A 110,737-nucleotide genomic window follows, 5' to 3' on the forward strand; every position below is an offset into this window, starting at 1 on the left:
AGATGTTGCGCTTGCCGATGTTCAACTTCTGGCGGCTCTCTTCCCGAGAAAATCGGCGCGTTGCTGCACCGACGGGGCGCCGTATCGCACGAGAACGAATCAGGGCGTGCCGCTTTCGATCCGGCGAACCGAACCTTGCCGGCGCAGCCGTTTGGTGCCGGCGAGATCGCATTCTCACCACGTGACGGCGGATCGATGTTTCGGCCGCGTCGAGGGGTTTTGCCCCCGACGCCGCGCGCGTCAGCGCCGCCCGCCGGCGGCGCGCAGGGCTCGGCCCACGGGGGCCGGGGAGCCGTTCTCCTCGAACAGCTCGGCCAGCTTCTCCGTCATGGCACCGCCCAGTTCCTCGGCGTCGATGATCGTCACGGCCCGGCGGTAATAGCGGGTCACGTCGTGGCCGATGCCGATTGCCAGAAGCTCCACCGGCGAGCGGGTCTCGATCTCCTCGATCATCCAGCGCAGGTGCCGCTCGAGGTAGTTGCCGGCATTGACCGAGAGGGTCGAGTCGTCGACCGGCGCGCCGTCCGAGATCACCATCAGGATCTTGCGCTGCTCCGGGCGCCCGAGCAGGCGCTTGTGCGCCCAGTCCAGTGCCTCGCCGTCGATATTCTCCTTGAGGAGACCCTCGCGCATCATCAGCCCGAGATTCTTCCGGGCCCGGCGCCAGGGCGCGTCGGCGGACTTGTAGACGATGTGGCGCAGGTCGTTCAGGCGACCGGGGTTCGGCGGCTTGCCGGCGGCGAGCCAGGCCTCGCGGCTCTGGCCGCCCTTCCAGGCCCGGGTGGTGAAGCCGAGGATCTCGACCTTGACGCCGCAGCGCTCCAGCGTCCGCGCCAGGATGTCGGCACAGGTCGCCGCCACGGTGATCGGCCGGCCGCGCATCGACCCGGAATTGTCGAGGAGCAGCGTGACCACGGTGTCGCGGAAATTGGTGTCCTTCTCCTGCTTGAAGGAGAGCGGCTGGTAGGGGTCGATGACCACGCGGACGAGCCGGGCCGGATCGAGCTGGCCCTCCTCGAGGTCGAAGTCCCAGGCGCGGTTCTGCTGGGCCAGGAGGCGGCGCTGCAGCCGGTTGGCGAGACGGCCGACGACGCCCTGGAGGTGCGAGAGCTGCTTGTCGAGGTAGCTGCGCAGGCGCGACAGCTCGTCAGCGTCGCACAACTCCTCGGCGTGGATGATCTCGTCGAACCGCGGGTTGAACACCCGGTATTCGGGCCCGCGCGCCTCGTTGCCCTGGCGCGTCGGCGGCCGCGACGCTTCGGAGGCCTCCTCGGATTCCGCATCCTCGGATTCATCGGGCAATTCGCCCGACGGCGCGTCGGCGGATTCCTGCGCGCCCTCCTCGATCTCGTCGGAGGCTTCCTCCGAGGTCTCGATCTCGGCGCGCTCGCCCTGGCTCTTCTCCTCGGAATCGCCCTCGCTCGGGTTCTGCTCGTCGTCCTGGGCGTCGTTCTCGTCGTCGTTCTCGTCATCCTCGGCGTCGAACGGCGTCTCGTCCGACATGTCGAGGGAGGTCAGCAGGTCGCGCACGGAGCGGGCGAACTTGCGCTGGTCCTCGATCGAGCCGATCAGCCCGTCGAGGTTGGGGCCGGCCTTGGCCTCGATATGCTCGCGCCACAACGCGACGATCTTGGCGGCCGCCTCGGGGGGCTGCTGCCCCGTCAGGCGCTCGCGCACCATCAGGGCGACGGCGTCCTCCATCGGGGCGTCGGCCCGGTCGGTGATGGTCTCGTACTTGCCGCCGCGATGGTAGCGGTCCTCCAGCATCGCCGTGATGTTGCTGGCCACCCCCGTCATCCGCCGCGAGCCGATCGCCTCGACCCGGGCCTGCTCCACCGCGTCGTAGACCGCGCGGGCGGCGGCGTTCTCGGGGGCGAGCCGGCGATGCACCGCGATGTCGTGGCAGCCGAGCCGCAGCGCCATGGCGTCGGCATTGCCGCGCAGCACCGCCACGTCCTGCGCCGAGAGCTTGCGGGGCGGCTCGGGCAGCCGGGCCTTGTCGCCGGTCAGCGCCGGCCGGTCGGTGGCGTAGGTCACCTCGACCTCGGACCGGCGGGCAATGGCGCGCAGGCACCCGGCCACCGAGCGCTTCAGGGGCTCGGCCACGGATTCGCGACGCTCGCCGGGCTTGCGGTTGGAGATGGACATGCGGGGGCTACCGGTCGGCCTCGAATTCGAAGGGGCGATTCAGGATGTCGTCCCAGGTGTAGGGACACTCCTCGGGGAATGTGTTGGGCGAACGCTTCATCTCGCGGGCGGCTCGAAGCCTGCCGAGCCGATAGCCGTCAGTGATAGCCTCGACGATGCGTGACTTGAGGCCCGGGTTCCGGCGCAGCTGCTTGTCGATCCGCACCCGCTGCTCGGCGATCGTGAGCGACCAGCTTCGGCTGCGCCGTTCGGGCTGATGGTCCCATTTGAGCATATGGGCCAACAGCACCTCGATCGCGCTCTCAAGCTTGTCGTATTGTTCCGAGCCCACGTCGCTCAATTCCTCGGCGATGTTGTCGAGGTCGAGCGCGTCCACCTGCCCGGCACGGAGCAGGGCGACCTGCTCCTGAACCCAAGTGTAGACATCGTCCGCGTAGCGCGTCCGCCCCTCGGCATGCGGAGTCGCCGGAGCGTCCTCGCGTGTCGGGGCCGGATGCGCCATCGCGTCCTCCATGCGGTCAGCTCAGGGCGACGTTCAGCGCGCTCTCGGGCAGTTCCTTGCCGAAGGCGCGCTGGTAGAACTCGGCCACCAGGGTCCGCTCGAGCTCGTCGCACTTGTTCAGGAAGGTCACCCGGAACGCGAAGCCGACATCCTTGAAGATGTCCGCGTTCTCGGCCCAGGTGATGACCGTGCGCGGGCTCATGACGGTGGAGAGGTCGCCGTTCATGAACGCGTTGCGGGTCAGGTCCGCCACGCGCACCATCCGGTTGACGATGTCGCGGCCCTGGTCGTTGCGGTAATGCACCGCCTTCGAGAGCACGATGTCGACCTCGCGGTCATGCGGCAGGTAGTTCAGCGTGGTCACGATCGACCAGCGGTCCATCTGGCCCTGGTTGATCTGCTGGGTGCCGTGATAGAGGCCCGACGTGTCGCCGAGGCCCACGGTGTTGGCGGTGGCGAACAGCCGGAAGGCCGGGTGCGGGCGGATCACGCGCTTCTGGTCGAGCAGCGTCAGCCGGCCCGACAGCTCCAGCACGCGCTGGATCACGAACATCACGTCCGGCCGCCCGGCATCGTACTCGTCGAACACTAGGGCGACGTTGTTCTGCAGGGCCCAGGGGAGGATGCCGTCCTGGAAGGCGGTGACCTGCTTGCCGTCCTTCAGCACGATCGCGTCCTTGCCGACGAGATCGATGCGCGAGACGTGGCTGTCGAGGTTGATCCGCACACAGGGCCAGTTCAGCCGCGCCGCGACCTGCTCGATATGGGTCGACTTGCCGGTGCCGTGATAGCCGGTGACCATCACGCGGCGGTTGCGCGCGAAGCCGGCCAGGATCGCCAGCGTGGTCTCCCGGTCGAAGATGTAGTCCGGATCGAGATCGGGGACGTGTTCCTCTCGTTCAGCATAGGCCGGAACCTTGAGGTCGAGGTCGATGCCGAAGACCTCGCGGACGGAAACGGTGCGGTCGGGCAGCGCGGCGGGCGTGTCGTCAGAGAGCATTCGGGACCTCGTGAGGCGCGGGAACTCCGGCCCGAGGGCATGGAGCTTCCGCACGGAAGTAACGTCGAGCCGGGCATCCGCCGCGGGGCGGACTCAATCTTTAAACGGCAGCGCTGTGCGGCGCCACCGACCGGCACGAGCCTCATATAGGGCTGCGCCGGGCAATTTTCCTTATCCTAGAGCGCTCGACGACGAAGGGGGTTCCGCTGCGGCCTCACGGCGCTCCGGCGATCCGGCCTGCATCGTTCGTGCCGCTCAGCAGAGACCGGCGGCACGCAGAACGTCGTGGGCGCGGATGATGTCCCGCAGCCGCTCCTCGAACGAGCGGTCGCCGCCATTGGCGTCGGGGTGGAAGCGCTTCACCAGCGCCTTGTACTGCGCCTTGATGGCGGGTCCGTCCGCGCCTTCTTCGAGCCCCATCACGTCGAGGGCACGGCGCACCGTGGCGGTGCGGCGGGGCTTCTCCGGCTCCGGCTGGCGGGCGCGGCGGCGTCCCTCGACGCCGGCACCGCGCAGGATGCCGAGCGGATCGACATAGGCCCAGTCGCGGGTCGGCTCCTCGGCGGGCTTGCCCTGGCCGGCCGGGTTCACCCCCATGGCCCAGGTCGGGCGGTGCCCGATGATCGCGTCCTTCTGATAGGCCTGGACGGCGGCATCGTTCATGCCGTCGAAATAGTTGTAGCTCGCATTGTAGGCGCGGACGTGGTCGATGCAGAACCGCCAGTACTGGCCTTCCGCCTTGCGGCCCTTCGGCGCCCGGTGCAGGCCCGGCTGCGTGCAGCCCGGGCTCTCGCACGTGCCATCGGCCGCAGGCTTCGGCTCGTCGCAGGACGGTTTTCTGATCCGGATGCTGTCGAACAGGCGCGAGTTGAGATCCATGACGGGCCGATTATGAGGGGGCAAACCGGAGACACAAGGGCACTGGGCCTGATGACGCATGCGCGGGATCGGGCTTGACGGATGCCGACGATATCAGGTGAGGGCGCGATGGCTGACGGGACTGGTGACGACGGCACCCTTCGGGGCTGGATGGAGGCGAAGCTGCGCGCGGAACTCGCGCCGGCCCGGCTCGACGTGATCGACGAATCACACCTGCATGCGGGCCATTCCGGCGCGCGGCCCGGGGGTGAGACCCATTACCGGCTCGACATCGTCGCCTCGGCTTTCGAGGGCAAGAGCCGCGTGGAGCGGCACCGCCTGGTCAATGCCCTGCTGGACGATGCGTTCAAGCGCGGGCTGCATGCCCTGGCTTTGCGCGCCCGGACCCCGGCCGAGGCCGCCTGAGCGCGGCATCGCCGGCCCGGCGCGGCCATCTGCCGGTACGAGAGGATATGGCGATCGTGGCTCCGGTTCGCACCCACAGGATCGCCGCCTTTGCGCCGGAACCGGTGTTCCAGCGCACCTGTGGTCGGCCTCGGTCGAGCGCGTTCCGCGACGCGGGCCGGAGGTCGCCATGCCCCTGCGGGTGAACGCGCGGATCACCATCGAGGATGACGAGATCGAGCTGTCGTTCATGCGCGCCTCGGGGGCGGGCGGGCAGAACGTCAACAAGGTCGAGACGGCGGTCCAGCTGCGCTGGTCGATCCTGGCCTCGCCCTCGGTCGATGAGCGGGTCAAGGCGAACCTGTACAAGCTCGCCGGCCGGCGTCTGACCAAGGACGGCGTCCTGGTCCTGTCCGGGCAGCGCCACCGGACCCAGGAGCGCAACCGGGCCGATGTGCTGCAACGGCTGGTCGAGCTCGTGACCGAGGCGGCCAAGCCGCCGCCGCCCATTCGCCGCGCGACCAAGCCGACGAAGGGTTCGAAGGAGCGGCGCATCGGCGCCAAGAAGAGCCGCGCCGTGATCAAGCAGGGGCGGGGCAGCTACCGGGATTCCGACAGCTGAACCGCCCTGTCGCCGTCCCGGGCGAGCCGCCGGGGCGGCCTCAATGGATGGCGTCGATTACCTCGGCCTTGGGGCTGGCGTCGGGGGCCGGCGCCGAGCCGGCGACCAGGGTGCTGCCGGGCTTGGCGATGGTCAGGGCGATCGCCACCAGGGCCAGGATCGCGGCGAGGCCGGCCGGGAACAGGAAGGCGGATTCACCGTAGCGCATATCCAGGAGGCCGCCGACGACCGCGCCGGTGCTGAGGCCGGCCCAGAGCGGCGCCTGGATCCAGAACGAGGGCGCCACCGTGCCGAGCAGCAGGTTGGCGCAGCCGGTGCCGAAGCGAACCACCGCGCCGGTGACGTAGGTCAGCGCGAGCGAGCGACCGCCTTCATCCTGCAGGGTCGCATTCTGGAGGCCCAGGGCCAGCACGATCGGGTAGGCGTGCAGCGGGTAGGCGAAGGTGCCCCAGGGCATCAGCAGGCCGCCGGCGAGGAGCAGCGCCTGCAGCGTCAGCAGGACGGCCAGCCGCCAGCGTCCGACCCAGGCCGCGATCAGCGTGCCCAGGAAGGCGCCGAAGCAGAACAGGCTGATGGTGCTGGCGACCCGGGTGACGTTCTCCCAGTCGCCGTTGGACACCGCCACGCCGAAGCGCGTGGTGTTGCCTGACATGAACGACATGAACAGCTGCGAGAATTCCAGGAAGCCGATCGAATCGGCGCAGCCTGCCAGCGTCGCCAGCGCGATGGCGAAGGCAATGCGCGTTCGGGGATCGGCCGGGAAGGAGCGATCCACGGGCGGGTCGGGCTTGCGCTCAGGTGCGCGCCCATCGTTCCCGCCGCCGAAATCCGCCATGCCTGTCCCCGATTCCATCGCCGCGCCGCGCGCAGCCGACAGACAATGGACGAATGCCCAAGCAGTTTCATGCCCGGCGAATCATTGGCGTGTGCGGTGCAGCACGACGATCCGGCCCGGGACCGGCCGACCGCCTTCGCGCCGCACATCGGCGGGGCGCAGCATCAGGATCTCCAGGCCGGAGCCGGACGCCGCCTCCGTGATGTGGGAATCGGCGTGGGCGTAGCGCCCGTCGGCGCCCAGGCGCGCACCGTCGCCGTCATGGGACTGGACGGTGAAGGCCGCGAGGCCACCCGGTCGCAGGACCCGGGCGACCCGCTCCAGGACCGGGCCGAGATCCGCCACGTAGATCAGCACGTCCGCGGCGAGGCACAGATCGGCGGAGTCCGGCGGCTCGCCTGCGAGGAACGCCATGAGATCGCCCTCGTCCAGGCGGTCGTAGAGCGGCTGGCCGTGATGCCTCTTGGCTCGGGCGAGGGTGAGCATGCCGGGCGAGAGGTCGACCCCGGTGAGATGTCCGACCCGGTCGCGGATCGCCGCGCCCATCAGGCCCGTGCCGCAGCCGAGATCGAGCGCCGCCTCGAACCGCTCCGGCACGGGCGGCAGGGCATCCCGGACGAGCTGCGGGCCGACATAGCCCAGCCCGTCAACGAGGTGGCGCTCGAAACGCGGCGCGTAGCCGTCGAACAGGGCCCGGACATAGGCTGGTGACAGCGCCGGCAGGCCGGCACCTTCGCCGAGGCGGACCAGATGCGCGCGCACGCCGAGGGTGTCGTCGGGGTCGATGTCGAGGGCGCAGGCATAGGCCCGCGTCGCCGCCGCCCGCAAAGCCGGGTCGCCGTCCTGCACGGCCAGCCCCTCCCGGGCGCGGCCCAGCAGCAGCCAGGCCGGCGCGTAGCGGGGCGCGATCTCCAGCGCCTGCTCGGCGAGATCGGCCGCCCCGGCATGGTCGCCGTCCGCCAGGCAGGCTTCCGCGTAGCGATAGCGGCGGTCGGCGAGGAGGTCGCCGGAACTGTGTTGCGTGGCCATGCGTCTGCCGGGTCGGGGCCGCCTATATACCGGGGCCACCGGCGGACTCCACCGGCAGCAACGGACCCGATGCCGACACGCGCGAGCGATCTCCTCACCCTGACCCGCGAGGGCCTCTACTGCCCGCTCGGGGGCTTCCACGTCGATCCGACCTGGCCGGTGGAGCGCGCGCTCATCACCCACGGCCATGCCGACCATGCGCGCGCCGGCCACGGCCACGTGCTGGCGACGCCCGAGACCCTGCGGATCATGGCGGTGCGCTACGGCGAGGATTTCTGCCGCCAGCGTCAGGAGGCCCGGCTCGGCGAGGCTCTGCGCGTCGGCGACGTCACGGTGCGCTACGCCCCCGCCGGCCACGTGCTCGGCTCCGCTCAGATCGCCATCGAGCGCGACGGCGTCCGGGTCGTGGTGTCGGGCGACTACAAGCGGGCGCCGGACCCGACCTGCCTGCCCTTCGAGGTGGTGCCCTGCGACGTGTTCATCACCGAGGCGACCTTCGGCCTGCCGGTCTTCACCCATCCGGACACCCGCGACGAGGTCCGCAAGCTCATGGCCTCCGTGGCCCTGTTCCCGGAGCGGGCCCACATCGTCGGCGCCTACGCGCTGGGCAAGGCGCAGCGGGTGATGGCGCTGCTGCGTGAGGAGGGCTGGGACCGGCCGATCCACCTGCACGGGGCGATGGAGAAGCTGACGGAGCTGTACAAGCGCGAGGGCATCCCCCTGGGCGAGACCCCGAAGGTCGTGGCCGCCGACCGCAAGGACCTGCACGGCGCGATCGTGCTCTGCCCGCCCAGCGCGATGCAGGATCTGTGGTCGCGCAAGTTTCCCGATCCCGTGACCTGCTTCGCCTCCGGCTGGATGCGGGTCCGCGCCCGCGCCCGCCAGAAGGGCGTCGAGCTGCCGCTGGTGATCTCCGACCATTCCGACTGGCCGGACCTGTGCCGCACCATCCGGGACACCGGCGCCGGGGAAGTGTGGGTGACGCACGGCCAGGAGGATGCCCTGGTTCATTGGTGCGGGACCCAAGGCATCAAGGCCAAGCCGCTGCACCTGCTGGGCTATGGCGACGACGGCGAGGTGGAGCCGGCGCCAACCGACGCCGCCGAGCCGGAGGTGGCGGCGTGAACGACTTCGCCCATCTCCTCGACCGCCTCGCCTACGAGCCGCGCCGCAACGCCAAGCTGCGGATGCTTCAGGATTTCTTCGCGCGCACGCCGGATCCGGAGCGCGGCTACGCGCTCGGCGCCATGACCGGCACGCTGAGTTTCCGCGAGGCCAAGCCGGCCCTGATCCGCGGCCTGGTCGAGGAGCGCATCGACCCGGTGCTGTTCCGCCTGTCGCACAATTACGTCGGCGATCTCGCCGAGACCACGGCGCTGATCTGGCCGGCGCCGCGGGATCTTCCTTCCCCCTCTGCGGGCTCCGGTCTTCACCCGGCGCCGGATGAGGCGCGGGTCCCCTCTCCCGTGCGGGAGAGGGACAGGGTGAGGGATGCGACCTCTCCGGGCAAACCTGATCCCTCACCCCAACCCTCTCCCGCACGGGAGAGGGGGCATGTCGCGCCTCATGCTGACCGATCTGCGAACCTCGTAGCCCCCGCAGAGGGGGGAGGGGATGCGCGTGTGGGGATCGGCCACAACAACCCGCCCCCGCATGTCCCGACCCTCGCCGAGGTCGTCGAGACCCTGGCGACCATCCCGAAGCGGGAGCTGCCCCGCCATCTGGCCGAATGGCTCGACGCCCTCGACGAGACCGGGCGCTGGGCGCTCCTGAAGCTCGTCACCGGCAACCTGCGCGTCGGTGTCTCGGCGCGGCTCGCCAAGACCGCGGTCGGCGCGCTGGGCGGCCACGAGGCGGATGCGGTCGAGGAGGTCTGGCACGGGCTCACGCCGCCGTTCGAGACGCTGTTCGCCTGGGTCGAGGGGAGGGCCGAGCGGCCCGAGACGCTCAATCCGGCGCCGTTCCGGCCGCCGATGCTGTCGCATCCGATCGAGGAGGAGGCCGATCTCGAGAAGCTCGAGCCGGAGGCGTTCTCCGCGGAGTGGAAATGGGACGGCATCCGCGTCCAGCTCGTCGGCGGACGCGACCGGGCCGGTGCCCAGGTCGCCAAGGTCTATTCCCGCACCGGCGAGGACATCACCGGGGCGTTCCCCGATCTCGCCGAGGCGATCGGCTTCACGGGCACGCTGGACGGCGAGCTGCTGATCCTGCGCGAGCGCCGGGTCCAGAGCTTCAACGTCCTGCAGCAGCGCCTGAACCGGAAGGCCGTGACCGCCAAGCTCCTCGAAGAATTCCCCGCCCATGTCCGGGCCTACGACGTCCTGACGCTCGACGGCGACGACCTGCGGGCCGAGCCGTTCGCGACCCGCCGGGAGCAGCTGGAGGCCCTGGTCACCCGCCTCGACCATGCCCGGATCGATATCTCGCCGCTGGTCCCCTTCGCGGATTGGGAGGCGCTCGCCGCCGCCCGGGCCGACCCGGCCTCGGTGGGCGCCGGGGAGGATGCGGACGCGATCGAGGGCGTGATGCTCAAGCGTCTCAACAGCCCCTACCTGCCGGGTCGCCCGAAAGGCCCCTGGTGGAAGTGGAAGCGCGAGCCCCATATCGTCGATGCGGTGATGATGTACGCGCAGCGCGGCCACGGGAAGCGCTCGTCGTTCTACTCGGACTACACGTTCGGGGTCTGGCGGGAGGCCCCCGAGGGCGGGGACGAGCTGGTGCCGGTGGGCAAGGCCTATCACGGCTTCACCGATGCCGAGCTCGCCAAGCTCGACCGCTATGTCCGCAACAACACTACCAAGCGGTTCGGGCCGGTGCGCGAGGTCGCCCACGGGCTGGAAGCCGGGCTCGTGCTGGAGATCGCCTTCGAGGGCGTCCAGCGCTCGACCCGGCACAAGTCCGGCGTGGCGATGCGCTTCCCCCGAGTCAGCCGGATCCGCTGGGACAAGCCGCCCGCGGAGGCCGACCGGATCGACGTGCTGGAGCGGATCCTCGCCCGCGGCGAGCGCGAGGTCGCACCGGGTGCAACGCTGACGGAGACGGATGCATGAGGCAGGGCAAGATCGGTTCAGTCGAGCCCCTGGTATCGGGCGCGGTGGCGCGCCACGCGAGCGGCCGCCTGACCATCGCCACCCCGGGGCAGGGCTTCACGGATTTCACCGGGGCGGTGGCGGAGTTCGTGCGGGGCAGCGGCATCCGGGACGGGCTCGTCACTCTGTTCTGCCGGCACACCTCGGCCTCGCTGACCATCCAGGAGAATGCCGACCCGGACGTGCAGACCGACCTGATGACAGCCCTCGACGGCTTCGCGCCGCGCGGCGCCCCTTACGTCCACGGCGCCGAGGGGCCGGACGACATGCCGGCCCATATCCGAACCCTGGTCACGGATTCGGCCCTGAACATCCCCCTGGTCGAGGGCAGGCTGGCTCTCGGCACCTGGCAGGGGATCTACCTGATCGAGCACCGCGACCGGCCGCACCGGCGCGAGATCGTTGTGAGTGTCATCGGCGCCTGAGCCCGGAGATCCGTGTGCGATCCGAACCTGGCGGCGGTCGGGCAGCAACATTCGCTGACACACCGCCGATTAACCGTGCTGCGCGTCTATAGGCCTGTCTAGGATCGGCTTTCAGGCCGGTCTGGGGACGGGAGACCCCGATGGGCTTGTACGACGCGCTCTCGAATTCGGTGGCCGGTGCTTCGGCGCAGGCCTTCGCGCTCAACAACATCTCCGGGAACATCGCCAACACCCAGACGGCGGGGTTCAAGACCACGGAAACGAGCTTCGCCGACATGCTGGCCCAGACCACGGCCAGGGCGCAGACGAGCGGCGGCGTCTCGACCAGCACCCGCGACACCCTCGGGATCCAGGGGACGATCCAGTCCACCGGGGTCGCGACCAACCTCGCGATCTCGGGCAACGGCTATTTCGTGGTCCGGTCGAACACCGGCACGCCGGAGAGCCCGACCTTCACGGGCGAGACCGCCTATACGCGGCGCGGCGATTTCGCCCCGGATTCGAGCGGCTACCTGGTCAACGGCGCGGGCTATTACCTGTTCGCCGGCCCCTCTTCGACCGCGCCGGTCCAGGTCCCCACCGGGGCGGACACCCTGGCGAGCCTGACGGTCTCTCCTGCGGGCACGCTCACCGGCACGGGCGCGGATGGCAGCACGCAGCCGCTCGGCGCGCTGACGCTGGCGCAGTTCGGCGGGCAGGACAACCTGACCTCCCTCGACGGCGGCACCTACGTGGCCAACGGCCGGTCCGGCGCGCCGAGCTTCGGGCTCGCGGGCGCGACCATCGCCGCCGGGTCGGTCGAGCAATCGAATGCCGGCATCTCGGACCAGTTCTCCAAGATGATCGAGACCCAGCAGGCCTACACGGCCAACACCAAGGTGATGAGCGCCGCCGACCAGATGCTGCAGGACGCCATCGCGATGGATGTGTGAGGCCGGGGCTCGCCGGCTTACAGGAACTTCAGCGGGTCCGTCTCGGGCGGGGGCGGGGCCACGTCGTTGCGGTTCCACCAGCCGCCGCCCAGCGCCACGAACAGGGCCGCGCTGTCGGCATACTGGGTGGCGCGGGCGCCCGCCGAGGTGACGAGCGCCGAGAGGTAGCCCTGCTGGGCGATCAGCACCTGCGTCGAGGTGACGGCGCCCGCCGTGTACTGCTTGCGGATCAGCCCGAGGCTCTGGTTGGTGGCGCTCACCGCGGCATCGGCGGCGGCCACCGCCTTGGCGTCGGCCTGGAGCGCCCGCAGCGCGTCGGCGACGTTCTGGAAGGCGGTGATCACCGTCGCCTTGTACTGGGCCTGCGCCTGGGTCAGCGTCTCCTCGGCCGCCCGCTGGCGCCGGAACAGGGTGCCGGCGTCGAAGATCGGCGCCGTCGCCTGGCCGATGATCGTGAAGAACGCCGCCCCGGGATTGGTCACCTGCGCGAGCCGCACGGCGCTGGAGCCGCCCGTGGCGGTCAGGCTGAATTGCGGCAGGCGATTGGCCACGGCGACGCCGACGCTGGCGCTCGCCTGCTGCACCAGGGCCTCGGCCGCCTTCACGTCGGGGCGCTGCTGCACGAGGCGCGAGGGCAGGCTCACCGGCAGCTTGGTCGGCAGGCGCAGGGCCGAGAGCTGGAAGGTCTCCGCGATCTCGTCGGAAGGCAGCCGCCCGGCGAGCGCCGTGAGCAGGTTGCGCTGCTGCGCCAGCTGCTTCTCCAGCGGCGGCAGCAATTGCTGCGACAGGGCCAAGGCCGCCTGCTGCTGGACCACGTCGGCCCCGGCGATCTGGCCGAGCGAGAGCTGCTTGTTGAACAGCTGCAGCACCTCGGTCTGCGCCTGGATGACCTTGCGGGTGGCGTCGATCTGCGCGCGCAGGGCCGCCTCCTGGATCGCGGCGGCGACGACGTTGCCGGTGAGGCTGAGATAGGCGGCCTCGAGCTGGAAGCGCTGGTTCTCGGTGGTGGCCTCCAGCGATTCGATCTGGCGCCGGTTCCCGCCGAACACGTCGGGATTGTAGGCGACCACGGCCTGCGGCGTGGACAGGCTGTAGAGGAACCGGCTCTCGTTGTTGAGCGGCGATTGCAGGTCGAGGCCGGGTGCCAGGATGCCCTGCACCTGCGGGGTCGCGGTCAGGCTCGGATAGAGCGTGCCCTTCTGGGCCAGCACGTTCTGCTGCGCGATCCGCAGCGAGGCCTGCGCCGCCTCCAGGGTCGGGTTGTTGGCGAGCGCCTGCTCGACGAGCTGGTTCAAAGCCTTGGAGTGGAACAGGGTCCACCACTGGCCGGGGATGTCGGCGCCGGAGACGAAGCTCTGATCCGCCGATCCGCCCTGACGGGTGCGGATGTTGTCGGCGGCCGAGGGGTCCTTCAGCGGCTCCTTGGTGTAGCGGCTGACCGGCGGCGCCTCGGGCGGCACGTAGTTCGGGCCGACCGCGCAGGCCGACAGGGACAGGGCCGCCGCCAGCATGGCGGCCGCACGACCGCACCGGATCGGCGCCAACTCCACCATCATGCCCCTGAAACCCCTCCCTCGGTAGAGCGTCCGGGCTGACGGCCAAGTCAATCCGACGGCGCTCCGATGCTGTGTGCCGGCGCCGCGCTGTGGCGCCCCGGCCACGTGACGATTCCCGGCCCGCACCGCTCTCATCCGGCTCATGCCGCGACCCGATGCTCGGTCCGGGCCCGGGCATTCGGGTTCGGGTGCCGCCGCGAGAACAGCGAGATCAGCACCGGCACGACCACTAGGATCAGGTTGGGCGCCAGGATGATGCCCCCGACCACCACCAGGGCGAGGGGCTTCTGCACCTGCGAGCCGATGCCGGTGGAGATCGCCGCCGGCAGCAGGCCGACGCAGGCGGCGACGCAGGTCATCATCACCGGGCGCATGCGCACGACCGCGGCGTTCCACACCGCCTCCTTGCGCTGCCAGCCCTCGTCGAGGAGCTGGTTGTAGTAGGCCAGGAGGATCACGCCCTCCATGGTCGAGATGCCGAACAGCGCGATGAAGCCGATCGCCGCCGAGATCGAGAACGGCGTGCCGGTGAACGACAGGGCGAAGATGCCGCCGATCATCGCCATCGGGATCACCGACAGGGTGAGCAGCATGTCCGCCAGGGAGGAGAAGTTGATGAACAGCAGGAGCGCGATCAGCAGCAGGGTGACCGGCACGACCAGGCTGAGCCGGGTCGCGGCATCCTTGAGGTTGGTGAACTGGCCGACCCACTCCATCCGGTAGCCCGGGGGCAGGTCCACGGCCTCGGCGACCTTGCGCTGGGCCTCGATCACGGCGCTGCCGAGGTCGCGCCCGCGCACCGAGAACTTCACCGGGATGTAGCGTTCCTGGTCCTCGCGGTAGATGAACGAGGCGCCCGAGACGAGATCCACGTCGGCGATCTCGGAGAGCGGCACTTGGATCACGCCGCCATTGGGATTCTGGGCGCCCACCGCGATGTTGCGGATGCCGGCCAGCGACGAGCGGTATTCCTTGGCCAGCCGCACCCGCATGGAGAAGTGGCGGTCCGAGCCGTACTCGTAGAGGTCGCCGGCGGTCTGGCCGCCGATCGCCGCCTGGATCGTGGTGTTCACGTCGCCGATCGACAGGCCGTAGCGGGCCGCCTTGTGGCGGTCGACGTCGATCCGCACGGTCGGCTGGCCGAGCGATTCGAACACCGCCAGGTCGGTGATGCCGGGCACCGTGGCCAGCGCCGCCTTGGCCGCGTTGGCGGTCTTGGTGAGCTGGGCGAGGTCGCTGCCGTAGATCTTGACCGAGTTCTCGCCCTTCACGCCCGAGGCCGCCTCCTGGACGTTGTCCTCGATATATTGCGAGAAGTTAAACTCGATCCCGGGAAACTCCGCTTCCAGCTTCTTGCTGAGGTCGTGGATCAGCGTGTCCTTGTCGAGGCCCTTGCGCCACTCGTCGATCGGCTTGAGCGGGGCCAGGATCTCGACGTTGAAGAAGCCGGTGGCGTCGGTGCCGTCATTGGGCCGGCCCTGGTGCGAGATCACCGTGACGACCTCCGGGACCTCCTGGAAGATCTTGCGCAGGCGCTGGACATAGGCGTTGCCCGCCTCCAGCGAGATCGAGGACGGCATGGTGCCGCGCACGTAGAGGTTGCCCTCTTCGAGGCGGGGCAGGAATTCGAGGCCGAGGTTCCGGGCGGCCAGCCCCGAGGCGAGCAGCACCACGAGCATCACCGACAGCGCGAGCACCCGGTTCTTCAGGCCGAAGGCCAGGACGCGCTCGTGCCCGGCGCGCAGGACCCGCACGATCAGGGTGTCCCGCTCCTCGAGCTTCTTCGGCAGGATCAGCGCCGACAGGGCCGGCGAGACCGTGAAGGTCGCGAGCAGGCCGCCGACCAGCGCGTAGGCGTAGGTCTTGGCCATCGGCCCGAAGATGTGGCCCTCGACGCCGCTCATCGTGAACAGCGGCAGGAAGCCGACGATGATGATGATCGCCGAGAAGAAGATCGCCCGGTTCACCTCGACGCCCGCGATGGCGATGGTGCCGAGCCGGCCCTCGAGCCCCCCGGGGGCTTGCTGGCCCTCGGTATGCTCGGGCTCGGCGAGGTGGCGGAACACGTTCTCGACCATGATCACCGTGGCGTCGACGATCAGGCCGAAATCGATCGCGCCGAGCGACAGCAGGTTGGCCGAGTCGCCCCTCACCACCAGGATCAGGATCGCGAAGCCGAGGGCGAACGGGATCGTGGCCGCCACGATGATCGCGCTGGTGAGCGAGCCGAGGAACAGCCACTGCACGATGAACACCAGCACCACCCCGAAGACGAGGTTGTGCATCACCGTGTGGGTCGTGGTGTGGATCAGGCCCGACCGGTCGTAGATCCGCTCGATCTTCACGTCGGGCGGCAGGATCGTCGAGTTGTTGATCTTGTCGATCTCGGCCTCGACGCGCTGCAGCGTCGGCAGGCTCTGGCCGCCGCGGCTCATCAGCACGATGCCCTCGACCACGTCCGACTGGTCGTCGTGCCCGACGATGCCGAGCCGCGGGGCGTTCGACACGCGCACCTCGGCCACGTCGCGCACCAGCACCGGGGTGCCGTTGACGAGGCTGATCATCGTGTCCTTGATGTCGTCCAAGTCGCGGATCAGGCCGATGCCGCGCACCACCGCGGATTGCTGGCCGACATTCAGGGTCTGGCCGCCGACGTTGATCGAGGCGTTGTTGAGCGCCGTGGTCAGCTGGACCAGGGTCAGGCCCTGGGCCTGGAGGCGGTTCAGGTCGACCGCGACCTCGTATTCCTTGGCCTTGCCGCCGAAGGCGGTCACGTCGGTGACGCCCGGGATCGCCTTGAACCGGCGCTGCAGCACCCAGTCCTGCAGGGTCTTCATGTCCATGGGCGAGTAGCCCGCCGGGCCGACCAGCTTGTAGCGCATGATCTCGCCCACCGGGCTCGTCGGCGAGATCTGCGGGGTGGCGCCGTTGGGCAGGCTCGGCGCCTGCGACAGGCGGTTGAGCACGCGCTGCAGCGCCTGGTCGTACGTGTACTCGTAGTTGAACTGGACCTTCACGTCGGACAGGCCGAACAGCGAGATCGTGCGCACCACCTGGGCGTTGGGGATGCCGGCCAGCGCCACCTCCAGGGGGATGGTGATGTAGCGCTCGATCTCGTCGGCGGATTGCCCCGGGTTCTGGGTGATCACGTCGACCAGCGGCGGCACCGGGTCGGGATAGGCCTCGATGTTGAGCTGCGTGTAGGCGCCGTAGCCGATGCCGAGCATCACCACGAACAGCAGCACGACCAGCACGCGCTGGCGCAGCGAGAAGACGATCAGGCTGTTCATCGCCCGGGATTCCCGCTCAGGACGCCTTGTCGCCGGTGGCCGCCCGGTCGATGAACAGGGCCCCCCGGGTCACGATCTGCTCACCCGCGTGCAGGCCGTCGACGACCTGCGCGTTGTCGCCGTTGATCACGCCGAGCTTGATGTCGCGCGCTTCCACGGCGCCGTCCTGGCGGGCCACCCAGACATGGGTGCGGTCGCCCTCGTACACGATCGCGGCCAGCGGCACGCTCGGGCTGGGCTCACCCTTGCCGGTGATGATCGTGTAGGTGGCGAACATCTCCGGGCGCAGGACGCGGTCGGGATTGTCGACCTCGCTGCGCACGGCGAGGCGCCGCGTGGCCGGGTCGAGGCTCGCGGCCATGTAGTTCACCCGGGCCTTGAACACCCGCGCGCCGAAGCCCGCCACCTTCGCCTCGACCTCCTGGCCGATGCGGATCTTCGGGATCTCGCTCTCGCGCACGTTGGCCACGAGCCACACCGTGGACAGGTCGCCGATCACGAAGACCGGGTCGCTCGAGGCCGAGAGGAACTGCCCGGTGCCGACCTTGCGCTGGACGATCGTACCGGCGATCGGCGCCCGGATCTGCGTCTCCGGGCTCAGGCGGCCGTTCTTCTCGTAGGCGGCGATCTCGGCGTCGGACTTGCCCAGGAGCCGCAGGCGGTTCCGCACGGCGTCGAGGGCGGCCTCGGCGGTCTTGAGATCGCTCTGCGCGGCGATGACGTCATTCTGCGCCGACTGATAATCTTTCAGCGCCACCGCATGGGCCTGGAACAGCTCCTGCTGCCGCGCCGCGATGGTCTGGTCGAGCTTCAGCAGCGCCTGCTGCTTCTGGAGGTTGTTCAGGGCGGCCTGGTAGTCGTTCTGCGCCTGGACCATGTCGGTGGCCTCGAGCGTCAGCAGCACGTCGCCCGCCTTCACGTCGTCGCCCGCCCGGGCTAGGACCTTGGTCACCCGGCCCGCATAGGGCGAGACCACCGGCACGTTGTCGTCGTCGTTGAGCGCGATGCGGCCTTCCGCGGAGCCCTCCGGGCGGAACACCTGCGTCGCCACCGGCAGGATCTCGAAGGCGGCGCGCTGCTCCTTGGTCGGGCGGAACACCCGCTCGACCGCGCCGGCCTTCTCGGCCTCGATCCCCGCATCGGGGTTGCTCGATCCGAACAGCGCGGCGGCGATTCCCGAGGCGGACTCGCGGGCGCGGTCCGAGACCGCGAGCGCCAGGCAGCCCGCAGCCACGAGCAGCACCAGGACGATCAGGAGCAGCGGCGGGCGGCGCCTGTGCGTGGACGCGGCGAAAGCCTCGTCCTGTTCCAGCGGGTTGCGGGCGTCCATGTGGTTGGTCTTCTGGGTCCGGGCGAAGGACCGTGATGGCTGACGAGGGCATGCTTCGGCCCGGACCCCGGCCGTTTCATGGTGATCGGAGTCGCTTGTCGAGGCGTGCCGTCCGGGCGGAGGACCCAGACTGCACCACGTGCCTAGAGCAAAGCTTGGCTGATCCGCAATCGATCGGGGGGCCAGGTCGCGAAACCGTGTGGCTCCATCTTCCTTCGCCGGGATTTGTTACAATATGACAACGCTCGCGGGCCGCTCGCCCGACCCATCCCGCAGATCCGATCGAAGAATCCGCCATGACCGACATGAGTTCTGCTTCCGCCCCATCGGGTTCGACCGCCGGCAAGATTCCGGTGACCGTGCTCACCGGCTATCTCGGTGCCGGCAAGACCACGCTGCTCAACAGGATCCTCACGGAAAATCATGGCAAGCGCTACGCCGTGATCGTCAATGAGTTCGGCGAAATCGGTATCGACAACGATCTCGTCGTCGGCGCGGACGAAGAAGTGTTCGAGATGAACAACGGCTGCGTCTGCTGCACCGTGCGCGGCGACCTGATCCGGATCATGGACGGGCTGGTGAAGCGCCGGGGCAAGTTCGACGCGATCATCGTCGAGACCACGGGCCTGGCCGACCCGGCCCCCGTCGCCCAGACCTTCTTCGTCGACCAGGATGTCGGCGACGCCGCCCGCCTCGACGCCGTGGTGACGGTGGCCGACGCCAAGTGGCTGTCCGACCGCCTGAAGGATGCCCCCGAGGCCAAGAACCAGATCGCCTTCGCGGACGTGATCCTGCTCAACAAGAGCGACCTCGTCTCGCCCGAAGACCTCGACTGGGTCGAGGCCGAGATCCGCGGCATCAACCCGCTGGCCAAGCTCCACCGCACCCAGAACTGCGCGGTGCCCCTGGAGGCCGTCCTCGAGCGCAACGCCTTCGACCTCGACCGCATCCTGGACGTGGAGCCCGATTTCCTGGAGGAGGGCCACCATCACCATCACGATTCCGAGATTCAGTCGGTCTCGGCCCGGATCGACGGCGAGGTCGATCCGGAGAAGTTCATGCCCTGGATCTCGAACCTGACCCAGGTCCAGGGGCCCGACATCCTGCGCTGCAAGGGCATCGTCGCCTTCCCGAACGAGCCGAAGCGCTTCGTCTTCCAGGGCGTGCACATGATCCTCGACGGCGACGTCCAGGGGGATTGGCGCCCGGACGAGCCCCGGGTGTCCCGGGTAGTCTTCATCGGGCGCAACCTCGATCCGGTGGCGATCCGCGAGGGGTTCGAGAGCTGCCGCGTCTGAGCCCCTGAGGACGGGGCGCCGCGAAGCCCATTCTCAACCATTGGATGTCATGGATAGCGGTCATGCGGGCCAGCGTAACCGGCCCGCGGAGTCCGCGTATCCATGGCTCACACCGCAGCGCCCGGAATCCCGATCCCGTCGGGATTCGCCGCCGGGATCCCGCTCATCGGGGTCGTCCGGGGGCTGGCCAAGGCGCTGTTTGCAGCCTTCATCTTCTTCGCCTGCTTCGCATTCTCGGAAACCTCGCCCTACGACGCGGTGGCGATCCCGACGATCCTGCTGTGGCTCTGCCTCGGCGTGCGCCTGCACCGGGGGGTGGTGCCGCTGCTGGCGCTCCTGCTGCTCTACCTCGTGGCGATCGTCACCGCCCTGTTCCCGTACATGAACGAGGAATTTCCGGTCACCTGGACGATCCAGCTGATCTACCTCGTGGTCACGTGCGTGTTCTTTGCGATGTTCTTTTCGGACGACACGCATGCCCGGATGGAGCTGGCGCTCAAGGCCTACACGGTGAGCTGCGTGTTCTCGGCCGCGCTCGGCATCGTCGGCTACCTGCAATGGCTCGGGATCGAGGACCTGTTCTACAAGTACGACCGGGCCTCCGGCACCTTCCAGGACCCGAACGTGTTCGGCTCGTTCCTGACGCTCGGCGCCCTCTACCTGATGCACGGGCTGCTCACCGGCAGCGCACGGCGCCCGCTGGTGGCGCTGGCCGGCCTGCTGATCATCATGGCCGGGATCTTCCTGTCGTTCTCGCGCGGATCCTGGGGCGGCAGCGTCGTGGCCGTGCTGCTGATGGTCGGCTCCGTCTATGCCGGCAGCGGCTCGATCCGCCTGCGCCGCCGGATCGTGCTCCTGACGCTGGCCACCCTGGTGCTCGGCGCGATCGCGGTGATCGGGCTCCTCTCGGTCGAGCACGTGCACAAGATGTTCGAGACCCGGGCTTCCCTGGCCCAGGATTACGACCAGGGCGAGACCGGCCGCTTCGGCAACCAGATCCGCGGCCTGGCGATGCTGCTGGAGCGCCCGTTCGGCATGGGGCCGATGCATTGGCGGCTCGTCTTCGGGCTGGAGCCGCACAATTCCTATCTCGGCTCCTTCGCCAATGGCGGCTGGCTCGGCGGCGCGGTGTTCATCGGTCTCGTGCTGGCCACGAGCTTCGTCGGCTTCCGCCTGCTGGTGCGGCCCTCGCCGTTCCGGGCGCATGCCCAGATCGTCTGGCCGGCGCTGCTGATGTTCTTCCTGCAGGCGTTCCAGATCGACATCGAGAAGTGGCGCCACGTCTACATGATGCTCGGCATGGTCTGGGCGCTGGAGGCCGCCCGGCTGCGCATGCCCGGATCGGCGCCTTCGGGGGCGCGCGTCAGGGCAACGTGATCGCGCGCGACCCAGGGCCCGCTTGAAACGTGGCCGCACTCGCGGCATCGCTCCTGCGAGGACGCTGGCGAACGGCGGATCCGTTCCCGGAGACGGCAGTGAGAGTACATCCGGACGATGAGGCGGCGCGGCTTGCGACCCTGGATGCCCTCGGCATCGTCGGCACGTCCCCCGAGCCGCATTTCGACGCCGTGTGCCGCACCGCCCGCCGCCTGTTCGGTGTGCGCAGCGCCTTCGTGGGCTTCATCGACGACACCCAGCTCTGGCTGAAGACTCCCTGCATCGACGTCCCGACATCGAGCCCCCGGGAACTCGGCCTGTGCGACCACACGATCCGCAGCGATACCATGCTGGTCGTGCCCGACACCCGGCTCGATGCCCGCTTCCGGGACCTGCCCGGGGTCGCCGCGCCCGATGGGTTCCGGTTCTACGCCGGCATTCCCCTGAGCCTGACGCCGGGGATCCGGATCGGCACCTTCTGCCTGATCGACCCGGAGCCCCGGGACGGGCTCTCGGAATCCGACGCAGAAGCGTTTCGCGACCTCGCCGAGATCGTGATCGCCCATCTGCGCCTGACCGAGGCCAACGCGAAGCGCAGCCACGAGATCGCGCAGGCGGCGGTCCGCGAGGCCCTGATCCGGGAGCAGCATCGCGAGATCAACGCCCGGGCGGAGGCCCAGGCGGCGGCCAACCACCAGCTCACCATGGCCGAGCAGCTCGCCAGCGTCGGCAACTGGCGCGTGGACTTCGCCGATGGGCAACCGGTCTGGTCGGAGAGCCTCTACGCGATCGCCGGCCGCGATCCCGGCGGACCGGCGCCCCCGCAGGCCGCCTTCACGCAGATCTATCACCCGGATGACCGGGAGCGGCTCGAGGGGATCGTCGCGGATGCGGTGGCCCGCGGCGCCAGCTTCGATTTCGAGACGCGGCTGCTGCGGCCCGACGGCGAGGTTCGCGACGTGGTCGTGCGCGGCCTGTGCCGCGGCGAGGGCGCGGTGACCGGCCTCATCGGGGTGCTCATCGACGTGACCGAGCGGCGCCGCGCCGAGGACGAGGTCCGCCGCAGCGAGCTGCGCTATCGCGGCCTCGCCGAGACCCTGCCGCTCCTGATCTGGACCATGCGGGTCGGCGACGGGCAGGCGACCTACGCCAACGCGCAGTTCCACGCCTATTACGGGCCGATCGGGCCGGACCGGGCTGAGCGCCTCGCCCGCAACCACCCGGAGGATGCCGCCGCCATGGAGGCGGCCTGGCAGGAGGCGATCGAGACCGGGATCGGCTATAGCGGCCAGTGGCGGATCCGGCGGCATGACGGTGCCTATCGGTGGCACAAGATCTCGCTGATCCCGATCTATCTCGACCCCGAAGACGGCGCCGTGGTGGAGTGGCTCGGCACCGCCCTCGACGTCGACGACATCGTCACGGCCCGGCTCGCCGTCGAGGAGGCGCGCGGGCTCCTGGGCATCGCCCTGGACGCGGCCGATGCCGGCACCTGGGACTGGGACATGCGCACGGGGTTCGCCACCCTGAGCCTCGAGAGCGCGCGGATGCACGGGCTGCCCGATACCGGCCGGTCGCACACCATGTCGGCGGCGGCCTGGACGGCGCTCCTGCATCCCGAGGATGCCGGCGACGTCTGGAACGAGATCCGGCGGGCGGTGGAAACCTCGTGCCCCTTCGTCGCCGAGTTCCGGGTGGGCGAGCGCTGGATCTACGCGCGCGGGCGCACGCAGTTCGGCCCCGAGGGCCAGCCGCAGCGCATGGTCGGCCTCCATCTCGACATCACCGAGCGCAAGGCCGCGGAGGCCGCCCTGCGGGAGGCCACCCGCGACGCCGAAGCCGCCCGGGCCGAAGCGGAGCGGGCGAGCGCGGCCAAGAGCGAGTTCCTGGCCGCGATGAGCCACGAGATCCGCACGCCGCTCAACGGCATCCTGGGCTACGCCGACCTGCTGCTCGATGAGAGCGCGATCCAGGACGAGGACCGGCGGCGCCTGGAGCTGATCCACAGCTCGGGGGCGGCGCTCCTCACCGTGGTCAACGACATCCTCGACTTCTCCAAGATCGAGGCCGGCGAGCTGACCCTCGACCCGGTCAGCTTCCCGCTGGTCCAGATCGTGGACGACACGGTGTCGATCGTGCGTGGCAGCGCGCTCCGGAGCGGGTTGCGCATCGAGGCACAGATCGACCCGGCGCTCCCGGGCGTCGTCGTCGGCGATCCGGGCCGCCTGCGGCAGGTCCTGCTCAACCTGCTCAACAACGCCGTGAAGTTCACCCCCGAAGGCTCGGTCACCCTCACGGTGCGGCGGGAGGGCGAGGGCCTCGCGCCCGATGGCGGCCCGGGCGACGTCGTCCGCTTCACCGTGACCGATACCGGCATCGGCATCGCGCCGGCCCAGCAGGAGCGCCTGTTCAAGCGCTTCAGCCAGGTCGACGGCTCGATCAGCCGGCGCTTCGGCGGCACCGGTCTCGGTCTCGCCATTTCCCGGCACCTCGTGACGCTCATGGGCGGCGAGATCGGCATGGAGAGCCGGGAAGGCGAGGGCTCGACCTTCTGGTTCCGCCTGATCCTGCCGCGAAGCGCCGAGGCGGCGGTTACGCTCCGTCTCGCCGGGACGGCGGCCGCATCCGCGCCGCCGGCCAAGACGTCCCGGGCGCTTCCGGCCCGGGCACCGCTGCGTCTGCTCCTCGTCGAGGACGTGCCGCTCAACCAGGAACTCGCCTGCGCCGTGCTCGAATCCCAGGGCTACAGCGTGGAGGTGGCCGGCGACGGCGGCGCCGCGATCACGGCCGTGGCCCTGTCGGTGGCCGAGGGGCGGCCCTACGACCTCGTGCTGATGGACGTGCAGATGCCCGGTGTCGACGGGCTCACCGCCACGCGACGCATCCGCGCCCTGGCGCCGCCGGCCTGCGACGTCCCGATCGTGGCGATGACCGCCAACGTCCTGCCGGCACAGGTCGCGGAGCTGCGCGGGGCCGGGATGGATGACCATGTCGGCAAGCCGTTCCGTCGGGCCGACCTGTTCGCCACGATCAGCCGCTGGACCGCTCCCGGGGCCCGCCGACCGGCACGCCAGGAGGCGACACGGCGCCGGGTGCCGGTCGATCCCGCGGTGCTCGACGCCGGTGTGCTCAGCGACATGGAGATGAGCTTCGGTACGGACCAGGTCGGCGCGCTGCTGGATCTCCTGGCCAACGAGCTGTCCGAGCGGTTCCGGCCGAGCGAGACCGACCGCCTTCAGATCGCTCACGACGCCCACGCCATGGTGGCGGCGGCCGGGCTGCTGGGCTTCGTCGGCCTGTCGAGCCTGTGCCGCGAGGTCGAGGCCGCCGCCCATGCGGGCGCCGACCTCATGCCGCTGATCCGGCGCCTGGAGGTGCAGCGGGCCACGGCCCTCCGGGCCATCCGCCAGCTGCGGGCGGCCTGAGCCGGCCCTACGGCTCCTCCGCTTCCGGCAGCGGATCACCGGTCCAGGTCGTCGCGAAGGCGGCGAGCTGGCGGGCATCCGCGAAGGCCGCGACGGTCACGTCCCGCTCGGCCGGCATCGCTCCCGGATAGGGGGCGAGCAGGATCCGCACCCGGGCGAGGCGGCCGCCGGGGGCGTTCGCATCGATCCAGGCCTGCGCGTCGGGGGTCAGCCGCTCCGGACCGTCGAGGGCCCGGGCGTCGGCGCGCAGCACGACCACGTAGGTGCCGAGGCTCGGATCGGCCTGCTGCACCGCCTTGACGATGTCGATCACGGGCTCTCCGCGAAGTCGTTGAGCTGCACCTGGGCCTGGGCCGTGGTGAAATTCGGGATATCGGCGAAGATCTCCTCGCCATGGGCGGCAACGGCCTTCTTGAAGGCGTCGGCCGATTCGAAGGTCAGCAGCGCCATCACCTGGAACGGGGCTGCGCCGCCGTCCGGGGTTCCGGCACCCTTGACCACCTTTGCGTCGTGGAGGCCCAGGGCCGACCAGCGCTCGCGCACCAGCGGCATGTGGTGGCCGAGATAGTAGCCCATGTCGAAATTCGGGCCGGCCGGATACATCACGCTGACCAGGATCATGCGGTCATCCTCCCTGTTGCGGCCCCCGTATCGCCGGGGTGCCGGTAAAACCATAGGGCGCCATCCCGAAAGGCAATCGCCGGCTCTCGGAAAGCGATGATGCCCGCTCCAACGCTCAGACCATCGTCCCGGATATCGGATCCGGGACGGTGCTTCAGTGCAGCTTCACCCGCGATTCGGTGCGGCGGGTGAGCGCCCGGGCCATGGCGTCGAGCGCCGTCTTGACGGTGCCGTGGAGCGCGCGCTCGTGCATCTTGTAGAGCGAGCGGTACATCATCCGGGCGAACAACCCGGCGATGAGCATGTTCTTGCCCCGGACGAAGCCCATCAGGCTGCCCACCGTCGAGTACTCGCCGAGCGACACGAGCGAGCCGAAATCCTTGTACTTGAACGGCTTCAAGGGCTTGCCGTCGATCTTAGCCTGGATCTGGCCGATCAGGTGGCTGGCCTGCTGGTGGGCGGCCTGGGCCCGGGGCGGCACGGGCCGGTCCGAGCCGGCCTCGACCAGATAGGCGCAGTCGCCCATCGCGAAGATATCGGGATCGCGGGTGGTCTGCAGGGTTGGGGCGACCACCAGCTGGTTGGTCCGCGTGGTCTCCAGGCCGCCGATGCCCTGCAGGAAGGGCGGCGCCTTCACGCCGGCCGCCCAGACCACCAGCTCCGACGGGATGAAGGTGCCGTCGGCGAGCTGCACGCCGTCGGCGCGCACCTCGGTCACCCGCGCCTTCACGCGAACGTCGACCCCGATCTTGTTCAGGAGCTGCATCACCTCCACCGAGAGGCGCTGCGGCACCGCCGGCAGGATCCGGTCGGCCGCCTCGACGAGGGTGATGCGGATGTCCTTGCTCGGGTCGATCCGGTCCAGCCCGGTGGCGACCACGTGGCGGAAGGTCCGGTGCAGCTCGGCGGCGAGTTCCGTGCCGGTGGCGCCGGCGCCGATCACCGTGACGTGGAGCTGGCCGGGACGGACCGGCCCATCCTGCGTGTGGGCCCGCAGGGACGCGTTGACCAGGCGCTGGTGGAACCGCACCGCCTGGTCCTGGGTGTCGAGCGCGATGGCGTGCTCGGCGACGCCGGGCGTCCCGAAATCGTTGGTGGTCGAGCCCACCGCCATCACGAGGGTGTCGTAGGGGACCGAGCGCTCCGGCGTGACCTCGCGCCCCTCGGGGTCGTGGCTCGCGGCGAGCCGGATCGTGCGGGCCTCGCGGTCGAGGCCGGTCATGCTGCCGATGCGGTAGCGGAACCCGTGCATGTGGGCGTGGTGCAGGTAATCGACGGCGTGATGGCCGATATCGAGGCTGCCCGCCGCCACCTCGTGCAGCAGCGGCTTCCAGATATGCGTCCGGGCGCGGTCGACCAGGGTGATATGCGCGCGCTTGCCGCGCCCGAGCTTGTCGCCGAGCTTCGTCACCAACTGGAGCCCCGCGGCACCACCGCCGACCACGACGACGCGATGCAGGCCGGACTCGTTCTCGACGGGTACCATCGACACCCTTTCTCCCCCACGGGCCTGGATTGACGCCCCGGCCGGATTAAACGCCTCGGACGCCCGATTGCCACATCTGCCTGCCAAGAGCACGCCCGATCGAGCAAGAGCACGTCCGATCGGGCAGGCCCGATCCGCGCAGGCGCGGGATCCGGGCCCGCGCCTCAGGCCGCGGGGGCGCCGGGCTGGCGCAGGGGATGCGCCTCGGCGACCTCCGGCAGGGCGAGGCAGGCCTCGGCGATCCGGGCGACCGTCGGGTAGGCCGCCGTTTCGACCCCGAAGATGCCGGTCCCGACCCAGAGGCTGACGAGGCAGAGGTCGGCGTGGCTCACCGCGTCGCCCTGGCAGAAGCGGCCGGTCCCCGGCTCGGTGGCGAGCCGGGTCTCGAGGGTCTTCAGGCCGGTCTCGAAGGCGTTGCGGAGGAAGGCCAGCATCCGGTCCCGGGGCAGCCCGTATTCCTCCATCAGGAAGGTGCGCACCCGCGGCACGTAGAGGGGATGCGTGTCGCAGGCGACGACCTGCGCGAGCGAGCGTGCCCGGGCGCGGGCTCGCGGCTCCTCGGGCAGCAGGCGCACGCCGCCCTGCGTCTCCTCCAGATAGTCAAGGATCGCCAGGGATTGGGTCAGCGGCGGACCGTCGCCGTCGTACAGCGCCGGCACCGCGCCCTGTGGGTTGATCTGGCGGAATTCCGGCTTGTGCTGGTCGCCGGCATCGAGGTCGATGAAGGTCTCCTCGTAGGCGATGCCCTTCAGTTTCAGAGCGATCCGGACCCGGAAGGCCGCGGCCGAGCGCCAATTGCCGTACATGTGCATGGGAGGAGTTCCGGACTGCGGTGTCTTCGGCACCGATAGGCACGAAGACACCGCAGTTCGGCGCCCGCGGCAAGTCGAGGCGTCTGCAGATTTTCGCCTCGGTCCACGGGCCGGGAACCGCACGGGTGGACGTCATGTCCCGGGGGGCGTCACCCGGCGCTACGAGTTGCGCGTCTGCTGTCCGGCGGAGACCGATGCGGCTGCGGCCGACAACCGTCCGGCCTTCCGCTTGCGTTTCCGGCGAAGATCGCGCGGCTGCAGCGCTTCGAACGAAATCTTCGACGTGTCCTTGGAAGCCGCGTCGGTGGATGCCGCCGACGCGTGCCCGGCCTCGTCGTGGCGCGGCATATCGGGCCGCAGGATGTCGCGGCCGGCGACACACCATCGCGCGGCGGCGGCGGCATGGATCTGGGCCGTGTGCAGAACGGGAACCGGGTCGGGCTTGTTGAAGGCCAGGGCGATTTCCGGCGAGGCGACAATGATCCCGTCAACGCCCTGCGCCTCGAACTGGGACATAATCTGGTGGTAGGTATCGACTTCGAGCACTGTGCTCTCGCCGTTGTAGATGCGATTGCAGACTGAATAGTCGATATTGACCCAAAGGTTCTGGCTCGGAAGCACCACATCCAGATTGCAGGATCCCTGTCTGAGATCCCGGCAATACGGCCCGCTCATGGTCGCCGAGGTACCGACGAGGCCGACTTTTCTCAAGGACAGGCGCTGGATCTCATCGGCCAGCGCGTCATGAACCGGGATCACGGGCACGCCGAAATGGATCGGTTCCTCCGCAAGCGCGCATTGAAGCGTGTCGCTGGCGATCATCAGGGCATCGGCGCCTTCAAGAAGCAGGTTCGCGGCGGCCTCCTTGATCTGGTCGACGATCAACGGCCAGCCATCTTTCGAGAGCAGATGAATGATCGTGTCCGGGTCGAGGCTCCAGGTCACGAGGTCCGCAGCGGCACGGTTATTGGTTAGACTCAAGACGTGACGGTTGATCATCTGGTGGCATTCGATCGTCGAACGCCGGCTCAGGCCGCCGAGGACCCCCAATCGTCTTGATGTCGTGGTCATCTCGCGCCCTCCTGCTTGGCGTCGTGGATGTTCGTTCGGCCGAGATGAAACATTCGGGCCCGGGAACCTGTGCGAGCATCGGCCGTTCCGTGTCGGTCCGGTGACGAAACCTGCGAATTCCTGAGCGCGTATCAGGCGCGAATAGAGCAAAGACCCGTGTCTGGAACGGCATCGTTCCAGGCTCGATATGTTCGAGCGGCGAGGCGAAGGTCAGAACACGATTCGCGCGCGAAACTCCATGAGGGGTGTCGTTGGTTCGGGGCCGGAATACGATCTCGATTCGTCGTCGGCACGCGGAAGACTGACCTCTGTCAGTCTCCACCGGGCGGTGACTCGTCCGGACGCCGCGGCCTCCGGAGAATTATCGGAATCGCAGAAAAAATCAAAAACTTTATGTTTTTCTGTATCTAGTCTTGGTCATTTGGTGCAACGACTTGATATCGCGGCATAACACCCTCCTTGAACGGAGCGTGTCCGACGGATTCAGTTTCTGATGATGCGCCCTGAGATGAGTGACGTTATATTGGTGGAACTATGGTTCAACTTTTTCACAAGCGCCACGATTTTGTGATCGAGCTTTCCAAATGGAAAGCAGGCAAATAGTTTCTTTCGAAAAATATCTTTGGGTGACACTCTCGCGTTGTTCCGGAGCGCTGACCGGCTGACCCGGGTTCATAGGCGCGATGCCGGCGCAGACGACAGCGGGCGAACGGGCACGCAACGGTTCGGCGCACCCGACGGAGGCCTCGCGGGATCGGCCCCGGGAGAGGCGCCCAGATCCCCATTGCCGATGCGGCAGCCCGCAGTCGAGGGGGCGACAAGCGCGGGGCGGGGGCCCATATCCCGGCTCGAGTCCGGAGAACCCACGATGGCCGATCAGCCCGATACACGCCGCTTCATCCCGCTGGGAATCGCGGTGCTCACCGTCTCGGACACCCGTCGCATGGCGGATGACCGCTCGGGCGATACCCTGAGCCAGCGCCTCACCGACGCAGGTCATCGGCTCGCGGACCGGGCCATCGTGCCGGACGAGATCCCGGCAATCCGCGCGCAGGTCGAGGCATGGCTGCGCGATCCGGCGGTCGACGTGGTGATCACCACGGGCGGCACCGGATTCACCGGCCGCGACGTGACTCCCGAGGCGCTGGAGCCGCTGTTCGAGAAGCGGATGGACGGCTTCTCGGCGGTGTTCCACCGGATCTCGTACGACAAGATCGGCACCTCGACCCTGCAATCCCGGGCCACGGCCGGGGTCGCGCAGGCGACGTACGTGTTCGTGCTGCCGGGCTCGCCGGGGGCGTGCCGGGACGCCTGGGACGGCATCCTCGCACAGCAACTCGATTACCGACACCGCCCCTGCAACTTCGTCGAGATCATGCCGCGGCTCGACGAGCACCTGCGGCGCGGCGCCAGCATCACGGCGTGACGGCGTTGCCCTCCTTGCGGCGCAGCACCGAGTGCCTGTGTCCGTAGAAGAAGTAGATGACCAGCCCGATCGCCATCCAGATCACCAGGCGCAGCCAGGTGTCGAGGGGCAGTCCGACCATCAGCAGCAGGCAGAACAGAATGCCGAGGATGGGCACCACCGGTACGGCCGGGGCCCGGAACGGCCGCTTCATGTGCCGGTCGGTCCGGCGCAGGTAGATCACCGAGCCGCAGACCAGGATGAAGGCGGCCAGGGTGCCGATGCTGACCATCTCGCCGAGGATGTGGATCGGCACCAGCGCCGCCACGAGAGCGACCGCGGCGCCGATCAGCGCCTGGCTGCGATAGGGCGTCTGGTAGGTCGGGTGGACATGGGCGAACAGCTTCGGCAGCAGCCCGTCATTGGCCATGGTGAAGAAGATCCGGCTCTGGCCGTAGAGCAGGACCAGGATCACCGTGGTCAGGCCGGTGAGCGCGCCCAGCTTGATCAGCAACGCGAACCAGCCGATGCCGATGGCATCGACCCCCTTAGCGATCGGGTCGGGAACGTTCAACTCCTTGTACGGCACCAGCCCGGTCAGGACGGCGGCCACGAGCACGTACAGGATGGTGCACACGGCGAGCGAGCCGAGGATGCCGATCGGCATGTCCTTCTGCGGTTTGCGCGCCTCCTGGGCGGCGGTGGAGACCGCGTCGAAGCCGATGAAGGCGAAGAACACCACGCCGGCGCCGCGCAGGATGCCGCTATAGCCGTACTGCCCGAAGGTGCCCTCGTTCGGCGGGATCAGCGGGCTCCAATGCGCCGTGTCGACATGGCCCCAGCCCAGCGCGATGAACGCGACCACCACGGTGAGCTTGACCGCCACCATGATGTTGTTGAACCGCGCCGATTCCTTGGTGCCGCGCATCAGCAGGATCGTGATCAGCGCCACGATCACCACGGCCGGCAGGTTGAACAGGGCGGTACCGCCGCCGTCGATCGCCGTCCCCGGCGCGTGCGCGAACCGGGCCGGGATCACGATGCCGACATCCTTCAGCAGGCTCGTGACGTAGCCCGACCAGCCCACCGCCACCGTGGCGGCGCCCATGGCGTATTCGAGGATCAGGTCCCAGCCGATCAGCCAGGCGAAGAACTCGCCCAGCGTCGCGTAGGTATAGGTGTAGCTCGATCCGGCCACCGGGATCAGCGCCGCCATCTCGGAATAGCAGAGGCCGACGAACGCGCAGGCGATGCCGCCGAGCACGAAGGACAGCATGATCCCGGGCCCGGCATACTGCGCCGCCGCGGTGCCGGTGAGCACGAAGATGCCGGCGCCGATGATCGCCCCGATCCCCATCGCGGTGATCGAGAGCGCCCCGAGCGTCTTCGAGAGCTGCTGTTCGCCCTCGCCGCTCTCCAGGATGTCGTCGACGGACTTCCGCCCCATCAGGCCTGAGGAGTCCATCGGCGCATCCTTCCCTGCGGCGCAACGGGTGCGGCGCTCGCCTATAAGCGCCAGTTCAGCAAGTTTTCTGCCATCGCACCAGGGAATTTCACCGCGGGTGCGCGGATAACGGCAAGTCGAGCTGCGACATTCTGTCGATCAGGGCCGGTCGATCCGGGCGATCAGCGGCCTGACCTTGAGGCGCGGCGCGAACACCGCGCCGGCCCGCAGCGCGTCCCGCCGCACCACGTCGCCGGGCCGGGCCCGCCGTGCGCCGAGAACGGCTTCGATGCGGCCGACCAGACCGGCGATCCAGCCCGCGGCCGGGCGGTGCAGGCGGCCGAGCCCGGTCTCCGGACGGGCTGTGCCGACGAAGCGGTCGAGGGTGCGGATCCAGCCCTCCGCCGGGACGTCGCCGGCCTCCAGGCACAGCACCCAGTCCCGCCGGGCCACCGCGGCGCCGGCCCCATAGGGGCTCGCGCCACGATGCAGCACCAGGGTCGCCCCGGTGGCGTCCGCGATGGCGGCGGCCGCCTCGCTCTCCCGGCCGGTCACGATCACCGCGTCGCCGATCAGGCCGCCGGCGACGCCCGATACGAGCACGCTGAGCGTGTCGGCCAGGCGGTCGATCGCGTCCGGATCGGCCGGGTCGGCCAGATAGGTCACGGCGGAGAGCATGAGCGCGCCCATAGACGATTTTGCGCGGCGGTAAACCGCTGCGCCGCGTCTCGGCGGTGATGCCGGGCATCGAAGCTGCCGCGCGGGCGCCTTTGCCTGAAATTAAGGCGTTGGCCGCGTCCCTGTTCGCGCTATGTTCCGATCGGGGAACGAGGTGGCGCGACATGGCAGAGAGTCCGAGCGGATCCACCCCCGAGGCGTCCCTGCGCCTCGGCCCGAGCGCGCGGCCTCCGGAGGCTCGGCGCGGGCGCGGCGCCACCGCCAACCCCACGAGCCGCTACGACGCCGCCGCGCGCGAGATCTTCCAGGACGGCGATTGGGAGGCGGATGCCCCCGCGCCCCTGCGCACCCAGGTCACCCCTGAGCGCACGGCGCGGATCATCGCCCGCAACACCTCGCCGGACATCCCCTTCGACCGGTCGGTCAACCCGTATCGCGGCTGCGAGCACGGCTGCATCTACTGCTACGCGCGGCCGACCCATGCCTGGCTCGGTCTGTCGCCGGGGCTCGACTTCGAATCGCGGATCATCGCCAAGCCCGACGCCGCCCGGGTCCTGGCACGGGAGATCGCCGCGCCGGGCTACCGGCCGGCGACGATCGCGCTCGGCACCGCCACCGATCCCTACCAGCCGGTGGAGCGGGAGCACCGCATCACCCGCGCCGTGCTGGAAGTGCTGCGGGAGGCCCGCCATCCCGTCGGCATCACCACAAAGTCCGACCTCGTGCTGCGCGACCTCGACATCCTGGCCGAGATGGCGGCCGAGAACCTCGTGCTGGTGGCCGTCTCGCTGCCGACGCTGGATCCGCACCTCGCCCGGCGGCTCGACCCGCGGGCGCCGCGACCGGAGAAGCGGCTCTCCGCGATGCGGCGCCTGAGCGAGGCCGGCGTGCCCGTGATGGTCAACGTCTCGCCGATCATCCCGGGGCTGACCGACCACGAGATCGAGGCGATCCTGGCTTGCGCCCGGGAGAACGGCGCGAGCCGTATCGGCCATGCCCTGCTGCGCCTGCCGGGCGAGGTCGCCGACCTCGTGGCCGATTGGTTCGCCGAGCACTATCCCGAGCGCCGGGCCCGGGCCTTCGCGCTGCTGAGCCAGGCGCGGGGCGGCCGCGAGAACGATCCCCGCTTCGGCCACCGCTTCCGCGGGGAGGGGGCCTATGCCGAGATGATCGGCCAGCGGGTTCGTCTCGCCGGCGGCCGGCTCGGCTTCGCCTTCGGGCAGATGGCCCTGAACGAGGCGGCGTTCCGCAAGCCTGGGGCGCAGCTCGCGCTGTTCTGACGGGACGCTTGCCCAGGTTCCGCGGGAGCGATTGCCGGTGCGGCACCGGCCGCACGAAAGTCGGCCTTCGCTCCCGACGCGGATTCCGCCGGGAGAATCAGATCTCAGCCGATGGGCCACGCAATGATGGCCGTGCCGGCATCCGTCTCAAGTAGGATAGCGGGTGCATTTCGAGGGCAAAGCAATTCCTGCGGTTCAGTGTTTACCAATGGAAATTGTCACGCATTCGTGTTGCAAACGTCGTGATTCGGATCCAGAGAGATTATGCCGCTGATAGATATTTAGAGTTCTTCTAAAACAGGATCGAAAATCATCCGGCAACGCATTTTCATCCTGATGGAACCGCTTCCGATGTCTCGTGGGCAACCCTTCACGTTCGCCGGCTTCGAGCTCACGACCCTGACGATCGGCAAGATCCTGTGCGCGACCCTGTTCTCGATGAGCGTCATGCTGATCGCCTCGGGGGTCTCGACTCTGCGTGACGCCCAGGTTCAAGCGGACCAGAGCCATCGCGTGGTGGCGTTGACCGAGGCGAGCCGGACGCTTCTCAAGGATCTCCTGGCCATCCGCATGGAGCGGGGCCGCACGCTCCAGGCCCTGAAGGCCGCCGAGCCGATTCCCGGTAAGGACGCGGCGCTGATCGCCGCCCAGCGCGCCACCATCGCGACCGGTCTCGCCCAGCTCGCGACGCTCGCCCGCGAGGTGGATGCGCCCACGGTGCTGGCGAAGGTCGAGCCGCTGCAGCGGGCCTACGAGGCCACGCTCAAGCTGCGCCCGCAGGTCGATGCCGCCCTCGCGGTTCCGGCGGCGCAGCGACCCGCCGGCACGCTGCCGGCCATCGCCGAGGCGTCGCAGGCGCTGCTCGACGCCTTCCTGGCGACGAACGACGCGGTGGACGCCGTCATCCCGCGCGGGGATCCTAGCCTCGCGCATTATCTCGACCTGAAACGCGCCGCCTGGGCGTCGCGGGCCCTGATCGGCGGCGTGGTCGTGCGGATCGAAGCCGCCGTCGCCGCCGGCACCCCGTGGTCGCAGGCGGATGTCGTCGCCGCGGCCGAGGAGCGCGGTCGGCTGGCCGCCGCCTGGGCCGGCGTCGTCGCGGTCGCCGCCGATGAGCCGTCGGACACGGTCCGGGCCGCCTTCCGCAAGGCGAAGGCCGACAATTTCGAGGGCGAGGCCGAGGCGCGCCGCCGGGCCGCCACGGAGGCGCTCTCGCAGGGCCGGCCGACCGGCCTGTCCATCGACGACCTGCGCATCCGGCACACCGCCGAGGTGAACACGATCGCCGACCTGGCCACAGCCGCGCTCGACGCGCTGGTCGATCGGGCCCAGGCGCTGACCGAGGAGGCGCGTGCCGCGCTGTTGCGGACCGCCCTGTTCCTGATCGCCGCTCTGCTGCTGACCGGGTTTGGCACGCTGGTCGTGGTCCGGCGGGTACTGCGGCCGATCCGCAGCATGACCGGAGCGATGCGCGCCCTGGCCGACGGTGACGCCTCCGTCGTGGTTCCGGCCCGGGAGCGCCGGGACGAGATCGGCGCCATGGCCGGCGCCGTCCAGGTGTTCAAGGACAACCTGCTCCGGACCCGGCAGCTCGAAGCCGAGGCGGAGGAGGCGCGCCGCAGTGCCGAGGGGCAGCGCCGGGCCGTCATGCGCCAGATGGCCGAGACCTTCGAGGCCGCGGTCGCCGGCATCGTCACCCAGGTCTCGTCGGCCGCGACCGAGTTGCAGGCCACGGCCTGGCAGATGACCGCGAGCGCCCAGCAGACCGCCAGCCAGTCCGGCACGGTCGCGGCGGCGGCCGAGCAATCCGCCTCCAACGTCAACACCGTGGCGAGCGCCGCCGAGCAGCTCGGCAGCACCGTCGAGGAGATCGGCCGCCAGGTGCAGGACTCGACCGCCCTCGCCCAACGGGCGGTCGGCGAGTCCGACCAGACCGCCGCCCTCGTGTCCGAGCTGAGCGCCGCCGCCGCCCGGGTCGGCGACGTGGTGCAGCTGATCGCCTCGATCGCGGCGCAGACCAACCTGCTGGCGCTCAACGCCACGATCGAGGCCGCGCGGGCCGGCGCGACCGGACGGGGTTTCGCCGTCGTGGCCGCGGAGGTGAAGGAACTCGCCGGCCAGACCGCCAAAGCGACCGAAGAGATCGCCAGCCAGATCGGCCGGATCCAGGGCGTCACCGGCGAGGCCGTGGGAGCGATCGGTGCGATCACCGGCCGGATCCGGGAGATCAACGCCGTTGCGACCACGATCGCAGCCGCGGTGGAGCAACAGGGCGCGGCGACGCGGGAGATCGTCCGCAACGTCACCCAGGCGACAGCGGGTACGCAGGAGGTCACCGGCAACATCGCCGGCGTGGCCCAGGCCGCCGGGCAGACCGGCGCGGCGGCCGAGCAGGTCCTCGCCTCGGCCACGGGGCTGTCGCGCCAGTCCGAGCAACTCGCGGCCGAGGTGGATCGCTTCCTCGCCAATGTCCGGGCCGCCTGAATCCGGGCGGTCGTCGCGCTGCGTCGAGGCTACCCTTCCGAGACGACGCACAGGTTACGAGACCAGATTCGGCCGGCCTGTTCGCCGCGCCGAAGCGGTCCGGTGATTGTTTCGCGATCCGTCATGCAATGGCGCGCGGCTCAAGGCACAGATTTGTTCGTGTCGAGAAACAAATAATCGCCATCTTGCAAAATGTTGCATGGTAGAAGCGTAGAACAACATCGTTGACGGCTGCACGATCCGAGATAAACAGACGCTCATCTCGCACGGTTGAGGTTGTTCGATGAGCCGAACCAGGGCATTGGCCGATTTGGTGTCGATCCTGCTTGGATCGGTCGTCGCTTTGATGGGTTTGGCCCTGTTTGCCGGCGGGGCATACTTGGCGTGGCTCGGCGGCAGCTGGTATTTCGTGGTCATGGGCGCCGCGATGCTTGTCTCCGGCATCCTTGTCGCCCAGCGTCGGCGCGAAGGCGCGCTGCTCTACGGGGCGGCGTTCGTCCTCACCGGGGCCTGGGCGGTCTGGGAGGTCGGGTTCGCGTTCTGGCCGCTGGTCTCGCGGCTGTTCGCCCTGGCGGTGCTCGCCTGCGTGGTCGCCCTGGTCGCACCGCTGCTCGATCGATCCGGCAGCGTCGCGTGGCGCCGGGCCTCCCTGGGCGTCGCCGCCGCTGTGGCACTCGCCCTGGTGGCGACCACCCTGCGGGCGTTCCAGCCGGTGCCGATCATCGCCGCGACCGAGGTTGCGGCGGTGCATCCGGCGACCCAGGCGGGACCGCAGGTCGATTGGGCGGCCTGGGGCAACACCAATGCTGGCACACGCTTCGCCGGGCTGACCCAGATCGACGCCGCCAACGTCGCCCAGCTCCAGCCGGCCTGGACTTTCCGCACCGGGGACATCGCCGTGAGCAACGGCTTCGGCGCCGAGGACCAGACCACGCCGCTCCAGATCGGCGACACCGTCTATGTCTGCACGCCCAACGACATCGTCATCGCGCTCGACGCCGATACCGGCGCGCAGCGCTGGCGCCACGATCCGAAGGCGAGCGCCCCGCAATGGCAGCGATGCCGCGGACTCGGCTATCACGATGCGGGCGCCGCGGAGGGTGGAAAGGTCTGCCCCCGCCGCCTGCTGCTCGCCACGATCGACGCGCGCCTGATCGCCCTCGACGCCGCCACCGGCCAGCCCTGCACCGATTTCGGCGCGGGCGGCACGGTCGATCTCAAGACCGACATGGGCGAGGTCAAATCCGGCTACTACACGCAGACCGCGGCGCCGCTGATCGCCGGCGATCTCGTGGTGGTGGGCGGCCGGGTCGCCGACAATATCGAGACCGGGGAGCCCGGCGGCGTGGTCCGGGCCTACGACGTCGCCAGCGGCGAGCTGCGCTGGGCCTGGGACCCGGGCAACCCGGCGACCACCCGCCTGCCGCCGCCGGGCGGGACCTATACGCGCGGCACGCCCAACGTCTGGACCAGCATGGCGTATGATTCGGCCCTGGGCCTGATCTACGCGCCCACCGGCAACGCGACGCCCGACTTCTTCGGCGGCCACCGCACCGCGCAGGACAACGCCACCAACTCGTCGATCTTCGCGCTGGACGCGGCGACCGGGCGGCCGCGCTGGCACGTCCAGCTCGTGCACAAGGACCTGTGGGACTTCGACGTGCCGGCCCAGCCGGCGCTCTACGACCTCACCGACGGCAACGGCGGCACCGTGCCGGGGCTGATCGCCGCCACCAAGCACGGCCAGATCTTCCTGCTGAACCGCGCCACGGGGGCACCGATCGCGCCGATCACCGAGCGGCCGGTGCCGCAGGGCAATGTGCCGGGCGAGCATTACGCGCCGACGCAGCCCTATTCGGACATGCCGTCGATCGGCACCGAGACCCTGACGGAAGCCGACATGTGGGGGGCGACGCCGTTCGACCAGCTCCTGTGCCGGATCCAGTTCAAGACCATGCGCCACGAGGGGACCTTCACCCCGCCGGGCTTCGACACCGCGCTCCAGATGCCGGGCTCGCTCGGCGGCATGAACTGGGGCAGCACCGCGATCGACATGACCCGGGACTACCTGATCGTGAACGACATGCGGCTCGGCCTGTGGAACCGGCTGATCCCGAGGGAACAGGTCGAGACCGGCAAGGCCGCCGGCACCGAGATGGGCCTGTCGTCGATGCGCGGCACGCCCTACGTCTCCCTGCGCAACCGCTTCGTGTCGGCGCTGAACGTGCCGTGCCAGAAGCCGCCCTTCGGCACGCTGACCGCCATCGACCTGAGGGCGCGCCGCATCGCCTGGCAGGTCCCGCTCGGCACGGTCGAGGATACCGGGCCGCTGGGGATCAAGATGCACCTGCCGATCCCGATCGGCATGCCCTCGCTCGGCGGGTCCCTGGTGACCGGCTCGGGCCTGATCTTCTTCGCCGGCACCCAGGATTACTACCTGCGGGCGTTCGATGCCGCGACCGGCCGCGAGGTCTGGAAGGGCCGCCTGCCGGTGGGCAGCCAGGGGGCGCCGATGACCTACCGGTCCCCGAAGACCGGCCGCCAATACGTCGTGATCACGGCCGGCGGCGCCCGCCAGTCCCCCGACCGCGGCGACTACGTGGTCGCCTACGCGCTGCCCGCCGATTCCGGGTCGAAGTGATCCGGTTCGAAGACGGCAAAATCGGGGTTCCCAAAGGGCCAGCCCTTTGGCGGGGTTCAGGGGCGGAGCCCCTGGATGCATCGGTCGAAGCCCGACAGCAGGGCTCTGCCCTGCACCCGCAAAAGGTCTCGACCTTTTGAAACCTAGCCGAACCCGCGGGTGAAGCTGAGACGGTGGTGCGGGCTCCGGCCCAGGGCCGTCAGGCCGGCCCGGTGCAGGGCCGTGCCGTAGCCGACATTGCGCTCCCAGCCGTAGCCCGGATGGCGCTCGGCCAGCCGGCGCATGAGGTCGTCGCGGAAGACCTTGGCGACGATCGAGGCGGCGGCGATCTGCGGCACCAGGGCATCGCCGCCGACCACCGCGCGGCCCGGCAGGCCGGGCAGGGCGTCCCGTCCGTCGACCAGGACCGGGGCCGCGATGCCGAGGCGTGCCACCGCCCGCGCCATGGCGTCGAGGGTCGCGGCGCGGATGTTGATCCGGTCGATCAGCGCCCGGGAGCCCGCCGCCACGGTGACCCGGGCATGGGCACGGATCAGCGGCGCCAGCTGGGCGCGGACCGGCTCGGGCACGCGCTTGCTGTCGTCCAGGGCGCCCAGCAGGGCCGGGGGGATCGCATTCGGGTCGAACCAGACCGCGGCCACGACCACCGGTCCGCACAGGGCGCCGCGCCCGACCTCGTCGCAGCCGATCACCGGCGGGTAATCCTTGGCGCGGGCCGGGTCGAAGGGCGGGGTGAGGGGGGATCTGGTTCGCTTCACGGGCGGCATGCGGCCGTCCTGCCATCCCGCGCGGCCGTCGTCACGGCTCAGGCGGCGTTCCGGGTGCCCCGCTCGCCGCCATGCGCCTCGATGATGTTGCCGAAGAATTGATCCGCGCTGACGTCCCAGCCGCGGCGCAGGGCCTCCTGCCGGCACTCGGCCCGGGACAGGCGAAGCGCCGCGAGCGCGGCCGCGCGCAGGTCGTGGTCGAGGATGCCGACCCGGGTCCCGCTCAGCACGTCGTTGGGTCCCGGCACCGGGAAGGCGGCGATCGGCAGGCCGCAGGCCATGGCCTCCAGAAGCACGATGCCGAACGTGTCGGTCAGGCTCGGGAACACGAAGGCGTCGCAGGCGGCGTAGACCGATGCCAGCGCCGCGCCGGTCCGCGTGCCGAGGAAGCGCGCCTCCGGAGCCAGGGCCTGCAGCCGCGCCCGGTCCGGCCCATCGCCGACCACGACCTTGGTGCCGGGCAGGTCCAGGCTGAGGAAGGCGGAAAGATTCTTCTCGACGGCGAGCCGGCCGACATAGAGGAACAGCGGCCGCGGCAGTTGGGCCAGTTCCGCCGGCGGCGGCTCGCCGGGGGCGGCCGGGCGGAACCGCTCGGTGTCGACCCCGCGGGTCCAGCGCATCAGGTGGGTGAAACCCCTGGCCTCCAGCTCCGCCTGGAGGGTCGGGGTGCTGACCATCGTGCCCCGGGCCGCGCCGTGGAAGCGGCGCAGATAAGCGTAGGACCACGCCTCCGGCACCGGCAGCCGGGCCGCGAGGTATTCCGGAAACCGCGTGTGATAGCTCGTGGTGAAGGGCAGCCCGTGGGCCAGGCAGTGGCGCCGGGCCGCGAAGCCGATCGGCCCCTCGGTGGCGATATGGACATGGCTCGGCCGCTCCTTGGCCCAGCGCGCCGCCACCCGGTCCCGTCCGGCCAGGGCCAGGCGGATCTCCGTGTAGCCCGGCAGGGGCAGCGAACGGAAATCGGCCACCGAGAGCAGGGCCGTCCCGAAGCCGTGCTCGGGCGCCCGGCGGACCATCTGCTCCAGCGAGCGGACCACGCCGTTGACCTGCGGATGCCAGGCGTCGCTGGCGATGAGGAGCTTCACCGAGCGATCCCTCACGCCACCGCGCGCCGGCCCGTCACCGCTCGCGGCGCAGCCTCGGCCTCGCGCGCCCGCAGGATGCTCGGATAGTGCAGCACCTCGATGCGGCCGTCGTAATGCTCGATCAGCCCGGTGCAGGATTCCACCCAGTCACCGGTATTGAGGTAGCGCAAATCGCCGATCGCCCGGTCGGCGGCGTGGTGGATATGCCCGCAGATCACGCCGTTCGCGCCCTGGCGACGCGCCTCCTCGGCCAGGATCGTCTCGAACCGGCCGATGAAGCTGACGGCGTTCTTCACCCGAAGCTTCGCCCAGGCCGAGAGCGACCAGTAGGACAGGCCGACACGTCGCCGGATCCGGTTGATCACGGTGTTGAGCGTCAGGGCGAGCGTGTAGGCGCCGTCGCCGAGATGGGCCAGCCAGGGCGAGTGCCGCACCACCATGTCGAACTGGTCGCCGTGGATCACCAGGTAGCGCTGCCCGTCGGCCGCCTCGTGGATCGCGGTCTCGGCGATCTCGATGCCGCCGAAATTCGTGCCGACGTAGTCGCGCAGGAACTCGTCGTGGTTGCCCGGCAGGTAGACGATCCGGGCGCCCTTGCGCACCTTGCGCAGGAGCTTCTGGACGACGTCGTTGTGTTCCTGCGGCCAGTACCAGCCGGAGCGCAGCTGCCAGCCGTCCACGATGTCGCCGACCAGGTAGACCGTGTCGGCGTCGTAATCGCGCAGGAACGACAGGAGCAGCCCGGCCTGGCAGCCGCGCGTTCCGAGATGCAGGTCCGACAGGAACAGCGTGCGGACCCGGACCGGCATCTCCTCATCCTCGGCCACGTCACCCTCCCGGCGGTCGAACGGTGCCGGGATCCAGAGCGCGATCACGTCTCAGTTTGATGACGCGGGGGTGGATCGCTGTGGGTGTTGTGGTGCGCTGCAGCGGAAGTTCTCAAGCCCGAATAGCTGGCGTTGCGGCGCACAAAAAATTTTTTTACCGCGATCCCGAAGTTTTTCCGGTTTTGCTTCCGAGCTTCGCCGCCTCATAATACCAGATAACCGGTGGCTCGGCGTGAGCCGGGCCGGACGCGTACTGGAAGGCGGCCAGGGTGCCTTGAGACGAGGCGCCGTAGAACGGGACGGCATTTCGGAGGCGACCGGCGCGCGGGGGCGCGCCGCGACGCGAGCGGCACGAGGCCGCCTGCCGCTCCGCTGAGCCCCCCGATCCACGGATGACGCGGATGACGTTCGGGACGCTGCGGTCTGCCGCGGCCACCGGCGCCGCTCGCAGGATGCCCGACACGGCCGCCGAGGACGTTCGAACGAACCGGCGCGGGTCCGCCCGCGCACAACAGAGTTTTTGGAGGAAACACCATGGCCGCAACCCGGCGCCCCGGTCGCAACCATCTCTTCATCCCCGGCCCCACGAACATCCCGGACCGCGTCCTGCGCGCGATGCACGTGCCGTCCGAGGATCACCGCTCGCCGGGCTTCCCCGAGCTGGTGAAGCCGCTGCTGCAGGACGCCAAGATCGTGTTCGGCTCGACCGCCGGGACGGTCATCCTGTTCCCGTCCTCGGGCACCGGCATCTGGGAATCGGCCCTGTCCAACACACTCTGCCGCGGCGACAAGGTGCTGACGTCCCGCTACGGCCAGTTCAGCCACCTCTGGGTCGACATGGCCCAGCGCCTCGGCCTCGACGTGATCGTCCAGGAGGAGGAGTGGGGCGCCGGCGCCGATCCGCAGAAGATCGAGGAGGCGCTCCGGGCCGATAAGGACCACGCCATCAAGGCCGTGATGGTCGTCCACAACGAGACCGCCACCGGCGTCACCAGCGACATCGCCGCCGTGCGCAAGGCGCTCGACGCCGCCGGCCACCCGGCGCTGCTGTTCGTGGACGGCATCTCGTCGATCGGCTCGCTGCCGTTCTACATGGACGAGTGGAAGGTCGATTGCGCCATCGCGGGCTCGCAGAAGGGCTTCATGCTGCCGGCCGGCCTCGGCCTGATCTGCATCAGCCCCAAGGCGCTGAAGATCGCCGAGGGCGGCACCGGCCGCAACGACCGGCTCGGCCACGCCTACTTCGCCTGGAAGGACCAGCTCGCGGCCAACGCCACCGGCTACTTCCCCTACACCCCGGTCCTCCCGCTGCTCTACGGCCTGCGCGAGGCCCTGGCGATCGTGAAGGAGGAGGGGCTGGAGAACATCTACCACCGCCATCACGTCCTCGCCGAGGCGACCCGCCAGGCGGTGGCGGCCTGGGGCCTCAAGCCCTGCGCCAAGGAGCCGAAGTGGAACTCCGACACGGTCACGGCGATCGTGGTGCCGGAGGGCGCCGACGCCGCCAAGGTGATCACGCATGCCTACGAGCGCTACAACCTCTCGCTGGGCGCCGGCCTGTCGAAAGTCGCCGGTAAGGTGTTCCGGATCGGCCACCTGGGCGACCTGAACGAGCTGTCCCTGCTCGGCGCCATCGCGGGCGCCGAGATGGCGATGCTCGATTGCGGCATCAAGGTCACGCCGGGCTCGGGCGTCGCCGCGGCATCGAGCTACCTGCGCGAGAATCCGCTGCACAAGGCGTAATTCACGCCCGTCGTCGAAGCGGGGTCGGCTTGCCGGCTCCGCTTCGACGCGCAAGTAAGAACAAGAATCCCGAGGAAACCGCCCGTCGCCCGAGAGGGGATCCATGACGAAGAAAATCGTGTTCCTGGACCGTGAGTCCCTCGACGCGACGGTCCGGCCGTTCAGCTTCCCGCACGAGTATGTCGAGCACGACTCGACCTGGACGCCGGAGGACACGGTGGCTCGGCTCCAGGGGGCGGAGATCGCGCTGATCAACAAGGTCCCGATGCGGGCCGAGACCCTGAAGCAGCTCCCCGACCTGAAGCTGATCGCGGTGGCCGCCACCGGCACCGACGTGGTCGACAAGGCCCAGGCCAAGGCGCAGGGCATCACGGTCGTCAACATCCGCAACTACGCGTTCAACACCGTGCCCGAGCACGTGGTCGGGCTGATGTTCGCCCTGCGCCGGGCGATCGTGCCCTACGCCAACTCCGTGAAGCGGGGCGATTGGGCGAAGTCCAAGCAATTCTGCTACTTCGACTACCCGATCTACGACATCGCCGGCTCGACGCTCGGCATCGTCGGCTACGGGGCGCTCGGCAAGTCGATCGGCAAGCGCGCCGAGGCGCTGGGCATGAAGGTCCTGGCCTACGACGTGTTCCCGCAGGACGGGCTAGTCGATTTCGAGACGATCCTGACGCAGTCCGATGTGATCACGCTGCACGTGCCGCTCACCCCCGACACCAAGGGGATGATCGGCGCCGCCGAGCTGAAGCGGATGAAGAAGAGCGCCATCCTGATCAACACCGCCCGGGGCGGGCTGGTGGACGAGGCGGCGCTGCTGGCCGCGCTCAAGGACGGCACCATCGCGGGGGCGGGCTTCGACGTGGTCGCGCAGGAGCCGCCGAAAGACGGCAACATCCTGTGCGAGGCCGACCTGCCGAACCTGATCGTGACCCCGCACGTCGCCTGGGCCAGCAAGGAGGCGATGCAGATCCTGGCAGACCAGCTCGTCGACAACGTCGAGGCGTTCGTCGCCGGCAAGCCGCAGAACGTGGTGGAGTAGGGTTCGGGCTCTCCCTCCCCCCTCTGCGGGGGAGGGTGGCCCCCGGAGGGGGTCGGGAGAGGGGAGCGACGGCGCAGAAGCGGGCTGCGCCCCTCATGCCGGTCGCGCCTCTTCCGGAAGCCGGGTTCCCCTCTCCCGACCCCTGCTGACGCAGGGGCCACCCACCCCCGCAGAGGGGGGAGGGAGACGCGCGGAGCCGAGTTCTGACATTTAGGCCGTCCGCTCCCCTCGAGATTGGGAACGGATCGAGAAGACATCACGACGGCGCCTCACAGGCGCGACGGATAAGGTCAAAAAGCATGACAAAGAAGCTGCTGTTCCTGTTCGACACCGATGCCGTGCCGAACGTGTTCGACACGGTCGTCGGCTACGATGGCGGTGCCGACCACATCACCGGCTACGGCGGCGTGAATCCGGACAATGTCGGCGCGCTGGTCGACGGCACGATCTACACGCGCGGCGGCTCCGAGAAGAAGTCGACGGCGATCTTCGTCGGCGGCGGCAGCATGGCGGCCGGCGAGGAGCTGTTCACCGCCGTCAAGAAGCGCTTCTTCGGCCCGTTCCGGGTCTCGGTCATGCTCGATTCCAACGGCTCCAACACCACGGCCGCCGCCGGCGTCGCGCTGGTGGCCAAGGCCGCCGGCTCGCTCCAGGGCAAGACGGCCGTCGTGCTGGCGGGCACCGGCCCGGTCGGCATGCGCTCGGCCGCGCTGCTCGCCGGCGAGGGCGCCGAGGTGACGATCGCGGGCCGCGCCCTCGACAAGACCCAGGCCGCCGCCGACGCGATCAATGCGCGCTTCAAGGTCAACGTGAAGGCCGCCGCGACGCCGGACGAGGCCTCCCGCATCGCCCTGGTGAAGGGCAAGAACCTCATCTTCACGGCCGGCGCCATCGGGGTCGAGCTGCTGCCCGAGGCCGCTTGGGCCCAGGATCCGGCGGTCGAGATCGTCGCCGACTACAATGCCCAGCCCCCGACCGGGATCGGTGGCATCGAGGTGATGGACAAGGGCAAGGACCGCAACGGCAAGAAGGCGTTCGGGGCGCTCGGCATCGGCGGCCTGAAGCTCAAGCTGCACCGGGCCTGCGTCGGCCAGCTCTTCGAGAGCACCGAGCAGGTGCTCGATGCCGAGGAGATCTACGCGCTCGCCAAGTCGATGGCCTGAGGAGGCGCCGGTGACCGACACGCGTCCCCCCGAGACCGACAGCATCGAGACCTTCCTGACGGGGCTGGCGAGTGCCGCCCCGACCCCCGGCGGCGGCGGCGCGGCGGCGATCTCCGGCGCCATGGGCGCGGCCCTGGTCTCGATGGTCTGCAACCTCACCATCGGCAAGAAGAAGTACGTGGAGGTCGAGGCCGAGCTGAAGGACGTGCTCGCCCGGTCCGAGGGCCTGCGGGTCGTGCTCACCGGCATGATCGGCGAGGACGTCCAGGCCTTCGACGCCGTGATGGGCGCCTACGGCCTGCCCAAGGGCACCGACGACGAGAAGGCGGCCCGCGCTACGGCGATCCAGGCAGCGCTGAAGACGGCCACCGACGTGCCGCTCTCCTGCTGCCGCGCCTGCCGGACGGTGATCGACCTCGCGGCGATCACGGCCGAGAAGGGCAATCTCAACGTCGTCTCCGATGCCGGCGTTGCGGTGCTCTCGGCCTATGCCGGCCTGCGCAGCGCGGCGCTGAACGTCTACGTCAACGCCAAGGGGATCGAGGACCGGGATTTTGCCGACGAGCGGCTCCAGGAACTCGAAGGCCTGCTGGCCGAGGCCGGCGCGCTGACCGAGAAGGTCTACGGGGTCGTCAAGGCCAAGGTGAACTGAACCGGACCGCACCCGCTACGGGTGTTGCAAATGGATCGACAGTGAAGGCCGGGTGCATCGGGCGCCCGGCCTTTCTTTTTGCCGGAATGCTGCGGTGCAATAGTGACTCCGACGTGTTTTGCATCCGCGAAAAAGGCCGCCTGAACCGGCGGATCAAAAAATTTGACGGGCGTAATCTTCCCGCTCAACTAAAGTAGACGGCGACAAACGGCGGCAACGACCGCGGAGGAGGCGCCGAATGGACGTCCACGAGTACCAAGCCAAGGAGCTGCTCGCGAGCTTCGGTGTGGCGGTCCCGAAGGGCGCCATCGCGTTCAGCCCGGACCAGGCGGTCTACGCCGCCACCGAGCTCGGCGGCTCGTTCTGGGCCGTGAAGGCGCAGATCCATGCGGGCGCCCGCGGCAAGGCCGGCGGGATCAAGCTGTGCCGGACCTACAACGAGGTCCGCGACGCCGCCAAGGAGCTGCTCGGCAAGCGCCTCGTCACCCTGCAGACCGGGCCCGAGGGCAAGCCGGTCCAGCGGGTCTATGTCGAGACCGCCGACCCGTTCGAGCGCGAGCTTTATCTCGGCTACGTGCTGGACCGGAAGGCCGAGCGCGTGCGCGTCATCGCCAGCCAGCGCGGCGGCATGGATATCGAGGAGATCGCCGCCAACGAGCCGGAGGCGCTGATCCAGGTCGTCGTCGAGCCGGCGGTGGGCCTGCAGCAATTCCAGGCCCGGGAGATCGCCTTCCAGCTCGGCCTGAACATCAAGCAGGTCTCGGCCGCGGTGAAGACCATCATGAACGCCTACCGGGCGTTCCGCGATTGCGACGGCACGATGCTGGAGATCAACCCGCTGGTCGTCACCAAGGACGACCGGGTTCTGGCCCTCGATGCCAAGATGAGCTTCGACGACAACGCGATGTTCCGCCGGCCGGGCATCGCCGACATGCACGACCCCTCGCAGGGCGACCCCCGCGAGGCCCAGGCCGCCGAGCACAACCTCAGCTATATCGGGCTCGAGGGCGAGATCGGCTGTATCGTCAACGGCGCCGGCCTCGCCATGGCCACCATGGACATGATCAAGCACGCGGGCGGTGAGCCGGCGAATTTCTTGGATGTCGGTGGTGGTGCTTCTCCGGAACGCGTCGCGACGGCGTTCCGGCTGGTGCTGTCGGACCGCAACGTGAAGGCGATCCTGGTCAACATCTTCGCCGGCATCAACCGCTGCGACTGGGTCGCCGAGGGCGTGATCCAGGCTGCCCGGGAGGTGAAGATCGACGTGCCCCTGGTGGTGCGGCTCGCCGGCACGAATGTCGAGGCCGGCCAGAAGATCCTGGCCGAGAGTGGCCTCGACCTGATCACCGCCGACACCCTGTCGGACGCGGCGCGCAAGGCGGTCGACGCCTGCGACGCCGCCAAGAAGAACCGCTGAGGGGAGACCACGCCATGAGCATCCTCATCGACGAAACCACCCCGATCATCGTCCAGGGCATCACGGGCGACAAGGGCACCTTCCACGCCAAGGAGATGCTGGACTACGGCACCAACGTCGTGGGCGGTGTCACCCCGGGCAAGGGCGGCCGCACCCATCTCGGCCTGCCGGTGTTCAACACCGTCAAGGAGGCGGTCGCCGCCACGGGGGCCACCACCTCGATCACCTTCGTGGCGCCGCCGTTTGCGGCGGACGCCATCATGGAGGCGGCCGATGCCGGCCTGCGGCTGGTCTGCTCGATCACCGACGGCATCCCGGCCCAGGACATGATGCGGGTGAAGCGCTACCTGATGCGCTACCCGCGGGATCGCCGCACCATGGTGGTCGGCCCGAACTGCGCCGGCATCATCTCGCCCGGCAAGGCGATGCTGGGGATCATGCCCGGCCACATCTACCTAAAGGGCAATGTCGGGGTGATCTCGCGCTCGGGAACCCTGGGCTACGAGGCCGCCTCGCAGCTCAAGGAGCTGGGCCTCGGGATCTCGACCTCGGTCGGCATCGGCGGCGACCCGATCAACGGCTCGTCCTTCCTCGACCACCTCGCCCTGTTCGAGACCGATCCGGACACCGACGCGGTGCTGATGATCGGCGAGATCGGCGGCCCGCAGGAAGCCGAGGCCTCGGCCTGGATCCGGGACAACATGTCGAAGCCGGTGATCGGCTTCGTGGCCGGGCTCACGGCCCCGAAGGGCCGCCGCATGGGCCATGCCGGGGCGATCATCTCGGCGGCCGGCGACAGCGCCGCCGAGAAGGCCGAGATCATGCGCTCCTACGGCCTGACCGTGGCGCCCGATCCCGGCTCCTTCGGCCAGACCGTCGCCGACGTGCTCGCCCGGGCGGCTTGACGCGACGCCGGATGCCAAGCGCGAGGTCCTCCCTCTCCCCTCTGCGGGAGAGGGTGGGCCGGCCGTCAGGCCGGGTCGGGAGAGGGGCAGCGCGACGGTAGCGGGTTTCACGCCCATCGCGCGCTTTCCGGAAGCGTCGCTCCCCTCTCCCGACCCGCTTCGCGGGCCACCCTCCCCCGCAGAGGGGGGAGGGAGTGCGTCGCGCCGACCTTTGAAAAAAACCGTGCGCCACGAGGTGGCTCCATGACCCGTACCCTTCACGCATCCCCCGGCCTCGCCGAGGCCAGCGCCTTCGCGCCGCCGGTGATCACCGGCACCTCGGCCGAACAGGCCCTCGACATCCTGTTCCAGGCCCTGCTCGACGTCGCCCGCCGGCACGACCCGGATCTCGAGGCGGTGCTGCACGGCACGGCCGACATCTCGCGCTTCTCGCCGGAGATGCTGGCGCGCGCCCTCCAGGTGCAGGGGATCTGGTTCCACCTGATCTCGATCGCCGAGCAGAATGCCGCGATGCGCCGGCGCCGGCACGTCGAGCGCACGGAGGGGCGGGCCGCGCTGAGCGGGTCGTTCGCGAAGGTGTTCGCCGAGGCCCGCGCCAAGGGGATCCAGCCGGCGCAGATCCAGGCGCTGCTCTCCGACCTGCGCATCCGGCCGACGCTCACCGCGCACCCGACCGAGGGCAAGCGGGTGACGGTGCTGGAGAAGTTCCGGCGGATCTACCTCGTGCTGCGCGAGCTGGAGATGCCGCGCTGGACCGACCGCGAGCGCAACGGGCTCATGAACGAGCTGCGCGATCAGATCGAGCTGGTCTGGATGACCGGCGAGCTACACCTGGAGAAGGCCACCGTCGAGCGGGAGGTCGCCTGGGGGCTGCACTTCTTCGACGAGACCCTGTTCGAGATGCTGCCCGAGACCATGGACACCCTGGAGGAATCCCTGGCCGAGGCCTATCCGGGCACGCCGTTCAAGGTGCCGCCGTTCTTCCAGTTCGGCTCGTGGATCGGCGGCGACCGGGACGGCAATCCCTACGTCACGGCGGCGGTCACCCGGCAGGCCCTGCACCGGAACGCGCTGGCCTCGCTCAACCGCTACCGCGACGGCGTGCACGAGCTCGGCCGGACGCTCTCGCTCACGGAGCGTGCCCTGCCGCTGCCGGAGACGTTCCGCCAGGAGCTCGACCGGCAGCTCGCCGAGAGCGGTCAGGCCCGGGCCATCGCCCGGCGCAATCCCGGCGAGCCGTATCGCCAGTATCTCACCTGCGTCCTGCGCAAGCTCGACGCGACCATCGCCCGCAACGAGGGCGAGCACCCGTCCGGGCCGGACTATGCCAGCGCCGACGGCCTGATCGAGGATCTGCGCACCCTGGAGCGGGGCCTGGAGGACGCCAAGTGCGGCGCGCTCGGCCGCGACCTGGTCCGGCCGGTCCGCCGCATGGTCGAAATCTTCCGCTTCTCCACGGTCCGGCTCGACCTGCGCGAGAACACCACCCGGACCACCGAGACGCTCCAGGCGCTCTGGCGCCAGCGCAACGGCGAGGGCGAGCCCCCGGCTCTGGGCTCGGCGGCCTGGCGGCAATGGCTCGACGCCGAGCTGGTCCGGCCCCGGGATCCGGAGCGCTCCTTCGAGAGCCTGCCCGACGCCGCCCGCGAGACGCTGGCGACCTTCGCGCTGGTGGCCGAGATGCGCGAATGCCTCGACCGGGAGGCGTTCGGCGCCTTCGTCCTGTCGATGACCCGGTCGGTGGAGGATATCCTCGGGGCCTACCTGCTCGCCAAGGAGGCCGGCGTGTTCCTCGACGCCGCGGGCCCCGAGATCCGTCCGGAAATCTGCCCGCTCGCGATCGTGCCCCTGTTCGAGACGATCGACGACCTGCGCGCCGCCCCGGCGATCATGCGCGAGCTCCTGGGCGTGCCGGTGGTGCGCCGCTCGACCCGCTGGCAGGGCGGGGTGCAGGAGGTGATGATCGGCTATTCCGACTCCAACAAGGATGGCGGCTTCGTCGCCGCCAACTGGGAGCTGTACAAGGCGCAGAGCAAGCTGACCCGGCTCGGCCAGGAGCTCGGCGTCGGCATCGCGTTCTTCCACGGCCGCGGCGGCTCGGTGAGCCGGGGCGGCGTGCCGACCCATCGGGGCATCATGGCCCAGCCGCCGGGCTCGATCCGCGGCCGGTTCCGCACCACCGAGCAGGGCGAGGTCGTCTCGTTCAAATACGCCAACCGCGGCACCGCCGCCTACCAGATGGAGCTGCTCGCCGCCTCGGTGTTCGAGCACGCCCTGGCGGGCGACGGCGAGCGGGCGAGTGTCGGCCACGACGACGCCCTGGAGGCGCTCGCCGGCGCCTCGCGGGCCGCCTATGTCCGCCTGCTCCAGACCGATGGCCTGGTCGACTATTTCCAGTCGGCGAGCCCGCTGGACGAGATCGCGCTCCTGAATATCGGCTCGCGCCCGGCGCGCCGGTTCGGCGCCCGCTCGCTCTCGGACCTGCGGGCGATCCCCTGGGTGTTCGCCTGGTCGCAGAACCGGCACGTGATCACCGGCTGGTACGGCGTCGGCTCGGGGCTGGCGAGCTTCCTCGAGGTGCGCGGCCGGGACGGCGAGGCGACCCTGAAGCGCCTGTTCCAGGAATCCCGGGTGTTCCGCTTGGTCCTCGACGAGGTCGAGAAGACCCTGATGATGGTCGATCTCGACATCGCCCGCGCCTATGCCGGCCTCGTCCCCGACGCGGGCGTCCGGGACCGGATCTTCGCGATGATCGAGGCCGAGTACGCGCTGACCCGCGAGATGGTGCTGCGGGTGAGCGGCGGAACCGAGCTGGCCGAGCGCTTCCCGCTGTTCCGCGACCGGCTGAAGGGGCGGTTGCCGACGATCAACCAGGTCGGGCGCGAGCAGGTCGAGTTGCTGGCCCGCTACCGGGCCGAGACCGACGAGGACCGGCGCGAGGCGGTGAAATCCGCCCTGCTCTTGTCGATCAACTGCATCGCGGTCGCCTTCGGCTCGACCGGGTGAGGCGCGCCGCTCTGTCGCCCGCCGACCCGTGACCCATCTTGTTCCCGGAGGGCGATTCACACGCACCCCGGCGGCATCAGAACCGTAACCAGGAGAGAGAAACACCCATGAGCTTCACCCTGATCCAGCAGGCCAAGCCGCGCCTGCACCGCTCCGAACTCGCCGTCCCGGGCTCCAACCCGACCTTCATGGAGAAGTCGGCCCAGTCGGCAGCCGACGTGATCTTCCTCGACCTCGAGGATGCGGTCGCGCCCGACGACAAGGAGAAGGCCCGCACCAACATCATCCAGGCGCTCAACGACCTGGATTGGGGCAACAAGACCATGATGATCCGCATCAACGGTCTCGACACCCACTACATGTACCGCGACGTGGTCGACATCGTCGAAGCCTGCCCGCGGCTCGACATGGTGCTGATCCCCAAGGTCGGCGTGCCGGCCGACGTCTACGCCATCGACGTGCTGGTCACCCAGATCGAGCAGGCCAAGAAGCGCGAGAAGCAGATCGGCTTCGAGGTGCTGATCGAGACCGCGCTCGGCATGGCCAATGTCGAGGCGATCGCCCAGTCGTCGAAGCGCCTGGAGGCGATGTCCTTCGGCGTGGCCGACTACGCCGCCTCGACTCGCGCCCGCTCCACGGTCATCGGCGGCGTCAACCCCGACTTCTCGGTGCTCACCGACAAGGACGAGGCCGGCAACCGCCAGACCCATTGGCAGGATCCGTGGCTGTTCGCCCAGAACCGCATGCTGGTCGCCTGCCGCGCCTACGGCCTGCGCCCGATCGACGGCCCGTTCGGCGACTTCTCGGATCCGGACGGCTACCGCTCGGCGGCCAAGCGCTGCGCCGCGCTCGGCTTCGAGGGCAAGTGGGCGATCCACCCCTCGCAGATCGACCTCGCCAACGAGGTGTTCACCCCGTCGGAGGCCGAGGTCACCAAGGCCCGCCGCATCCTGGAAGCCATGCAGGAGGCCGCCAAGGCCGGCCGCGGCGCCGTCTCCCTCGACGGCCGCCTGATCGACATCGCGTCGATCCGCATGGCCGAGGCGCTGATCGAGAAGGCGGACGCCATGAAGGCGTGAGAGGCCTCGCCCTTCTCCTTGCGGAGAAGGGCGGCCCAACTTCGCGTCGCGGCCGGGATCACCGGTCGCGACGCGATCCGCTCAGAACGGCCGCGCGTCCGGCAGCCGCGCCGCCGCCATCTCCGCCGGAGTCGGGTCGCGATGGACCACGATTCCGTTCGACCGGTCCGGTGCGATCAGGCCGAGGCGCGCGAACCCGTCGAGCCAGCCGTCCATCGGCCAGAAGCCGTGGCGGGCGTGGAAGCGGGCGGCGTTGGCGACGATGTCGCGAAAATGCTGGAGCGGTGGGTCGTAGCTCCCATGGTGCTGGTGATAGGCCCGGGGGCCGCCGAGGAACAGGATCGGCACACCGGCCGCGTCGGCCCGGAACGCCAGGTCGGTATCCTCCGCCCCGTAGCCGGAGAAGGATTCGTCGAAGCCGCCGATCCGGTCGTAGGTCGCGGCCCGCACCGCGAAGGCCAGGGACCAGAACAGGCCGGGCTGCGGTGCCGGCGCGACCCGGCCCGGGGCCGGGAAGGTGCGCACCGGGTGCGGATGGCCGAGCCGGTCGAGATCGGCCTCGTCCCAGCCATCCGTGACCGCGCCGGCCGGCAGGTAGCCGATCTCGCAGCAGATCAGGGCGTCGTGCTCGGCGACCGCCCGCGACAGGCCGGCGACCAGGCCGCGGGACGGGATGCAATCGACATCGAGGAAGACCAGCGTGTCGGTCCGCGCCGCCCGGCGCCCGGCATTGCGCGCGGCGGCGAGCGGCAGGCCGTCCCGCGGGAACGGGACGCGCTCGACCGGGAACGGCAGATCCGGCAGGGGCGCGTCGTCGCCGCCGATCTCGACGACGATGCAAGCTTCGGGTGGCGTGCCGCGCCCCAGGCCTTCAAGCAGCCGGGCGAGATGCGCGCCCCGGCCCTTGTTGAGGGTGATGACCGTGGTGCTCACGCGGCACCTCCCGCACGCAGCACATCGAGCCGGTATTTGTCGGTCCGGTCCTGATGCAGCAGGCCGGCGAACGGTGCGGCCTGCGCGATGAAGCTCTCGACCGCCTCGTCGCCCGATTGCGGATAGTCAGTCTCGCCGATCCAGTGGACCAGCACGAGGTCGCCGCCGGGCTCGATCGCCCCGCCGACACGCCGAACCAGCTCGGTGAGGTCGGGCGGCGCGAGGAAATATAGAAACTCCGACAGCACGATCAGGTCGAACCGCCCCTCCGGCCAGTCCGCCGGCACGGCGCCCTGGCGGATCTCAACCGTCGGCCGGTCGGCGCAACGGGCCCGGGCGGCCTCGACGGCGGCCGGGATCAGGTCGCTTGCCAGGAGGCGGTCGCAGCGCTCGGACAGGGCCCGGGTGAACACCCCGATCGCGCAGGCCGGCTCGAAGGCGGCGCGGTAGCGCGGCCGCGGCAGGCAGGCCAAAGTCGCCGCGTATTTGTCGCGCTCGTAGGCCGAACTCGTGAACTTCCAGGGATCCGGATCGCTGGCGTAGATGCCGGCGAAGTAATCCGCCGGCATGGTCTGCGTGGCCCGGCTCATGCGGGGATCCTGACGAAGCGCTCGTAGGGGCCGCAGAGCCGGTCGATCATCGCGGGCTCCAGGCGAAAGCCCGTGGGATCGTCCGCGATCAGGTCGGTCGTCTGGGATTCGTGCGCCGCGACCGCGCGGGCCTTGGCCGCGCGATAGGCCGACACGTCGAGGCGCAGGCCGTCCGGCGCCGGCCCGACCTCGGTCTCCGGCGGCAGGGTCCAGCCCCAGACCGGGTATTCGTAGACCGCAACTTTGGGCATGAGCGGCCGGGCCAGGCCGACGATGGCGGCCGACGCCTTGTGGTCGCAATGGGGATCGTGCCGCCAGGTCACGAACACCGCGCCGGCCTCGCAGGCGGTGGCGGCCTGCACGACGGCATGGGCGGCGGCCTCGGCCTCGGGCCCTGCGCTCGGCACATGCGCGTCGGGCAGGCGCAGGAAGGTGACGGAATCCGCGGCGAGGCCGAGGATCGCCACGGCCCGGAGCGTCTCCGCCTCGCGCAGAGTCCGCAGCTTGTCCGGCGGGTAGAGCCGGGAATGGGTGTGCGAGCCGCAGCCGTCGCTGACCACCACGAGGCGCACGTCGCGGCCGGCGGCGCGCGCCGCCGCGATCAGGCCCCCACAGCCCAGGCTCTCGTCGTCGGGATGGGGCGCGACCACGACGAGGCCGCCGCGCGCCACCAGGCTGTCGAGATCCGCTACCGGAAGCGCGTCGGCGGCCGCCAGGAAAGCGTCGGCTCGCATCAGCGTGCCCCCGCCATGACGTGCGCCTCGGTTCGGATGGGGCGGTCGAGAAGAACGGTCACGGATCCCTCCTGGGACGACGTGCGGATCGAGCCCCCCGGCTATCGGCCCCGGCGGCTGAACGCGTCATGACCGGGACCGCCCATGGCAGGCCCTACCGATCGTTCTCGGTGGTCAGGGCGCCGAGCCGGACGCCCTCGTCGGCCGTGGCCTGGGCGGCCAGGTGGACGCCGGGATTGGGCGCGTCGTCGAACACCGCGCCGGCGGTGCACAGGGCGCTGCGCAGGGCCTCGATCTGCCCGCTCGGCGGATCGCCGTAGCCGCTCTCGAAGTCGCGCACGAATTGCTCGTCCAGGCCGACCTTGGCGGCGAGGTCTGCCTCGGACCATCCGAGCAGCCCGCGGGCCGCCCGCGACTGCGCCGGGCTCATCGCGAGCGCGCTCGCCCCGGCCTGGCCGCTCTCGTCCGATCCCGCCACGTCGTCCTCCATCCCGTCGCTCGTCACTGTACGATGATCGACAACGATAACGGCCGCCGATCGGTTCAGGGCGCCGCCCGATGCGCCGTGACCATAATTGTGCTGAAATTAATCCTTGCAGAACATAAGCGGCTCATCAGACGGCGCCAGACATTTTTTCGACTTTGCACGTCTGACCGTATCTGACACGTGTCCGGCACAAAGTGCGCCCAAAAGTGACGCAATCAGACATTTGCGCCCAAGCTTGCGCTCAAGCCGCAACCGCCGCGCGCCCGATGGAAATGGCCTCCACGGCGTCTGCGAGCCCATCGGGCGAGTGCTTCGCATAGACCCGCTCGACCACCTGGACCGAGTTCCCGAGGATGCCGGCGATCTTCCAGAGCGGTACGCCGCGCCGCGCCATCCAGGTCGCGGAGGTGTGGCGGAAGATGTGCGGATAGACGCCCTTCACGCCCGCGGCTTTGGCGACCCCTAGGACCGGCTTGTAGATCTCGCCCGGGTGATCGAGCACGTAATCCGAGATCCGCTCCTTGTAGGCCCGCTCCAGGACCGGCCTGAGGGCGTTCGAAATGGGCACGCTCGGGCGCTTCTTCTTCGAGCGCAGGTCGCCGTAGCGGTGGTAGTGGATGACGCCGGCCTCCAGATCGACCTGATCCCACTGGAGCCGTTCGATCACGGCCCGGCGCGCGGCCGTTTCGATCGCGATGTGCAGGAAGCGCTCGACCCGGGAGAGGCGGTTGCCCCTGCGCCTTTCGGCGGCTTTGGCGAGGATCTTGTTGACCTCCTCGACGCGCAGCCAGCGCTCGCGGGCCTCCGGCGGGGCTATGTTGTCCAGCTCGGGGCGGGCCGACGCCGGCAGCTTCTTGCGCTTGATCGCGAAGTTGATCGCCGCCTTGAGCTTGCCCACCTCATTCCATATCGTGCTCAGCTTGGCAGGCGTGCCAATCCGGCCGGCGCTGCGGTCGCGCACGTACTTGTCGAGATGGGCTTGCCCGATATCCGCGACTGCGAGATCGCCGAAGCCCGCAATCAGGTATTTGCCCCAGCCGGCGACGCTCTTGCCGGACACGCATTTCGACATGTGGTCGGTGATGTACTGATCCCAGACCGTCTTGAAATCTACGACCGAGGTTTCCGGATGCTGGGCGGCATGTTTCTCGTTAAGGAGCCACTGGCCGAAGAACCTCTGAGCCTTAGCCATTTCGCGTTCGCCCGTCGAAACACGGCGAGTTCTGCGTCCTTCGATCCAGTGGATGTAATATCGGCCGTTTTCGTGTAGTTCAAGTGTGGGTGCCTTAGACATCTTTCGGTCTCCAGAAAGCCGTCGAAGTCGCTTTCACGGATAAGAACGGGTCGTCCGGGCAGGAATGCGAGACGACCTGCGTATCTGAGTTTGCGCACCTTGGAGACTGAGCATCGCAGTCTCGCCGCAACGTCGGCTTCAGTGAGAAGGGTCTGTGTCATCGTTGGCGATCAGCTCGAAAACCTTTAGCGCCGTGGCTGTCTTGAGCATCCGGTTGACCTGCACCCAGACGTGACCGGGGCGGCCCTGCGCCTCTGTGATGTTGAGAGCGGCCGGCGCCTTGTGGTGCGCCTCCTGGACGTACACGTCCGTCAGCTCGTGCAGGTTGATCGACAGCGCATTGGCGATGCGCTGAAGGTTCTCGCGGGTCGGGAAGCTTGTCTCGTTCTCGGTGGTGTTGACGACGTTGCGGTTCAGGCCTGCGCGCCGGGCCAACTCGGCCTGTGACCAGCCTCGATCCCGACGTAGCTCCGCGATCTTGCCCGCAATCATGTGCAGCTTGCCCTTTCGGACATTGTCGTCTGACGGCGCTGCCAGACCTTCTTTCAGCATTGGGGCATCGCCGCGCCCTGCAGTCGTGTCGTCGAGCTTAGTGTTCATCGCGTCCGGATCTCCTCGGTAACAGCACCGCTAAGGCGTCATAAGACATTTTGTCCGGAACGCCAACCCCTATCGTTGACGTATGACATTTTGTCCGTTAATGCATGGTTGCATCAGACGGGTGAGGCGATGGCCGAGTTCAGCAGCACCAAATTCTTGAAGGCCTTCTTTCCAGACTGCGCAACCATGCGGAGTCTGCTGGCAGCCTACGGTTTTGAGCAGCCGATGGCGGACGCCGCCGAGAAATGGTGGCGCCGCGACTCTGTCCCAGGCGCCTGGCTACCCCTCTTGATAGGTGTCCTAGAGCTGGAACACGGTCAGCCGGTTTCGCTGCTGCCGTACATAAAAAGGTAGCATCGAGCTTGCCGTTCTGCTTTTGTTCCAGAGGCTCGGGCCAGATAGCTCAGGCACAGGCCTCATCATTCCGAGGTGTCTCATGAGTTTATATGGCGACATTGCAATGTTCTGGCGCTTTGCTCCGCGACTTCGGCCCGAAATACGCGGTAAAATCGCTAAATCAGAGGTCAATGAAGCCTTGGAAGAAATCGATAGCATTGCAAGGCACACAAAAAACAACGATCTAAAGGAAAAATGTGAAAAATTGCTTTTAGACCAGGCTAAAATTATCGAGAATGATCTATCAATCGAGCCATTCTACGACGATATGCCAACTGGTTGCTTGGTCGGCGGTGATATTCCGGAATGGTACGATCAGCAGCGATGGCCGGAGCTAAGAGGTAAACGCGCGAACGCAGAAAAATGAGTCGATGAGGATTGTGGGGATAGATCCTGGTGCCAAGGGTGCCCTTGCGCTCGTGGAGGGCCACACTGCACGCATCTTCGACATGCCGCGCCTCAAGGTGCGGCGTGGTGCAAGCGATAAGGACGAAGTCGATGGCTTTGCCCTTATGGCACTCTTGTCTGATATGTCTCCAGACGTTGCTTATATAGAGCTGGTCGGAGGTATGGATGGGCAGTCAGCGAGCGCCGCTTTCAACTTCGGAAGGGCGGCTGGCGCCCCGGAATACCTGCTGATGGGCCTGCGGATCAGACACACCCGCGTCCCGCCGCAGGTCTGGAAGCGCACCCTCAAGCTCAAGGGCGGGAAGGATGACGCCCGCATGGAGGCGATGCGCCGCTGGCCGGCGCTCGCGACTGAGTTCCGCAACCGCCGGCTCGACTTCGCCGAGGCCGCACTGATCGCCGAGTACGGCCGGCTTCAAGAAGGCGCCAATGACTTGTTCGCGTGACATCCCCGACTTCGCCCAGCCGATCCCGCGCCGCGTGGCGTTCATACCCGAACTGGCTATGGGCTACGGCCGCGAGCACGGCGCCGATCCGCGCTTATCCGAAGCGCGTCGTTTCGAGCCCAAGCCCCCGGGGATGGGCACGGTGGGCCCGCAGGCGCGCGATGCGCTGTTTCTGCGCCTGGAGGCCTTCTCAGCCTCCTCGGGCGAGCCCACGCGCTACGCCGAGAATACCGTCCAGGCCGATCTGGTCTCCGCGTTCCGTGACGGCGACCGTCACTACCTGCTGGTCGTTCCAGCCGGTGGCAAACCGGTCCGGGTCGATGTGACCGGACGAATCGGCGCCCTGTTCGCCTATCTGGGCAGGGTGGTCGAGCGGGCCGGCCTGTGATGCAGCCCGTTCCCCTCCCGCACCAGATCGTCGGCGGCCAGTTCCTCGCGAATGGCGGGCTGCTGCTGGCGGACGAGCCCCGCGTGGGCAAGACCGGCGCCGCGATCCTGGCGCTGGACTTCCTGATGGCCCGGCGCGTCCTGGTCGTCACCACGGCGTCGGGCCGGTTCAACTTCGGCCGCGAGGTCCGGGAGTGGCAGGCCTTCCCGCGGCAGGTCCAGGTGCTGATGGGCACGATCGGCCGCGTGCAGCCGCAGACGGACGTGGCGGTCGTGGGCTGGTCGACGATCGGCGACGCGATGCAACGCGAGCACCTTGCCGGCTGGCGCCCCGAGCTGGTGGTGCTCGACGAGAGCCACTACGCCAAATCGTTCGAGGCGAAGCGCACCGTCGCCGCGATGGACTTCGCCGCCGCGGCCGACCGGACATTCTGTCTGTCTGGAACGCCCATGCCGAACAGCCCGCTCGACCTGTGGCCCATGCTCAAGACGCTGGCGCCGGAGCGGGTGAGCGATCTCACCTTCGACCAGTTCATGGGCCGCTATTGCGTCGTCCGGCGCAAGTTCGTGGCCGGCGCGTGGAAGCCGATCGTCAAGCGCGGGAAGAACGAAGCGGAGCTGCGCCAGCGCCTCGACGGGCTGTGGCTGCGCCGGACCCAGCAGGACGTGGGGATCCGTGCGCCCATCTATGCGACGCTCGCGCTCGACGGCGGCGCTGTCGGCTCAGCCGCGATTCGGGCCGCCCTGGCGGACATCCCAGACGCCGACGAGATCCTCGACGCCGCGGAGACCGGCGACACCAGGACGCTCGAACAGCACCTGGGCACGCTCCGGCGCGTGACCGGGATCGCCAAGGCGCACGCGGTCGCCGAGCTGGTGCGGGAGGAGATCGAGAGCGGGAAGATGCAGCGCGTCGTCCTGATGTGCTGGCACACCGGGGCGATCGAGGCGCTTCAGCGCCTGCTCAAGGCCTACAAGCCGGTCGTCCTCGACGGTTCGACCCCGGCGGCGAGGCGGGCCGCCGTGGTCGAGGCGTTCCAGGCCAACCGCGCCCGGGTCTTCATCGGGCAGATTACCGCCGCGGGCGAGGCGATCGACCTGTCGGTTTCGCGCGACCTGATCTTCGTCGAGCAGAGCTTCGCTCCGAAGGACATGAAACAGGCCGCCCTCCGGATCACCAATCACGCTCAGAAGCAGCAGTGCTTGGTGAGAGTCGCCGCGCTCGCGGGCTCGATCGACGAGGCCCTGACCGCGGTCTTAGTGCGCAAAATCGCATCCATCAAAGAGGTTCTCCAGTGATCACCATCCATGTCGAAGCGCATCCGGACCGCGGCGACCTGCGGACCCAGATCGACCAGAGCTTAGCCGCGATCGGATTCTTCCGGCCGCCGCCGGCCGGCACGCAGGTCACGGCCGGAGTGTCTGATGTGTCGTCCGACACAGGGGTGGTCGAGCCGGCCGCCCAGGAGCCCACGAAGGAGGCGGCCAAGCGTTCGACCCGCAAGGCCGCCGACAAGCCCGGTCCGACCCCGCCCGCCGATCCGACGCCGGATGTGAAGGTGCAGGACGCAGCCGACGAGGCGGCCGAGAGCAGCAAGGCCGTCGAGGCCGCCGCGGCAGCCGCCAAGGTCGAGCCCGAGGAGCTGTTCGACCGGAACGTCATGCGCAACGCGGGCGGCGAGTACGCCAGGGTCTACGGCATGCCGGCGGCCCAAGAGGACGGGCCGAAGATCATCGGCTACCCGGCCTTCTCGAGGGTGCCGGACGACGAGATCGAGAAGGCGACCCGGGCGCTGCGCAAGGCCATCGCCGAGAACCCTTACAACCGCCCGAAGGTGGCGTGATGTCGGCCGGCCACGCCCAGCGGGATCATGCGCAATGGCCCGCCAGCGCCAGCGCCCGGCTGTGGGCGTGCGCCGGCAGCCTCGCTTTGTCCGGTGAGACCGGACGGGCTGACAGCGAGAGCGAGGCGGCTGCCTGGGGCACCGCCTGCCACGAGGTCGCCGAGGACTGCCTGCGGACCGAGAAGGCTGCCGCGGAATGGATCGGCCGCTTCGTGACGACGAAGCGTCACCGGATCGAGGTCGATGAGGAGCTGGCCGAGACCGCCCAGGTCTACATCGACTACGTGACCGACGCGGCCGTGTTCGGGATCAAGCCGCTATGGATCGAGCGGCGGTTCTCCCTGGAGGCGATCCATCCGCCGTTCGAGGCCGGCGGCACGGCCGACGCGGTCATCTTCCACGACGGTGAGCAGCTCCTGGAGGTCGTCGATCTCAAGGGCGGCCGGGGGATCGTGGTCGAGGCGCTCGGCAACAAGCAGGCCCGCACCTACGCGCTCGGCGCCGTCCTGGCCTTCCCGGGCCTCGACATCCAGCACGTCAAGGTGACGATCGTCCAGCCGCGGGCGCCGCACCGGGACGGGCCCATCCGGTCCGAGACCTTCCACATCGCCGACCTGATCGACTGGACGGGCGAGCTGCTGGAGGCGATGGGCCAGGCGAAGGCCGCCGAAACCGGCTTGCACGGGGCCCTGGTGGACAACGCGGCCTTCGACGCGTGGGCACGCACCCACCTCGCGTCGGGCGATCACTGCACGTTCTGCCCGTGCGCCGGCACATGCCCCGCTTTGGCGAACGCCGCGATGGCGAAGGCCCACCTGTTCTTCAAGGACGAGAGCGGCGCCGAGCAGGAGAACACGGTCGGCCGGCTCACCACCGAGACGATCGCGGAGATCCTCGACCACGCCGACATGATCCAGAATTGGCTCAACGCCGTGCGGGCCCATGCCCACGCCCAGACAGAGGCCGGCGTCGAGATCCCGAACTACCAGCTCGTCCCCAAGGTCGGCCGCGAGCGCTGGAACGACGGTGTCGAGGCGGACGTGATCGCCGCCTGCGTCTGGGCCGAGCTGCCCGACGACCAGTTCAGGAATGCGCCGAAGCTGAGAACGCCCAAGCAGATTCGCAAGGCGCTCGGCCCGCACCTCGCCAAGCTCGTCGAAAAATACTCGACGGTGCCCACTGCCGGAACCTCCCTGGTCCGGCAGGACAAGACGGTGCGCAATCCGGTCAAGCCGAAGGCGCATCAATTATTCGACATCATCGATGACTGAAAGGATACAAGATGACTTCGCGAACCGAAGATTTCCGCTCGCCGCTCGCCCGTTTGTCGCGAGTGAACCTCTATAAGCCAAGACCCAACAAGAAGGACCCGACCAAGGTCAAGTACGAGGTGAACCTGTTGTTCCCGAAGTCGGCCGACCTGTCCGAGATCAAGGCGGCCGTGATCGAGGCGGCCAAGGCCGAGTGGGGTGAGAAGGCGATCGAGCTGCTGAAGAACGGCGCGATCAAGCAGCCGATCCTGGACGGCGACGGCCCGCAGGGCGTCTCGAAGAAGACCGGCGCGCGCTACCCGGAGCTGGAGGGGATGTACTTCATCCGCTGCGCCTCCAATCTCCAGCCGGCGCTGCTCTCGAAGAAGGTCACGGCCGCCGTCGAGGGGCGCGACCTGTATTCCGGCTGCTACGGCTACGCCGCGATCCACGCCTACACCTGGGAGAGCGACGAGAACGGCCGCGGCGTGTCGATCGGGATCAGCATGGTCCAGCACGCGAAGGACGGCGAGAAGCTCGGCGGCATCCAGGCGGATCCGTCCAAGTACTTCGAGGCGATCCCGGATGACGACGACGCCCCCGGCGGCGGGGCAGGGGACGTGCATGACGGCGCGGGCGCGCTGTTCTCCTGATCGTCTGATCTGTCGCATGACGGAGCGTTCCGGCGCTCCGTCACTTCGCAACGGGAGACCTGAGACATGGCAAAGCGCGACGCGCCCGGCCCCGGGCACAACAGCGACGACAGCGTCGCCGCCGACGAGCTGAAACAATTCATCGAGCGCCTGGAGCGCCTTGAGGAAGAGAAGGCTGGCATCGCTGGCGACATCAAGGAAGTCTTCGCCGAGCTGAAAGGCCGCGGATTCAACGCCAAAGCTCTGAGGACGATCCTGCGCATGCGGCGGCGCGATTACGCCGAGCAGAAGGAGGAGCAGGCGATCGTCGAGCTGTACTGCCAAGCGCTCGGCATGGAGAACTTTTTCGCATGACCGCGCCGAACCGCAAGATCCGGGGCGGCTGCGGCTTCTGCGCCGTGGCGTTCGCCGCCGGTCTGATGCTCGTTGGCCACACCCTGGCCTTCCTCGTCACTTTCGGCCGGTTCCTCGGATGAACGGCCTGCCGGACCAGCCCTGGCACGCGGAAGCGATCCGCCTGCACGGCCTGGGCTGGACGACCGAGCGGATCGCCTTCGAGGTCGGCCGCTCGACCTTCACCGTGCAGAAGCTGCTGTTCCCGGGAACCCAGAGGGGGATCCGGAAACGCTCGCGCGAGCGCCAGCGCCGCCGCGCCCTGGACCCCGCCTACGCCGAGCGGGAGCGCGCCCGCTTCCGAGCCCGGCATGCCCACCAGAAGGAGACCCGCCATGATCGATCCTGACGACATCCCCCGATACCTGCACGACGCCTACGGTGCCGCGTTCGACCATGGGCTCCAGAGCCTCAACCTGACCCGCATCGGCGGGGGCGAGAACCGGATGTGGCAGGCCTCCAGCCGGTTCCCGCGCTCCTCCGGCTACCACGTCGAGATCGAGGCCGACCCTTACGACGCGATCATGAAGGCGCTGGGCGCCTGGACCCGCGTCGAAGCCCGATCGTCGGCCACGCACGCCCCCGGCAAGCCCGGGAGCGATTTCGCGGACAACGGCCGCGATCACCCCTCGGAGCCGGACCGCGAGGACTTCTTCGCCGATCTCCCGGACCCGGCGACGGTGCATCGGAGCCTTGAGGCGCTTGGCGCCGTGATGGGCACGAAATCGGGCCCCGAGCCCGCCGCGGCGGCCAGCCTGTTCGATTGATGCTGCCGCCGGGCCGCGAAGGCCGGCCCGGCCCGCCCCGCATGTGAGCTGTTGCAGAGGCGACGATGTCCGGCCTGGAGATCGACTTCGAGACCCGTGCCGAGGTCGAAATCAAGAAGGAGGGTGTCTACCGCTACATGGAGCACGCCTCGACCGTGCCGCTGATGGCGAGCTACGCGATCAACGGCGGCCCGGTGAAGCGCTGGCGCCCTGGCGCGCCGTGCCCGTCCGACATCGTCGCCCACGTCGAGGCCGGCGGGACGATCGTCGCCCACAACGCGGCCTTCGAGCGGCTCCTGTGGCAGCGGATCCTGACGCCGCGCTACGGCTGGCCGGCCGTGACGCTGCACCAGTTCCGATGCACGGCCGCGACCGCCGCTGCCCTGTCGCTCCCGCGCGACCTGGATGGGCTCGGGGCGGTGCTCCAGCTCAAGGTCCAGAAGGATAAGGCCGGCAAGGCGCTGATCGACCGCTTCTCGAAGCCCCGCCGGCCGCTCAAGGCGGATCTGGCGCGCTTCGCGGGCCGGCCGATTCCCACGCTCTGGCATGAGCCCGAGGATTTCCCAGAGGCGTTCGAGCGGTTCCACGACTACTGCGATCTGGACGTGCTGACGGAGCAGGGCGCCGATCGGCGCATGGTGCCGCTCCGGCGCGCGTGCCAGGAGGCCTACTGGCGGTCCGAGGCCATCAACGACCGCGGCCTGCGGATCGACGTGGAGAGCGCGAAGGCCGCCCTGGTGCTGGTCGAGCGCGCGAAGCTCCTGCTCGATCGCCGGATGCGCCGGCTGACGGACGGGGCGGTCGAGGCCTGCTCTCAAGTCGAGAAGCTCAAGGCGTGGCTCAAGCCGCGGGGCGTCGATCTGGACAGCATCGGCAAGGCCGAGATCGAGGACGTGCTGGAGCGCGACGATCTGCGGCCGGAGGTGCGGACCGCGATCGAGCTGCGCCGGGACTATGCGAAGGCCTCGACGGCCAAGATCAAGGCCTTCCTGGCGCGCGCCGGCAGCGACGGCCGCGTCCGGGGCGCCTTCCTGTTTCGAGCCGCCGGCACGGGCCGCTACAGCTCGACGGGCGCCCAGGTCCATAACCTGCCGCGCCCCCGCAAGGTGTTCGACGATGCGCATCTCGACCAGCGCTGCCTGTTCGAGGCGATCCGGCACGCGAGCCCGGAATGGCTGGAGACCCTCTATGGCGAGGAGCTGGGCAAGACGCTGCCCCTGCTGTCCGACAGCATCCGTGGCTTCATCTGGGCGGGCCCGGGGAAGGAGCTGCTGGCCGCCGATTACAGCGGGATCGAGGGCGCGATTCAGGCGTGGTTTGCCGGCGAGGACTGGAAGGTCAAGGCGCTGTTCGACCTAATGCGCGACCCGAGCCTGCCCGATATGTACCGCCGCGCGGCGGCCGGCATCTACAACACGACCACGGACCTGCTGACCAAGAAGGACCAGCGCCGGCAGGTCGGCAAGGTGTCCGAGCTGAGCCTGGGCTACCAGGGCGGCGTCGGCGCCTTCCGGAGCATGGCCCGCAACTACAGCCTCAAGCTCGGGCCCATCTTCAGCCCCGCCTGGGAGGCTGCCGACCCGGAGCGCCGCGAGCGCGCCGCCAAGCGCTACGAGGAGTGCCTGGAGCGGAAGGAGCTGCTCACCCAGCAGCTCACCCGGGAGGAATGGCTTGGCGCCGAGCTGGTCAAGATCGGCTGGCGCGCCACGCACCCGGCGATCGTCGCGGCCTGGAAGGCCCTGGAGGCCGCCGCACGCGAGGCGGTCGATTTCCCCGGGACGCAGGTCCAGGCGCTCAAGGTGTCGTTCCTGGTCGCCCGGGGCTTTCTGTGGTGCAAGCTGCCGTCCGGCCGGTGCCTCGCCTACGGGGCGCCCAGCGTGCGCGAGGTGGAGGTGCCGTGGGCTGACAAGGCCCTGACGCCGGACCTACGCGAGAAGCGACCCGTGGTGACCTGCCTGGGCGTGGACAGCCAGACCCGGCGGCTGATCCGCTACGCCCTCTACGGCGGCCTGATCTTCGAGAACGTAGTCCAGGCCATCGCCCTCGATCTGCTCGACAACGGGATCGAGATCGCCGAGCGCGCCGGCTATCCGGTCGTCGGCCACGTCCACGACGAGATCATCACGGAGGTGCCCCGGGGCTGGGGCGATCTCGCGTGGTTCGAGAAGGCGATCTGCGAGCTGCCGGAATGGGCGCGCGGCCTGCCTCTGACGGCCGGGGGCTGGAGGGGTAAGCGTTATCGGAAAGATTAAAGTGCGAGTGCCCACTCTCAAAAATTTAGACACGCTCCGATCTGCGCCGTTTCATTTGCGGACATGAACAACTTCTGGGATAGGTATAGTCGTATCGACACAATTCATGGACATGTGCTAGCAAAATCTAAGGACTTCGTGTCGCTCTAGGGTAGAGATTTGCTAAAGTGCAAACCAACACGTGTATCAAATACGAAGAACCATGGCGTAACGCTCTCAACGAGCGTTCGTACTGGTACCATTCGATGGAATTTCCAGACGGAACCTCTGTTAAAGGTAGCTGGACAATCAGTGATTTCGATCAGTATATCGGCAATTACGATCTGAACGGTAAGTATGTCCTAGATATCGGCACAGCTTCCGGCTACTTGGCTTTCAACGCCGAGAAGGCGGGTGCCGACGTGACCGCGCTCGATGCGGCCTCGACGCATGAATTCCGCCACGTGCCGTTTGCTGAAAGTCTTTCTTATCGTGATGTCCGGCGGTTCCGAGAGGTTTGGAACAGCGAAAATCTCATTCCGATCAAAAATTCATGGTGGTATGCTTGGCATAAGTATAATAGCCGTGCCAAGTGCGTTTACGCGCCCATGCCCGAGCTATACGAGTGGCCTGAGCAGATGTTTGATGTGGTGATGGCTGGAGCCATTGTAGAGCATCTTTCCGAGCCGGTTTTTGCGATCGGCGCCTGGGCAAGACTTGCGCGCGAGGCGGTTTTGATCCCGTTCACTGATGTGGTTCCCGAAGATGATTTGCTGATGCGGTCGATCACACCTCTCGAAGACAGTCGAATTAACTACGTTTGGTGGCACTTATCGCGGGGCTTGTACAATAAGATTTTCAACAACCTGGGTTTTGATGTGCACTACACAACTGCTTACGCCCAACATAACGACGCTGTAGGCGGGGCGGAAAAGGCTACGCGGCCGTCGATTGTCGCGATCAGGCGCGGAACCGTGGCTGCGCAGACGTTCGTTCCGGCTGCCTTACCAACTCATGTCCAACTCCCAGAGAAGCAAGAGCCCCGCAATCGAAGCCTGTTGCGCAGGTTGTGGCGATCGTAAGTGCTATGAGCCGTCTGCTCGGATGAGAAAGATCCGCACTGCTGCGTCTGCGACCGGCGTACTGTAATTGTAGGTCACGAAGCGGATTTGGTCTCCAATTTTGAAATGCCGGATAACAGTACTTTGAAAGGCAAACCGGGTCACATTCGGCCGCCAATCCCATTTAAAATATGGCCCGTCCTGTTCGATTATGTCTAGGCCGAACCCAAGTTCATACTGTCCACTGCTGTCCGGCGGGCGGATCATGCAATAGGTATAGTAGATACCACTCTCTACAACATTATACCAAAAATTGTCCCCATCCCAAAGATCTTCGGGATCTGCAACTTTTGAACCAAGGCCGAGCTTGTAGAAGCCTCCTGGCGCACCTGGGATAAAGCCCGCACCCTTGCCGTTGATGTCTACTGAGTGGTCGCCGATAATTCCGGCCCCGAAGAAATTAACTAGCTTCTTGCGGTTCTTCGCGCCGGTTCTGGTCTGCCCTCCTGCAAGGCTGTAGTCGGTGAGCACCACGCCCAGGTTCGTGCTATCGACCGCGCCGAGCAACGTCGCATTGCCGCTTTCGTCCTTGCCCCAGCCCAACGAGATCGTGTTGTTGCCCTGGTCCGGTCCGGTGCCTTGCTGAACAGGCGTGTAGCCGAGGCTGCCGGCCGGCCCTTGCGGTCCCTGCGCGCCTTGATCGCCCTTATCCCCCTTGTCGCCTTTGTCCCCCTTTGGGCCCTGATCACCCTTAGCTCCGGTATCGCCCTCTGGGCCTTGGTCGCCCTTGGCGCCCGTATCGCCCTTCGGACCCTGCGGGCCGCGAATTTGACCAACATTCGCGTAGCCCGTGCCCGTCCAGGCATAGCCATCGCCGGCCCTGTAGCCGTCGCCCGAACCCGTGACGATGTAAGTGTCCCCAGCGGAGGCGCCGGCCGGTAGTTGAGCTGGGCTCGCCACGGAGCCCTTGAGCGCCACGCCAGGGCCCTGGTCGCCCTTCGGACCCTGATCGCCTTTCGGGCCTTGGTCGCCCTTCGGGCCGGCATCGCCCTTAGGCCCTTGGTCGCCCTTTGGGCCGCTGTCTCCTTGCGGGCCCTGATCGCCTTTCGGTCCGCGTTCGCCTTTCTCACCTTTGAGGCTGGCGAGCCACTCAATGACGTTGCCGTGGAATCCATTCGCCTTGGCAACGCCGTAGGCGTCCAGCGTCCTGTCGAACGCCACGCTGATCGCGTCTAGCTCGGCGTCGAGCGGCGTCGCTGGCAGCGGTCGGGCAGGGTTGTTCGCCTGATAGCCGGAGAAGCTGTACTTGCGCCGGTAGCCCATCGCCCCCTCGATAGCAGTTGGGCTCGCTGCCCTGAGAGACAGCGAGCCCGTTTGTCATTCTATTTTATTTGTCAGATGACAAATCAGACAAATTACAGATGATGATTCCCGCCGAGGTCAACAAGCGACCCGGCCGAAATCACGCCGGGGTTCTGAACCCCGTTGCCACCAAAGCGATTACCGCCGCCGGTACTCGCATTGTAGATTGCAGCCGACCCACTCGGGAAACCATAGAAGTCATTGTCTTGGATACGGCAGAGCGAGGCACCATTTTGCATCGCCACGCCCCAAATTCCCTGCCCGTTGTCCGGACCGGTCGTTCCCTGATGGAAAAACTGATTGTGGTGGATGTTGATTTCCGTGCAGCCCGGCAGATACGCGAAGCCCTGCTTACGTGCTGAATTGGCGTTGAGGTAGCACAGCATGGACGAGACGTGGATCTGGGCCATGCTCTCGAACAGGAACGCCACACCGTCACAGTTGACGTGGCCACCCTTGATCGACGTTCCCGGGCACTGATAGCCGCTTGCGTTGAAATGCCAGCCAACGCGGGCACCCTGAGTGGTGCAGTCGGTCGCGTTGATCCCCTCGACCGTCTGCTGGCCGTTGGCCCCAGTGCCGCACTGGACGAAGAACGCGGTCTCCACACCGTAGACGTTACAGCCGCGCATTGTGAAGTCGCCGACAGCAGATCCATCTGGCGCGGGCGTACCAAAAATATAGATGCCGTCGTTTCCGTGCGACCCGTAGCTCTCGTTCTCGAAGGCGACAATGCCAATGTTTTCGATACGCGCGAATGACGGGTTGTTGATTGCCAGGAAATGTCGCGGCTGCGACGAGGCTCCCTGGCGGCCTTCAAGCCGGATATCGCGAGCGAAGATAGTCTGGAAGTTTGAGCCGAGGGGCGAAGCGTTCACGAGATAAACCAGGCAGCCGCCCGAGGCGATGTTCGGCGCGTCCTGAATGTGCGCCGAAAACCCTTCGATAGCCGCGGTGCGAGCCGCAACCACGAGGCCGTTTTGCATCGAACCGGAGAATACCAGACGGCTTTCTTTCTCGGCGCCGACGACACGGACGCCGATGTCCTTCCCGGCTTCGATGTCCAGGGTGTCATTGAGCACTTGGATGCCGCCCGCGAGGACGAGCGTGCCGCCACCGGCGGCGATCAAGTCGGCTACCGCGGCCTTGTAGGCTGCGACGTTCGTGCTCGCGTCGGCGTTCTTATCGGCGCCGTAGTCGCTGGCCGCGAAAGTGCGGGTCCGGCCATGAATCGCCTTTGACAGGGAGGTTACGTCGCCCGAGCCTCCCGTACCGGGATCGCCCTTATCCCCCTTGTCGCCCTTGTCGCCCTTGTCGCCCTTCGGACCCTGCGCACCGGTGCCGCTGCCGCCACCGACTGGATAGGCCGCCGAGCTGATCTGATCCCAGGAGCCCCACACGCCGTCCTGCTTAACGCGCTGCCATGTCTTGGCTGCCCGGCCGGTCGGGTTCAGTTCTGTGGCGCGCTGCTCGATGAAATTGTCGCCGTAAGTCCAGGTCTGGACTTCGAGGTAGATCCATTCACTTGACCCGGACGGCGCGTTCGCCGCATCCGGAACAACGTATTGGCCGGTGTCTTTTACACCGTTAATGTCGGTGTACTGCGCTAACAGCGTGTTCGTAGCCACGATATTACCTCGCATCGGTAGAAAGTGCCCAGCGAACTGCTTGCGAAATCTCAGGCATGGCCCCTCGCCGTCACACGAGAATCGCCCCTCGCCGGGCGCCGGCACCATACGCATATCGGACAACATCAGACAATATGACGGACAAAATGGCTTGAAAAAATCAGACGCATCGGGCAGGTGTGATGCGTAGTGCTGCCGTCCGCAGCGCCGATCCCGGGAGTAGCCGATGCACCGTCAGCCCAAGGGCCAGAAGCTGGTTCGGACGACCATCCACCTCGACGCGGCCTTACTCGCGGCTCTCGACGCCGCCGGCCGAGCCCAGAATCTCACCCGCAGCGCCATGCTCGCGCAGCTCCTGCGCAAGGTGCTCCGCGTTCAGGGAGTTGCCGCGTGAGCATCGCTTTCTGTCTGATCGTATCGGACGGTGCGGCCGTCCGCGCGGTGCAGGCCGCCGCTCTCCCGCCCACGCTCGCAGCGGCGATCGAGCACCACATCGCGGCCACTATGGTCGAGCCGTCCGACGCGGCCGTGCCGCAGCTCGACCGCGCGGCGCGGACCGCCGAGGCCCAGGCGCAGGGTTACACCGGTATGTTCTGCGTTCACTGCCAGAGCGCCCGCACCAAACGGAACGGGGCATGCCTCGTTTGCGACGATTGCCGCCAGACCACAGGGTGCTCGTGATGACGATCACGCCCCGCTCCCTCGACGACGCGCGCCGGCTGCTGCCGGGCGTCGGCGTCTCGATCTATGCGATGACCCCTGGCGGGCCCGTCACCCTGGAGCTGCTGGAGGAAGGCCTTCCCGGCGAGCCGCCGCAGGCGATCACCTGGGAGGCGCCGACAGAGCGCGCGTGCTGGGAGAAAGCTTTCCCCGCCACGGAGGCCGAGCCCTTGGAGCAGAATCGCTTCTTGCCGTCCGAAGGCTCACGGGCCCGGGTCGAGCTGACTGCTGCCGTCTCAGACCCGGCCTCCGAGCTGGCTGCAGAGTTGACCGCCGAACTGCCACTCACGGCCTCAAAGGCCGGCGGACTGTTCGATTAATCGTCTGATCCGTCATCCGACAATTGAGGGGCCGATATGCGCGTTTGCAAGCTAACCCCCGGTCGCAGCCGATCCGAGCCTCAATCGCGGAGACCGATGCGCCCGCGCCGGACCAGAATGGCCTGAGGCCCGCCGCTAACCGGCCCCGCCCGCGCGGCTCCGGTCGCGCAGGCGTTTGATTCGTCATCCGCCACGAGGCCGCAGTGAACGTTCACGCCCGCATCGTCCGGACCACCTGCGCCGTTGCGTTCCTTGAACGACTCGACTTGCACGGCCGCCACCATCTCACGGCCCTCGATCCGGAGACGGGCGCGATCGAGTGCCGGAGCTTTGCGCCCGAGAGCTGGGGCGAGATCGCTGCCTGGATCGAGACGCGGGCCCATCTCAACCTGTACTATTCGGTCAACGAGCCGATCCCGAGCGCGCCGCATGCCAAGCTCCGGAAGGAGCACATCGCCCGGATTCGCGCCGTCGTCGCCGATCTCGATCCCGAGGGCGCGACGCCGGCCGAGACTCAGGCCTCGCGCGCCGCGCTGCTCGACCGCGCGGCCGAGCTGGCGAATGGCGAGCACCCGCCGACGCTGGCGATCGACAGCGGCAACGGCGTGCAGTTCGTGTGGATCTTGAAAGACAAGCTCGATCCCGCCGTCTACCGGATCGACGCGGAGGATCTCGGCGCCGGTATCAGTAGAGCGCTCGACGGCGACGCGGTGCAGAACATCGATCGCATCATGCGGCTGCCGGGCACCTTCAACCACTCGGCGCCGAAGAAGCGGGTGCGCGGGCTGCTGGGCGGCCCCGTGACGATCCTCGACGATTGCTCGCACCCCGACGCCCGCTACGAGATCGAGGCGCTGGAGCAGAGCTACGAGCCGATCGCCGGGGCCGACCAGAAGGACCGGGACGCGGCCGTCCAGGCGGCCCTCGACGCCCTGGAATGGGGTGCGGCGCAGGCCGGGCCGGGTGAAGACTTGGTTCGACGCCTGCGGGCCGACGCCGAGACAGATCCCTACTTCAAGGGCCTGCTCGCCGGCCGCTTGTCGAGCGCCCCTGGTGATGGCTCGGGCTCGGCATGGCGTGCTGCCCTGGCCGGTGCCATGGCGCGGAAGGCCTACGGCTTCAACGACTATGCGGCCGTGGCCTTTGTCTATCCGCTTGGCCAGCCAAGGGACGGCGGCGAGGTGACGGCGCGGATGATCGCCCGGGATTGGGCCCGGGTCGGCATGGCCGCCCGGGCTGCTGTGCCGAAGGCGAGCGAGATGTTCGTGCCTATCCTAGACGATTCCGAGCCGGATACCTCGCACTTCCCGTCCCCGGTGCCTCGGAGCTTCGACACCTACGAGCTGGGCGCGCCCAAAGCCCCACGGGGGCTAAAGCGCGTGCCGTTCGCCGAGGCCGCCCGGATGGCGCGCACGGCCGGCCGGCGCCCGCTGATCAAGGGCCTGCTCGATCAGGGCGCCATGACGGTGCTCTACGGAGACAGCAACGTTGGCAAGACCTTTGTCACGCTCCTGATCGCCCACCACGTCGCCACCGGGACGCCCTTCGCGGGCATGCGCGTGACCCAGGCCCCCGTGGTCTACGTGGCGGCCGAGGGCGGCCACGGGGTGACGCTGCGGGTCGAGGCGCTGCTGCGGACCCGGGGCGACGCGCCGCTGTTCGACTTCGTGCTCTCCGGCGTCGATCTGCTCGACCCCGAAGCGGACCTTGAGGAACTGATCGCCCTCCTGCGCGCGGGCCCAGGGGTCGGGCTCCTGGTGCTCGACACGCTCGCCCGCGTCATGGCCGGCGGCGACGAGAACGCCGTCCAGGACATGATGGGGTTGGTGCGCAACATCGACCGCATCCGGGCCGAGACGCAGGCGCACGTCCTCGTCGTCCACCATACCGGGAAGGACGCCACGCGGGGAGCCCGCGGATCGTCGGCGCTCCGCGGCGCCACGGATACCGAGATCGAGGTTGCCCCGGGCCAGATCGCCGTCACGAAGCAGCGCGACTTGCCGAAGACGTGGCGACATGCCTTCGCGATCAAGGGCGTGGACCTGTGGATCGACGAAGACGGCGATCAGGTCTCGGCGGCCGTGGCCGAGCTGGTGGAGACCAAGGCGGAGGTGCCGCCCGGCATGGCAACCGCGAAGGAACAGGAAGTGCTGAACGCCCTGGTCATCGCGTCGGAGACTTCGGAGGAAGCCAGGGGCGGCGTGAAGGTCGATGAGATCGTGTCGGTCATGGACGGCGGCGACAAGGACGTTGTCCGCGTGGTCCTGACCCGGCTCCTCGCCAAGCGTCTCGCCGTCCGGATCGACCGCGGGCTGTGGCGCCCAGCGAAATCCGCGCGCACGCCGGGCAATCCGAACGCAATGTTCTCGGTGATCCCGGACGACGACGAACAGGACAAATTGTCCGAAACGGACCTGTTCGACTGAAACGAAACAAACGTAACAAGACGTAACGCCAAACGTAACAAGCGGTCGAGGCGAGCAGACGTAACAAGACATAACAGAAAACGTAACAAGCAAAATCAACTACTTAGCGCAAACGAAACAAGACGTAACACCGACCCCCGGCACCTCCAGACCGCAGCCGGCGGTAAGCTCCCCCTTTAGGGGGACTTCCGCTGCATAGGGCGCCCCGGCCAGTTCTGTTACGTTTCGACCGGATCCGGGGCGTAACAGACGGACCGTCCGATCGAGGTGAAACCGGACAAAACGTCCGGAAAGATTTCCCAGCGCTTTTTCTCATCCGGTGATGGGCTCGACCACCGCGGCTGTTCGAGGCGGTCCGCCCGCTGGTGCCCTGGGCGCCCACGCTGGCGCAGACGGGCTGGCACAGGCCAATGCCCCGAGGGGCCCCGGGCGCCCAAACCATGCGGCGTGATCCGGATAGGCCCGAGAATCGCCAGAAACGGCCCACCAACCGCCGCGGCCAGATTTTCTAGTTCCTGCGAGCGGCGAGGCAATTTCCGGCCGCGGGTGGGTCATTTTTGGGGATTTAGTCGGACTTGGTTGGCGACAGATCAGACAACGAAAGAGGCCGGCTCGGTGCGGAGCAGGCCTATCAGGTCGTGCGGGGTAGGGCAGGCTAGGGTTCGTTCGGATCGCAGCGCCTGTGAATCCATTCCGTGAGCTTGGTCAGGCCCAGGAACGGGAAAGCGACGGCGGCGCCGATGACGGCGAGGGCCACGACGTAGAGCATGGCTAAAGCCTCCGCGTCGCGGCGGCGAAGGCCGCCACGGCGACGACGGCGAGCAGGACAATCCCCGCCCTGGCGAGCGGGAGAAGTGCGCGACCAGTCATGCGACCCGCTCGACCAAGACGACATAGCCGGACACGTCGAGGCGGGCCGATACGGCGCCCGCGCGCAGCGTCATGGCGGCGGCGCAGGCGGCACGGTAAGCGTTCCAGCCGCCCTGCGTGTCCCGCAGCGACAGGCCGTGCAGGACGTTTTGCACCGCCTCGACGAAACGGGCGCCTGCGGTATCGACCCGGCGGGCGGGCGGCGCCTCGACGGCGCGTCCCTCCCCGGGGGCGAAGGTGGTGACGTGGTACTCGGCCATGAACATGCTCCCTCAGGTTTGGCGCCGTTCGGCGCCCCGCGGCTGTGGCGGTTGCTGCGCCCTCCGAGTGGAAGGCGCACGCATCGCAACAGCGTCGGACGACAGATCAGACGATGAGGCCGAAGGCTGCGCGCGACTCGGCGGGAACGGGGAGGGACTCGCCGTCCGGACCCGGCGCGATGGCGAACCAGTCGCGGTCGATCGTGGTGATCGGCGGGCGCCCAGGGAGGCAGACATAGACGTTGCCAGTCCCGTCCGGCAGGCCGCCAGCATAGAACTGCCCGGACCAGCCAAGCTTGAGCGCGAGGCGCGCCGCGGCCCGCGTGTGGATGTGGTCGGCGCTCGCGTCATAGGTGTACGGGATCGTCACACGCCCGGCAGACGCTTTGGCCGAGACGCGAGCGCCTCTGCTGTTTGTCGGGCCGTGATACTTCGTGATGATGGCTTGGCGCATGGCAGCGAGTCCTGATTAATCGATTGTCAGCGATAAAAGTGGATCATTTCGGGGGTGTCGTGCTCGTATCGAATGTATTGTTTGGCTGTATCGCGGTTGGACGCACGGAAATAATGCGTCCAGCCATTATGATCCATGGCGCAATACAGTCGTTGGCCATGGCCCCAGTAGGCGCCGCCCGCGTCGTATCCGCCACTGTCGAGACGCACGCGGAAAAGCTGGATGCGGTGCTCCGGATCGAGATTGCTGACAGCGGGGGATGGGCGGCCCATGCCGGCACCGCGGGAGCGGTCTCCCATCCATCCGGGGTCGGGCGTGACGTGTGGAGCGATGTGCATGCCGTGGGCCTTAGTTGGTCGTGCGACAGATCAGACATTTGGTGCCTTCACAAGGCGGCCGGTCACGGGATCCCGCCAGCGGCGCGAGCGAGGGCAGTAGATGGGCCCGGCCGCATCGGTAGGGGTAGGCACCTCGGCGAGCGCTGCGTTGCCGCGTGCGATGCGCGTCAGGGGTACGAGCGCCGCAGCAGTTCCGGCGATCACAAGGCCCGCCGCAAACATGACGATGTGCGAGGGGGCGGGCGGCGCCTCGGGAAGGGGCGCGGTGTAGGCGTAGAACGTGGAAACGTGGTCGATCGCGGCGGCGGCGGGCGCCGCTGCGGTCGAGGCCATCGCGGCGAGGGCGAAGGCGGTTAATAAGGGGCGGGGTTTGGTCCGGTATGTCATCACGCTGCGTCCTCTGGTGGCGCTGCAACGCCTTCGTTATCGGACGTATTGTCTGATATGTCAACTGTCAAAACGGACAAAATGTCCGACGCGGAGTTGCGGCAAATGGCAGGAGGTCTATAATCCTGCTGCGGCAAGGCTTTGCGAGGAGAGCGGCAAGTGCCTGATTTAAAGGGACGACTGACGCCCCAAGAACACGAATTCGTAGAGGCGATGGTTCGCAGCGGCGACGCCCTCTACAGCGCGACCGTCGCAGGCTACGCACAACCGGCGTCTGCCGCCTCGAAGGTCATGCGGCGCCCCGATATCGCGTCCGCGATCCAGGCACAGGCGCGGGCGCGCATCCAAGGCGAAGGCTCGGCCGTCGCCGCAAAGGTGCTGATCGAGATCGCCAGTGATCCGACCGCACCGAAGGCACCCCGGGTCGCGGCGGCGACACGCCTTGCCGACATGACGCAACTCGGCGGACTCGGACCCGGCGGGCTCGACAAGCCGCTATCCGAGATGACGCGCGCCGAGCTGGTCGAGGCCCGCCAGCGCGCGGTCGCCTACCTCGTCGAGCTTGACGCGCCGGTCATCGAAGGCACGGCGCTTCCGGCGCCGGAGCCCATCGTGGGCGGGCTTTTCGACTGATTTGCGCGCAAAAACGGCGCGCGAAGCTACTAACCTATTGATCTAATAGGGGTTGGCGTAATTGTAAGGGAATTACGGACCCTCGCGCGCCTCGCCGATTGCGTACCTGCGCGGCGTCCGGCGCCGCTGAGGCGCCAGCCTAGGCGCGCCGGCGCTGGCCGGCCCCCGGGTACACCCGCGCCCACGCGCGGCGGCCGTGGCCGGGCGTCCTGACAAAAATTCTGCCCGAACCCGCGACCGGACATCTTGTCCAAGCTGCGCGGCCTTACCATAATGCTACCTAGAGTGGCGATAACGTCTCAGATCCAAACGGTCTGCGGCATCGGACCCGTCAACCACTGCCTGTGACAAAAACATATATCAGCTTCTACTACCCGACTGATTTGTGGACATCTATTCAGGGGAGCTGTCTATTAGTATCGCCGATGATTTCAAAACCTTTTTGTCTAACATCGCAGTAGATAACGCCGCTACGATATCTCTTCGATACGGTGAGATAACGCGTGCGTTGAATAAGAAATTTCGAGCGACAGAGTCGGACACCGCCAACACTTTGCAAGTTGGATCTTATGGTCGCTGGACGGCTATTAAGGGTATATCTGACCTAGATATGCTATATATCATGCCCAATGCTTCTTGGATCGGTTATAGCAACGGCGGCCAAAGTAGGCTGTTGAGTGAAACAAGAGCTGCGATAATTGCGAGATACCCTCGGACGGAGGTGGTGGTCGATCGATTAGTCGTCCAAGTCGTCTACCAAAAATTCCACATCGAGGTTCAGCCGGTGTTCGAGCAGGAAGACGGGAGTTTCCTATATCCTGACACTTACAGCGGCGGATCGTGGAAAACCACGAAGCCGCGTGATGAGCTTGATGCCATCGCAGGTGGCGACCTCCTTAAAAACCGCAATCTGCGCAGACTTTGCAAAATGACCCGAGCTTGGAAAAACAAGCACGGCGTGCCTATGGGCGGACTTTTGATCGATAGTCTAGCGGACCGATTCTTGGCTGGAACTGAAGATTTTGATGACAAGAGTTACCTATATTATGATTATATGAGCCGTGATTTCTTCGAGTACCTTAGCGAGCTACCCAAGCAGGCTTACTTTGCGGCTCTAGGAAGTGGACAACGAGTAAAAGTAAAGAAAAATTTTCAAGGCAAAGCTAAACGGGCCTATGAACTGTCCTTGGCGGCAATCGATGCGACGGATGACACTTTGCGTAATGAAAGGTGGAGGAAAGTATTTGGGCGTGGATTTCCGCCTGCTGTCGTCGCAGAGCGGGTCGAGAAATCGGTGTTGGCGGAAGATAACTTCTCGGCGAGGAATACCGAGGAATTTATTGAAGATCAATTTCCCGTTGACATTCGTTATCCAATTGATCTGGACTGTGAAATAACACAAAACGGTTTTCGACCATTCAAATTGAGAGAATCTCTAAGGCACAAGCAACCGATAGTTTTTAAACGATCGCTGAAATTCTACGTGGCAAACGATAGATCCATACCGGGGCGGTATGATTTATATTGGAAGGTGCTCAATCGCGGTTCAGAAGCGATTCGTCGTGACCAGATCCGGGGCCAGATCGTTGCTGATGCTGGGTACAAGCAGCGGGTCGAACAGTCCAATTTTAGAGGTGATCACGTCGTCGAATGCTACGCTGTACAGAATGGTGTAGTGGTGGCATCTGATCGGATTCGAGTCCCGATCCGGCCGGGTTAAAGGGTAGGTTGATGGACAAGGCGCATCTGCTTAAATCGATCGCGGAAACGGGATACAATGTGGGGTTTGGGGCAAAAAAACATTTTGCTACGTACGACATAGTAGAGAAAGGCCCGGGCTGGATTGGATTTATCTCATTAGCTTGCGGTATATCTGGTCTGGTTTTCGAAGAATTATCGACTAAGGTGCCCTCTTTGATTTTGTCGATTGCTGGTGTCGTAGCCTTGTATATCTCATTTTACAGGGCTGCGGAGTACGAAAAGGCGGGGAAAGAAATTACCGCGATATATAATGAACTTCGTGACCTATATCGATCCGTACAAAGTGATACAGATTCACAGTTGGCGGCGGCGCAGCTCAGTGCAGCAGAAGCACGTTTCTTTGGGATCTCAATAAGCAAACAGATACTTTTTTCAGATTGGTATGCGCATTATAAGTTTTTTGGACAGCATCAGAGTTCATGGATCAACGAGCAGCTAAATTTTAAATTTTGGAAAGATATGGTCCCGGCTTCGGCCAAATTATTCCTTGTAGTTCTTGGGATGACATCCATCATCGGCGCTGCTTTCCTGATCGCACGATCCTGTGGACTCCTGTAGGCAGCAATTTTTTTTGCTTTGCGGACATATCAGCGCTCTCGGCGCTGGTAGCACAATGTCTCGGTTGCACAGACGGCGAGTCCAAGCAGCACTGATCCAAAATCGAGCAACCCGAGCACAGTAGCAAGTGGCCCGCTCGCGCCGCTCGAAGCTTAGTGATCCTTGCCATTGCCCAGGCGAGGCGGCGGCACGACCGCGTCGGCGAAATCGTCCAATAAAGCGAGCTGAAAGTCCAGGCCGAGCGCCGCCATGATCCGCTGCCAGCGCGGGTTGCGAAGGTCGATCCGCAGCCGCTCCTCCACTGTGAGAGCAGCGAAGTCCTCTCGTGCAGGCCCCGGCGGGAGTTGCTCGCCGATCAGGGCAACAGAGAGCATCTCGGATCGTTAAGGGGTGTCCTCATGTGCGGAATTTACCCCATGCATGCTGGCTGATGAAGTCGTAGTGCGTCTGCTTGACTTAACGGACTTATCAGACATATCGTCTGCCATGGCTCGCTTTCCACTCACCGCCGCCGCGCTGGAGCAGGAAGCCGAGATCTTCATCTCGGGTCTGCTCGCTCAGCCGGCGTTCTCGGCCGCGATCCAGGAGCTTGTGATGGCATCCGTCAGCGAACTGAAAGCCGCCCTCGACGCCGCGAAGGCGAGCGTCGATGGGCTCACCGCCAAGGTCGGGCAGGTCTCGGGCTCCGGGATCGACCCGGCCGACCTTGATCCGGTGCTCGCCGAGGTGAACACCCTCCGGCAGACCGTCGAGGCGCTCTCGGCTTCTCTTCCGGCATCGAAGGCTGCGCAGTCGGCGACCCCCGCGACCTGATCTCCTCCCCAGAACGCCGCATCGGCCCCCGCCGCCCCGCCACGATGTATCGTTGGCGGGGCTTATTATAGCGCGGAAGCATTTTATGAAGTTTGTGTCTCCGCTACTTCTGATTCTTTTTCCATTCATACTCGCGCTTCAAAATCTTTTTTACTTCGAGATCGCAATCATTGCTTACCATGTTCTTGATGTTTTCCTCTAATTGGTCGCGGCTGTAATTCCGCTGCACGTAGAAGAAATTAACTGACCCTGTATAATCTGTATCGCGGCCATTGAATGTGTTCTTAACGTTAAGAGCTTCTTGGTCGCAGGCGTCACCGCCTGTTATTCTGACTGAATAGTACGGCACAGTTTAGCTCCGGAATTAATTAGTGGGTGGCGCGCTCTAGTTTTTATACGAGGTTTTCGCTGTCGCTTTGAGGACTTTGATGTAAGTATCCGCCCATTATTAGGCTTCAATGTTCTGTCAGCTCAAGTGCAACCTGGGGGGCAGCCTAAAATCGGCGCAACCAATCGGGTGCCTCTCGTCCGATGGACGTTCGTTCAATCAGACGAAATGACCGACCGCCTTCTTTGCGGAAAGCGTGCCGCGCCGTAATTCTGTGGCCTAGCGAAGTTTCCTTCGTCTTGTGATTGTCTGATATCTGTCATATGAAGGGCAGGCTATGACGCTTCCCGCCCTCATCCGTCGAGCGTTCTCCTTCACCGCCTTTCAGCAGGCGCAGGGTGACGACCGGTTTCCCGGCACGGAGCTGGATGTCGAGCTGGACACCACGAACAATGCCGTCGAGGCGCTGATCGACAGCCTGCGGACCGTGCTGCGGGCGGACGGCAAGCTCCAGAATGGGATCGTCACCCGGAACAGCCTCGCCGCCGACATCACCCTCGGCGTCGGCGCCGCCCGGCCCTGGAGCGTGGCCGTCTCCTACCTCGCCGACGAGACCGTCACCCGCGGCTACCTGATCTACCGCGCCGTGGCGCCCTCGCTCGGCGTCGATCCGGCGAAGGATGCGTCCGGCGCGAGCTGGGAGGTCGCCGCCGATCTATCGCAGGCGGTCACGATCGCGGCCGGCGGGGTGGGCACGGCTGCGCTCCAGACCGGCGCCGTCACGAACGACAAGCTCGCGGGCGGCATCACGGGCGACAAGCTCGCGGACGGCTCGATCCCGGCCTCGAAGATCGGCGCAGGCCTGGGCGTGGTGCCGATCGGCGCCCGTATAGCCTTTGGCGGAATCCGCGCGCCGACCGGCTGGCTGCTAGAGGCCGGGCAGGCGGTCTCGCGGGCGACCTATGCCGAACTGTTCACGGTGCTGACGGAGACCCTGGTCTGCGACATCGCGATCGGCCAGCGGACGCTCACGAATGCCCAGAAATCGATCGCCGGACTCGGGCTCCGCTCGGCGATCGTCGAGGGCCCCGGCATCCCATCGGGCACCCGCCTGACGAGCGACACCAACGGGGCGCTCACGATCAACGCCGATCCGACCGCCAGCGCTGTCCAGGCCACGGTCCGGTTCTTCCCCTACGGCAACGGAGACGGCAACAGCACCTTCAACGTGCCGGACAGCCGCGGCCGAACCGACTTCGGTCGAGACGACATGGGCGGGCAGGGCGCCGGGCGGCTGGTCCAGACGCTCGACGGCGGCAGCCTCCAGGCCGGCGCCTTCGACGCTGCGGCGGGCCGGGAGCAGATCCTGCTCAAGCTGACGAACCTGCCCACGGACCTGCCGGGCGGAAAAGTCACGGTGAGCTATCCGAACTACAACACGTCCGGATACGCCAGCGTCGCCAACATCCTGTCGGCCGCACAGGGCGCTCTGGTGACGAGCGTATGGACCGGCGAGGCCGCCAAGGTTCTCTCGACGCAGGAGACCCGGACTTTCGGCGTGGATGGCGCGAAGTCCAATCCCAACGGGTCTCAGCCGTTCGGGATCGTTCCGCCCGCACACATCACCAACAAGATCATCTTCGCTGGAGTGTGAGATGCAGTCCCGTCTGCCCTACATCTGCTCGACCTTCGGCGTTCGAGCCCAGAACGATCTCGGCTACACGCCCAGCAAGGTCGCCGGCCTGTTCGGCAACGGCGATGTCGAGAGCGGCGGCTACAGGACGCTCCAGGAGACGCATCCGATCGTCGAGGGCTCGGCGGGCGGCTTCGGTTGGATGCAGTGGACCGGTCCGCGGCGCCGGGCCTACGAGGCGTGGTGCGCCGCGCTCGGACTCGACAAGTACGCCGACGAGACGAACTACCGCTACATGGTCCACGAGCTGCTGACGATCGAGACGGCAGCGCACCGCGCGATCCTGGAGTGCGCCGACACGCCGGAGGCCGCCGCGGCCGTGGTTTGCACGAAGTACCTGCGCCCCGGCGTGCCGCACCTGGAACGCCGGATCGAAGCCGCCAAGGCTGCGGCGGGCTACCTCGCAGCCGCGGGGCAAGCGAGCAACACGGGCTCGACCACGACGCCTGCGTCTGATCCGTCGCATGACGATGCGTCCCGCGGCGAAGCGCCGGCCGTCCACATCGTGCGTGGCGGCTGGCCCGAGGACAGCCTGTCCAAGTTCGAGGTCGAGGCGATCCAGCGTCGGCTGCTCGAACTTGGCTACCACGTCGTCGGCTTCGTGGACGGGACGTGGGGCGAGCGCACCGCCGCGGCGATTACCGCACTCCAAGAGAGCGCCCACACCCAGCTCCAGCGCAGGGAGGTGGTGATCGACGGCCATTACGGGCCCCAGACCCGCGCGCTGCTCGCAGACGACGCCAGCAAGGCCAGCGTGTCGCCGACGCGCGCCCGCGTTACGGCCCAGCAGCTCGCGGCCGGCGGCCATCCGGTGGTGAAGGCCGGCTCGAAGATCACCTGGGCGTCCCTGGGCTCGATTGCCGCCGGGCTCGGCGCCTTCGCGGTCGCCCTGACGCAGAACTGGTCAACGACCCTCGATCTGCCCTTCCCGTTCTCCCTGCTGCTCGGCTTCCTGCCGCCCTGGGCGCTGCCGATCGCGGTGGTGGCCTTCAACGTCTACACCGCCCTCAAGGCGTCCGGCCTGATCGGTGCCGCCGTCGATCGCGTGCGGCAGGGGATCGACAACACCGGGGCGGCCCAGGTTGGGCCCGCCAAGCTCACTCTGCCGAACCTGCCCTTCGGCCTCGATCAGCTCCTGCCCCGGTCTTGATCGGGATCCTCGCCATCGCTGCCTCTGCCGGGACGACCGCGGCGGCGCCACCAGATTCCCCGGCCGGCACCATGCAACTCGACATAACGACACTGATCGCGATCGGGAGCTTCATCGTGGCCATCGGCACGCTGATCTGGCGCGGCGGCGGCGAGGTCGCGGCGCGCAAGGCCTTCGAGATCGAGCAGGCGAAATCCGACGCCGAGCGGCAGAAATGGCGGGAGGAGTTCGAGCGATCGGTCGATCAACGCTTTGCCGCCGTCACCAGCGCCTCGACCCTCGTGCGGGAGCAGCTCGGCGAGGTTCGCGAAAATATCGCGAAGAATTACGTCACCAAGAGTGAAATCAAGGATGTTGAGCTTCGTGTGACCAACAGCCAGGACCGCATCGCCGATCATCTCGACAGGATCGATGCCCGCCTGAACGAGATGCAGGCACGGGTGCTGGAGGCGATCAACAAGGCGACGAGCCGTGGCTAGGATCGATCCGGTCACGCGCAAGCGGAAAGACTTCGTCCGACTGGCCAAGCCAGAGGTGGAGCGCAAGGCCGAGCGGGAGCGCGCGATTGCGCTGATCCGCGCCCTGGACCGCGAGGAGATCGTTACCGAAGCGCGCGAGCGCTTCATGCCGTTTGTGCGCTTCACCATGCCGGACCCGCAGGATCCGGACGACGCGAAGCGCTCGGCCTACGACGATCAGGACTTCCACCGAGCGATCGGCCTCGCCCTGGAGAAGGTCGAGAGCGGCGGCATGCCGTTCCTGATCCTCACCGTGCCGCCCCGGCACGGGAAATCGCAGCTCACCTCGCGGCACTTCCCGGCTTGGCTGCTCGGGCGCAACCCGCGCCGGCACATCGTGGTCGCCGCCCACACCGACAACCTCGCCGAGGATTTTGGCGCCGACGTGCGCGCCATCATGTCGACGCCGCAGTACAAGCAGGTCTTCCCGGAAGTCCGATTCCAGCGCGGCGGCAACGCCAAGAACCGGCTCCAGACCACCGCGGGTGGGCTCGCCTTCTTCGTCGGCCGCGGCACCGCCCTGATCGGCCGCGGCGCCGATTTCCTGATCCTCGACGACCTGATCAAGAACGCCGAGGAAGCGCGCTCGGCCGCCGTGCGCGAGGAAGTCTGGGAGTGGGTCGTGAAGGTCGCCATGACCCGCCGCATGAGCGCCCGAAGCCCGGTCGTCATCATCATGCAGCGCTGGCACGAGGATGATCCGGTCGGCCGCATCACCGATCCGACGAACCCGCACCACGATCCGATCCTGGCCTCGAAGTTCAAGATCATCGACCTGCCGGCGCTCGCGGTCGATGACGATCCGCTCGGCCGGCCGAAGGGAGCCGCGCTATGGCCGCTTTCGAAGGGCCAGCCGAAGTTCGACGCGGAGTTTCTGGAGCAGCAGCGGCGCCTCGATCCGATCGGCTTCCACGCGCTCTACCAGCAGCAGCCGAGCGCCGTGGACGGCACGCTGTTCCTGCGCGAGAACATCCGCCTCTACGGGCCGGACGAGCTGCCCGCGAACCTCACGCCCTACTGCACGAGCGACCACGCCACGGGCGAGGACCGGAAGAAGCACGACGCCACCGTACTCCTCGCGGGCGGGCTCGACCGGGGCAACTCCTTGTGGCTCACGGACTGCGTCTGGGAGCGCTGGGCCACGGACAAGGTCGTCGAGGCCATGCTGCGGCTCGCCCAGGAGCGCAGGCCGCTGGTCTGGGCGGCCGAGCGCGGGCACATCTCGAAGTCGATCGGTCCGTTCCTGCGCAAGCGGATGGAGGAGACCGGGATCTTCTTCCCGATCCGCGAGATCACGCCGGTCGACAACAAGGAGGTCCGGGCGCAGGCGATCGCCGGACGCGTCGCCCAGGGCAAGGTGTTCCTGCCGCGGCACGCGCCCTGGACGGAGCGCGCGATCGACGAGCTGCTCAAGTTCCCCAACGGCCGCAACGACGATTTCGTGGATGCGCTGGCCTACTTCGGCATCCTGCTCCAGAGCATGTTCGCCCCGGGTCGGACCGTCGAGGAGCGGCGCGCGACCGAGCCCAAGACGGGCTCCTACGCCTGGATCAAGGCGCAGCAGAAGCGCCAGGAACAGGCCGAGCGGTTCCGGATCGGGGGAGGGTACTGATGTTCGACGACCCCCAGGCCGCCCTCGCCGACGAAGCGCCCCCGACCGCCGCCGAGGTGCCGCCGGCCCAGGATGGCGCGCGCCGGGATCCGGCCCCGACCGAGCAGGACCTGGCGCTCCAGCGCCGGATCACGCGGACCATCCGCGAGGACAAGCGCCACTTCAAGAAGGCGTTCGAGCAGATGCGCCGCGATATGCGAATCGCGATGAAGGGCCACGACAACGACTGGAGCGACGACAAGTACAAGGCGAACATCACGGGCCGGCACGTCAAGGCCAAGACCGCGTCGCTCTACGCGAAGAACCCGAAGGCGGTCGCCCGGCGCGCCGACAAGATGGACTTCAAGATCTGGAACGAGGATCAGCAGTCGCTGCTGATGGCCTTCCAGACGATGCAGGCCGCCCAGGCCGCCGCGGCGCTGTCGCAGCAGCAGGCGGCCGGCGAGCCGAGCGCCATGGTCGGCCACAACGGCGGGCCGCCGATCGAGCCGCAGCTTCCTCCGGGCTTCGCCGAGGCCCAGGCGCTGATCGCCGACTTCCAGCAGGGCATGGCCGCGCGGATGCAGGCCCAGCGGATCGCGAAGACGCTGGAGAAGCTGTTCGCCCACGCGATCCGCGAGCAGCAGCCGCTGGGCTTCAAGGAGAGCATGAAGCAGACCGTCCGGCGGGCCTGCACGACCGGCGTCGGCTACGTGAAGCTCTGCTACCAGCGGCAGATGGGCCCGTCCCCGAGCGTGGAATACCGGCTCAACGACAGCCGCGTGCGCCTGGAGCACCTCAAGAATCTGATCGAGCGGCAGCGCTTCGAAGACGGCGACGTGACTGATCTCGAAGCAGAGGCGGCCGAGATCGAGCATCTCGTCGAAGCACTCTCGGCCGAACCCGAGGTCGTCGCGTCCGAGGGGCTGGTGTTCGATTTCCCGCAATCGACCCGGGTCATCCCGGACCGGCTGTGCCGGTCGCTGGAGGGCTTCGTCGGTGCCCGGCACCTGACGCTGGAATACCTCTACACCCCCGACGAGGTGAAGGAGATCTTCGGCGTCGAGCTGGGCCGGAAATTCAAGCCCTACAACGCCAACGGCAAGCTGGCGGACGACACGTCCGAGGCCTACCAGCACCAGAGCGACCTGCTCGACGCGGAGACGCCGGCCGGCGAGCAGCAGAAGGGCGACCTGTGCCTCGTCTGGGAGTATTTCGATAAGGCGGCGGGGCTCGTCTACTACATCTGCGACGGCTACGAAGGTTGGCTCAAGCCGCCGGGCAATCCGGACGTGTTCGTCGACCAGTTCTGGCCGGTCTGGGCGCTCACGTTCAACGCCGTCGAGAGCGAGGACGAGCTGTTCCCGCCCTCCGATGTCGCGCTGCTCCGGGACATCCAGAAGGAGTACAACCGCTCGCGCGACGGCAAGCGGGAGCACCGCCGGGCCGCGCGCCCGCGCTGGGTGTTCTCGAAGGGCGCCTTCACCGACGAGGATCTGGGCTGGCTCGGGACCGCTCCGGCATTCACCGCGACGGGGCTCAACATCGACCCCACGAAGGACATCAAGACCCAGCTCCAGGCCGTGCCGGTGCCCGGCGTCGACCCGAATCTATACGATGTCGGGGAGATCATGACCGATCTCCAATACGTGGTCGGCAACTCGACCGCGGGGCTGGGCACGCCCCAGAAGGGGACGGCGACCGCCAACTCGATCGCGGCCGGCGCCAACGCCACGGCCGATCAATCGTCGATCGACGATCTCGATAACTTCCTGACGGCGGTCGTCCGGGGCGCCGGGCAGATTCTGATGCGTGAGATGTCCGAGCAGACGGTCGTCAAGGTCGTCGGGCCGGGCGCGCTGTGGCCCGAGCAGACCCTACAGGAGATCGCGGACGAATTGTCCCTGGAGATCGAGGCCGGCTCGACCGGCAAGCCCAATCAGGCCGTCGAGATCGCGAATTGGGAGAAGATGCTGCCCTTCATCATGCAGATGCAGGGAATCAGCCCGCAATGGCTGGCGCGCGAGACACTCCGGCGCCTCGACGACCGCATGGATCTTACCGAAGCGCTGGTGGACAGCCTGCCCTCGATCGTCGCGCAGAACCGGCAAGCGGCGTCAGCGCCGGGCGATCCGAACGCCCAGCCGGAAGCCCAGGGCCACAACGGCATCGCGAACGGTCCGGCGGCTCCGGGTGGGCCCGCCGGGCGAGGCGCACCGATGGGCGCGCAACGAAAACGGCCTCTGTCGTAGCACAGCGCGCGTTTGCCCTTCCTAGAGTTTAGAATTTCTGCCAAGTTCGCAGCGCAGAGTCCCATAGCGGCCGCGCCGCAGACCTTGAATTGACGCCGAAGGTATGCGGTATTGGGTATCCTGGAATGATTTTGAGTCAAAGAGAATCGATTAATTTTGATGAGCTAATCGCTCAAGCAAAGACGGCTTCCGATAAGCTTGAAGCCGCTATATCGGTGCAACGCACCAGAACGATCGCATTCTTATGTTTTTCTATTGTTATGTTGGCGATCGGGGTTCTTGGTGTCAGTTATCAAATACTTCACGGTGGGAACATATTTTTACTGCCTGGAGAGTATGTCAAATATTATACGTGGTTTTTCGTGTCAATTTCCGTCATTGCAATAATTTTACTTGTCTTAGCAATAATTTCGCTGCTTAAGCTTCAGGAAAGCTATGTCAATGCCAAGCTGACCAAGGAGCGCATTCAGATTGCTATTGGAAAGGCGGAGCAGCTGGCTTCGATTGTCCATGAATAAGCCCATCGCACCGAATCCAAACGCTCCGGCGGTCAATCCGACGCCGCATAATGACGCAACTGCGGTCATTAGCGAGCTGCAAGAGGCCACACGGCAAGGTTTTAGCATTGCAGAAAATTCACGCAAAGCGGCACGTCTGTTTTCTCTAGAAAGCACTTCAGTGCTAGTCGGTACATTTGGTATCGCTATTGGATCTGCTGCTGCTTACGGCTTATCTATTGCTTTCAATGCGATTTCTTTTCCAGTCGCGGAAGGTATTGCCATAATTGGTGGATTGTCTGGTGCGCTGTTGATGCTGCGTGGCCCGAAGTCAATAGGGAATGAGCAGAAAGAAGAACAGGGGCGGCGGAAGGCTAAAGCGATAGCCGATGATTTTGAAGCTCTGCCTGCTCCGTTGCAAACGGCTTGCACTCCTGCGTTTGTCAGTGAATATCAGAAGGCAAGGTTTGGTCACGTTGTCGTCGATGTCACTCCTGTAGACGGGGGCTAGGCTCAGCTAGGGCATTCCAAAATGTCTGATGTGTCTTGCGACAATGGACAAAATGTCGTATCGAAGCGTAGAGTTAGAGGATCCCCATGGACCCCGAGAACGAAGATCTCTCGCGCGAGCTGGAAGCTGAGCTAGAGGCTCACGCCAACGCGGGCGAGGCGGGCGGGCAGGGCGGTGCCGAAGGCGCCGGATCGGCCGAGAGCGGGGGCGCGTCCGCCCCGCAGGCGAAACCCGAGGATGAAGGCCTCCTGGGCGTGGTCCGCGATGCGGCCCCGGCCAGGAAGCCCGACGCAGCGGCGGCCTCGCCAGCCGATGGCGCCGAGACGGGCCAGCAGCCCGGCGATGGTGCTCCCAAGCAGCCGGACAACGAGAATTACTCGGATGTCCCGTTCAACAAGCATCCGCGGTTCCGCCAGCTCTTAAGCGAGCGGAACGCCAACAAGACCGATGCCGAGCGGTATCGGCAGGTCGACACGTTCATCCGCGACCACGGGATGTCCGCCCAGGAGGCGGCAGACCTGCTAACGGTGGGCGCCATGGCGAAGACCAACCCGGCGAAAGCCTGGGAGCTGGCGCGCCCATGGGTCGAGAACCTCTTGAAGGCGTGCGGAGAGGTGTTGTCGCCTGACCTGCAACAGGCCGTCCAGGAAGGCCGGATGACCATGGAGGCCGCCTACGAGGTGAGCCGTTCGCGGGCGTCCGTCGCCAGCATGGAGGCCTCGCGCACGTTCGAGAGCGAGCGCCGCGAGCAGCAGGCCCGTGACGAGCAGGCGCGCTCGATCACGGCCGCTGCCGAGGAATGGGAGAACGACCGCCGGGCGAAGGACCCGAACTACGACGCCAAGCTCGAACAGATCCACCGCGAGATCGCGTGGCGCCACCACAACGGGGACCGTCCGAAGACGGCCGCCGAGGTCAAAGCCCAGCTCGACGACGCCTACAAGGTCGTCAACGCTGCGCTCCAGCCTCCGGCCGCACCGGGGGCCCCGGGCAGGCAGGCGGCCCCGCGCAATGCGGTCAAGCCCGTCACGGGCGGATCTGTGGCTGGTGGCAACGCGAAGCCCGCGCCCCGGTCCATGCTGGAGGTCGTCCAGCAGGCCGTGGGCTAGGCTCGCAGCATCTTAGGACACGGTCATGCCGTTCACTGCGAACGAACTGGCGAACATCGCCAACTCTGCGCTCGACTACTACCTCAACAAGGGAAAGACCGAGAAGCAGAACATCCAGGACAAGCCGATGATGCAGGCCTTCGAGGCCTCTTCGGGGCAGTTCCCGGGTGGTAAGGGGCTGGTCTCCATCGGCGTGAAGGGCGGCCAGGGCGGCGGCTCCTTCCACGGCTACACGCACGACGATCAGGTCTCCTACTACAACCCGGCGTCCAACCTGCGGGTCGGCTACGCCTGGAAGGAGCACCATATCGGCCTGGGCCTGACCCATACCGAGCTGAAGATGGACGGCATCACCGTCATCGAGGACGGCGCCGAGCAGACCACGAGCGAGAAGGACGGCCGCGAGCAGTTCGCGCTCGCGAATCTGCTCGACAGCAAGCTCGAAGACTTCGACGAGGACAAGAAGAAGTCATGGGATGCGCTGATCCACGGCGACGGCACGGGCGACGCGAAGGCCCTGGCCGGCATTCGCTCGATCATCCTCGACAGCCCCGGATCGGGCACGACCGGCGGCCTGTCGCGCGCGACCTACCCCTGGTGGCGCAACCGGGCGGCTACGGCTGCCGCGGCGAAGGACGGTGTCGGCAACGACGCGATCACCAGCTCCACGGCCGGCGGCGGCACGCTGATGACCTTCCTTCAGGCCGAGGACCGGCAGCTCAAGCGCTTCGCCCAGGGCGGCGTGAAGCTGCGCCGGTTCGCCGGCTCGGACTTCATCGGCGCGATGGAGAAGGAGATCCGTGCGAACGGCAACTACTCGCTCACCGGCTTCCGCGCGGCGGGCACGGTGGACGGGAAGATGGCCGACGCGACCTGGGATGGGAACGCGATCATCTACGACCCGACCCTGGACGATCTGGGCCTGTCCAAGCGGATGTACGCGATCGACATGCGCCGCATCCGCCTGATGTACATGGCCGGCGAGAAGAACAAGAAGGCTTCGCCGCCGCGCCCCTACGACCGCTACGTGATGTACCGCGGTCTCACCTCGACCGCGGTCATGATCGCTTCGCAGCTCAACACGAGCGGCGTCTACGACATCAAGTAGGCGCCTCGTCTGATCTGTCATGCGACGCGGCGGCTCTTCCGAGGGGCGCCGCCAGATTCAAGGGCACAGGAGGCCCGCCACCATGGACACCGCCCACGTCTTTGTCGCCCTCGCCGGGGATCGCGGAAACAGCGTGCCCAAGATGGTCACGCCCGCGGAGATCCAGATCCTCCAGCGCCTGCACGGCGACGACGCGGTGCATGACATCCTGCCGGCCGCGCCCGTGCAGCGCTCGAAGCAGCAGGAGCTGGGCCGTTTGGCGGGCCTCTACCCAGCCCGGGACGAGGATGGGAAGCACCACCTCCAGACGATCTTCCCGAGTCATACGCTGCTGCCGATGACGCTCGACGAGCTGGGGCTGCCGGACGCGCTGTTCCGCGCCACCACGCGGGCCCGGCCGGCGACCCGCACCGTCGAGATGCCGACCGAGCAGACCCACGGCGCCCCGGATACGCCGCCCGTGCAGGTCGGCTGGGACAACACGCAGTTCGAGCCCATCGACGTGCCGGCAGACCCTGAGACCCAGCCCGAGCTGGTGGGCACGCTCACAGACCCGAGTCTCCAGCACCGGACCGACGAGGCGCCCGGCACGGCGCTCCAGGCGACTGAAGACGGCACCGCCGCCCAGCTCCGGGCTCGCGCCGAGGCGCAGGGCACCGGGCCGGGCGCGAAGGCGGGCGAGCAGAAGGCCGCCGAGCCCGCCGCTGCGGCCGGCGCCCTGTTCTCGTAGGCGGCGATGGCCCGCGGGCAGACGCTGCTCAAGCTGCTGGACGACCTGCGGGCCGAATGCCGGCTGTCGCCCAACCCGGCGCACAACGCGCAGCAGCGCGAGACCCAGGTCCGCCTGCTCCAGCGCATGCAGGAATGGCTCTACGACGACTACAACTGGCCGCACCTCAAGATCGAGCGCACCTTCCCGGCGCAGCGCGGCCAGCGCTACTACGCCCTACCGAAGGACATCGCCCTTGAGCGGGTGCTATCCCTGGAGACCCGGTTCGGCACGCGCTGGCTGCCGGTCGGCACGGGGATCGACAACGACTGCTACGCCGCGATCGACAGCGACGGCGGGCAGGAGGGCTGGCCGGTCCGGCGGTGGCGGATCTGGGAGGACGATCGGATCGAGCTGTGGCCGGTGCCCGATCAGGACGCGGGCACCGCCGGCAGCGCCGAGGGCACGGTCAAGGTGATCGGGATCCGGCGGCTTCAGCCGTTCCGCGACGACACCGATGTCTGCGATCTCGATGACCGCCTGATCGTACTCTACTCGGCCGCCGAGCTGCTCTCGGCCTCCGGCGCGAAGGACGCACCGCTCAAGCTCCAGCAGGCCGCGGCGCGCTACGCCAAGCTCAAGGACGACCTGTCGCCCCGGCGGCGCGTGCAGATGTTCCGGGAGTGCCCCGAGCGCCCGCCGCTGCGCGGCATGCCGATGGTCGATTACCGGCCGGGCGGCGAGTGATGGGCACGATCTGGATCAGGGAATTCACGGGCGGCCTCGACACCCGCAAGCTGCCCGAAACCTCGCAGGGCGGCACGCTCGTCCGCGCGGTCGACGGCCACATCAACCGCGGCGGCGAGTTCGAGCAGCGCGCAGCGTTCGTGCCCGTCTACACGCTGCCGAAGGGGACGGTCGGCCTCGCCTTCACGAAGGCCGGCCCGGTCGTCTTCGGCTCGATCCCGGACCCGGGCATGCCCAACGGCGTCGCCTATCAGCGCCTCCAGCACCCGGACGGCGCGACCGATCTGATCGCCGTGCGCAGCTTCGACCTGTTCGCCGGCAAGATCTTCGCCGCGGGCGAGTTCGCGGACGGCAAGCTCTACCAGTTCTACGATGGCAAGCGGGTCACGCATTACGGCTCGAACAGCGCGATCGTCCCCGGTGCGCCGGTCCGGACGTTCGGGCGCAAGCTGTACTATGTGACCGGGCCGAACCTGATCTACTCGAATCTGGCCGACCCGACGAACTTCGATCCGGACAGCGGGACGACGCGGGCCTCCGGCACCGGCGCGACCGGCGCATCCACCAGCACGGGCGTGGGCGCCGGCTTCAACGACCTGTCCGAGGAAGATTACGGATCCGAGGATCTGGTCGCGATCGGCCGCTACCAGAACTACCTCGCGATCTTCTCGGATCGGACGGTCCAGATCCGCTACGTGGATCCGGACCCCGCGCTCTCGAAACAGATCCAGGCGCTGCACAACACGGGCACGATCAGCCCGCGCAGTGTGACCGAGTTCGGCGACACGGACCTGTTCTACCTCGACGCCTCGGGGCTCCGCTCGCTCAAGGCCCGCGACGCCTCGAACGCGGCCGTCAGCACGGACATCGGTTCGGCGATCGACGTGCTGCTGACGGACTTCGTCGCCGGCTCCAGCCCGGCCGACGTGCGGAACGCGATCGGGGTGATCGAGCCCCGCGACGGCCGTTTCTGGCTCGCGATCAGCGATACGATCTTCGTGTTCTCGTACTTCCCCGCCGCAAAGGTGAGCGCGTGGACCATCTACAAGCCCGGCTTCAAGGTCGAGGATATGATCGTCCTGAACCGGCGTGTGTATCTGCGGTCGGGAAACCAGATCTACGTCTATGGCGGCCTGGGCGCGGAGCTTCAGTACGACGCGACCGAAGCCGTGGCGTGGCTGCCCTACCTCGACGGCGATCGGCCGACCGAGACGAAGACCCTCCAGGGTGTTGACGCGGCCGTGCGCGGCTCCTGGCGGATCGAGATCGGCATGGATCCGGCCAACCTCGCCGCCAGCGACAAGATCGGGGAGATCACCGAGACGACCTTTATGGCGAACCGGATCCCCGGCTCCGCCCAGGCAACCCATTTCTCCCTGCGCTTCCGCTCCCACGGCCGCTACGCCGCGACGAAGCCCGCGGTGCTGGGCTCGGCCGCGATCACCTACTTGGCCGAGAGCGACAAGGCCCGGGCATGATCCTGGAGGCCGCCACCTACGATACGGCAGCCGCGGTCGCGCTCAAGATGCGCCCGCGCGACCGCGACGAGTTCCTGGCCGTCGCCGCCGTCGAGGACGACAAGATCGCGGCTTGGATCGCGGACCGGATGGGCCGGCGCGATGGAATCCTGTGCGCCCGGGCCGGCGATGGTGAGCCCGTCAGCATCGGCGGTGCGGTCGAGGTGCGGCCGGGCTCGGCCACGCTGCTTTTCTACGCGACCGAGCGCTTCCCCGAGATCGCCCTGCCGATGACCCGGTTCATTCGCCGGCACTACTTCCCGAGCCTCGCGGCGGCGGGCACGCACCGGATCGAATGCGTCACGCTCGACAGCTACCGCGCGATGCAGCGCTGGCTGGAGACGCTCGGCCTCAAGCGCGAGGCGACGATCCCCGCCTACGGGAAGGGCCGCGAGACCTTCGCCATGTACGCCTGGATCGCGCCGCCATGCTTGTCCGCCTAGCGTGCGAGAGCGATCGGGCCGCCCTGGTCGAGCTGTGCGTCGCCGCGGTCGAGGAGAGCGTGCGCGGCATCGCGCCGGACCGGGCGATCATCAACGAGACGATCGATGCCTCCTTCGCAACGGCCGAGCCCACCTTCTTCGTGATCGAGCGCCGTCGCGAGCTGATCGGATTCCTGATGGCCTCGATCGGCAGCTACGCCTTCGCCTCTGGCATCTTCACGACCCAGCAGGTAATGTTCGTCCGTCCCGATATGCGCGGCACTCGGGCAGCCGCACTCCTGATCCGACATCTGATCGCCTGGAGCCAAAGGCTCGGCGCGAAAGAGATCACAGGCGGCAATAACAACGGCCTCTACACTGAGCAGACCGCTCGCCTGCTGGAGAAGCACGGCTTCGAGCGCGTCGGGGTGTTCATGCGCCGTCCGGGAGTGCAGTGATGTCCAAGAAGGACGGCGGCGCCGGCAGGCAGGCGAACATCGCGCGCATGGAGGAGGCCCAGCGTCAGGCCGCCATCCGATCGGGCACGGACCAGATCAATTCGACGTTCGACAGCCAATTCACGCCCGGCTTCTTCAACAAGCAGCGCGACAACTATCTCGCGTTCCAGCTCCCGCAGCTTGACGACCAGTACGGCAACGCGCAGCGCGAGCTGACCTATGCGCTCGCCCGAAATGGGAACCTCGACAGCTCGACCCGCGGCTTCCAGCAAGGGCAGCTCCAGAAGACCTACAACACCCAGCGCACGTCGGTGGCGGATCAGGCCAACAGCTACGCCAACACGGCCAAGAGCAGCGTCGAGCAGGCGCGCAACAACCTGATCTCGACGCTCAACGCCACGGGCGACGCGACCCAGGCCGCCACCAGCGCCACCAATCAGGCCGCGATCCTGGCCCAGCCGCAGGCCTACAGCCCGCTCGTCGATGCCTTCGCAGCCACGACGGGCGCGCTCGCCTCCCAGGCCCAGGCCGACCGTGCCGCCGCCATCGCGAACGGCACCTACACGGGCGGCTCGGGCCTGTTCGGCACGTCCGGCGGCTCCGTGCGCGTGACGAGGTAGACGATGTGCGATCCGCTCACCATTGCCGGCGCCGCGCTCACGGCCGGCGGCATCGCGGCCAACTCGATCGGCGCCTCCCAGGCCGCCGCCGCATCGAGCCGCGCCTACAACGCCGAGCGCCAGCGGCAGGCCCAGCTTCGGCAGGAAGCCGCGCAGGTCCAGCAGCACGCAAACAGCCTCTACGAGAACTTCGCGGGCAAGCAGGCGGACCGGGCATCCGACCTGACGGCGTATCTGCGCGGCAATCAGCTCCCGGCGCAGGGCTCGGCCCAGACGACCGTGGAGGCGCCGGCCACGGGCTCGAACATCACGACGCAGGGAGAGGCCTCCCAGCGGGCATCCGCCGACCGCTACGCATCGCAGCAGGCCGGCGCGCTCGCCGATATGCGGTCGTTCGGCGACCTGCTCGGGACGAACGCGCTGGCCCAGGGGCGCGACGCCGGCAGGATCGGCCAGATCGGCAACTTCATGCGGGGCTCGGCCACGGTGCTGCCGATCGAGCTGAACGCGGCCAGCCACGCAGGCGACACCGCCAAGCTGGTCGGCGGGATCGCGGGCGGCCTGGGGAAGGTCGGAATCGCGGCCGGGATCAACGGCAGCACGCTCGGCGGCCTGTTCGGCGCGGCCGACACGGGATCGAACGTCGCCACGTCGCTGCCGACGATGGCCGCTTCCGGGATGGGCTCGATCGCGAACGCCTATGCCGGCCTGCCCATAGCCCCGATGACGCTCGCCCAGCCCTTCGGCGCGGCCCCGTCCTTCGCCAGCAGCCCCTACCGCGTCTGAGGCCGCCATGCCGTCCTTCCGCAACAACGCAGTCGATCCGCAGCAGATCTCGGCGGCGTTCGACAGCATCGCCAACGCCTTCAAGGTCACGCCCCAGGAGATCCTGGCAGGCGCGAAGTCGCAGGAGGCGATGCAGAAGGTCCGCTATCTGGCGGACGCCTACCGGCTCGCCCAGGATCCGAACACGGATCAGGGCGCGCTCGACCGCATCGCCTCGATCGCGGGCGCCTACGCGCCGAGCCAGAGCCTGACGGCCGTCGATCGGAACAACGCCACCACGCTCAAGGCGAACGCGGCCGACAACGCCCGCGCGCTCCAGCAGACCGGGTTGCAGCAGGCCGGCGAGACCCAGCGGTCGCTGCTGTCGCCGATCGGGGAGGGGCAGACCCGCTTCGTGCCGCCATCCATCGCCAGCCTGTACGGGCTGCCCGCGCAGCAGATCGGCGCTGTGAAGGTGAACGAGGGCCAGACAGCCACGCTACCGGACGGGCGCACCCTAGCGGGCACAGCCAAGCCGCTTACCGAGGATCAGGCGAGGGCGCAGGACTACCAGCGGCTCGACCCGGCCATCCGCAACGCGATCGTCTTCGGCAACACGCCCGTCGAGAGCGTGCAGACGCCCGGCGGGCCCAGGCTCGCGTCGCGCCTCGACGCGATCGGCCAGATCCCGGCGCCGGACGCGCAGAAGGCGCAGTTCTTCAACTACGACACCCCGGACGGGAGGTCCGGCACCGCCCGCACGGACGGCGCGGGCAAGCTCGTCGACACCCAGACCGGGATCGAGCTGCCGCCGGGCTCGAAGACCTATACGGCGCAGCTCACCGGCAACAAGGCGGATACCGGGCTTGGCGCGAGCGCGAAGGCCAATATCGACACGCAGCTTCTGGATCTCTCGAACCTGGAGCAGAGCGTCAACGCGCTCGACAGGATCGCCACGTCCAACCCGCAATCGATCGGCCTCACCGGGCAGGTGCTCGGGCTCGGCCAGGACGCCATGGCGACGATGCGGGAGGCTGCAACGATGTTCGGGCCCAAGGCCCAGGACTACCTCAAGCAGGTCGAGACCGGCGCGCTCCCACCGGAGATGTCGAAATACTTCAATCCGAACATCCCGCAGGCGACGCTGCTGGAGAACACGATCCTGGCCCAATACGCCAAGATGCAGGATCCGAACGGCCGTCTGTCCAATCAGCAGATGGAGATCGCCGCCAAGGCGCTCGGGATCGACGGCATGCTCAAGTCGGCCGACAAGACGCGGGCGGTCATCGCCGGCATCCGGGACCAGATCGCGCAGAAGCGCGCGATGCTCGGGCCGACCCGCCCGGACGCCAACGCGATCCGGCCGCCGTCGCCCGCGGGTGAGGCCGCCCCGGCAGCCCCGGCCGGCGCGCCCGTGCGCCGGAAGTGGACGGCGACCGGAGAGCTGCAATGACCATCGAAGTCGAGGGTCCGGACGGCGCGATCAACGAGTTCCCGGATGGCACCCCGGATGCCGTGATCGCGAAGGCGATGCAGTCGGTCTACGGGCCGCCGAAGGCAGCGCCTGCCTCCACCAGTGGCGGCCTCGGCGATTTGGTCGCCGGGGCGCTGTCGCGTGCCAAGGGTGTCGCAGGCGGACTCGCCGACAAGGCGGGGCTCGGTCCGCAGGGGCCTTCGCCCTACCAGCAATCGTCGGACCTGGACGCGCAGATGCGCGGGCAGCCGGCGGCCCCGGTCACGGCGAAGCGGCAAGAGGGTGGCGAGCGGCGCTCGGGCGCCCTGGCCGGCCTGTTCGGCGTCGCCGATCAGAGCGTTCGCGGCGTCGCGCAGGGTGCGGCCACGATGGCCGGCCTGCCGGTCGATCTGACGACCTTGGCGCTCAACCTGACGCCGGGCGTGGCCCAGATCCGGACCGCGCTCGGTCTCGAACCGACGATCTCAAAGCCCTTCCTGGGCTCGGATTTCAACAAGGCGGCGCTCGACGCGGCCAATGACGCGACCATCGGCGGGATCAACGCCGTGACGGGTGCGAACCTCGATCTGCCGGTGCGGGAGGGCGACAACATCTTCGAGCGCGGCGCCAACCGGATCGGGCAGGAGATCGGCGGCGCCGCGCTCCCGGCGGGCGCGGCGATCGGCAAGGCCGCCCAGGTCGGCATGGAGGGCGCGCGGGCGATCCAGAACCCGATCGCCCGGCACTTCGTCGAGCAGGCCGCCGCGAATCCCTCGAAGTTCCTGGGCCGCGAGGTCGGCGCGGCCGGTGCAGCCGGCGCGGGCGCGGCCGGCGTCAACGAGGTGACGCGCGCGGCCGGTGTCGATGAGCACGGAATCGGGCACGCGGCCGGCGATCTGGCCGGCGCGCTCGGCGCCCTGTCGCTCTACGGGATCGGCAGCCACGCGATCGGGAAGGCCCGGGACGTGTACGGCGCGATCACCGGCAGCGATAAGTTCGCCAATCAGGTCGTGCGCGACGCGGTCGTTGATCGGCTCGCATCGGCGGCGGGCGCGCCCACGGTGCCGATCGGCAAGCGGGACGTGTTCGACACGGGCGACATCGTCGCGGCGATCGAGCGCGGCCGGGCCAAGCCCATCGGCGACACAGTTCCAGGCTACCAGGACACCCTGGCGGACGTGACCCGTAACCCGGGCATCGCCGCCCAGGAATATGCCCGCCGGACGGCCGGCAGCGTGCCGCTGGCGCAGCGCGGCGCCGCGAATGAGGGTGCGGTCAACGCCGCGATCGACGCGCTCGCCCCCGAGGGACAGGCCGGGGCGCTCCGCGATCGTCTCGCCGATCGGCGCTCCGGGCTGCTCCGGGACGCTGCCGCGGAGACGGCCGCCGCCCAGGCCCGGTTTGAGGAAGCCGCCGCGCAGCTACAGGCCCAGATGCACCCCGACGCAAGGGGCCAGGACATCCGCGCAGCGCTGGAGGAAGCCAAGGCTGCCGCCCGCGCGGTCGAGCGGAACGCCTGGGAGGGCGTGACGACCGGAGAGGCGGATATCCGCCCTCTGGTCGAGGCCTTCGGCAACGTGCGCAGCGGCCTCACCGAGACAGCCCGCGACCTGTTCGATCCCTCGCACCTGACGGGGATCCCGAGCCGATTCCTGCCTGCCGAGGTCGAGGCGGGCGCCGAGGCCGCTGCCGCGGGTCCGACCCGTGCCGGGCTCAGCGGCGACGAGCGCGCCATGGGTGAGCGCCCGGCGGCGCTTGAGCCCGCGCCGGCCCCGACGCCGACCCCGCCGGCTCCTGCCGCCCCCGCGATGTCGGCCGAGGACCGGATCATGATGGCGATCGAAGGCGCCCCGGTCCGGGCCACGAAGGGCCGGAACCTGTGGGACGTGCGCGCGGCCGTGAGCGACATGCCGGAAGACGAGTTCCGCACCGCCCTGTTGAAGCTCCAGGCCGAGAAGCGGACGAGCCTGTCACAGTATAGCGACCCAAAGTCCTACGAGGGGAAGTACGTGTTCGATCCGTTCGGGAATGGCGATCGAAACGACGCGCGCCACATCGCTTATGTGCCCGGGGAGATGGGTATCCTGGGCAACTCTTGGCCGAACGGCCGGCCGCGCGCTCCCGAGCCGGAGGCCTCCCCAAGCGCCCAGGCGCAGGAAGCTCCGATGGCGCAGCCGGCCCAGCGCCAGCCCGAGCCCCCACCGCCTCCGCGCGAGCCCACGCCGCTGGCTCCGGAGACGCCCGCGGCCCCCGAGAATGGGCCCGTCTCGGTGTCGCTGCGCGAGACGGCCGACCTGCGCTCGGCGCTGTCCGCCGAGCACCGCGACGCCCTGTCTAGCGCCAACCCGGCGCGGGCGCGCGTGATCGAGCAGTACATCGACGCGCTGGACACCTACGCGCGGGACGTTCACCCGGACGTGGAGGCCTACGACAACGCCCGCGACATCTCGCGCCGCCTCAACGACCGCTTCACCCGGCTGCAGACGGACGTGGCCCAGGTGCTCGACCGCAATCAGGGCGTCTACCGCCAGTCCGACGCCAGCGTGCCCGGCCGCTTCGTCCGGCCGGACACGGGCGACCAGACGGGCCTCGAACGCCTGATGGCCGAGAGCTACATGAACGCGAACCCGGAGCGGGCCCGCAACGCCGTGGCCGACCAGATCCGGGCCGACACGTCCGGCCTGCAATCCCCGGAGGCGGTCGCCCGCTATGTCGAGGAGCACAGCCGCGTGCTCGACAGTTTCCCGGATCTACGCGCCCAGCTCGTCGAGCGCGCCAACGCCCAGCACGTCGCCGGCAACGCCGCGCGCCGGCAGGAAGATCTCACGGCCTCGCTCGGGACCGAGAACACCCGCGGATCCTCCAGCGTGGGCAAGTACCTCCAGCATGGCACGGAGCAGACCAGCCGGGCGATCCAGGGCGTCTTCACGTCCTCGAAGCCCGCCGAGGCGGCGCGCGAGCTGCTGGAGTTCGCCGGCCGCGACCGGGCGGCGATCGACGGCCTGCGCCGGGCGATCTGGGAGGAAGCCGAGCGCGTCGGCCGGCGGAAGGGCGAGACCACTGCCTCGACCGATGGCGTGCAGCCGTGGATGCCCGGAAAGCTCAAGGCGTTCGTGGATAAGCCCAACGTCCGCGCTGTGCTCCAGGAGGCTTATCGGGACGACCCGGAGCACCTGGAGAACCTCGACAGGCTCGCGGAAGTGCTCCGGCACGCGAATGTCGGAGCCCGGGGCAGGGCGCCGAACAGCTCGGGCACGGCCCAGGGCGTCCTGGACGCGATAAAGGGTGCCGTCTCGCCCGAGAGCATCCAAAGCGGCGTGATGTCGGTCAAGCGCGGCCAGATCGGCGTGCCGTGGCTCGTCACCTCGATCGCCGCCCGGCTGGCGCGGAACAGCGTCAAGGCTGCCCAGGGGCCGGCGATCAATCGCATGCTCGACGAGGCCCTCGTCAACCCGGAGGCTGCCGCCGCACTGCTGCGCGAGAACAACCCGGTCAACCGCGCCTACCTGTCGCGCAGCTCGAAGCTGTGGGGCATCGAGCATGCCGACCAGCTTGCCAGCGCGCTGAACGACAACCACGACGACGAAGACCCGGTGAAGGCGGCACTCAAGAGGGCCCGGCGGTGAGCATCGCAGACGCCTTCCGGACGACCGCCGCCGCGATCGGCGCGCGGCCGGAGGATCTCGCGACCGTGGCGTCCTACGAGAGCGGCGGCCGATTCGACCCGGCGATCCGGGGCGGTGCCGGCAACCGCTACGTCGGCATGTTCCAGTTCGGTCCCTGGGAGCAGCAGCATTACGGGGTGTCGCAGCAGACCCCGGCCGAGCAGCAGATCGCGGCGGCCGGCCGGTTCCTGGTCGATCGCGGCTTCAGGCCCGGGATGTCCCTGCTCGATATGTACTCAGCGATCAACGCCGGCCGGGTCGGCCGCTACGACGCCAGCGACGCCAGCAACGGCGGGGCCCCGGGCACGGTCCGCGACAAGGTTGAGCAGCAGATGGAGGGCCACAAGGCCAAGGCGGTGGCGCTGCTGGGCGCGCTCGGTGGCAACTCCGGTGCTTCGCCCAGCCAACCGCCCCGGGCGGGCACGGATCTGGCGGCAGCGCTCGGGCCGGGTGTCGCCCTGCCGACCCTGGCGCCTGTCCTACCGGTCCCCGTGCCGACCGAACCGGACCCGGCGGTCCAGGCCCAGCAGATCCAACAGCTCCAGGAGCAGCGTGCCCAGCAGGAGCAGCAACGGAAGCAGGCGCTGCTCAGCGTGAGCGCATTCTATCGCTAGAGTCTACCCTGAGTGAAGGAGGGTTCACCCAACTTTGCGTTGTTATCTTAGGAGGACCGCCGCTCAATCTAAGAACGGTCTCAATCAGCTCTGCGTTGAAACCGACTTGAGCGACTCATCTGGAGCCGGGGTGAGAAGGCCTGTAAACAGGAAATTTTGAGTTGCGCCTCCAAACATGTTGAAAGGCGCTGTGGATCATCGCAGAAGTTGCGGTGCCCGCATCGCGGGCCGAGGTTGCAGGAAAGCTTCTGTCGCGGGGCCACGTCAGCGGTAGCCGAAAAGACGTGTCGCAGAATTTCCGACAGCTTTGTGGTCGTATGGATGCAAAGTAGCTGATCTCTATGAGAGAAGCCAGTTTATCTACTATCAATGCGAGCGTTTTAGAAGCCGCGGTAACAGGAAATCCGGAGGCGCTGGAAGTCCATCTGGCGATCGTTGAGCGAGATATTCTCATCGAGGGCCATACAGTCAAGATCCATTGCCATTGTCTCGCTGTGGATGGGAATGGTCGAATCCAACTGCGCCGACTTGCCGAGTTTATGAGGAACGCTGCGGTAGACTATGCGTTGCCGCGGTCCAAGGTCGCTGAAGCGAAGGCACGTGACGCCAAGTTCAACAGTACTGAGGCGATTGCCGAACTGGTCGAGCGAGCCAAGCGTTCATTTACCGATCTCGCGAAAACGGGCGAGGGCGGTGAAATGTTGCTTTTCATGCTAGCAGAGCGATTTCTTCGCCTTCCACAAATTCTTTGCAAAATGGACCTGAAGACAGACGATCGCCTGCATTATCATGGTGCAGATGGTGTCTATGCTGGCGTCACGGTAGAGGGCGTCCTCAAACTCTATTGGGGTGAGTCCAAGGTTTATGACGACGCGGGGGATGCGATTCGAAGCTGCCTTGCCTCACTGGCCCCTTATTTGATCGAGCCTGAGCACGAAGGGGCAGAGCGCGAGCGCGATCTTTTACTGTTGAGCGACAAGGCTGATTTAAGCGAGCCGATCCTAACAGAGGCGCTTAAAAAATACTTTGATAAATCTTCGAAGCAATCCAATCGTGTTCGCTACTGCGGGCTGGCACTCGTGGGTTTCAAAGCACCATTCTATCCAGAAAGCAACGCTCAGGCTGTAGCAGAAGAGATTGCCGGGGCAGCACGCGAAGCGCTCGTTGATTGGCGCGAAAAGATCGGCAAAGGTCTAACTGCGAACAGACTCGAAGATCTTGAGATCGAGTTTTTTTGTGTTCCTCTCCCCTCGGCACAGGGATTTCGGGACGCTTTTCTTGAGGCAATGGGACTCAAAGTATGAGCCTCAAAGATCTGCAAGCATGGCTGCTCGCGGAAGGTGTACGCGACGATCTAGCCACGATCGTACGGCTGACTGTCAGATCCGAATTGGACAATCTCGCGGAGGAGCCAGACGAGCCTACGGCGAACGGAATTGATTGGCAGCGCCTAATTTTAGCAGGCAGCATCCTAGCTCGTTCAGAGACACGGAAAGATCAAGAATCTGCGCTCAGAATCGCGATTGCTGCAATCACCTTGAAAGACGATAAGAAAATCAGAGATGCGGGCGCCGTTCTTCTCGGTAAACTCTCCAACTTCCGGGCCGCCTCGCTAGCTGCGACTCGCGATTTAGTGTCGAGCAATCTTGAGGGCCGGTTGGGGATCGCACTTCGCCTTGAATTTCAGCGACGCGAGATGGATCGTTCGATCCTCGTTGAGACGACGGGAAAGTGGCTTCAGGTCAACGGCTTTCAGCAGAATTTCTGGACGAACGCCTCGCGGGCCAACTGGCTATCCGCGTCGGCACCTACCGCCTCCGGTAAGACTTTCCTAGTGCTGCAATGGCTCTTGGATCAGATTGGTACGGCAGAAGCAACGGTAGCTGTCTATCTTGCTCCAACCCGAGCGCTTGTTTCAGAAATCGAGACCACGCTGCAGGGCCTCCTTGGAAAGCGGAAGGGGATTGAGGTATCCTCCTTGCCTATACGCGGCAAGTATGACTCAGCCCGCTCTGGCGGTTCTCGGTTAGTGCTGGTGCTGACACAGGAGCGCATGCACCTTCTCGCCAACGTATTGGGCGACGAGTTCCTTATCGATCTTCTGATTGTTGATGAGGCGCATAAAATCGGTGACAACGGGCGAGGCGTAATCCTTCAGGATGCGATCGAGCGAGCAGCACGTACGAACCGCAAATTGAAGCTTATCTTCATTAGTCCGGCTACTCAAAACCCAGAGGAGCTTCTAGCGGACGCCCCAGAGGGCGTAGAGAAGGTCGCGATTGATAGCGACGCCCCGACCGTTCTCCAGAATCTGCTTCTGGCACAACAAGTTTCAGGAAAACCCAGGCGATGGGCCCTTGAGTGCAGACACGCTGAAATCACTGTCCCGGTCGGAACGCTTCAGCTTGCTAACACACCCTCGAACCTCATCAAGCGCATCGCTTTCGTTGCATCCGCAGCTGGGGAAAGAGGGGGCACACTCGTTTATGCGAATGGTGCAGCGGACTCGGAGGATATTGCGGACCTAATCAGCCAACTCCGACCGAGGCCTGATCCAAAGATTGTCGATCCAGAACTCACTGCGCTTGCCGATCTTGCGCGAAAAGGCGTGCATCCAAAATTTCGGCTGGCTTCAATAGTTGAGCGGGGCGTTGCATTCCATTTCGGCAATATGCCTTCGCTTCTTCGTTTTGAAATCGAGCGATTATTTAGATCCGGCAAGATCCAATTCTTGGTCTGCACTTCAACTCTCGTGGAGGGCGTGAACCTTTCTTGCCGCACGATCGTCATCCGTGGCCCGACTAAGGGGCAGCGCAAACCAATGGAACCGCATGATTTCTGGAACTTGGCAGGTCGAGCGGGACGTTGGGGTGATGAATTTCAGGGCAACATCATATGCCTTGACCCGCAAGATCGGAAAGCTTGGCCGAAAGGCGTGCCCGATCGCTCCAGATATGCGATCAAACGCGAGAGTGATGCTGTACTCGACCTCGGCGACGGAATTGTTGACTACCTAGCGCGGCGGGGTGAACAGGCGCTTTCGGATATCGAGAGTGGCGAAAAGTATGAGCAGGTTGGCGCCTATCTTTTGACGTCGTATATGCGGCTTGGATCCATAGCTCAGGCAGATCTTGCCAAACGACACGATCCTGCTCTTGTCATTAAGCTCGACAATGTACTGCGCGTCTTGGCGGACCAGTTGGATATTGGCGTTGATATCGCAGCTCGGCATCCGGGTGTAAGCCCTATCGGTATGCAGCGTTTATTAGAAGCTTTTAGATCATACGATCGTGAACCTGAAAACCTTCTTCCGGTCGAGGTGGCCAGTGACGATAGTTATGACCGGCTTGTTACCGTTATGCACCGGATTAACTCAAATCTCTATCCAATATTCGAACCAGAGCGTCGCATCAAACTCTATGCTTTGATTGTATTTAGATGGCTTAAAGGTCAGTCTCTAGCTGAAATTATCAGGAAAAATATCGAATGGCATCATGAGGTAAAGCGACCGTTCAAGCTTCCGGGCCTTATTCGCGACACGATGGAGCTAATTGAACAGATAGCCAGATTTAGGGCGCCAAAATATCTATCCGCGTATATGGATGTCTTGCATTTCCATTTAAAATCAATAAATCGGGAAGATCTAATCGACAATGGTCTGGATATCGGCACCCAACTGGAGTTTGGGGTGTCCTCCAGGACGCTTATCTCATTGATGGAACTAGGTCTATCCCGCATGAGTGCGGTGGCGCTTTACGAAGTAATTGCACGCGATGACTTTAGTCAGGAAGAATGCCGAGAATGGGTTTTTGAACGTGCTGACCTACTTGACGGCATGGGACTACCTGAGGTTATAATTAGGGAATTGCGCGAACGGTTGCTTGTGACTGATGGCGATGAGCCTACCGAAGCAAGCATTTGACACAGAAGGTAGAGGGAATGGGTGCGAAAATCCCCGTCACACTCGGTCCTAAGCATTTTACTAAAAAGGGGGATGCTATCTCTTTCCTCAACGCGATGCTCAGTCGATATGATGTTGGGGATCGTGTTAGTGCGGAGGATGCTGTAATCTTAGAAGCTGCCTTAGCTAGGCATCCGGAAGCAAAAGAGAGAATTGGCGCGGGAATCAAAAACTTTAGTGTTCGAAGTGCTGAATACGGGACTAAGTGTTTTTGGGTAAACCGTCTTGACGGTACAACGGGAAAATTCTCTCATAAAAAGATCTAAGAGTGTAGGCACAACTTGAGAAGCGGCTGGCCGCCCCGCCTCGTTGACGACTTCCCGCCAGCAAAAATGCGCCCAAAAGTGCGCGCACAGGCATCAGACATAACAAAAATGGCAGCAACTTCAGATACTTTATAGGTCTGCCTCATTTGTGCTGAAATTCGGTCGCATCCGCGGGGGTGTATGGATTCGGGGCGGCCTCGACGCGCGAATCGTGGGCGTCGGGGGCATGATGCGCCGCCGAATGGACGACGAGCTGAGCGCCGTGCGCGCGAGAGTAGGGGCAGAACGATGAGAGCGGTGCTGATCGCCACCTTGGCCTGTGCCGTGATGGCCGTGGACCTGACCGCAGCGACGCAGGCCCAGGCCCAGATGGGCGGTGGCGCGCCAACGGGCTTCGGCCGCGGCAACCGCCGCCCGGGCGGCGAGGAAGAGAAGAAGCCGCAATACGTGCCGGGCACCAAGGCGAGCGAGAAGATCTTTCCGCTCGACTCGACCTGGACGGCGGTGAGCCTCAACGGCAAGCCGTTCACCGGCGGCGACCGGCCGAGCTTCATCATCGACAAGCAGTACCGCGCCCGCGGCTACGGCGGCTGCAACACCTTCGCGGCCACCGCCTTCCCGCTGAAGGATCAGCACCTGGCGGTCGGCCCGCTCGCGCTCACCAAGAAGAGCTGCGACAAGAGCCTCGCGGCCTCCGAGCAGGCGTTCTTCGTCGCCCTGCGGACCGCGGCGGTGTGGGATCTGGTCGGATCGCAGCTGGTGCTGAAGAGCCCGAACGGCGAGCTGAAGTTCGACCGGGCGCTCTGAGGCCCGAGATCCCCGGACGGAAGCCGCTTTAAGGGCGGATTCACCACGCCGCACGAACCCGGCCGTCGATTCAGACGGCCTTGAGGGCCGCCGCGATTTCCTCCTCGTGCATCGAGGAGGCGGCGGATGGCCATCGGGATCGGTTTCGGGCGCGAGCAACCCCTGCGCCCCGGCGTGGCGCGGCCCCTGCGGTTCAGCGCACCCCCCGCCGTGCATGCCGGTGCGCTCTGGCTCGCGGCCGCGGCGCCGGTGTTGGCGACCCTGCTGCTGATCGCGCGACTTGCCGTCTGACGCTCGTGCGTCCGGCACGACCCTCAGTGGGCCCCGGTCATTCCGCGTCTTGCGTCTCCGCGTCCTCGTCGCCTTCGGATGATGCGCTCGGCCGCGCCGCATCCTGGGCGTGCGCCATGACCGGCGGGAACAGGACCGCCAGGCCGGCGGCGACGCCGTAGAGAACAGGGTCAGCATTCAGGCCCGATTTGGGCGGCATAAGATCATCGTTGATCATGATATGACTTCCGGTCTCGCGCCTTTGCGAGCAACGGTCCATGTCGACCTGTTCGCTTTAGAGCCGTTCGAGCATGATCAATGCTGCGCCCCGCGTTTCGTTGCCGCAGGGCGATGATTTTTTTCTCGGCCTCATCTGGGGATCCATCCGCGATGACGCGGTGGATCTTGCAGGGCGCTCAGCCGCGACGCCGGAGGATGGGCCCGAGCGGCGCTTCCGGGATGCGGCAGGCGGCCGGCACCACGCTGAGGATCACGGCGCTCGGGCAGCGCGCCTGGCAACTCTGGGCCGCCGTGATCTGATCGCGTCCGCAGGCATCGGCGAAGCAAAAGGTGGCGAGGTCCTCGCAAGTGGCCCGAAAGCCGCCGGCCGGCGCGCCGTCGTGCCAATCCGCCGCCGTGGCGGCTTGCGCCAGCAACAGGGCCGCAAGGCCGATCGATGCCGTGATCCGCTTCACGCCGCGCCTCGCTCACGATTCGCCGGTGACCCTACATTGGCAGGCGGGCCGGACCTGTGCCATTCCGGCGACAGGCGATGTGCCTCGTCGGCCTCGACGCCGACCGATCAGCCCCGGGACGGAAAGCCAGCCATGCCGCTCTACGCCCTCGACGACCACGCGCCGGACCTGGCCGATCCCGATCGCGTCTGGATCGCTCCGGACGCCCAGGTGATCGGCCGCGTCCATCTCGGCGTCGATGTCGGCATCTGGTTCGGCGCGGCCCTGCGCGGCGACAACGAGCCGATCCGCATCGGCGACCGCACCAACGTTCAGGAAGGGGTGATCATGCATGTCGATCCCGGCTTCCCGCTGGTCATCGGCGCGGATGTCACCGTGGGCCACGGCGCGATCGTCCATGGCTGCACGATCGGCGACGGCAGCCTGATCGGCATGGGCGCGACGGTGCTGAACGGCGCCAGGATCGGCCGGGGCTGCCTGGTCGGGGCCAACGCGCTGGTCACCGAGGGCAAGGAATTTCCGGATCACAGTCTGATCGTCGGCGCCCCGGCCAAGGCCGTGCGCACCCTCGATGCCGCGGCCGTGGAGGGCCTGCGCCAGGCCGCCCTGCGCTACGTCGAGAACGCCCGGCGCTACAAGGCCGGATTGCGCCGCATCGACGGGTGAATGAAACAGGCCGCCCCGAACGGGAGCGGCCTGCCGGTCGATCTTACTTCTTGGCCTTCGCCCGCTCGATCGCTTCCTCGATCAGCCGGTGGGCCTCTTCCTTGTCGCCCCAGCGGACGAACTTGACCCACTTGCCGGGCTCCAGATCCTTGTAGTGCTCGAAGAAGTGCTGGATCTGCTGGATCGTGATGTCGGGCAGGTCGGTGTAGTTCTCGACCCGGTCGTAGCGCTTGGTCAGGTGGCGGGAGGGCACCGCGATGACCTTCTCGTCCTCGCCGCCCTCGTCCTGCATCACCATCACGCCGACCGGACGGGCGCTGATGATCGCACCGGGCAGCACCGCCCGGGTATTGGCGACCAGCACGTCGCAGGGATCGCCGTCGCCCGACAGGGTGTGCGGGATGAAGCCGTAGTTCCCGGGGTAGAACATCGGCGTATAGAGGAACCGGTCGACGACCAGCGCGCCGGATTCCTTGTCCATCTCGTACTTGATCGGCTCGCCGCCCAGCGGCACCTCGATGATGACGTTGACGTCGTGCGGGGGCTTCTTGCCGAGCGGGATGGCGTCGATGTTCATGGCGTATCGCTTCCGGGATGCGGCTTGCACCGCTTCCCCGACCTCTTAGATGCCTGGCCGTGCGATGCAAATCAGTATCGGCGCGGGGCCGGCGACGAGTCCCAGGAAACGTTAGCTGAACAGGTATCCGACCTTGGGCAGCGCGACGCCGGCGACCCGGTCCAGCACCCGCGGCCCGGCCTGGCCGCCCAGGCCCTCGTAGAAGGCACCGGCCCGGGCGTTGTCCTCCAGGCTCCAGACGCCGAGCCGGGTCAGGCCGTGATCGGCGAGGTCGTTGCGGACCGCCTTGAACAGGCGGCGACCGAGGCCGACGCCCTGGTATTCCGGCAGCAGGTAGAGCTCGTCGATCTCCGCCTCGGTGCCGAGCGCCCGGCTGCGGGTGCGCCCGTAGGCGGCGTAGCCGACCACACGCTCCCCGGTCTCGACCAGGGCGATCGGGCGGCCCCGGCGCAGGGCGCTGCGCCACCAGGCCCGGTCGCGCCCGGCGATCAGCCGCTCGAGGGCCACGCCGGGGATGATGCCGCGATAGGCCTCGCGCCAGGAGGCATCGAACACCGTCGACAGGCTGCCGAGATCGGCCTCGCGAGCCCGGCGGATGCTCGTGGTGCGCGTGCTCATGGGCTTCCGGCCTTCCCCCGTCGACCGTCGGATAACCCGCGCGGCCCGCCCAGGTTCGATCCCGATCCAGGCAGAGTGAAGGCAAGATCGGCGCCGGTTTTCCGGAACATTCCTTTGATCGCCAGCAACGTGGCGTGGGTGCCGGCCCGACGGGCGAATTGCCGGGCTTCCGGGCGGCTGTTAGAGCCGGCTCCCGATTCCGCGGCAGTCCTGAACGTGTTCAACCGCTTCCTCAAGCCCGAGACGCGCTACGCCCGCCGCATGGCCCGGATCGCCCGGTTCGAGCGGCCGATCGCCGGCCCCGGCGACCGCCTGAAGGCCTGGGCGAACATGCTGCTGATCGATCACGGCGTGTTCCGGCTGGCCTATCTCAACCGCCACCGGGTCGGCTCGGGCCGGCTCTGGCGCTCGGCCCAGCCGGGGCCGCACCAGCTCGCGCGCTTCCGGGCCGAGGGGGTCCGCACGATCATCTCCCTGCGCGGCGGCAGGGAGCACGGCTCCTGGCCGCTGCAGCGGGAGGCGTGCGAGCGCCACGGGCTCACCCTGGTCGAGTTCGTCCTGCGCTCCCGCGAGGCCCCCGACCGCGCCACCCTGCTGGCCGCCAAGGACTTCTTCGCCGGCATCCAGTACCCGGCGGTGATGCACTGCAAGTCGGGCGCCGACCGGGCCGGGCTCGCCTCGGCCCTCTACCTGATCCTGCACGAGAACCGCCCGGTGGCCGAGGCCGCCCGCCAGCTCTCGGCCCGCTACGGCCATCTCCGCTTCGCCAAGACCGGCATCCTCGACGCCTTCTTCGCCCGCTACCTGGTCGAGGGCGAGGCCAAGGGCATCGATTTCCTGACCTGGGTCGAGACGATCTACGACCCGGAGGCGCTCAAGCGTGACTTCCGGCCGGGATTCTGGTCGGACCTGGCCGCCGACAAGGTGCTGCGACGGGAGTGATCGGGCGGGACGATCCTGATCGTCCACCGCTTGCTAAAATTACACACGCGTTCCACATTTTAGTGGCGATGCGGCCCGCCCGCGCGCTCTGGGTTCCCGCTGGGATGGTGCTCGTGGATTCGCGTGATCTGATCCGCATGCTCGAGGCGGATGGCTGGATCTGGCATTCAACCACCGGGAGCCATCGGCATTTCAAGCACCCGGTGAAGCCCGGCAAGATCACGATCCCTCACCCGAAGAAGGATATGCATCCCAAGACGGTGAGATCCATCCTCCGGGCTGCCGGCCTGTGATCGGACCCTCCTTTAGACGAGGAATCAGGGACATGACCCCATATATTGGCCTGATCCATCCGCCGATCGGCACCTCCGAGTGGGGTGTCACATTCCCGGACGTGCCGGGTTGCACCTCCGGCGGCCCAAGCTTCGAGGCGGCCGTCGAGTCCGCCCGCGAAGCGCTGTCGGGGCATCTCGCCATGTTGGCCTCGGATGGACTGGCACCCCCACCCCCCCGGACGCTGGCCGAACTCCGTGCTGACCCGACCCTTGCGGAAGATCTGGAAGGCGCGATGGTCCAACTCATCGTGCCGCGGCGCGTCCCGGGCGAACGGGTGCGCGTCAACATCATGATCGACAAGGGTCTTCTGCGCCTGACGGACGAGGCGGCCGAGGAGAGAGGCCTCAGCCGGTCGGCCTTCATCGAGGCGGCCTTGGTCAGCGCGGCCGACCGTTGAATTCAGGAGCCTACTCCGCCGCCGGCCGCGCCGCCTCGCGGAACGGATTGGCCGGGTAGGTGCCGACCACCCGCAATTCCCGCGAGAAATAGCCGAGCTCGTCCAGCGCCCGGGCGAGGCCCGGATCCTCGGGGTGGCCGTCCACCTCCGCGTAGAACTGCGTGGCGGTGAACTCGCCGTCCATCATGTAGCTCTCGAGCTTCGACATGTTGACGCCGTTGGTCGCGAAGCCGCCGAGCGCCTTGTAGAGGGCGGCCGGGATATTGCGCACGCGGAACACGAAGCTGGTCACGCACGGGCCGGTCCCGGCTTCCACCGGCTCCGGCTCGAGGGAGAACACCACGAAGCGGGTGGTGTTGTGCGCCTCGTCCTCGACGTCGCGCTCCAGGATCTCGAGGCCGTAGACCTCGGCGGCCAGCGCCGGCGCCAGGGCGGCCCGGCTCGGGTCGCCGATCTCGGCGATCTCGCGCGCCGCGCCCGCTGTGTCGCCGGCCACTACGGCCTTCAGGCCCAGCCGGCGGACGATCCGCCGGCATTGGCCGAGCGCGTGGACGTGGCTGTGCACGGTCCGCACCGCCTCCAACTTCGTGCCCGGCAGGACCATCAGCTGGAAATGGATCGGCAGGAAGTGCTCGGCCACGATGTGCAGCGGCGAGGTCGGGATCAGGTGGTGGATGTCGGCGACCCGGCCCGCGATCGAGTTCTCGATCGGGATCATCGCCCGCTGCGCCCGTCCCTC

The 110,737-nt window shown here is 67.3% G+C and carries 109 protein-coding genes and 1 pseudogene (1 of these 110 only partly in view); 71 read left to right on the forward strand and 39 right to left on the reverse strand.

From position 1 onward, the window contains the following. Positions 1-240: 240 nt before the first annotated feature. The 4 genes from cobT to BMZ47_RS02480 all read right to left on the reverse strand — a co-directional run bounded on the left by cobT (position 241) and on the right by BMZ47_RS02480 (position 4,529). Complete coding sequence (gene cobT / locus BMZ47_RS02465) at positions 241-2,148, reverse strand: cobaltochelatase subunit CobT (protein ID WP_007559643.1); 1,908 nt, start codon at positions 2,146-2,148, stop codon at positions 241-243. Between the two features lie 7 nt (positions 2,149-2,155). Further along, positions 2,156-2,650, reverse strand: coding sequence for a DUF29 domain-containing protein (locus BMZ47_RS02470; RefSeq protein WP_091858937.1), 495 nt, complete (start codon positions 2,648-2,650; stop codon positions 2,156-2,158). Between the two features lie 16 nt (positions 2,651-2,666). Beyond that, on the reverse strand, positions 2,667-3,650 hold the full coding sequence (gene cobS, locus BMZ47_RS02475; RefSeq protein WP_007559639.1) for a cobaltochelatase subunit CobS: 984 nt from the start codon (positions 3,648-3,650) through the stop codon (positions 2,667-2,669). Positions 3,651-3,905: 255 nt separating this feature from the next. Continuing rightward, complete coding sequence (locus tag BMZ47_RS02480) at positions 3,906-4,529, reverse strand: J domain-containing protein (RefSeq protein WP_007559637.1); 624 nt, start codon at positions 4,527-4,529, stop codon at positions 3,906-3,908. A 108-nt stretch (positions 4,530-4,637) separates the two neighbouring features. Here BMZ47_RS02480 and BMZ47_RS02485 point away from each other — a divergent pair, with 108 nt between their 5' ends. Together BMZ47_RS02485 and arfB are read left to right on the forward strand one after the other, a co-directional pair. Further along, on the forward strand, positions 4,638-4,934 hold the full coding sequence (locus BMZ47_RS02485) for a BolA family protein (RefSeq protein ID WP_007559634.1): 297 nt from the start codon (positions 4,638-4,640) through the stop codon (positions 4,932-4,934). Between the two features lie 169 nt (positions 4,935-5,103). Beyond that, positions 5,104-5,535, forward strand: a complete 432-nt coding sequence (gene arfB / locus BMZ47_RS02490; RefSeq protein ID WP_050734431.1) for an alternative ribosome rescue aminoacyl-tRNA hydrolase ArfB — start codon at positions 5,104-5,106, stop codon at positions 5,533-5,535. A 40-nt stretch (positions 5,536-5,575) separates the two neighbouring features. Here arfB and BMZ47_RS02495 read toward each other — a convergent pair whose 3' ends face one another. Further along, positions 5,576-6,370: a YoaK family protein gene (locus BMZ47_RS02495; protein WP_007559630.1), complete on the reverse strand. Its 795-nt coding sequence runs from the start codon at positions 6,368-6,370 to the stop codon at positions 5,576-5,578. A gap of 81 nt (positions 6,371-6,451) precedes the next feature. Next, positions 6,452-7,399, reverse strand: a complete 948-nt coding sequence (locus BMZ47_RS02500) for a methyltransferase domain-containing protein (RefSeq protein ID WP_091858238.1) — start codon at positions 7,397-7,399, stop codon at positions 6,452-6,454. Between the two features lie 69 nt (positions 7,400-7,468). Here BMZ47_RS02500 and BMZ47_RS02505 point away from each other — a divergent pair, with 69 nt between their 5' ends. From BMZ47_RS02505 to BMZ47_RS02520, 4 genes are all read left to right on the forward strand, one after another. Next, positions 7,469-8,524 (forward strand): ligase-associated DNA damage response exonuclease, encoded by a 1,056-nt coding sequence (locus BMZ47_RS02505; protein ID WP_091858241.1) that lies wholly within the window; start codon positions 7,469-7,471, stop codon positions 8,522-8,524. Next, a complete protein-coding gene (locus BMZ47_RS02510) occupies positions 8,521-10,449 on the forward strand; it encodes a cisplatin damage response ATP-dependent DNA ligase (protein WP_091858244.1) in 1,929 nt (642 codons plus the stop codon). The genes BMZ47_RS02505 and BMZ47_RS02510 overlap by 4 nt, the downstream gene beginning before the upstream one ends. Then, complete coding sequence (locus tag BMZ47_RS02515) at positions 10,446-10,913, forward strand: secondary thiamine-phosphate synthase enzyme YjbQ (RefSeq protein ID WP_091858247.1); 468 nt, start codon at positions 10,446-10,448, stop codon at positions 10,911-10,913. Before BMZ47_RS02510 ends, BMZ47_RS02515 begins: the two co-directional genes overlap by 4 nt. A 140-nt stretch (positions 10,914-11,053) precedes the next feature. Further along, positions 11,054-11,845 carry a flagellar hook basal-body protein gene (locus BMZ47_RS02520; protein ID WP_091858250.1) on the forward strand — a complete coding sequence of 264 codons (792 nt, stop codon included), beginning with the start codon at positions 11,054-11,056 and terminating at the stop codon, positions 11,843-11,845. Positions 11,846-11,862: 17 nt separating this feature from the next. Here the strand turns inward: BMZ47_RS02520 and BMZ47_RS02525 are convergent, their stop codons facing one another. The 3 genes from BMZ47_RS02525 to BMZ47_RS02535 all read right to left on the reverse strand — a co-directional run bounded on the left by BMZ47_RS02525 (position 11,863) and on the right by BMZ47_RS02535 (position 18,021). Further along, complete coding sequence (locus BMZ47_RS02525; protein ID WP_091858940.1) at positions 11,863-13,398, reverse strand: efflux transporter outer membrane subunit; 1,536 nt, start codon at positions 13,396-13,398, stop codon at positions 11,863-11,865. A gap of 143 nt (positions 13,399-13,541) precedes the next feature. Continuing rightward, complete coding sequence (locus BMZ47_RS02530) at positions 13,542-16,691, reverse strand: efflux RND transporter permease subunit (protein ID WP_091858253.1); 3,150 nt, start codon at positions 16,689-16,691, stop codon at positions 13,542-13,544. 16 nt (positions 16,692-16,707) lie between these two features. Beyond that, entirely contained in the window at positions 16,708-18,021 is a 1,314-nt protein-coding gene (locus BMZ47_RS02535; RefSeq protein ID WP_091858256.1) for an efflux RND transporter periplasmic adaptor subunit, read from the reverse strand. Between the two features lie 296 nt (positions 18,022-18,317). Here BMZ47_RS02535 and BMZ47_RS02540 point away from each other — a divergent pair, with 296 nt between their 5' ends. The 3 genes from BMZ47_RS02540 to BMZ47_RS02550 all read left to right on the forward strand — a co-directional run bounded on the left by BMZ47_RS02540 (position 18,318) and on the right by BMZ47_RS02550 (position 24,121). Next, positions 18,318-19,319 carry a CobW family GTP-binding protein gene (locus BMZ47_RS02540; protein WP_091858259.1) on the forward strand — a complete coding sequence of 334 codons (1,002 nt, stop codon included), beginning with the start codon at positions 18,318-18,320 and terminating at the stop codon, positions 19,317-19,319. Between the two features lie 102 nt (positions 19,320-19,421). Beyond that, on the forward strand, positions 19,422-20,696 hold the full coding sequence (locus tag BMZ47_RS02545; protein WP_091858262.1) for an O-antigen ligase family protein: 1,275 nt from the start codon (positions 19,422-19,424) through the stop codon (positions 20,694-20,696). Positions 20,697-20,794: 98 nt separating this feature from the next. Further along, positions 20,795-24,121 carry a GAF domain-containing hybrid sensor histidine kinase/response regulator gene (locus tag BMZ47_RS02550; RefSeq protein ID WP_091858265.1) on the forward strand — a complete coding sequence of 1,109 codons (3,327 nt, stop codon included), beginning with the start codon at positions 20,795-20,797 and terminating at the stop codon, positions 24,119-24,121. A 7-nt stretch (positions 24,122-24,128) separates the two neighbouring features. Here BMZ47_RS02550 and BMZ47_RS02555 read toward each other — a convergent pair whose 3' ends face one another. The 5 genes from BMZ47_RS02555 to BMZ47_RS02575 all read right to left on the reverse strand — a co-directional run bounded on the left by BMZ47_RS02555 (position 24,129) and on the right by BMZ47_RS02575 (position 28,111). Then, the gene (locus BMZ47_RS02555) at positions 24,129-24,434 is read right to left on the reverse strand and encodes a hypothetical protein (RefSeq protein WP_091858268.1); all 306 of its coding nucleotides are present in this window, start codon (positions 24,432-24,434) and stop codon (positions 24,129-24,131) included. Then, a complete protein-coding gene (locus BMZ47_RS02560; RefSeq protein WP_007559606.1) occupies positions 24,431-24,742 on the reverse strand; it encodes an EthD family reductase in 312 nt (103 codons plus the stop codon). Before BMZ47_RS02560 ends, BMZ47_RS02555 begins: the two co-directional genes overlap by 4 nt. Positions 24,743-24,896: 154 nt before the next feature. Continuing rightward, positions 24,897-26,228, reverse strand: coding sequence for an NAD(P)/FAD-dependent oxidoreductase (locus tag BMZ47_RS02565; protein ID WP_050734419.1), 1,332 nt, complete (start codon positions 26,226-26,228; stop codon positions 24,897-24,899). Between the two features lie 164 nt (positions 26,229-26,392). Beyond that, positions 26,393-27,040 carry a maleylacetoacetate isomerase gene (gene maiA, locus BMZ47_RS02570; RefSeq protein WP_091858271.1) on the reverse strand — a complete coding sequence of 216 codons (648 nt, stop codon included), beginning with the start codon at positions 27,038-27,040 and terminating at the stop codon, positions 26,393-26,395. A 159-nt stretch (positions 27,041-27,199) separates the two neighbouring features. Next, complete coding sequence (locus BMZ47_RS02575) at positions 27,200-28,111, reverse strand: aspartate/glutamate racemase family protein (protein WP_091858274.1); 912 nt, start codon at positions 28,109-28,111, stop codon at positions 27,200-27,202. Positions 28,112-28,979: 868 nt separating this feature from the next. Here BMZ47_RS02575 and moaB point away from each other — a divergent pair. Continuing rightward, positions 28,980-29,537 carry a molybdenum cofactor biosynthesis protein B gene (moaB, locus tag BMZ47_RS02580; RefSeq protein WP_091858276.1) on the forward strand — a complete coding sequence of 186 codons (558 nt, stop codon included), beginning with the start codon at positions 28,980-28,982 and terminating at the stop codon, positions 29,535-29,537. Here the strand turns inward: moaB and BMZ47_RS02585 are convergent. Together BMZ47_RS02585 and BMZ47_RS02590 are read right to left on the reverse strand one after the other, a co-directional pair. Beyond that, positions 29,527-30,981: an amino acid permease gene (locus BMZ47_RS02585; protein ID WP_091858279.1), complete on the reverse strand. Its 1,455-nt coding sequence runs from the start codon at positions 30,979-30,981 to the stop codon at positions 29,527-29,529. The genes moaB and BMZ47_RS02585 overlap by 11 nt on opposite strands. Positions 30,982-31,119: 138 nt before the next feature. Further along, on the reverse strand, positions 31,120-31,650 hold the full coding sequence (locus BMZ47_RS02590) for a hypothetical protein (protein WP_091858282.1): 531 nt from the start codon (positions 31,648-31,650) through the stop codon (positions 31,120-31,122). A gap of 152 nt (positions 31,651-31,802) precedes the next feature. Here BMZ47_RS02590 and BMZ47_RS02595 point away from each other — a divergent pair, with 152 nt between their 5' ends. The 3 genes from BMZ47_RS02595 (at position 31,803) to BMZ47_RS02605 (ending at position 38,043) form a co-directional block, all read left to right on the forward strand. Continuing rightward, positions 31,803-32,918: a PA0069 family radical SAM protein gene (locus BMZ47_RS02595; protein ID WP_091858285.1), complete on the forward strand. Its 1,116-nt coding sequence runs from the start codon at positions 31,803-31,805 to the stop codon at positions 32,916-32,918. A 351-nt stretch (positions 32,919-33,269) separates the two neighbouring features. Continuing rightward, positions 33,270-35,402, forward strand: coding sequence for a methyl-accepting chemotaxis protein (locus tag BMZ47_RS02600; RefSeq protein ID WP_091858943.1), 2,133 nt, complete (start codon positions 33,270-33,272; stop codon positions 35,400-35,402). 283 nt (positions 35,403-35,685) lie between these two features. Beyond that, complete coding sequence (locus BMZ47_RS02605) at positions 35,686-38,043, forward strand: membrane-bound PQQ-dependent dehydrogenase, glucose/quinate/shikimate family (RefSeq protein WP_091858288.1); 2,358 nt, start codon at positions 35,686-35,688, stop codon at positions 38,041-38,043. Between the two features lie 143 nt (positions 38,044-38,186). Here BMZ47_RS02605 and BMZ47_RS02610 read toward each other — a convergent pair whose 3' ends face one another. From BMZ47_RS02610 to BMZ47_RS02620, 3 genes are read right to left on the reverse strand one after another with little or no spacing between them, the layout of a single operon-like run. Then, positions 38,187-38,810 carry a ribonuclease HII gene (locus tag BMZ47_RS02610; protein WP_091858291.1) on the reverse strand — a complete coding sequence of 208 codons (624 nt, stop codon included), beginning with the start codon at positions 38,808-38,810 and terminating at the stop codon, positions 38,187-38,189. A 38-nt stretch (positions 38,811-38,848) separates the two neighbouring features. Beyond that, a complete protein-coding gene (locus tag BMZ47_RS02615) occupies positions 38,849-39,895 on the reverse strand; it encodes a glycosyltransferase family 4 protein (RefSeq protein WP_091858293.1) in 1,047 nt (348 codons plus the stop codon). A gap of 11 nt (positions 39,896-39,906) precedes the next feature. Next, positions 39,907-40,722, reverse strand: a complete 816-nt coding sequence (locus BMZ47_RS02620; protein ID WP_007559582.1) for a UDP-2,3-diacylglucosamine diphosphatase — start codon at positions 40,720-40,722, stop codon at positions 39,907-39,909. A 534-nt stretch (positions 40,723-41,256) separates the two neighbouring features. Between BMZ47_RS02620 and BMZ47_RS02625 the strand changes: the two genes are divergently transcribed. The 8 genes from BMZ47_RS02625 (at position 41,257) to BMZ47_RS02660 (ending at position 51,732) form a co-directional block, all read left to right on the forward strand. Continuing rightward, a complete protein-coding gene (locus tag BMZ47_RS02625) occupies positions 41,257-42,465 on the forward strand; it encodes an aminotransferase class V-fold PLP-dependent enzyme (protein WP_050734410.1) in 1,209 nt (402 codons plus the stop codon). Between the two features lie 103 nt (positions 42,466-42,568). Continuing rightward, positions 42,569-43,510, forward strand: a complete 942-nt coding sequence (locus BMZ47_RS02630; RefSeq protein ID WP_091858296.1) for a D-2-hydroxyacid dehydrogenase — start codon at positions 42,569-42,571, stop codon at positions 43,508-43,510. 299 nt (positions 43,511-43,809) lie between these two features. Continuing rightward, positions 43,810-44,673, forward strand: a complete 864-nt coding sequence (locus tag BMZ47_RS02635; RefSeq protein WP_007559576.1) for an NADP-dependent methylenetetrahydromethanopterin/methylenetetrahydrofolate dehydrogenase — start codon at positions 43,810-43,812, stop codon at positions 44,671-44,673. A 10-nt stretch (positions 44,674-44,683) separates the two neighbouring features. Then, a complete protein-coding gene (gene fchA / locus BMZ47_RS02640) occupies positions 44,684-45,325 on the forward strand; it encodes a methenyltetrahydrofolate cyclohydrolase (protein WP_091858299.1) in 642 nt (213 codons plus the stop codon). 238 nt (positions 45,326-45,563) lie between these two features. Beyond that, the gene (locus BMZ47_RS02645) at positions 45,564-46,742 is read left to right on the forward strand and encodes a malate--CoA ligase subunit beta (RefSeq protein WP_007559571.1); all 1,179 of its coding nucleotides are present in this window, start codon (positions 45,564-45,566) and stop codon (positions 46,740-46,742) included. Between the two features lie 14 nt (positions 46,743-46,756). Continuing rightward, positions 46,757-47,647, forward strand: coding sequence for a succinate--CoA ligase subunit alpha (gene sucD, locus BMZ47_RS02650; RefSeq protein ID WP_007559569.1), 891 nt, complete (start codon positions 46,757-46,759; stop codon positions 47,645-47,647). Positions 47,648-47,890: 243 nt separating this feature from the next. Continuing rightward, complete coding sequence (locus BMZ47_RS02655; RefSeq protein WP_091858302.1) at positions 47,891-50,653, forward strand: phosphoenolpyruvate carboxylase; 2,763 nt, start codon at positions 47,891-47,893, stop codon at positions 50,651-50,653. 107 nt (positions 50,654-50,760) lie between these two features. Further along, complete coding sequence (locus BMZ47_RS02660; RefSeq protein ID WP_007559565.1) at positions 50,761-51,732, forward strand: HpcH/HpaI aldolase/citrate lyase family protein; 972 nt, start codon at positions 50,761-50,763, stop codon at positions 51,730-51,732. An 81-nt stretch (positions 51,733-51,813) separates the two neighbouring features. Here BMZ47_RS02660 and BMZ47_RS02665 read toward each other — a convergent pair whose 3' ends face one another. From BMZ47_RS02665 to BMZ47_RS02695, 7 genes and pseudogenes are all read right to left on the reverse strand, one after another. Further along, the gene (locus BMZ47_RS02665) at positions 51,814-52,665 is read right to left on the reverse strand and encodes a glycosyltransferase family 2 protein (RefSeq protein WP_091858304.1); all 852 of its coding nucleotides are present in this window, start codon (positions 52,663-52,665) and stop codon (positions 51,814-51,816) included. Continuing rightward, positions 52,662-53,255: a class I SAM-dependent DNA methyltransferase gene (locus BMZ47_RS02670; protein ID WP_007559561.1), complete on the reverse strand. Its 594-nt coding sequence runs from the start codon at positions 53,253-53,255 to the stop codon at positions 52,662-52,664. Before BMZ47_RS02670 ends, BMZ47_RS02665 begins: the two co-directional genes overlap by 4 nt. Continuing rightward, positions 53,252-53,989 (reverse strand): PIG-L deacetylase family protein, encoded by a 738-nt coding sequence (locus BMZ47_RS02675; RefSeq protein WP_091858307.1) that lies wholly within the window; start codon positions 53,987-53,989, stop codon positions 53,252-53,254. Before BMZ47_RS02675 ends, BMZ47_RS02670 begins: the two co-directional genes overlap by 4 nt. Before the next feature lie 154 nt (positions 53,990-54,143). Further along, positions 54,144-54,479 (reverse strand): helix-turn-helix domain-containing protein, encoded by a 336-nt coding sequence (locus tag BMZ47_RS02680; RefSeq protein ID WP_007559558.1) that lies wholly within the window; start codon positions 54,477-54,479, stop codon positions 54,144-54,146. A 238-nt stretch (positions 54,480-54,717) separates the two neighbouring features. Further along, a complete protein-coding gene (locus BMZ47_RS02685; protein WP_091858310.1) occupies positions 54,718-55,770 on the reverse strand; it encodes a tyrosine-type recombinase/integrase in 1,053 nt (350 codons plus the stop codon). Positions 55,771-55,832: 62 nt separating this feature from the next. Further along, positions 55,833-55,931 (reverse strand): annotated as a pseudogene (locus tag BMZ47_RS29280) (hypothetical protein); the annotation flags it as partial. Then, on the reverse strand, positions 55,909-56,370 hold the full coding sequence (locus BMZ47_RS02695) for a helix-turn-helix domain-containing protein (protein ID WP_091858313.1): 462 nt from the start codon (positions 56,368-56,370) through the stop codon (positions 55,909-55,911). The pseudogene BMZ47_RS29280 and the gene BMZ47_RS02695, both read right to left, overlap by 23 nt. A gap of 129 nt (positions 56,371-56,499) precedes the next feature. Between BMZ47_RS02695 and BMZ47_RS02700 the strand changes: the two genes are divergently transcribed. The 14 genes from BMZ47_RS02700 (at position 56,500) to BMZ47_RS27745 (ending at position 66,227) form a co-directional block, all read left to right on the forward strand. Further along, positions 56,500-56,724 carry a hypothetical protein gene (locus BMZ47_RS02700; protein ID WP_139220906.1) on the forward strand — a complete coding sequence of 75 codons (225 nt, stop codon included), beginning with the start codon at positions 56,500-56,502 and terminating at the stop codon, positions 56,722-56,724. Between the two features lie 82 nt (positions 56,725-56,806). Then, positions 56,807-57,133 carry a hypothetical protein gene (locus tag BMZ47_RS27735; protein WP_139220907.1) on the forward strand — a complete coding sequence of 109 codons (327 nt, stop codon included), beginning with the start codon at positions 56,807-56,809 and terminating at the stop codon, positions 57,131-57,133. 82 nt (positions 57,134-57,215) lie between these two features. Continuing rightward, complete coding sequence (locus BMZ47_RS27740) at positions 57,216-57,620, forward strand: RuvC family protein (protein WP_139220908.1); 405 nt, start codon at positions 57,216-57,218, stop codon at positions 57,618-57,620. Then, complete coding sequence (locus tag BMZ47_RS02710) at positions 57,604-58,008, forward strand: hypothetical protein (protein WP_139220909.1); 405 nt, start codon at positions 57,604-57,606, stop codon at positions 58,006-58,008. Before BMZ47_RS27740 ends, BMZ47_RS02710 begins: the two co-directional genes overlap by 17 nt. Next, positions 58,008-59,306, forward strand: a complete 1,299-nt coding sequence (locus BMZ47_RS02715) for an SNF2-related protein (protein WP_091858324.1) — start codon at positions 58,008-58,010, stop codon at positions 59,304-59,306. The genes BMZ47_RS02710 and BMZ47_RS02715 overlap by 1 nt, the downstream gene beginning before the upstream one ends. Then, complete coding sequence (locus tag BMZ47_RS02720; protein WP_091858327.1) at positions 59,303-59,851, forward strand: hypothetical protein; 549 nt, start codon at positions 59,303-59,305, stop codon at positions 59,849-59,851. The genes BMZ47_RS02715 and BMZ47_RS02720 overlap by 4 nt, the downstream gene beginning before the upstream one ends. After that, positions 59,851-61,122 (forward strand): DUF2800 domain-containing protein, encoded by a 1,272-nt coding sequence (locus BMZ47_RS02725; protein ID WP_091858330.1) that lies wholly within the window; start codon positions 59,851-59,853, stop codon positions 61,120-61,122. Before BMZ47_RS02720 ends, BMZ47_RS02725 begins: the two co-directional genes overlap by 1 nt. A gap of 11 nt (positions 61,123-61,133) precedes the next feature. Continuing rightward, positions 61,134-61,754, forward strand: a complete 621-nt coding sequence (locus BMZ47_RS02730; protein WP_091858333.1) for an ssDNA-binding protein — start codon at positions 61,134-61,136, stop codon at positions 61,752-61,754. A gap of 66 nt (positions 61,755-61,820) precedes the next feature. Then, the gene (locus tag BMZ47_RS02735) at positions 61,821-62,108 is read left to right on the forward strand and encodes a DUF2312 domain-containing protein (protein WP_091858336.1); all 288 of its coding nucleotides are present in this window, start codon (positions 61,821-61,823) and stop codon (positions 62,106-62,108) included. Next, a complete protein-coding gene (locus BMZ47_RS29095) occupies positions 62,105-62,230 on the forward strand; it encodes a hypothetical protein (RefSeq protein ID WP_280142707.1) in 126 nt (41 codons plus the stop codon). The genes BMZ47_RS02735 and BMZ47_RS29095 overlap by 4 nt, the downstream gene beginning before the upstream one ends. After that, positions 62,227-62,496: a hypothetical protein gene (locus BMZ47_RS02740; protein WP_091858339.1), complete on the forward strand. Its 270-nt coding sequence runs from the start codon at positions 62,227-62,229 to the stop codon at positions 62,494-62,496. Before BMZ47_RS29095 ends, BMZ47_RS02740 begins: the two co-directional genes overlap by 4 nt. Then, the gene (locus BMZ47_RS02745; RefSeq protein ID WP_091858342.1) at positions 62,483-62,914 is read left to right on the forward strand and encodes a hypothetical protein; all 432 of its coding nucleotides are present in this window, start codon (positions 62,483-62,485) and stop codon (positions 62,912-62,914) included. The genes BMZ47_RS02740 and BMZ47_RS02745 overlap by 14 nt, the downstream gene beginning before the upstream one ends. A gap of 65 nt (positions 62,915-62,979) precedes the next feature. After that, positions 62,980-65,166, forward strand: a complete 2,187-nt coding sequence (locus tag BMZ47_RS02750) for a DNA polymerase family A protein (protein WP_091858345.1) — start codon at positions 62,980-62,982, stop codon at positions 65,164-65,166. Between the two features lie 167 nt (positions 65,167-65,333). Then, positions 65,334-66,227, forward strand: coding sequence for a class I SAM-dependent methyltransferase (locus BMZ47_RS27745; RefSeq protein WP_139220910.1), 894 nt, complete (start codon positions 65,334-65,336; stop codon positions 66,225-66,227). Between the two features lie 3 nt (positions 66,228-66,230). Here BMZ47_RS27745 and BMZ47_RS02755 read toward each other — a convergent pair whose 3' ends face one another. Next, positions 66,231-67,529 (reverse strand): collagen-like domain-containing protein, encoded by a 1,299-nt coding sequence (locus BMZ47_RS02755; RefSeq protein ID WP_139220911.1) that lies wholly within the window; start codon positions 67,527-67,529, stop codon positions 66,231-66,233. A gap of 92 nt (positions 67,530-67,621) precedes the next feature. After that, positions 67,622-69,196: a pyocin knob domain-containing protein gene (locus tag BMZ47_RS02765; RefSeq protein WP_139220912.1), complete on the reverse strand. Its 1,575-nt coding sequence runs from the start codon at positions 69,194-69,196 to the stop codon at positions 67,622-67,624. Between the two features lie 226 nt (positions 69,197-69,422). Here BMZ47_RS02765 and BMZ47_RS02770 point away from each other — a divergent pair, with 226 nt between their 5' ends. From BMZ47_RS02770 to BMZ47_RS02785, 4 genes are all read left to right on the forward strand, one after another. Continuing rightward, the gene (locus tag BMZ47_RS02770) at positions 69,423-69,590 is read left to right on the forward strand and encodes a ribbon-helix-helix protein, CopG family (protein ID WP_091858351.1); all 168 of its coding nucleotides are present in this window, start codon (positions 69,423-69,425) and stop codon (positions 69,588-69,590) included. Beyond that, complete coding sequence (locus BMZ47_RS02775; protein WP_091858354.1) at positions 69,587-69,877, forward strand: hypothetical protein; 291 nt, start codon at positions 69,587-69,589, stop codon at positions 69,875-69,877. Before BMZ47_RS02770 ends, BMZ47_RS02775 begins: the two co-directional genes overlap by 4 nt. After that, positions 69,877-70,236, forward strand: a complete 360-nt coding sequence (locus BMZ47_RS02780) for a hypothetical protein (protein ID WP_139220913.1) — start codon at positions 69,877-69,879, stop codon at positions 70,234-70,236. The genes BMZ47_RS02775 and BMZ47_RS02780 overlap by 1 nt, the downstream gene beginning before the upstream one ends. A gap of 203 nt (positions 70,237-70,439) precedes the next feature. Beyond that, on the forward strand, positions 70,440-72,662 hold the full coding sequence (locus BMZ47_RS02785) for an AAA family ATPase (protein WP_139220914.1): 2,223 nt from the start codon (positions 70,440-70,442) through the stop codon (positions 72,660-72,662). An 866-nt stretch (positions 72,663-73,528) separates the two neighbouring features. Here the strand turns inward: BMZ47_RS02785 and BMZ47_RS02790 are convergent. The 4 genes from BMZ47_RS02790 to BMZ47_RS02805 all read right to left on the reverse strand — a co-directional run bounded on the left by BMZ47_RS02790 (position 73,529) and on the right by BMZ47_RS02805 (position 74,971). After that, a complete protein-coding gene (locus BMZ47_RS02790) occupies positions 73,529-73,792 on the reverse strand; it encodes a hypothetical protein (protein WP_139220915.1) in 264 nt (87 codons plus the stop codon). Positions 73,793-73,898: 106 nt separating this feature from the next. Next, complete coding sequence (locus BMZ47_RS02795) at positions 73,899-74,246, reverse strand: hypothetical protein (RefSeq protein WP_139220916.1); 348 nt, start codon at positions 74,244-74,246, stop codon at positions 73,899-73,901. A 26-nt stretch (positions 74,247-74,272) separates the two neighbouring features. Further along, a complete protein-coding gene (locus BMZ47_RS02800) occupies positions 74,273-74,584 on the reverse strand; it encodes a hypothetical protein (protein WP_091858369.1) in 312 nt (103 codons plus the stop codon). 30 nt (positions 74,585-74,614) lie between these two features. Beyond that, a complete protein-coding gene (locus tag BMZ47_RS02805) occupies positions 74,615-74,971 on the reverse strand; it encodes a hypothetical protein (RefSeq protein WP_091858372.1) in 357 nt (118 codons plus the stop codon). A gap of 159 nt (positions 74,972-75,130) precedes the next feature. Between BMZ47_RS02805 and BMZ47_RS02810 the strand changes: the two genes are divergently transcribed. The 3 genes from BMZ47_RS02810 to BMZ47_RS02820 all read left to right on the forward strand — a co-directional run bounded on the left by BMZ47_RS02810 (position 75,131) and on the right by BMZ47_RS02820 (position 77,923). Then, the gene (locus BMZ47_RS02810) at positions 75,131-75,604 is read left to right on the forward strand and encodes a hypothetical protein (protein ID WP_139220917.1); all 474 of its coding nucleotides are present in this window, start codon (positions 75,131-75,133) and stop codon (positions 75,602-75,604) included. Positions 75,605-75,989: 385 nt separating this feature from the next. Continuing rightward, positions 75,990-77,324, forward strand: coding sequence for a nucleotide-binding domain-containing protein (locus BMZ47_RS28375; protein ID WP_244536721.1), 1,335 nt, complete (start codon positions 75,990-75,992; stop codon positions 77,322-77,324). An 11-nt stretch (positions 77,325-77,335) separates the two neighbouring features. Further along, entirely contained in the window at positions 77,336-77,923 is a 588-nt protein-coding gene (locus tag BMZ47_RS02820; RefSeq protein WP_091858379.1) for an SLATT domain-containing protein, read from the forward strand. A 152-nt stretch (positions 77,924-78,075) separates the two neighbouring features. On the opposite strand, the gene BMZ47_RS02825 is transcribed toward BMZ47_RS02820, so the two are convergent. Further along, positions 78,076-78,297, reverse strand: coding sequence for a hypothetical protein (locus BMZ47_RS02825; protein WP_091858382.1), 222 nt, complete (start codon positions 78,295-78,297; stop codon positions 78,076-78,078). Between the two features lie 112 nt (positions 78,298-78,409). Between BMZ47_RS02825 and BMZ47_RS02830 the strand changes: the two genes are divergently transcribed. Next, on the forward strand, positions 78,410-78,736 hold the full coding sequence (locus tag BMZ47_RS02830; protein ID WP_091858385.1) for a hypothetical protein: 327 nt from the start codon (positions 78,410-78,412) through the stop codon (positions 78,734-78,736). A 103-nt stretch (positions 78,737-78,839) separates the two neighbouring features. Here BMZ47_RS02830 and BMZ47_RS28380 read toward each other — a convergent pair whose 3' ends face one another. Next, positions 78,840-79,085 carry a hypothetical protein gene (locus tag BMZ47_RS28380; protein ID WP_167368986.1) on the reverse strand — a complete coding sequence of 82 codons (246 nt, stop codon included), beginning with the start codon at positions 79,083-79,085 and terminating at the stop codon, positions 78,840-78,842. A gap of 316 nt (positions 79,086-79,401) precedes the next feature. Between BMZ47_RS28380 and BMZ47_RS02835 the strand changes: the two genes are divergently transcribed. From BMZ47_RS02835 to BMZ47_RS28395, 24 genes are all read left to right on the forward strand, one after another. Next, the gene (locus tag BMZ47_RS02835; protein WP_091858388.1) at positions 79,402-80,718 is read left to right on the forward strand and encodes a tail fiber protein; all 1,317 of its coding nucleotides are present in this window, start codon (positions 79,402-79,404) and stop codon (positions 80,716-80,718) included. Between the two features lies 1 nt (position 80,719). Then, entirely contained in the window at positions 80,720-81,907 is a 1,188-nt protein-coding gene (locus BMZ47_RS02840; RefSeq protein WP_091858390.1) for a phage tail tip lysozyme, read from the forward strand. Then, complete coding sequence (locus BMZ47_RS02845; RefSeq protein ID WP_091858393.1) at positions 81,904-82,386, forward strand: hypothetical protein; 483 nt, start codon at positions 81,904-81,906, stop codon at positions 82,384-82,386. Before BMZ47_RS02840 ends, BMZ47_RS02845 begins: the two co-directional genes overlap by 4 nt. Continuing rightward, on the forward strand, positions 82,379-84,037 hold the full coding sequence (gene terL, locus BMZ47_RS02850; protein WP_139220919.1) for a phage terminase large subunit: 1,659 nt from the start codon (positions 82,379-82,381) through the stop codon (positions 84,035-84,037). Before BMZ47_RS02845 ends, terL begins: the two co-directional genes overlap by 8 nt. After that, positions 84,037-86,268 carry a hypothetical protein gene (locus BMZ47_RS02855; protein WP_091858398.1) on the forward strand — a complete coding sequence of 744 codons (2,232 nt, stop codon included), beginning with the start codon at positions 84,037-84,039 and terminating at the stop codon, positions 86,266-86,268. Before terL ends, BMZ47_RS02855 begins: the two co-directional genes overlap by 1 nt. A gap of 89 nt (positions 86,269-86,357) precedes the next feature. Further along, positions 86,358-86,786, forward strand: a complete 429-nt coding sequence (locus BMZ47_RS27750; protein WP_139220920.1) for a hypothetical protein — start codon at positions 86,358-86,360, stop codon at positions 86,784-86,786. Beyond that, entirely contained in the window at positions 86,779-87,276 is a 498-nt protein-coding gene (locus BMZ47_RS27755) for a hypothetical protein (protein ID WP_139220921.1), read from the forward strand. Before BMZ47_RS27750 ends, BMZ47_RS27755 begins: the two co-directional genes overlap by 8 nt. Positions 87,277-87,362: 86 nt before the next feature. Continuing rightward, positions 87,363-88,385, forward strand: a complete 1,023-nt coding sequence (locus BMZ47_RS02860) for a hypothetical protein (RefSeq protein WP_091858402.1) — start codon at positions 87,363-87,365, stop codon at positions 88,383-88,385. Positions 88,386-88,410: 25 nt separating this feature from the next. Next, complete coding sequence (locus tag BMZ47_RS02865; protein ID WP_091858405.1) at positions 88,411-89,493, forward strand: phage major capsid protein; 1,083 nt, start codon at positions 88,411-88,413, stop codon at positions 89,491-89,493. Positions 89,494-89,575: 82 nt separating this feature from the next. Beyond that, on the forward strand, positions 89,576-90,223 hold the full coding sequence (locus BMZ47_RS02870; protein ID WP_091858407.1) for a hypothetical protein: 648 nt from the start codon (positions 89,576-89,578) through the stop codon (positions 90,221-90,223). A 6-nt stretch (positions 90,224-90,229) separates the two neighbouring features. Then, complete coding sequence (locus BMZ47_RS02875) at positions 90,230-90,949, forward strand: phage adaptor protein (RefSeq protein WP_091858409.1); 720 nt, start codon at positions 90,230-90,232, stop codon at positions 90,947-90,949. After that, complete coding sequence (locus BMZ47_RS02880) at positions 90,949-92,427, forward strand: hypothetical protein (RefSeq protein ID WP_091858412.1); 1,479 nt, start codon at positions 90,949-90,951, stop codon at positions 92,425-92,427. The genes BMZ47_RS02875 and BMZ47_RS02880 overlap by 1 nt, the downstream gene beginning before the upstream one ends. After that, the gene (locus BMZ47_RS28385) at positions 92,424-92,909 is read left to right on the forward strand and encodes a hypothetical protein (protein ID WP_167368987.1); all 486 of its coding nucleotides are present in this window, start codon (positions 92,424-92,426) and stop codon (positions 92,907-92,909) included. Before BMZ47_RS02880 ends, BMZ47_RS28385 begins: the two co-directional genes overlap by 4 nt. A gap of 59 nt (positions 92,910-92,968) precedes the next feature. Further along, on the forward strand, positions 92,969-93,346 hold the full coding sequence (locus BMZ47_RS28390) for a GNAT family N-acetyltransferase (protein WP_167368988.1): 378 nt from the start codon (positions 92,969-92,971) through the stop codon (positions 93,344-93,346). Further along, the gene (locus BMZ47_RS02890; protein ID WP_091858420.1) at positions 93,346-93,966 is read left to right on the forward strand and encodes a hypothetical protein; all 621 of its coding nucleotides are present in this window, start codon (positions 93,346-93,348) and stop codon (positions 93,964-93,966) included. Before BMZ47_RS28390 ends, BMZ47_RS02890 begins: the two co-directional genes overlap by 1 nt. Positions 93,967-93,969: 3 nt before the next feature. Next, entirely contained in the window at positions 93,970-94,752 is a 783-nt protein-coding gene (locus BMZ47_RS02895; RefSeq protein WP_091858424.1) for a hypothetical protein, read from the forward strand. A gap of 7 nt (positions 94,753-94,759) precedes the next feature. After that, the gene (locus BMZ47_RS02900; protein ID WP_091858427.1) at positions 94,760-96,184 is read left to right on the forward strand and encodes a hypothetical protein; all 1,425 of its coding nucleotides are present in this window, start codon (positions 94,760-94,762) and stop codon (positions 96,182-96,184) included. Continuing rightward, complete coding sequence (locus BMZ47_RS02905; RefSeq protein ID WP_091858430.1) at positions 96,181-99,810, forward strand: hypothetical protein; 3,630 nt, start codon at positions 96,181-96,183, stop codon at positions 99,808-99,810. The genes BMZ47_RS02900 and BMZ47_RS02905 overlap by 4 nt, the downstream gene beginning before the upstream one ends. Then, on the forward strand, positions 99,807-100,463 hold the full coding sequence (locus BMZ47_RS02910) for a lysozyme family protein (protein ID WP_091858434.1): 657 nt from the start codon (positions 99,807-99,809) through the stop codon (positions 100,461-100,463). Before BMZ47_RS02905 ends, BMZ47_RS02910 begins: the two co-directional genes overlap by 4 nt. Positions 100,464-100,804: 341 nt before the next feature. After that, complete coding sequence (locus BMZ47_RS02915; protein WP_091858437.1) at positions 100,805-101,767, forward strand: HamA C-terminal domain-containing protein; 963 nt, start codon at positions 100,805-100,807, stop codon at positions 101,765-101,767. Next, entirely contained in the window at positions 101,764-104,385 is a 2,622-nt protein-coding gene (locus tag BMZ47_RS02920; RefSeq protein ID WP_091858955.1) for a DEAD/DEAH box helicase, read from the forward strand. The genes BMZ47_RS02915 and BMZ47_RS02920 overlap by 4 nt, the downstream gene beginning before the upstream one ends. A 17-nt stretch (positions 104,386-104,402) precedes the next feature. Next, positions 104,403-104,690, forward strand: a complete 288-nt coding sequence (locus tag BMZ47_RS02925; protein ID WP_091858440.1) for a DCL family protein — start codon at positions 104,403-104,405, stop codon at positions 104,688-104,690. 288 nt (positions 104,691-104,978) lie between these two features. Continuing rightward, positions 104,979-105,497, forward strand: coding sequence for an META domain-containing protein (locus tag BMZ47_RS02930; protein ID WP_007559556.1), 519 nt, complete (start codon positions 104,979-104,981; stop codon positions 105,495-105,497). A 126-nt stretch (positions 105,498-105,623) separates the two neighbouring features. After that, positions 105,624-105,788, forward strand: coding sequence for a hypothetical protein (locus BMZ47_RS28395; RefSeq protein ID WP_163006177.1), 165 nt, complete (start codon positions 105,624-105,626; stop codon positions 105,786-105,788). Positions 105,789-105,825: 37 nt separating this feature from the next. Here the strand turns inward: BMZ47_RS28395 and BMZ47_RS02935 are convergent, their stop codons facing one another. Then, a complete protein-coding gene (locus BMZ47_RS02935) occupies positions 105,826-106,005 on the reverse strand; it encodes a hypothetical protein (RefSeq protein WP_091858443.1) in 180 nt (59 codons plus the stop codon). A gap of 178 nt (positions 106,006-106,183) precedes the next feature. Next, a complete protein-coding gene (locus BMZ47_RS02940; protein WP_091858446.1) occupies positions 106,184-106,462 on the reverse strand; it encodes a hypothetical protein in 279 nt (92 codons plus the stop codon). 132 nt (positions 106,463-106,594) lie between these two features. Here BMZ47_RS02940 and BMZ47_RS02945 point away from each other — a divergent pair, with 132 nt between their 5' ends. Next, positions 106,595-107,128: a gamma carbonic anhydrase family protein gene (locus tag BMZ47_RS02945; RefSeq protein ID WP_091858449.1), complete on the forward strand. Its 534-nt coding sequence runs from the start codon at positions 106,595-106,597 to the stop codon at positions 107,126-107,128. Between the two features lie 43 nt (positions 107,129-107,171). Here the strand turns inward: BMZ47_RS02945 and ppa are convergent, their stop codons facing one another. Further along, positions 107,172-107,705 carry an inorganic diphosphatase gene (ppa, locus tag BMZ47_RS02950; RefSeq protein WP_007559546.1) on the reverse strand — a complete coding sequence of 178 codons (534 nt, stop codon included), beginning with the start codon at positions 107,703-107,705 and terminating at the stop codon, positions 107,172-107,174. Between the two features lie 111 nt (positions 107,706-107,816). After that, positions 107,817-108,323 carry a GNAT family N-acetyltransferase gene (locus BMZ47_RS02955; RefSeq protein ID WP_091858452.1) on the reverse strand — a complete coding sequence of 169 codons (507 nt, stop codon included), beginning with the start codon at positions 108,321-108,323 and terminating at the stop codon, positions 107,817-107,819. Positions 108,324-108,539: 216 nt separating this feature from the next. On the opposite strand from BMZ47_RS02955, the gene BMZ47_RS02960 reads away from it, so the two are divergent. The 3 genes from BMZ47_RS02960 to BMZ47_RS02970 all read left to right on the forward strand — a co-directional run bounded on the left by BMZ47_RS02960 (position 108,540) and on the right by BMZ47_RS02970 (position 109,998). Then, positions 108,540-109,265 carry a tyrosine-protein phosphatase gene (locus BMZ47_RS02960; protein ID WP_091858958.1) on the forward strand — a complete coding sequence of 242 codons (726 nt, stop codon included), beginning with the start codon at positions 108,540-108,542 and terminating at the stop codon, positions 109,263-109,265. Between the two features lie 104 nt (positions 109,266-109,369). Continuing rightward, a complete protein-coding gene (locus tag BMZ47_RS02965; RefSeq protein WP_230367739.1) occupies positions 109,370-109,558 on the forward strand; it encodes a type II toxin-antitoxin system HicA family toxin in 189 nt (62 codons plus the stop codon). Positions 109,559-109,590: 32 nt separating this feature from the next. After that, positions 109,591-109,998, forward strand: a complete 408-nt coding sequence (locus BMZ47_RS02970; RefSeq protein ID WP_091858455.1) for a type II toxin-antitoxin system HicB family antitoxin — start codon at positions 109,591-109,593, stop codon at positions 109,996-109,998. A gap of 10 nt (positions 109,999-110,008) precedes the next feature. On the opposite strand, the gene BMZ47_RS02975 is transcribed toward BMZ47_RS02970, so the two are convergent. After that, on the reverse strand, positions 110,009-110,737 hold the 3' portion of the coding sequence (locus BMZ47_RS02975) for a prephenate dehydratase (RefSeq protein WP_091858458.1). It continues 129 nt past the right edge of the window; only the last 729 of its 858 coding nucleotides appear in the window; its start codon lies beyond the right edge, outside the window — the gene reads right to left on this strand; the stop codon is at positions 110,009-110,011.

This window comes from Methylobacterium brachiatum, assembly GCF_900113845.1.
GTDB lineage: Bacteria > Pseudomonadota > Alphaproteobacteria > Rhizobiales > Beijerinckiaceae > Methylobacterium > Methylobacterium brachiatum.

What these genes read in the sequence shown, in the direction of transcription:
- cobT (WP_007559643.1), bottom strand. Translation starts at nt 2,148, where the DNA reads ATGTCCATCTCCAACCGCAAGCCCGGCGAGCGTCGCGAATCCGTGGCC.
- BMZ47_RS02470 (WP_091858937.1), bottom strand. Translation starts at nt 2,650, where the DNA reads ATGGCGCATCCGGCCCCGACACGCGAGGACGCTCCGGCGACTCCGCAT.
- cobS (WP_007559639.1), bottom strand. Translation starts at nt 3,650, where the DNA reads ATGCTCTCTGACGACACGCCCGCCGCGCTGCCCGACCGCACCGTTTCC.
- BMZ47_RS02480 (WP_007559637.1), bottom strand. Translation starts at nt 4,529, where the DNA reads ATGGATCTCAACTCGCGCCTGTTCGACAGCATCCGGATCAGAAAACCG.
- BMZ47_RS02485 (WP_007559634.1), top strand. Translation starts at nt 4,638, where the DNA reads ATGGCTGACGGGACTGGTGACGACGGCACCCTTCGGGGCTGGATGGAG.
- arfB (WP_050734431.1), top strand. Translation starts at nt 5,104, where the DNA reads ATGCCCCTGCGGGTGAACGCGCGGATCACCATCGAGGATGACGAGATC.
- BMZ47_RS02495 (WP_007559630.1), bottom strand. Translation starts at nt 6,370, where the DNA reads ATGGCGGATTTCGGCGGCGGGAACGATGGGCGCGCACCTGAGCGCAAG.
- BMZ47_RS02500 (WP_091858238.1), bottom strand. Translation starts at nt 7,399, where the DNA reads ATGGCCACGCAACACAGTTCCGGCGACCTCCTCGCCGACCGCCGCTAT.
- BMZ47_RS02505 (WP_091858241.1), top strand. Translation starts at nt 7,469, where the DNA reads ATGCCGACACGCGCGAGCGATCTCCTCACCCTGACCCGCGAGGGCCTC.
- BMZ47_RS02515 (WP_091858247.1), top strand. Translation starts at nt 10,446, where the DNA reads ATGAGGCAGGGCAAGATCGGTTCAGTCGAGCCCCTGGTATCGGGCGCG.
- BMZ47_RS02520 (WP_091858250.1), top strand. Translation starts at nt 11,054, where the DNA reads ATGGGCTTGTACGACGCGCTCTCGAATTCGGTGGCCGGTGCTTCGGCG.
- BMZ47_RS02525 (WP_091858940.1), bottom strand. Translation starts at nt 13,398, where the DNA reads ATGGTGGAGTTGGCGCCGATCCGGTGCGGTCGTGCGGCCGCCATGCTG.
- BMZ47_RS02530 (WP_091858253.1), bottom strand. Translation starts at nt 16,691, where the DNA reads ATGAACAGCCTGATCGTCTTCTCGCTGCGCCAGCGCGTGCTGGTCGTG.
- BMZ47_RS02535 (WP_091858256.1), bottom strand. Translation starts at nt 18,021, where the DNA reads ATGGACGCCCGCAACCCGCTGGAACAGGACGAGGCTTTCGCCGCGTCC.
- BMZ47_RS02540 (WP_091858259.1), top strand. Translation starts at nt 18,318, where the DNA reads ATGACCGACATGAGTTCTGCTTCCGCCCCATCGGGTTCGACCGCCGGC.
- BMZ47_RS02545 (WP_091858262.1), top strand. Translation starts at nt 19,422, where the DNA reads ATGGCTCACACCGCAGCGCCCGGAATCCCGATCCCGTCGGGATTCGCC.
- BMZ47_RS02560 (WP_007559606.1), bottom strand. Translation starts at nt 24,742, where the DNA reads ATGATCCTGGTCAGCGTGATGTATCCGGCCGGCCCGAATTTCGACATG.
- BMZ47_RS02565 (WP_050734419.1), bottom strand. Translation starts at nt 26,228, where the DNA reads ATGGTACCCGTCGAGAACGAGTCCGGCCTGCATCGCGTCGTCGTGGTC.
- maiA (WP_091858271.1), bottom strand. Translation starts at nt 27,040, where the DNA reads ATGCACATGTACGGCAATTGGCGCTCGGCCGCGGCCTTCCGGGTCCGG.
- BMZ47_RS02575 (WP_091858274.1), bottom strand. Translation starts at nt 28,111, where the DNA reads ATGACCACGACATCAAGACGATTGGGGGTCCTCGGCGGCCTGAGCCGG.
- moaB (WP_091858276.1), top strand. Translation starts at nt 28,980, where the DNA reads ATGGCCGATCAGCCCGATACACGCCGCTTCATCCCGCTGGGAATCGCG.
- BMZ47_RS02585 (WP_091858279.1), bottom strand. Translation starts at nt 30,981, where the DNA reads ATGGACTCCTCAGGCCTGATGGGGCGGAAGTCCGTCGACGACATCCTG.
- BMZ47_RS02590 (WP_091858282.1), bottom strand. Translation starts at nt 31,650, where the DNA reads ATGGGCGCGCTCATGCTCTCCGCCGTGACCTATCTGGCCGACCCGGCC.
- BMZ47_RS02595 (WP_091858285.1), top strand. Translation starts at nt 31,803, where the DNA reads ATGGCAGAGAGTCCGAGCGGATCCACCCCCGAGGCGTCCCTGCGCCTC.
- BMZ47_RS02600 (WP_091858943.1), top strand. Translation starts at nt 33,270, where the DNA reads ATGTCTCGTGGGCAACCCTTCACGTTCGCCGGCTTCGAGCTCACGACC.
- BMZ47_RS02605 (WP_091858288.1), top strand. Translation starts at nt 35,686, where the DNA reads ATGAGCCGAACCAGGGCATTGGCCGATTTGGTGTCGATCCTGCTTGGA.
- BMZ47_RS02610 (WP_091858291.1), bottom strand. Translation starts at nt 38,810, where the DNA reads ATGCCGCCCGTGAAGCGAACCAGATCCCCCCTCACCCCGCCCTTCGAC.
- BMZ47_RS02625 (WP_050734410.1), top strand. Translation starts at nt 41,257, where the DNA reads ATGGCCGCAACCCGGCGCCCCGGTCGCAACCATCTCTTCATCCCCGGC.
- BMZ47_RS02630 (WP_091858296.1), top strand. Translation starts at nt 42,569, where the DNA reads ATGACGAAGAAAATCGTGTTCCTGGACCGTGAGTCCCTCGACGCGACG.
- BMZ47_RS02635 (WP_007559576.1), top strand. Translation starts at nt 43,810, where the DNA reads ATGACAAAGAAGCTGCTGTTCCTGTTCGACACCGATGCCGTGCCGAAC.
- BMZ47_RS02645 (WP_007559571.1), top strand. Translation starts at nt 45,564, where the DNA reads ATGGACGTCCACGAGTACCAAGCCAAGGAGCTGCTCGCGAGCTTCGGT.
- sucD (WP_007559569.1), top strand. Translation starts at nt 46,757, where the DNA reads ATGAGCATCCTCATCGACGAAACCACCCCGATCATCGTCCAGGGCATC.
- BMZ47_RS02655 (WP_091858302.1), top strand. Translation starts at nt 47,891, where the DNA reads ATGACCCGTACCCTTCACGCATCCCCCGGCCTCGCCGAGGCCAGCGCC.
- BMZ47_RS02660 (WP_007559565.1), top strand. Translation starts at nt 50,761, where the DNA reads ATGAGCTTCACCCTGATCCAGCAGGCCAAGCCGCGCCTGCACCGCTCC.
- BMZ47_RS02670 (WP_007559561.1), bottom strand. Translation starts at nt 53,255, where the DNA reads ATGAGCCGGGCCACGCAGACCATGCCGGCGGATTACTTCGCCGGCATC.
- BMZ47_RS02675 (WP_091858307.1), bottom strand. Translation starts at nt 53,989, where the DNA reads ATGCGAGCCGACGCTTTCCTGGCGGCCGCCGACGCGCTTCCGGTAGCG.
- BMZ47_RS02680 (WP_007559558.1), bottom strand. Translation starts at nt 54,479, where the DNA reads ATGGAGGACGACGTGGCGGGATCGGACGAGAGCGGCCAGGCCGGGGCG.
- BMZ47_RS02685 (WP_091858310.1), bottom strand. Translation starts at nt 55,770, where the DNA reads ATGTCTAAGGCACCCACACTTGAACTACACGAAAACGGCCGATATTAC.
- BMZ47_RS02695 (WP_091858313.1), bottom strand. Translation starts at nt 56,370, where the DNA reads ATGAACACTAAGCTCGACGACACGACTGCAGGGCGCGGCGATGCCCCA.
- BMZ47_RS02700 (WP_139220906.1), top strand. Translation starts at nt 56,500, where the DNA reads ATGGCCGAGTTCAGCAGCACCAAATTCTTGAAGGCCTTCTTTCCAGAC.
- BMZ47_RS27735 (WP_139220907.1), top strand. Translation starts at nt 56,807, where the DNA reads ATGAGTTTATATGGCGACATTGCAATGTTCTGGCGCTTTGCTCCGCGA.
- BMZ47_RS27740 (WP_139220908.1), top strand. Translation starts at nt 57,216, where the DNA reads ATGCCGCGCCTCAAGGTGCGGCGTGGTGCAAGCGATAAGGACGAAGTC.
- BMZ47_RS02710 (WP_139220909.1), top strand. Translation starts at nt 57,604, where the DNA reads ATGACTTGTTCGCGTGACATCCCCGACTTCGCCCAGCCGATCCCGCGC.
- BMZ47_RS02715 (WP_091858324.1), top strand. Translation starts at nt 58,008, where the DNA reads ATGCAGCCCGTTCCCCTCCCGCACCAGATCGTCGGCGGCCAGTTCCTC.
- BMZ47_RS02725 (WP_091858330.1), top strand. Translation starts at nt 59,851, where the DNA reads ATGTCGGCCGGCCACGCCCAGCGGGATCATGCGCAATGGCCCGCCAGC.
- BMZ47_RS02730 (WP_091858333.1), top strand. Translation starts at nt 61,134, where the DNA reads ATGACTTCGCGAACCGAAGATTTCCGCTCGCCGCTCGCCCGTTTGTCG.
- BMZ47_RS02735 (WP_091858336.1), top strand. Translation starts at nt 61,821, where the DNA reads ATGGCAAAGCGCGACGCGCCCGGCCCCGGGCACAACAGCGACGACAGC.
- BMZ47_RS29095 (WP_280142707.1), top strand. Translation starts at nt 62,105, where the DNA reads ATGACCGCGCCGAACCGCAAGATCCGGGGCGGCTGCGGCTTCTGCGCC.
- BMZ47_RS02740 (WP_091858339.1), top strand. Translation starts at nt 62,227, where the DNA reads ATGAACGGCCTGCCGGACCAGCCCTGGCACGCGGAAGCGATCCGCCTG.
- BMZ47_RS02745 (WP_091858342.1), top strand. Translation starts at nt 62,483, where the DNA reads ATGATCGATCCTGACGACATCCCCCGATACCTGCACGACGCCTACGGT.
- BMZ47_RS02750 (WP_091858345.1), top strand. Translation starts at nt 62,980, where the DNA reads ATGTCCGGCCTGGAGATCGACTTCGAGACCCGTGCCGAGGTCGAAATC.
- BMZ47_RS02755 (WP_139220911.1), bottom strand. Translation starts at nt 67,529, where the DNA reads ATGGGCTACCGGCGCAAGTACAGCTTCTCCGGCTATCAGGCGAACAAC.
- BMZ47_RS02770 (WP_091858351.1), top strand. Translation starts at nt 69,423, where the DNA reads ATGCACCGTCAGCCCAAGGGCCAGAAGCTGGTTCGGACGACCATCCAC.
- BMZ47_RS02780 (WP_139220913.1), top strand. Translation starts at nt 69,877, where the DNA reads ATGACGATCACGCCCCGCTCCCTCGACGACGCGCGCCGGCTGCTGCCG.
- BMZ47_RS02790 (WP_139220915.1), bottom strand. Translation starts at nt 73,792, where the DNA reads ATGGCCGAGTACCACGTCACCACCTTCGCCCCCGGGGAGGGACGCGCC.
- BMZ47_RS02795 (WP_139220916.1), bottom strand. Translation starts at nt 74,246, where the DNA reads ATGCGCCAAGCCATCATCACGAAGTATCACGGCCCGACAAACAGCAGA.
- BMZ47_RS02800 (WP_091858369.1), bottom strand. Translation starts at nt 74,584, where the DNA reads ATGCACATCGCTCCACACGTCACGCCCGACCCCGGATGGATGGGAGAC.
- BMZ47_RS02805 (WP_091858372.1), bottom strand. Translation starts at nt 74,971, where the DNA reads ATGACATACCGGACCAAACCCCGCCCCTTATTAACCGCCTTCGCCCTC.
- BMZ47_RS02820 (WP_091858379.1), top strand. Translation starts at nt 77,336, where the DNA reads ATGGACAAGGCGCATCTGCTTAAATCGATCGCGGAAACGGGATACAAT.
- BMZ47_RS02825 (WP_091858382.1), bottom strand. Translation starts at nt 78,297, where the DNA reads ATGCTCTCTGTTGCCCTGATCGGCGAGCAACTCCCGCCGGGGCCTGCA.
- BMZ47_RS02830 (WP_091858385.1), top strand. Translation starts at nt 78,410, where the DNA reads ATGGCTCGCTTTCCACTCACCGCCGCCGCGCTGGAGCAGGAAGCCGAG.
- BMZ47_RS02835 (WP_091858388.1), top strand. Translation starts at nt 79,402, where the DNA reads ATGACGCTTCCCGCCCTCATCCGTCGAGCGTTCTCCTTCACCGCCTTT.
- BMZ47_RS02840 (WP_091858390.1), top strand. Translation starts at nt 80,720, where the DNA reads ATGCAGTCCCGTCTGCCCTACATCTGCTCGACCTTCGGCGTTCGAGCC.
- BMZ47_RS02855 (WP_091858398.1), top strand. Translation starts at nt 84,037, where the DNA reads ATGTTCGACGACCCCCAGGCCGCCCTCGCCGACGAAGCGCCCCCGACC.
- BMZ47_RS27755 (WP_139220921.1), top strand. Translation starts at nt 86,779, where the DNA reads ATGAATAAGCCCATCGCACCGAATCCAAACGCTCCGGCGGTCAATCCG.
- BMZ47_RS02860 (WP_091858402.1), top strand. Translation starts at nt 87,363, where the DNA reads ATGGACCCCGAGAACGAAGATCTCTCGCGCGAGCTGGAAGCTGAGCTA.
- BMZ47_RS02865 (WP_091858405.1), top strand. Translation starts at nt 88,411, where the DNA reads ATGCCGTTCACTGCGAACGAACTGGCGAACATCGCCAACTCTGCGCTC.
- BMZ47_RS02870 (WP_091858407.1), top strand. Translation starts at nt 89,576, where the DNA reads ATGGACACCGCCCACGTCTTTGTCGCCCTCGCCGGGGATCGCGGAAAC.
- BMZ47_RS02875 (WP_091858409.1), top strand. Translation starts at nt 90,230, where the DNA reads ATGGCCCGCGGGCAGACGCTGCTCAAGCTGCTGGACGACCTGCGGGCC.
- BMZ47_RS02880 (WP_091858412.1), top strand. Translation starts at nt 90,949, where the DNA reads ATGGGCACGATCTGGATCAGGGAATTCACGGGCGGCCTCGACACCCGC.
- BMZ47_RS28385 (WP_167368987.1), top strand. Translation starts at nt 92,424, where the DNA reads ATGATCCTGGAGGCCGCCACCTACGATACGGCAGCCGCGGTCGCGCTC.
- BMZ47_RS02890 (WP_091858420.1), top strand. Translation starts at nt 93,346, where the DNA reads ATGTCCAAGAAGGACGGCGGCGCCGGCAGGCAGGCGAACATCGCGCGC.
- BMZ47_RS02895 (WP_091858424.1), top strand. Translation starts at nt 93,970, where the DNA reads ATGTGCGATCCGCTCACCATTGCCGGCGCCGCGCTCACGGCCGGCGGC.
- BMZ47_RS02900 (WP_091858427.1), top strand. Translation starts at nt 94,760, where the DNA reads ATGCCGTCCTTCCGCAACAACGCAGTCGATCCGCAGCAGATCTCGGCG.
- BMZ47_RS02905 (WP_091858430.1), top strand. Translation starts at nt 96,181, where the DNA reads ATGACCATCGAAGTCGAGGGTCCGGACGGCGCGATCAACGAGTTCCCG.
- BMZ47_RS02915 (WP_091858437.1), top strand. Translation starts at nt 100,805, where the DNA reads ATGAGAGAAGCCAGTTTATCTACTATCAATGCGAGCGTTTTAGAAGCC.
- BMZ47_RS02920 (WP_091858955.1), top strand. Translation starts at nt 101,764, where the DNA reads ATGAGCCTCAAAGATCTGCAAGCATGGCTGCTCGCGGAAGGTGTACGC.
- BMZ47_RS02925 (WP_091858440.1), top strand. Translation starts at nt 104,403, where the DNA reads ATGGGTGCGAAAATCCCCGTCACACTCGGTCCTAAGCATTTTACTAAA.
- BMZ47_RS02930 (WP_007559556.1), top strand. Translation starts at nt 104,979, where the DNA reads ATGAGAGCGGTGCTGATCGCCACCTTGGCCTGTGCCGTGATGGCCGTG.
- BMZ47_RS28395 (WP_163006177.1), top strand. Translation starts at nt 105,624, where the DNA reads ATGGCCATCGGGATCGGTTTCGGGCGCGAGCAACCCCTGCGCCCCGGC.
- BMZ47_RS02935 (WP_091858443.1), bottom strand. Translation starts at nt 106,005, where the DNA reads ATGATCAACGATGATCTTATGCCGCCCAAATCGGGCCTGAATGCTGAC.
- BMZ47_RS02945 (WP_091858449.1), top strand. Translation starts at nt 106,595, where the DNA reads ATGCCGCTCTACGCCCTCGACGACCACGCGCCGGACCTGGCCGATCCC.
- ppa (WP_007559546.1), bottom strand. Translation starts at nt 107,705, where the DNA reads ATGAACATCGACGCCATCCCGCTCGGCAAGAAGCCCCCGCACGACGTC.
- BMZ47_RS02955 (WP_091858452.1), bottom strand. Translation starts at nt 108,323, where the DNA reads ATGAGCACGCGCACCACGAGCATCCGCCGGGCTCGCGAGGCCGATCTC.
- BMZ47_RS02965 (WP_230367739.1), top strand. Translation starts at nt 109,370, where the DNA reads ATGGTGCTCGTGGATTCGCGTGATCTGATCCGCATGCTCGAGGCGGAT.
- BMZ47_RS02970 (WP_091858455.1), top strand. Translation starts at nt 109,591, where the DNA reads ATGACCCCATATATTGGCCTGATCCATCCGCCGATCGGCACCTCCGAG.